The 99654-nt window shown below is 43.3% G+C and carries 79 protein-coding genes, 1 pseudogene and 1 riboswitch; of the genes and pseudogenes, 36 read left to right on the top strand and 44 right to left on the bottom strand.

What is annotated here, in order from left to right:
- Positions 1-563 precede the first annotated feature (563 nt).
- A complete protein-coding gene (locus AAEZ02_RS03130; protein ID WP_351121898.1) occupies positions 564-3146 on the top strand; it encodes an acylase in 2583 nt (860 codons plus the stop codon).
- 621 nt (positions 3147-3767) lie between these two features.
- Positions 3768-5246: a carbon starvation CstA family protein gene (locus tag AAEZ02_RS03125; RefSeq protein WP_124013833.1), complete on the top strand. Its 1479-nt coding sequence runs from the start codon at positions 3768-3770 to the stop codon at positions 5244-5246.
- 438 nt (positions 5247-5684) lie between these two features.
- Here AAEZ02_RS03125 and AAEZ02_RS03120 read toward each other — a convergent pair whose 3' ends face one another.
- On the bottom strand, positions 5685-6899 hold the full coding sequence (locus AAEZ02_RS03120; RefSeq protein ID WP_101032717.1) for a 4Fe-4S binding protein: 1215 nt from the start codon (positions 6897-6899) through the stop codon (positions 5685-5687).
- A 245-nt stretch (positions 6900-7144) separates the two neighbouring features.
- On the opposite strand from AAEZ02_RS03120, the gene AAEZ02_RS03115 reads away from it, so the two are divergent.
- Together AAEZ02_RS03115 and AAEZ02_RS03110 are read left to right on the top strand one after the other, a co-directional pair.
- Positions 7145-8173, top strand: a complete 1029-nt coding sequence (locus AAEZ02_RS03115; RefSeq protein WP_351121895.1) for a DUF2817 domain-containing protein — start codon at positions 7145-7147, stop codon at positions 8171-8173.
- A gap of 19 nt (positions 8174-8192) precedes the next feature.
- Positions 8193-8993, top strand: coding sequence for an alpha/beta hydrolase (locus tag AAEZ02_RS03110; RefSeq protein ID WP_351089199.1), 801 nt, complete (start codon positions 8193-8195; stop codon positions 8991-8993).
- 100 nt (positions 8994-9093) lie between these two features.
- On the opposite strand, the gene AAEZ02_RS03105 is transcribed toward AAEZ02_RS03110, so the two are convergent.
- The 5 genes from AAEZ02_RS03105 to AAEZ02_RS03085 all read right to left on the bottom strand — a co-directional run bounded on the left by AAEZ02_RS03105 (position 9094) and on the right by AAEZ02_RS03085 (position 14195).
- On the bottom strand, positions 9094-9222 hold the full coding sequence (locus AAEZ02_RS03105) for a hypothetical protein (protein WP_418895987.1): 129 nt from the start codon (positions 9220-9222) through the stop codon (positions 9094-9096).
- A 28-nt stretch (positions 9223-9250) separates the two neighbouring features.
- Positions 9251-10837, bottom strand: coding sequence for a cryptochrome/photolyase family protein (locus AAEZ02_RS03100; protein ID WP_351121892.1), 1587 nt, complete (start codon positions 10835-10837; stop codon positions 9251-9253).
- A gap of 10 nt (positions 10838-10847) precedes the next feature.
- The gene (locus tag AAEZ02_RS03095; RefSeq protein WP_124013836.1) at positions 10848-11000 is read right to left on the bottom strand and encodes a DUF2256 domain-containing protein; all 153 of its coding nucleotides are present in this window, start codon (positions 10998-11000) and stop codon (positions 10848-10850) included.
- Positions 10997-12565 carry a cryptochrome/deoxyribodipyrimidine photo-lyase family protein gene (locus AAEZ02_RS03090; protein WP_351121889.1) on the bottom strand — a complete coding sequence of 523 codons (1569 nt, stop codon included), beginning with the start codon at positions 12563-12565 and terminating at the stop codon, positions 10997-10999. Before AAEZ02_RS03090 ends, AAEZ02_RS03095 begins: the two co-directional genes overlap by 4 nt.
- A 334-nt stretch (positions 12566-12899) precedes the next feature.
- Positions 12900-14195: a sigma-54 interaction domain-containing protein gene (locus AAEZ02_RS03085; RefSeq protein WP_351121886.1), complete on the bottom strand. Its 1296-nt coding sequence runs from the start codon at positions 14193-14195 to the stop codon at positions 12900-12902.
- A gap of 248 nt (positions 14196-14443) precedes the next feature.
- Here AAEZ02_RS03085 and AAEZ02_RS03080 point away from each other — a divergent pair, with 248 nt between their 5' ends.
- The 3 genes from AAEZ02_RS03080 (at position 14444) to AAEZ02_RS03070 (ending at position 21771) form a co-directional block, all read left to right on the top strand.
- Positions 14444-17551: a choice-of-anchor O protein gene (locus AAEZ02_RS03080; protein ID WP_351121883.1), complete on the top strand. Its 3108-nt coding sequence runs from the start codon at positions 14444-14446 to the stop codon at positions 17549-17551.
- Positions 17552-18295: 744 nt separating this feature from the next.
- Positions 18296-20044, top strand: coding sequence for a protein adenylyltransferase SelO (locus AAEZ02_RS03075; RefSeq protein WP_124013547.1), 1749 nt, complete (start codon positions 18296-18298; stop codon positions 20042-20044).
- Positions 20045-20067: 23 nt separating this feature from the next.
- The gene (locus AAEZ02_RS03070) at positions 20068-21771 is read left to right on the top strand and encodes a SagB/ThcOx family dehydrogenase (protein ID WP_351075820.1); all 1704 of its coding nucleotides are present in this window, start codon (positions 20068-20070) and stop codon (positions 21769-21771) included.
- A gap of 991 nt (positions 21772-22762) precedes the next feature.
- Here AAEZ02_RS03070 and AAEZ02_RS03065 read toward each other — a convergent pair.
- On the bottom strand, positions 22763-23665 hold the full coding sequence (locus tag AAEZ02_RS03065; RefSeq protein ID WP_351121880.1) for a LysR substrate-binding domain-containing protein: 903 nt from the start codon (positions 23663-23665) through the stop codon (positions 22763-22765).
- Positions 23666-23802: 137 nt separating this feature from the next.
- On the opposite strand from AAEZ02_RS03065, the gene AAEZ02_RS03060 reads away from it, so the two are divergent.
- The 3 genes from AAEZ02_RS03060 to AAEZ02_RS03050 all read left to right on the top strand — a co-directional run bounded on the left by AAEZ02_RS03060 (position 23803) and on the right by AAEZ02_RS03050 (position 26140).
- On the top strand, positions 23803-24768 hold the full coding sequence (locus tag AAEZ02_RS03060; protein WP_101032705.1) for a TDT family transporter: 966 nt from the start codon (positions 23803-23805) through the stop codon (positions 24766-24768).
- 76 nt (positions 24769-24844) lie between these two features.
- The gene (ybaK, locus tag AAEZ02_RS03055; protein ID WP_335687336.1) at positions 24845-25318 is read left to right on the top strand and encodes a Cys-tRNA(Pro) deacylase; all 474 of its coding nucleotides are present in this window, start codon (positions 24845-24847) and stop codon (positions 25316-25318) included.
- 672 nt (positions 25319-25990) lie between these two features.
- Positions 25991-26140 carry a type 2 periplasmic-binding domain-containing protein gene (locus AAEZ02_RS03050; protein ID WP_351121875.1) on the top strand — a complete coding sequence of 50 codons (150 nt, stop codon included), beginning with the start codon at positions 25991-25993 and terminating at the stop codon, positions 26138-26140.
- Between the two features lie 66 nt (positions 26141-26206).
- Here AAEZ02_RS03050 and AAEZ02_RS03045 read toward each other — a convergent pair whose 3' ends face one another.
- The 13 genes from AAEZ02_RS03045 to AAEZ02_RS02985 all read right to left on the bottom strand — a co-directional run bounded on the left by AAEZ02_RS03045 (position 26207) and on the right by AAEZ02_RS02985 (position 39434).
- Positions 26207-27145, bottom strand: a complete 939-nt coding sequence (locus AAEZ02_RS03045; RefSeq protein ID WP_351121872.1) for a universal stress protein — start codon at positions 27143-27145, stop codon at positions 26207-26209.
- A 777-nt stretch (positions 27146-27922) separates the two neighbouring features.
- Positions 27923-28858 (bottom strand): universal stress protein, encoded by a 936-nt coding sequence (locus AAEZ02_RS03040; RefSeq protein ID WP_351121869.1) that lies wholly within the window; start codon positions 28856-28858, stop codon positions 27923-27925.
- Positions 28859-28893: 35 nt separating this feature from the next.
- Positions 28894-32049, bottom strand: coding sequence for a complex I subunit 5 family protein (locus AAEZ02_RS03035; protein WP_351121866.1), 3156 nt, complete (start codon positions 32047-32049; stop codon positions 28894-28896).
- On the bottom strand, positions 32046-33560 hold the full coding sequence (locus AAEZ02_RS03030; RefSeq protein ID WP_124013555.1) for a complex I subunit 5 family protein: 1515 nt from the start codon (positions 33558-33560) through the stop codon (positions 32046-32048). The genes AAEZ02_RS03035 and AAEZ02_RS03030 overlap by 4 nt, the downstream gene beginning before the upstream one ends.
- Positions 33557-33856: an NADH-quinone oxidoreductase subunit K gene (locus tag AAEZ02_RS03025; protein WP_101032699.1), complete on the bottom strand. Its 300-nt coding sequence runs from the start codon at positions 33854-33856 to the stop codon at positions 33557-33559. The genes AAEZ02_RS03030 and AAEZ02_RS03025 overlap by 4 nt, the downstream gene beginning before the upstream one ends.
- Positions 33853-34599 carry an MnhB domain-containing protein gene (locus tag AAEZ02_RS03020; RefSeq protein WP_351121861.1) on the bottom strand — a complete coding sequence of 249 codons (747 nt, stop codon included), beginning with the start codon at positions 34597-34599 and terminating at the stop codon, positions 33853-33855. The genes AAEZ02_RS03025 and AAEZ02_RS03020 overlap by 4 nt, the downstream gene beginning before the upstream one ends.
- Positions 34592-34903 carry a hydrogenase subunit MbhD domain-containing protein gene (locus tag AAEZ02_RS03015; protein WP_335687323.1) on the bottom strand — a complete coding sequence of 104 codons (312 nt, stop codon included), beginning with the start codon at positions 34901-34903 and terminating at the stop codon, positions 34592-34594. The genes AAEZ02_RS03020 and AAEZ02_RS03015 overlap by 8 nt, the downstream gene beginning before the upstream one ends.
- Positions 34900-35211: a cation:proton antiporter gene (locus AAEZ02_RS03010; protein WP_101032696.1), complete on the bottom strand. Its 312-nt coding sequence runs from the start codon at positions 35209-35211 to the stop codon at positions 34900-34902. Before AAEZ02_RS03010 ends, AAEZ02_RS03015 begins: the two co-directional genes overlap by 4 nt.
- Complete coding sequence (locus tag AAEZ02_RS03005; protein WP_101032695.1) at positions 35208-35465, bottom strand: monovalent cation/H+ antiporter complex subunit F; 258 nt, start codon at positions 35463-35465, stop codon at positions 35208-35210. The genes AAEZ02_RS03010 and AAEZ02_RS03005 overlap by 4 nt, the downstream gene beginning before the upstream one ends.
- Positions 35462-36034 carry a Na+/H+ antiporter subunit E gene (locus tag AAEZ02_RS03000; RefSeq protein WP_351121855.1) on the bottom strand — a complete coding sequence of 191 codons (573 nt, stop codon included), beginning with the start codon at positions 36032-36034 and terminating at the stop codon, positions 35462-35464. Before AAEZ02_RS03000 ends, AAEZ02_RS03005 begins: the two co-directional genes overlap by 4 nt.
- A gap of 158 nt (positions 36035-36192) precedes the next feature.
- Entirely contained in the window at positions 36193-37098 is a 906-nt protein-coding gene (gene nhaR / locus AAEZ02_RS02995) for a transcriptional activator NhaR (RefSeq protein ID WP_351089189.1), read from the bottom strand.
- A gap of 747 nt (positions 37099-37845) precedes the next feature.
- Positions 37846-38526: a DUF2057 domain-containing protein gene (locus tag AAEZ02_RS02990; RefSeq protein WP_351089187.1), complete on the bottom strand. Its 681-nt coding sequence runs from the start codon at positions 38524-38526 to the stop codon at positions 37846-37848.
- Between the two features lie 62 nt (positions 38527-38588).
- Positions 38589-39434 carry a pseudouridine synthase family protein gene (locus AAEZ02_RS02985; RefSeq protein ID WP_351089185.1) on the bottom strand — a complete coding sequence of 282 codons (846 nt, stop codon included), beginning with the start codon at positions 39432-39434 and terminating at the stop codon, positions 38589-38591.
- Positions 39435-39614: 180 nt separating this feature from the next.
- Here AAEZ02_RS02985 and lgt point away from each other — a divergent pair, with 180 nt between their 5' ends.
- Entirely contained in the window at positions 39615-40391 is a 777-nt protein-coding gene (lgt, locus tag AAEZ02_RS02980; RefSeq protein WP_351089183.1) for a prolipoprotein diacylglyceryl transferase, read from the top strand.
- 156 nt (positions 40392-40547) lie between these two features.
- Here lgt and AAEZ02_RS02975 read toward each other — a convergent pair whose 3' ends face one another.
- Positions 40548-41390 carry a sulfotransferase domain-containing protein gene (locus AAEZ02_RS02975; RefSeq protein ID WP_124013565.1) on the bottom strand — a complete coding sequence of 281 codons (843 nt, stop codon included), beginning with the start codon at positions 41388-41390 and terminating at the stop codon, positions 40548-40550.
- Between the two features lie 250 nt (positions 41391-41640).
- Between AAEZ02_RS02975 and AAEZ02_RS02970 the strand changes: the two genes are divergently transcribed.
- The 3 genes from AAEZ02_RS02970 to AAEZ02_RS02960 all read left to right on the top strand — a co-directional run bounded on the left by AAEZ02_RS02970 (position 41641) and on the right by AAEZ02_RS02960 (position 45121).
- Complete coding sequence (locus AAEZ02_RS02970) at positions 41641-41928, top strand: hypothetical protein (RefSeq protein WP_124013566.1); 288 nt, start codon at positions 41641-41643, stop codon at positions 41926-41928.
- An 815-nt stretch (positions 41929-42743) separates the two neighbouring features.
- The gene (locus AAEZ02_RS02965; protein WP_101032687.1) at positions 42744-44234 is read left to right on the top strand and encodes a SulP family inorganic anion transporter; all 1491 of its coding nucleotides are present in this window, start codon (positions 42744-42746) and stop codon (positions 44232-44234) included.
- A 29-nt stretch (positions 44235-44263) separates the two neighbouring features.
- The gene (locus AAEZ02_RS02960) at positions 44264-45121 is read left to right on the top strand and encodes a universal stress protein (RefSeq protein WP_233768568.1); all 858 of its coding nucleotides are present in this window, start codon (positions 44264-44266) and stop codon (positions 45119-45121) included.
- On the opposite strand, the gene AAEZ02_RS02955 is transcribed toward AAEZ02_RS02960, so the two are convergent.
- The 4 genes from AAEZ02_RS02955 to AAEZ02_RS02940 all read right to left on the bottom strand — a co-directional run bounded on the left by AAEZ02_RS02955 (position 45107) and on the right by AAEZ02_RS02940 (position 52207).
- Positions 45107-45340, bottom strand: coding sequence for a hypothetical protein (locus AAEZ02_RS02955; RefSeq protein WP_351121852.1), 234 nt, complete (start codon positions 45338-45340; stop codon positions 45107-45109). The two genes, AAEZ02_RS02960 and AAEZ02_RS02955, sit on opposite strands and share 15 nt — an antisense overlap.
- A 282-nt stretch (positions 45341-45622) precedes the next feature.
- Positions 45623-49828: a formate dehydrogenase subunit alpha gene (gene fdhF, locus AAEZ02_RS02950; RefSeq protein WP_351088664.1), complete on the bottom strand. Its 4206-nt coding sequence runs from the start codon at positions 49826-49828 to the stop codon at positions 45623-45625.
- Positions 49829-50425: 597 nt separating this feature from the next.
- Complete coding sequence (locus AAEZ02_RS02945) at positions 50426-51142, bottom strand: oxidative stress defense protein (RefSeq protein WP_124013568.1); 717 nt, start codon at positions 51140-51142, stop codon at positions 50426-50428.
- A 159-nt stretch (positions 51143-51301) separates the two neighbouring features.
- Positions 51302-52207 carry a LysR family transcriptional regulator gene (locus AAEZ02_RS02940; protein WP_351121849.1) on the bottom strand — a complete coding sequence of 302 codons (906 nt, stop codon included), beginning with the start codon at positions 52205-52207 and terminating at the stop codon, positions 51302-51304.
- Positions 52208-52298: 91 nt separating this feature from the next.
- Between AAEZ02_RS02940 and AAEZ02_RS02935 the strand changes: the two genes are divergently transcribed.
- Positions 52299-53126: a class II aldolase/adducin family protein gene (locus AAEZ02_RS02935; RefSeq protein ID WP_124013570.1), complete on the top strand. Its 828-nt coding sequence runs from the start codon at positions 52299-52301 to the stop codon at positions 53124-53126.
- A gap of 367 nt (positions 53127-53493) precedes the next feature.
- Here AAEZ02_RS02935 and AAEZ02_RS02930 read toward each other — a convergent pair whose 3' ends face one another.
- Complete coding sequence (locus tag AAEZ02_RS02930) at positions 53494-54507, bottom strand: AraC family transcriptional regulator (RefSeq protein ID WP_124013571.1); 1014 nt, start codon at positions 54505-54507, stop codon at positions 53494-53496.
- 141 nt (positions 54508-54648) lie between these two features.
- Between AAEZ02_RS02930 and AAEZ02_RS02925 the strand changes: the two genes are divergently transcribed.
- On the top strand, positions 54649-54978 hold the full coding sequence (locus AAEZ02_RS02925) for a 2Fe-2S iron-sulfur cluster binding domain-containing protein (RefSeq protein WP_124013572.1): 330 nt from the start codon (positions 54649-54651) through the stop codon (positions 54976-54978).
- Positions 54979-54987: 9 nt separating this feature from the next.
- Complete coding sequence (locus AAEZ02_RS02920; RefSeq protein ID WP_351121846.1) at positions 54988-56157, top strand: alkane 1-monooxygenase; 1170 nt, start codon at positions 54988-54990, stop codon at positions 56155-56157.
- Between the two features lie 63 nt (positions 56158-56220).
- Here the strand turns inward: AAEZ02_RS02920 and AAEZ02_RS02915 are convergent, their stop codons facing one another.
- The 5 genes from AAEZ02_RS02915 to AAEZ02_RS02895 all read right to left on the bottom strand — a co-directional run bounded on the left by AAEZ02_RS02915 (position 56221) and on the right by AAEZ02_RS02895 (position 63238).
- Positions 56221-57330 (bottom strand): sensor domain-containing diguanylate cyclase, encoded by a 1110-nt coding sequence (locus AAEZ02_RS02915; protein ID WP_206191869.1) that lies wholly within the window; start codon positions 57328-57330, stop codon positions 56221-56223.
- A gap of 685 nt (positions 57331-58015) precedes the next feature.
- Positions 58016-58198, bottom strand: coding sequence for a hypothetical protein (locus tag AAEZ02_RS02910; protein ID WP_124013574.1), 183 nt, complete (start codon positions 58196-58198; stop codon positions 58016-58018).
- A 181-nt stretch (positions 58199-58379) separates the two neighbouring features.
- On the bottom strand, positions 58380-58754 hold the full coding sequence (locus AAEZ02_RS02905; RefSeq protein WP_351075785.1) for a DP-EP family protein: 375 nt from the start codon (positions 58752-58754) through the stop codon (positions 58380-58382).
- Positions 58755-58789: 35 nt separating this feature from the next.
- Positions 58790-62068, bottom strand: coding sequence for an nSTAND1 domain-containing NTPase (locus AAEZ02_RS02900; protein WP_351075782.1), 3279 nt, complete (start codon positions 62066-62068; stop codon positions 58790-58792).
- A gap of 204 nt (positions 62069-62272) precedes the next feature.
- Positions 62273-63238, bottom strand: coding sequence for a 2-dehydropantoate 2-reductase (locus AAEZ02_RS02895; protein ID WP_124013577.1), 966 nt, complete (start codon positions 63236-63238; stop codon positions 62273-62275).
- 672 nt (positions 63239-63910) lie between these two features.
- On the opposite strand from AAEZ02_RS02895, the gene AAEZ02_RS02890 reads away from it, so the two are divergent.
- The gene (locus AAEZ02_RS02890; RefSeq protein WP_351075779.1) at positions 63911-64876 is read left to right on the top strand and encodes a sensor domain-containing diguanylate cyclase; all 966 of its coding nucleotides are present in this window, start codon (positions 63911-63913) and stop codon (positions 64874-64876) included.
- A 214-nt stretch (positions 64877-65090) separates the two neighbouring features.
- Here the strand turns inward: AAEZ02_RS02890 and AAEZ02_RS02885 are convergent, their stop codons facing one another.
- Positions 65091-65537, bottom strand: a complete 447-nt coding sequence (locus tag AAEZ02_RS02885; RefSeq protein ID WP_124013579.1) for a MarR family winged helix-turn-helix transcriptional regulator — start codon at positions 65535-65537, stop codon at positions 65091-65093.
- 204 nt (positions 65538-65741) lie between these two features.
- On the opposite strand from AAEZ02_RS02885, the gene curA reads away from it, so the two are divergent.
- The 4 genes from curA (at position 65742) to AAEZ02_RS02865 (ending at position 69103) form a co-directional block, all read left to right on the top strand.
- Positions 65742-66770, top strand: a complete 1029-nt coding sequence (curA, locus tag AAEZ02_RS02880) for an NADPH-dependent curcumin/dihydrocurcumin reductase (protein WP_351121841.1) — start codon at positions 65742-65744, stop codon at positions 66768-66770.
- A gap of 43 nt (positions 66771-66813) precedes the next feature.
- A complete protein-coding gene (locus AAEZ02_RS02875; protein WP_335687293.1) occupies positions 66814-67491 on the top strand; it encodes a type 1 glutamine amidotransferase domain-containing protein in 678 nt (225 codons plus the stop codon).
- A 123-nt stretch (positions 67492-67614) separates the two neighbouring features.
- The gene (locus tag AAEZ02_RS02870; protein WP_351075770.1) at positions 67615-68235 is read left to right on the top strand and encodes a glutathione S-transferase family protein; all 621 of its coding nucleotides are present in this window, start codon (positions 67615-67617) and stop codon (positions 68233-68235) included.
- A gap of 268 nt (positions 68236-68503) precedes the next feature.
- Positions 68504-69103, top strand: a complete 600-nt coding sequence (locus AAEZ02_RS02865; RefSeq protein ID WP_101032669.1) for a hypothetical protein — start codon at positions 68504-68506, stop codon at positions 69101-69103.
- Here AAEZ02_RS02865 and AAEZ02_RS02860 read toward each other — a convergent pair.
- Together AAEZ02_RS02860 and AAEZ02_RS02855 are read right to left on the bottom strand one after the other, a co-directional pair.
- Positions 69093-69926, bottom strand: coding sequence for a TIGR03899 family protein (locus tag AAEZ02_RS02860; RefSeq protein ID WP_351075846.1), 834 nt, complete (start codon positions 69924-69926; stop codon positions 69093-69095). The genes AAEZ02_RS02865 and AAEZ02_RS02860 overlap by 11 nt on opposite strands.
- Before the next feature lie 66 nt (positions 69927-69992).
- A pseudogene (locus tag AAEZ02_RS02855) lies at positions 69993-71175 on the bottom strand (MFS transporter).
- A 194-nt stretch (positions 71176-71369) separates the two neighbouring features.
- On the opposite strand from AAEZ02_RS02855, the gene AAEZ02_RS02850 reads away from it, so the two are divergent.
- The 5 genes from AAEZ02_RS02850 (at position 71370) to AAEZ02_RS02830 (ending at position 76977) form a co-directional block, all read left to right on the top strand.
- A complete protein-coding gene (locus tag AAEZ02_RS02850; RefSeq protein ID WP_351121838.1) occupies positions 71370-72773 on the top strand; it encodes a hypothetical protein in 1404 nt (467 codons plus the stop codon).
- Positions 72774-72814: 41 nt separating this feature from the next.
- The gene (locus AAEZ02_RS02845) at positions 72815-73978 is read left to right on the top strand and encodes an imelysin family protein (protein ID WP_351121835.1); all 1164 of its coding nucleotides are present in this window, start codon (positions 72815-72817) and stop codon (positions 73976-73978) included.
- 142 nt (positions 73979-74120) lie between these two features.
- Positions 74121-75749, top strand: coding sequence for a di-heme oxidoredictase family protein (locus AAEZ02_RS02840; protein WP_351121833.1), 1629 nt, complete (start codon positions 74121-74123; stop codon positions 75747-75749).
- A gap of 172 nt (positions 75750-75921) precedes the next feature.
- Positions 75922-76443, top strand: coding sequence for a menaquinone-dependent protoporphyrinogen IX dehydrogenase (gene hemG, locus AAEZ02_RS02835; RefSeq protein WP_124013587.1), 522 nt, complete (start codon positions 75922-75924; stop codon positions 76441-76443).
- A 3-nt stretch (positions 76444-76446) separates the two neighbouring features.
- Positions 76447-76977, top strand: a complete 531-nt coding sequence (locus AAEZ02_RS02830) for a cytochrome b/b6 domain-containing protein (RefSeq protein ID WP_233768567.1) — start codon at positions 76447-76449, stop codon at positions 76975-76977.
- Positions 76978-77352: 375 nt separating this feature from the next.
- Here the strand turns inward: AAEZ02_RS02830 and AAEZ02_RS02825 are convergent, their stop codons facing one another.
- Entirely contained in the window at positions 77353-78009 is a 657-nt protein-coding gene (locus tag AAEZ02_RS02825; protein WP_124013588.1) for a thiol:disulfide interchange protein DsbA/DsbL, read from the bottom strand.
- 444 nt (positions 78010-78453) lie between these two features.
- Positions 78454-79113, bottom strand: a complete 660-nt coding sequence (locus AAEZ02_RS02820; protein WP_351121828.1) for a DNA-J related domain-containing protein — start codon at positions 79111-79113, stop codon at positions 78454-78456.
- Positions 79114-79486: 373 nt separating this feature from the next.
- On the opposite strand from AAEZ02_RS02820, the gene AAEZ02_RS02815 reads away from it, so the two are divergent.
- From AAEZ02_RS02815 to AAEZ02_RS02790, 6 genes are all read left to right on the top strand, one after another.
- Positions 79487-80053, top strand: coding sequence for a phosphoribosyltransferase (locus AAEZ02_RS02815; RefSeq protein ID WP_101032665.1), 567 nt, complete (start codon positions 79487-79489; stop codon positions 80051-80053).
- Positions 80054-80228: 175 nt separating this feature from the next.
- Positions 80229-82142, top strand: a complete 1914-nt coding sequence (locus tag AAEZ02_RS02810) for a peptidase U32 family protein (RefSeq protein WP_351121825.1) — start codon at positions 80229-80231, stop codon at positions 82140-82142.
- Between the two features lie 194 nt (positions 82143-82336).
- The gene (locus AAEZ02_RS02805; RefSeq protein ID WP_335687278.1) at positions 82337-82654 is read left to right on the top strand and encodes a DUF3622 domain-containing protein; all 318 of its coding nucleotides are present in this window, start codon (positions 82337-82339) and stop codon (positions 82652-82654) included.
- 126 nt (positions 82655-82780) lie between these two features.
- Entirely contained in the window at positions 82781-83446 is a 666-nt protein-coding gene (locus AAEZ02_RS02800; protein WP_124013591.1) for a hypothetical protein, read from the top strand.
- A 302-nt stretch (positions 83447-83748) separates the two neighbouring features.
- Positions 83749-83963: riboswitch (cobalamin riboswitch) on the top strand.
- 143 nt (positions 83964-84106) lie between these two features.
- Positions 84107-86086 (top strand): TonB-dependent receptor, encoded by a 1980-nt coding sequence (locus AAEZ02_RS02795; RefSeq protein WP_124013592.1) that lies wholly within the window; start codon positions 84107-84109, stop codon positions 86084-86086.
- 119 nt (positions 86087-86205) lie between these two features.
- Complete coding sequence (locus AAEZ02_RS02790; protein ID WP_124013593.1) at positions 86206-86946, top strand: HDOD domain-containing protein; 741 nt, start codon at positions 86206-86208, stop codon at positions 86944-86946.
- Here the strand turns inward: AAEZ02_RS02790 and AAEZ02_RS02785 are convergent.
- On the bottom strand, positions 86926-87831 hold the full coding sequence (locus AAEZ02_RS02785) for a LysR family transcriptional regulator (RefSeq protein WP_124013594.1): 906 nt from the start codon (positions 87829-87831) through the stop codon (positions 86926-86928). The two genes, AAEZ02_RS02790 and AAEZ02_RS02785, sit on opposite strands and share 21 nt — an antisense overlap.
- A gap of 153 nt (positions 87832-87984) precedes the next feature.
- On the opposite strand from AAEZ02_RS02785, the gene metE reads away from it, so the two are divergent.
- Both metE and AAEZ02_RS02775 read left to right on the top strand, forming a co-directional pair.
- Positions 87985-90276 (top strand): 5-methyltetrahydropteroyltriglutamate--homocysteine S-methyltransferase, encoded by a 2292-nt coding sequence (gene metE, locus AAEZ02_RS02780; protein ID WP_351075728.1) that lies wholly within the window; start codon positions 87985-87987, stop codon positions 90274-90276.
- A 215-nt stretch (positions 90277-90491) separates the two neighbouring features.
- The gene (locus tag AAEZ02_RS02775) at positions 90492-90704 is read left to right on the top strand and encodes a dodecin (protein WP_101032658.1); all 213 of its coding nucleotides are present in this window, start codon (positions 90492-90494) and stop codon (positions 90702-90704) included.
- 12 nt (positions 90705-90716) lie between these two features.
- Here the strand turns inward: AAEZ02_RS02775 and queG are convergent, their stop codons facing one another.
- The 3 genes from queG to AAEZ02_RS02760 are packed head-to-tail and all read right to left on the bottom strand — an operon-like array spanning position 90717 to position 93860.
- Positions 90717-91958, bottom strand: a complete 1242-nt coding sequence (gene queG, locus AAEZ02_RS02770) for a tRNA epoxyqueuosine(34) reductase QueG (RefSeq protein ID WP_502959325.1) — start codon at positions 91956-91958, stop codon at positions 90717-90719.
- 34 nt (positions 91959-91992) lie between these two features.
- Positions 91993-92577 (bottom strand): GGDEF domain-containing protein, encoded by a 585-nt coding sequence (locus AAEZ02_RS02765; RefSeq protein WP_351121818.1) that lies wholly within the window; start codon positions 92575-92577, stop codon positions 91993-91995.
- Between the two features lie 23 nt (positions 92578-92600).
- On the bottom strand, positions 92601-93860 hold the full coding sequence (locus tag AAEZ02_RS02760) for a tetratricopeptide repeat protein (RefSeq protein WP_351121815.1): 1260 nt from the start codon (positions 93858-93860) through the stop codon (positions 92601-92603).
- A 771-nt stretch (positions 93861-94631) separates the two neighbouring features.
- On the opposite strand from AAEZ02_RS02760, the gene AAEZ02_RS02755 reads away from it, so the two are divergent.
- Complete coding sequence (locus AAEZ02_RS02755) at positions 94632-95066, top strand: DUF3069 domain-containing protein (protein WP_124013598.1); 435 nt, start codon at positions 94632-94634, stop codon at positions 95064-95066.
- A gap of 147 nt (positions 95067-95213) precedes the next feature.
- Here the strand turns inward: AAEZ02_RS02755 and AAEZ02_RS02750 are convergent, their stop codons facing one another.
- From AAEZ02_RS02750 to AAEZ02_RS02735, 4 genes are all read right to left on the bottom strand, one after another.
- Positions 95214-96902 carry an NAD-dependent malic enzyme gene (locus tag AAEZ02_RS02750; protein ID WP_124013599.1) on the bottom strand — a complete coding sequence of 563 codons (1689 nt, stop codon included), beginning with the start codon at positions 96900-96902 and terminating at the stop codon, positions 95214-95216.
- A 228-nt stretch (positions 96903-97130) separates the two neighbouring features.
- On the bottom strand, positions 97131-97595 hold the full coding sequence (locus tag AAEZ02_RS02745) for a YehS family protein (RefSeq protein WP_101032653.1): 465 nt from the start codon (positions 97593-97595) through the stop codon (positions 97131-97133).
- A 247-nt stretch (positions 97596-97842) separates the two neighbouring features.
- Positions 97843-99108, bottom strand: coding sequence for an NRAMP family divalent metal transporter (locus AAEZ02_RS02740; RefSeq protein ID WP_351121812.1), 1266 nt, complete (start codon positions 99106-99108; stop codon positions 97843-97845).
- A 229-nt stretch (positions 99109-99337) separates the two neighbouring features.
- The gene (locus AAEZ02_RS02735) at positions 99338-99505 is read right to left on the bottom strand and encodes a hypothetical protein (protein WP_164839396.1); all 168 of its coding nucleotides are present in this window, start codon (positions 99503-99505) and stop codon (positions 99338-99340) included.
- Between the last annotated feature and the right edge of the window lie 149 nt (positions 99506-99654).

Raw genomic sequence — 99654 nt, 5'->3', positions numbered from 1 at the left:
AGATGCTAGGACGCTACGCTGCTAGATGCTAGGACGCTACGCTGCTAGATGCTAGGACGCTACGCTGCTAGATGCTAGGACGCTACGCTGCTAGATGCTATACAAGCGAAAAGCCTAGATGCTAGGACGCTACGCTGCTAGATGCTATACAATCTTAGCAGCGAAGCGATACTCGCAGCGGGTCATCAATATCAAACTTGCCATTTGTTCTGCTAACAAGGCGTATTTACGCATAAATAACTTGTTTAATTCAGGTCAATGCAACGCAAATAGCCAAAGACGTCGCTATTTTATAATCGTTTATTATCCAGGACTGAGGTTAGCTTTATAAGGTTAATTGTTTTTGTTAAGCAAGTTTCGGCTATTTTTATCAAGATGTAGACAGACGACTGAATGATTGCTTAAATGAGCATGCATGTCTTTGTTGTATTTAACAACAGCGCATTCGTTTCAAGGTAACTGGGATTACTTTGGCCGTGCTGTTAGCTTAAATTGAGGCGTAAAGGATTCAATACCTCACCCATCATGCTAATTAGCATTGGGATACAACAAGGATAATAATAATGAAACTGAACAAGATACTGCTCGCCATTGGCATGGTTTCTAGTGTGGTTATCGTCGGGTGTGGTGATGACACTCAATACGGTAAAACACCTCAACCTACTCCAGAACCCGAAGCCATTTCACCTCCATTACAAGCTTTTGCCCCTAACGGCACCTTAAAGGCCAACATCCGTCGCACTCAATACGGTGTACCACATATCTCTGCCGATAACTTAGAAAGCCTAGGTTTTGGGAGTGGTTATGCCCAAGCACAAGACAATTTATGTGTGATGGCCGATGGGTTTATTAAAGCTAATTCTGAACGGTCAATGTACTTTGGCCCCCATGCTTCAATTGATTTTGCTACGGGTCTGCCGACCAGCGAAGATAATGGCAATTTAATCTCTGATTTTGCTTACAAAGCGTTAAAAATTAGACAGCTTGCTGAAAACCAGTATTCACAGTTTAGTTATAACTCGCGCGCATTAATGGAAGGCTTTAGTGCGGGTTATAATCAATACCTTGCCGATATAGACGCTGGAACTCAAACTGGCGAGCCATTCTGTGCGGGTCAACCTTGGGTTAAACCCATTGGCGGTATTGATGTAGCCAACTATATATTTTCCATCGCGTTATTACCTGGTGCGGCTAACTTTTTAGATTTAATTTTTTACGCCAACCCTGGTGATGGCGAAGAGTATTTACCGCGTATTGTTGGGCCGGCACCGTCCACTGCACAAACCGCGTTTGTGCAGGATATGAACAATAAATTAATAGCACGGGCGGCGAATATTACCACCCCTGAAACTAATCCTCGAAACTTGGGTTCTAATGGTTGGGGTTTAGGTAAAGATAAAACCGAAAACGGTAAAGGCATGGTGTTAGGTAACCCGCATTTTCCGCATACCGGTAATTTACGTTTTTGGCAGTCGCATATGACTATCCCAGGCCAGATTGATGTCATGGGTGGGTCGTTAGTGGGTATGCCTGGTCTGGTGAACATTGGTTTTAACAACGATGTTGCCTGGACCCATACCTTTTCGACAGCCGAGCACTTTGTTATGTATAACCTAGAGTTAGTCTCAGGTGACAGATTGCAGTATCTGTTTGATGGCTCAAAGATGCCGATCACCAAAGAAACGGTGTCGGTATTAGTCAATGCAGGTGCAGCAGGTATGTTGGTGGCCGAAAAAGACATTTACACCACAGCTAAAGGTCCAATGGTTGAGGCGCCGCCATCATTGGCGCCGTTTGGCTGGGATGATGGTCAAGCCTTCTTTATTCAAGACGCCAACATGGCCAATAAAGATCCGCTTGATCATTGGTTAGCCATGAACCGCGCCACCAATAAAGATGAGTTCCAGCAAGCATTTAAAAATTATGATGGGGTGATTTTTAATAACACTATGTACGCAGACAAAGAAGGCAATGCCTTTTATATTGACGACTCAACCGTACCGGGTTTTTCTGATTTAGTGGTCGATATAATTAGAACTACCCCTGCTATTGTTGCAGCTAAAGCTCAAGCTGGTTTTACTATTTTACCGGGTAATACCTCGGTGTTTAGTTATGATTCGCCAATGCCTTATGAACGTGCACCTAAGCTTGAACGTAGTGACTTTGTGCAAAACTCAAATAACTCATTTTGGTCGACTAACCTTGCTGCACCTTTGGAAAACTTCTCTCCTTTATACGGTCCAGAGCGAGGTCAATTATCATTACGGACTCGCATGGGGTTAACGTTAATGGATGATGCAGCCGGTGATGACGGTAAATTTAGTATAGAAGAGCTTGAAACGGCCTTATTATCCAACCGAGCTTATCTCGCAGAGTTGGTGTTAGCCGACTTAATTAGCCAATGTGAGTTACAAGGTGATACGCCCGTGGTGGTGAGCGCCACATTATCTAAAGATGTTTCTGCATCATGTTCAGCACTAAGAGCGTGGAATGGTAAGCAAGATAATGACAGTAAGGGCGGGGCGTTAATTCGTGAGTTTGCCCATCAGTTTGATCAAAATACCATGTTAACTGAAGCTTTTGATTATATGAGTGCAGCAACAACACCCAATAAGCTCAATACTGATGGCAGCGCGTTAATCGCTTTAGCTCATGGGGCGTTGAATCTTGAAGCGGCAGGTTTTGCTGTGGATGCGAGCTTAGGAGAGGTGCAATTTGTTGAAAAGTCACTCCCTGATGGCAGTGCATCTGGGGTGAAGCTACCTTGGCCTGGTAGTCATAATGCGGAAGGTGGATTTAACGTGTTTTCGACCACCTTATCCGGTGATGACACTTTAATACCTCAACATAAATACCCACCTGTGTTAGATGTTGTTTCAGGTAAGGCGGCAGCATCAGGATTAACCTCAGAAGGTTACCAAATCCGAAGTGGTTCAAGTTGGATGATGACCGTGAGCTTTACTGATGATGGTCCTAAGGCAAAAGGTCTTTTGACTTATTCGGAGTCCAGTAACGTGTTAAGCCCTAGCTTTTCTGATCAAAGTGAACTGTATTCTACGGCAAAGCAATTACGTCCATTGTTATTTACCGAAGCTGAGATCCAAGCATCGGTTGAATCTAGCATCGAGTTAACCCTGCAAAAATAGCTTAGCAAACGACTATATTATCTTTTGGCTAATAAAACCTCACTGGCAATGCCGGTGGGGTTTTATCTATTTATAGGCGAAAAAGCTAACAAGCTAAAAAGCTAACAAACGAAAAAAATAACAAGCGAAAAAATCGAGAAAGCGAGCAGATGAGGTGGATTTTGCTCTTTATTGCGAATGGTTAGCTCGAGTAGGCGGCTATTATAACATTGATATAATATTGACATAATATTGACATGATATTTACATAATAATCTAAGACAGTTTATTTTACCCATAAATAGAATGCTTTTATTCGAGATTATTGTTTGTTTATGGCGTTAAACTAATCCTTATATACTACAAGGGTATTGTCTGCATTAACATGCATTAAGCGTGGCGGGTCGATTTTTTTGTGAAAGTATGAGAGTAAGTTGGGATAAGTAACAAAGTCACTATGGCTGGGGAGTAGAGGTAACCCATTAACAAAGTTATACTTTATCGCCAAGCTGGATATAAAGTCACGATGAGCGATTAATAGCAACCCCTACCTTGGTATAATACCTCATGACTTGACCTCTAAAGCTATCTGAAACAAACTTAACATTGAGTACATTCCTATAACTAATGGATGATAATGACATGTTGATTTTTTTCATTTGTATCGGGCTTCTCTTGCTCGCATACAAGTTTTACAGTCCGTTCGTTGAACGGCAAGCGGGTATCGACCCTAATGCAATAACCCCTCAAGCACGATTTAATGATGGCGTTGACTATGTCGAAGTTCATCCGGTTAAAGCGTTCTTAATTCAATTTCTCAACATCGCTGGTGTCGGACCTATCTTCGGACCTATCTTAGGTGCGCTTTATGGCCCTATAGCGCTGGTATGGATTGTCCTTGGTAATTTACTCGGTGGCGCGGTTCACGATTACTTCTCCGGTGTCATGAGCATCAAAGAGGACGGTAAAAGCTTACCTGAAATTGCGGGACATTATTTTAATATTTACTTTAAAGCAGCCATGCTGATATTTACTGCCATGCTGTTATTTTTCGTTGGTGTTGTATTCATCATGAGCCCAGCAGGATTGCTCAGTAACTTAGATTATTTTAAAGACACCATTTTTGGCGAAAATACCTTCTGGGTATTATTGATTTTGGGCTATTACTTTTTAGCAACCTTGTTACCAATAGATAAAATCATTACTAAACTGTATCCAGTATTTGGTTTATTAATGATTGTGATGACAACGTCAATTGCTGTTGCGTTATTAATCCACGCACCACAATTACCGACTGTTGATGGTATCTTTGCTTATTTTGATCACAGTCACTATAACAATGAATTATTAGAGCCTAATCCAGACGGTTTACCTGTATGGCCATTATTGTTTGTCACTATTACTTGTGGTGCGATTAGTGGTTTCCACTCAACACAAGCACCCATCATGGCGCGTTGTTTAACCAATGAAAAATACGTTCGTCCTGTTTACTACGGCGCAATGATGGCAGAAGGTGTGGTCGCATGTGTCTGGGCTACTGCGGGTATCGCGGCTTTCCCTGGTGGTTATGCTGAACTTAAAGGTATTCTTGACATAGGTGGTCCAGGAATGGTGGTTAACCAAGTGGCTTCTACTTACTTAGGTGCCGCGGGTGGTATTATGGCGATTATTGCGGTGGCGATTTTCCCAATTACCTCTGGTGATACTGCATTTAGAGCATTACGTTTAACCATTATTGATGCTTTTAAGATCCCTCAAAGTATCAGAAACCGTTTATTTGTTGCGGTGCCTATTTTGATTATTGCCTATTTTATGACCAAGATTGATTTTACACTGATCTGGCGTTATTTCGCATTCTCAAATATGTTGTTATCTACCAGCGTATTATGGCTAGCGACCAAGTATTTATTTAACCGTGGTACCTTCCATTGGATCGTGAGTTTACCTGCTATTGTGGGGACGAGTGTGACAGTGTCGTACATTTTAACGGCGGGTATTGGTTTTGGCTTCCCTCAACCATTAAGTCAACCTATCGGTATTGCTGTCGGTGTGGTGGCGTTAATTGCACTGATTTTTGCGAATAATAAGCGTAGTAAGCGTTTAACGCTTGAAGGCTTGTAAGTTAACCATTGTGGTAAGTGATATTTAATTGAAGGGCTGCATTGCGCAGCCCTTTTTGTTTGCTTATACCCAAACGACCTCGGCATGCAGGATTGTGCATGACGAGACATGACAGCGTTCAAGGTGCTAGGTATTAGGCGCCTACGGGGGCTAGAGCGACCTTCGGTCTTCGAGGTTCTAGGGCGGACGTTGTCCTGCTAGGCTGTTGATTTTATAGCCTCTACCGCGAAGCGTACTAGCAGCGCAGCGTTCTAGGCTCTTGCTATAGGATTTTATTGTGCAGCGAAAACCAAGCAACGTGCTTTAAAGGAGGAAACGAATAGTGTTTGGTCATTGGTTACAACCATTGATGCTTGAGTCAGTGAGGAATAACACGAGTGTCTAAATAAAATAGACACTCGTGTTATTGATTTTTAATTGTTCATTATAAACTCTGAATTAATGACCTATACGATCAAGCTTTTGTATCAGTTCCATTTTTATGTCGTCAGGCGTTTGGCTGTGCCAATAGCCTCCGACGTAAGCAAACAGCGGTAACATAAACATTACCGTCAGTAACATAATCAGCAATCCTCTGGCAGACAGTTTAATACCATTGCGAGTGCTTAATTGCAGCGCCTCTTTTTTAGGACACGCTGACACACAACGCATGCAGGCTTGGCACTCATCGGAACGAATATCTTTCTGAGTATGTACTGATATATTGGCAGGGCATGCGCGGGTGCATTTATCGCAACTCATGCCTTTGGTTTCAATTAAACAATGCTGAGTATTACGACGAATTTTAAATGGACTGAAAAAGCTCACTATGCCTAACAGCGCGCCATAAGGGCAAATATAACGGCAAAAACCTTGGCGACGCCATGCGGCTAACGCAAACAGAATACCGAAGCCGATTAAGGCAACCATTGATGGCATCATGAAAAATACTGCCATTTTTAAGTCGGCTACTTTGTGGTAATTCCCTGACATGTAATGTGGGATAGATGCCGCTGGCATAGAAATAACCAAATAAAGCAGTGCTGCTAATAGCAAATATTTAAGCATTCTGAGTGGCCAATCCAACCATGCTGGTGGCAGAAGTTCGGCGTGAATAAAATGTTTTCTCAGTTTATAGAGGTATTCGCCAGCTAACCCTAATGGGCAAGCCCAGCCACAAAATGCGCGCTTACATATTAAACCTGTGAGTAATACGACACACAGCATAACCACTGCCGCAGGATGATTTTGATCCCAGAGCCCTAAGGTTAAAATAGCTTTAAGTTCAATGCCTCCAGCAATAGGTAAAAACGCATCACCGACATCGGGTCGCATTAACCAAGGCGTTTCCCCTGCATATAATAATCCTGCGTTGATAGCATATTGCACTCCGACCAATAACATGGAAAGGGCAAAGAAGTGTTGGCAAATCTCACGTACTTGGTTGGGTCTACCTTCTGCATTGGCAAACGCAGGTTGATATTGTCCTAGTGCCGTGACAATGATCACCGCGACCAATAATATGAGTAGTAATGGCCAGAAAAAACTGGCTAGGGTTGCACCGAGCAATAATGCAGCGCTGACAAGTGCGCCCCATTTTTTGCCACTCCAGTACAGCAAGCTGGTGCTATACACTAAGGCTAGCATTAAGGTGATTGATTCAATTGTACTCATTATCGAATGCCTATTTAGTTTTACTATCTTGAAATAATGATAAAACCTCTGCCTTAAATCGAATGTGATTTGGGTCTCCAAACCCGATAATAGTTTTCTAATTATATGATCTATATTGATTTGTTTACTTTATGTAAACATTGTTAAGCAATGTGTTATTTAGGTTGTTTCAATTTATTGTCACTAACTTGTCTTATTTTTTGGTTAGTTTATTAAGATCATTTTGTGACAGTAAATAGTGGCTAATGGGTACGTTTTCATTTGAGCATTCGTTTGAGATAGACACATTAAAACGCCTAATTGCACAGCATCAACAGCATCAACAGCAATTTCGGCACCAGTCTTTAGCGGATTTATATTACCGTGGTGAAAAACTGTCGGTAACGGCCATTGAGTTAGGCCAACAACAACCTTGTCCTACCGTATTGTTTGTCGGTGGGGTGCACGGTGTTGAACGGATTGGTGCGCAAGTGGTGCTGGCTTTTTTAGGCAGCTTACTTAATCGTCTGCCTTGGGATACTCATTTACAGCAATTACTCAAGCATGTACGTTTAGCGTTTGTGCCAGTGGTGAATCCGGTGGGCTTTTTACGAGGCAGCCGTGGTAATGGTAATAACGTCGATTTAATGCGTAATGCATCGATTGATTCAGATGAAGAGGTGACCTTTCTTGTTGGCGGTCAGCGATTATCACCACGCTTGCCTTGGTATCGCGGCCAACATGGTATGGAACTCGAAACCCAAGCGTTAGTAAGGTATGTTCAACAACTACAACAACAGAGCAGCAGTGTTATTGCCTTAGACGCCCATTCTGGTTTTGGCTTACGCGATCATGTGTGGTTTCCTCATGCCCATACTCGGCAGCCGTTTGCTGGGATAGGTTATATTTATCAGCTAATGCAATTGTTCGAGAAAGGTTATCCTCACCACAGTCATTATCGGTTAGCGCCGCAAAGTCATTTTTATCGTACCCATGGCGATATTTGGGATTACTTGGTGGCGAGTAATGTTAGCGATAAACCGTTTATTCCGTTAACGTTAGAAATGGGGTCATGGGCTTGGTTGCGTAAAAATCCGCGTCAGTTATTTAATTTCCCCGGCTATTTTAATCCGCAAAAAACACATCGACATCAACGCGTTTTACGGCGACACGTGGTATTAATGCAGTTTTTGATCGATGCTGCTTATGCGCAAGTTATTGAACAAATAAACCCTAAACAACTGACCCTATTGACTCAACAAGCTAATCGCTTCTGGTCTAAAAAAGCTAAATGAGGCTAAGTGAGGATAACCTATGACCACCTTGGTATTGCTAAGAGGATTAATGCGTGACAGTCGTCATTGGAATGGATTTGATCAGCGTTTAAACCAACAAGCTGTGAATGTCATTAGCGTGGATTTACCCGGTAATGGTGTGTTAGTTAATCAGGTTAGTCCAGGTAAAATGCAAGACTATTGTGATGCGGTGTGGCAGCAAATTGATGCCGCGTTGCTTAAACAGGGTACGCCGCCAAGCCAAGTTAACTTGGTATTAGTGGGCTTGTCTATGGGAGGCATGTTGGCGTTAACTATGGCGGCGCAGTGTCGATCACGAGTGCAGCATGTGGTGTTAATTAACAGCAGCGCGGCCAACTTGTCACCTTGGTATTATCGGTTTCAATGTTGGGGGTTAATGATGTCTTTAGCGCATGCTTTGCTAAGCGTTGTTCGCCCTTATTTGCCTGGTCAAAATCAAGGGGGAACTGACAGAGGACATTGGCTAGAGGCAACAGTATTGGATTTTACCAGCAGGCATTTTGGTCAAAGTATTGAAGTGATTAATGCTTGGAGCTTACTAAGGTTGCAATCTCATACATCATTTATCAATGGGCTACGCCAATTGTACGCCTCAGCCCGTTTTCATAGCCCTGTATTACAAGGCACCTGTGTTAGTGTGATCGTTGCCAATCAAGACAAGTTAGCTAATCCCAAATGTAGCGAGCAATTAGCTCTTTTTTACCAAACTCCGTTACTTAAAATTGATGACTGCGGCCATGATGCTAGCCTTGATCAACCGCAGCAATTACAGCAACTATTACTCAAGATTATTAGCTGAAGATTCTTAATTAGCGATTATTAATTAGAGATTCTTAACCAGAGATCTGTACCTCGCTAATCCGCATTAGCTTGTTTGCTATGGTCTGGTGTTGTGTGAGTCATGACTCGACTGCTTCAATGTGCCAAGATAGCTGCAAACGGCTTAAGCCTAGTTGCTCGGCAGCTTTGGTTAAACGGTCACAACAGGTGACTTCGACAAAACTGCGTATGGCTGAGATTTTGTCCATCATTCAATCCTATCCCGACAGTTAAAGGTTATAAGCTTTCTATATTTTCTAATAGCGTATCGGCTTTGTTGATAATGGCCTGCTGAGTGTTAGCATCCATCTTTTGCCAGTTTCTATACACCATCGCCATGCGTGGATTGCGTTTAAATCGCTCTTGATGACGTTGAATAAAATGCCAATATAAACTGTTAAACGGGCAGGCGTTGGCTTCGGTTTTGAGTTTGACATTGTAATGACAGCTTTTGCAATGATCGCCCATTTTATTCAAATAATTGCCGCTGGCGGCATAGGGTTTTGTGGCGACAATGCCGCCGTCGGCAAATTGAGTCATCCCGCGAGTATTGGGCATTTCGACCCATTCGATGGCATCAATGTAAATGCCTAAATACCATTGGTCGACTTCATCTGGATTGATACCCGCGAGTAAACTAAAACAGCCAGTCACCATCAACCTTTGAATATGGTGGGCATAGGCATAATCGAGCGACTGTTTTATGGCGTGGTGCATGCAATTCATCTTAGTGTTTGCGGTCCAAAAATACTCCGGCAGCGGCCGTTGTGCTTGCAAGGCATTATCAGTAGCGTAGTCGGGCATATTGATCCAATAAATACCGCGGACATATTCGCGCCAACCTAATATCTGCCGCACAAAACCTTCCACTTGAGCCAGTGAAATATCATTTTGATGTGCTTGCCAATGAGCGATGACTTTATTGATCACTTCGCTAGGCGAAATCATTTTGGCGTTGAGCGCAAACGATAACCTTGAATGATATAGGCTCCAAGCCGACGGGCTATTTTCGGTCATCGCATCTTGGAAATGACCAAAGCGGATCAATAAGTGCTGGCAAAAATAGTCAAGTAACTCACGTGATTGACGCCGATTAACTGGCCATAACAATTGGTTTTCCGCTTTGCCTATGGTGTTGATATTGTGGCGCTTAAGTCGGGCTAAAATATCACTGACGTCGTTGGCAAACAGTAACGGCGCAGGAACATCAGCAAGGTCATTCTTTTTAAAGCTCGCCCGGTTTTGCTGATCAAAATTCCACTGGCCTCCCAAAGGTTCCCCATCTTGCATCAGCACATTAAAGCGTTTGCGCATCCGTCGATAAAAGAATTCCATTTTGAGGTGTTTTTTCGGGGTGAATTGACCTTGTATGTCGCTAAACAGCAATAAAAAATGTTCGCTGTCAGTGCTATTGATAGCAATGCCTGGTAGTAAAAGAGATCCTAATTGCTGCGATAAACGGTATTCGTCAGGCTGTTGGTATTCAAAATGAGTTAACTTATGCGCAGCAGTAATGTGTTCAAGCAACGCTGGTAGGTCGGCATAGTGCTGGGTTTCATCTAAGGTCAGGTACAACACTTGATGACCACATTGTGCTAAAGCTTGGGCAAATTGCGCCATAGCCGCAAAAAAGGCACACACTTTTTGCACATGATGACTGACGTAGTTAGTCTCTTGTGGCAGCTCGGCAATTAAATACACTCGGTTGGGATTAACCTGTGTAAACCAGCTGTGACTGACGTTGAGTTGATCGCCCAGGATCAGCCTTAATGTGTCGGTCTCGCCCAATAATGGCGCAGATATATCAGTATGCAGTGTCGTCATATTCGTTACCTTAATTTGTTTGGCTAGAGGCTTTATGGCGACGGCAGCGCTCAGAGCAGTATTTTACGCTTGGCCAGTCTTTCGCCCATTTTTTACGCCATGTAAAAGGGCGCTGACAAACCAAACAGGTTTTCTGTTCAAGCTGTTGTTTGTTATGTGTCATGACGGTCTTTTTGCCTGTACCTTTAGTTCTGCGGCCTTGTTCTTGGTACGTTTGCGTTTAGGGCTAACGTGACGGCTTAATACTGCGCCGATATGCCGTTGAACTTGAGGTTGTTCACGGTATGACCATAAGCGATCGCGCGCAGCTTGAGCGGCTAGGGTTAAATCTATCATAGGCTCTGGGTAATCACGGCCTAAAATTACATCATTAAAAATAGCTTCCATCGGCGGCTGTAGCCAAGGTTGATGAATATACTCATTGGGTAAGTTGGTAAGCTCTGGACACCACTGGCGAATAAAATCCCCACGGGGATCTTGGTCTTGTGACTGCTTGATTGGATTGTATAAGCGTATGGTATTAATGCCTGTGACCGAGGCTTGCATTTGCAGTTGCGGGTAATGGATCCCAGGTTCGAAATCGAGAAAATAATTGGCTAACGGTAAGCTGGCATGTTGCCACGTAATGTTTAAATGATGAGTCACAAAGCTGACTAACATGGCGCGCATTCTAAAATTAATGTAACCGGTGTGCTGTAAAGCGCGCATGCAGGCATCGATAATTGGGATCCCCGTTTGACCTTCGGCCCAGCGCTGAATATCTTGCTGTACTTTGTCGTCTGTACGGTAGGGATACTCTAGATACCCAGGGTTTACCGGGGTAAATTCCATGCTGCATTGGCTTTCAAATTTCTGCATAAAATGGCAATGCCAGTGTAAGCGCGACATCATCGCCAGCAATGACTTTCGCCAACCTCGGTTATTACTATTTATTGGGTTATCACCGTTTTGGCTCTGCACTTGGTTATAACGAGTTAATGTGGCTTGGTAAACTTGCCGAAGACTGATGTTGCCCCAAGCCAAATAAGGCGATAAACGTGAGCAATGGATACGGCTCAAACTGGGGCTAGAAATACTGCGTTGATAGTCTTTACCGCGATGGCCTAAAAAGCTGTTCAAGACAGCTCTGGCCGCTTTAGGACCACCCGTTTGAAACTGATCATTGTGTATCATGATGGCTTGGTCGATAAGCGGATTTTGATAGTTATCGAGCTTTTGTAGCAGACATAATTGCCAATTGGGGATAGCAATAGGACTGTTCATAACTTGTTGCCAGTGTTGGTCCCACTGTTTGCGGTGTTTTCGGCCACGCACTACCGCGCCAGTAGGTGACTGCTGCCAATTAACTTGCTGCTGATGACACCAGCGGGCAACCGCTTTATCGCGCTCAAAGCTGTTGTGTAGACCAATCTCTTGATGACTAAAAATATCTTTAATTTCAAACTGTTGAGATAATTCATTCAACAAATCAATTATTGGCGCATTGAAGGTATATACCTGACCATTAAACCGCGCCAGTTGTTGATTTATGTCTTGTAGCGACTGCCACACAAAGCGCCAATGACGCTCATTATAATGCGAGTCAGCCAGCATAAATGGCTCAAAGTTATAAATCAGCAAGCAGGGTAGATGATGGTTAAACGCATCGACGAGCGGCTGATGATCAGACAAGCGCAAATCGCGTTTAAACCAGACGATATTAATAGCGTGTTTGGCGGTATTGACCATGGTGCCAAAAATCTCATAATGAATGAGCTAGTTGGTACGTAGCGATTCGCGCTTTAGATTGCTTTGGTGATGATTGTTATGATTTGTTCGTCACTTTAGATGGAACAATTAAGCGTAATAAGTTGTATTGAGCGTGATGATTAATAGATACCGGCCTAAATGGTCTTTTTTATGTTTTTTGGCGGTGGTGATCGTATATCGCGCTAACATGCTGTTTGAATGATCCGATCTACATAATCTGATTCCATAAAAAAGCGTATAAGCTCACAAGCACTTGAACAGGTCGATATTTCACTGAAATGACTTAAATAACGTTCACGATCTTCCCATATGTCTACTGTAACTTTCTATATAATGAGCGAGTACTAATGCCTGCCAAAGTTGCTGCTTTGTCTTTATCTCCATTGACACTCTCTATAAGACGCTGTAAATATCTTAGCTCATTGCCTTTCAAATCAGTCTCAGACTCTGAATGACCTCCTATTTTGCGGTCAATTTCAAGACAGGTTTTAATCACATTCCTATCAATAATTTGTGTATTCGCCAGCACAAGTGCACGGGATAGTATATTTCGCAGTTCTCGAATATTACCCACAAAGTCATGCTCTCTTAATAAATTGATTGCAGAATCTGTCACTATGTACTTTCCACTGTCATCTATTCGCTGCAGAATCGCGGTTGTTAACAGTGCTATATCTTCTTTACGTTTATTTAAAGAGGGTATTTTAATAGGGAATACATTGATGCGATAGTACAAGTCTCTTCTGAACTCCCCACGCTCTACCATTGAAAAAATATCTTGGTTTGTGGCGCAAATAAGTCTGAAATCAGACCGTTTGGTTTCTCTACTGCCTACGGGGCGATAAGTGCCAGTTTCAATTAGGCGCAATAGCTTTATTTGTAGCTCATAAGGCACATCGCCTATCTCATCTAAAAACAATGTACCGCCGTTAGCCACCTCAACTAGACCATGTTTATTGTACAACGCGCCAGTAAAAGCCCCTTTTACATGGCCAAATAATTCACTTTCAAACAATGTTTCAGTGAGACCTGAACATTCTAGTATAACCATTGGCTGAGTCTTCCGATTACTTGCTAGATGGACAGCTGAAGCCGCTATTTCTTTACCTGTACCTATTTCTCCCAGTAATAATACCGATGCTTCTGTTGGTCCAACGCGGGTAATGTTTTCGACCAATTGGTTAAAAACGAGGCTGGCGCCGACCATTTCATTACCGTCAATTTTTGGGTTTGCCAATGTGACTGACTTTAAAAGCTCGACAAAGAATTTCACCTCCCCTTTGTCGTCTAAAATAGGCAGTATTTCGATGTCCACATGCTCTTTACCTCGAGGGGAATGATGAATATGTAATACGCGTTGTTTTTTCCCAGAAATACCTGCGGCAGATAATGGGCAAGCCTCCCCAGCTTGGTCACAGGGGATTTCATGATGATGTGACGCCTTGTAACAATAAGCTGGTTGGTCCAGATCTATTGCCCCAAAAATTTCAAGATACCGTTGATTACTGGCAAGTATTCTATATTCGGGCGTAACCAAAATTGCAGGGCAGTCATAAGCATTTAGCATAGTGGCAAAATCTTGATTTATATATTGAAGGCTAATCGACATAACGAACTCCATTTTTGTCAACACATTTGTCATATATGACAATTATATTAACAAAAAAACAAAAAAATAATATTAATCAAACGTATAAAATTGATATGAATCAGTATTAACCGGCAATTTATCGGTATCAATATCATTGTGGCGCGGTCGTTGCTGTATATATATTGCCCGATTCATTTGGAATTAAGGCGATAGGAAACTAAGAATAAGATTTTTCATTAAATATTTACAGTTAGGGAGTATTTATTATGAAATTTAAAAAACTACTACGTTGTATGGCTGCAGTTTATTTATCAAGCGCTACATTTTCAATTGCCTTAGCCAGTGATGCACAAGCTTTATCACCTCATGATGACGGTGGAGTATTAACTGAAGACTTAGCTGCAAAAGGCAAAATAAAAAGACTGCCTAATGGTGATTTAGTCAGTGCATATGCTTATGGTAATAGTGATAGTAAAACGGTTTATGACCTGAAAGCGCAAAAAGAACGTCCTGCTCAGGATATTTTTATCCGCGTGTCAAAAGATGACGGCGCTACTTGGAGTGCACCAGTCAATATTTCTGATACGGCGCGTAGAACATCGAAACAAAGCTACTGGGAAACGGATGTTAATGGAGATATTTCTCTTGGCGATTTTTATGGTGACTCAGGGAAACCGAATATCTTTGCGGCAGGGGGTTATGTGGCTGTTTCATGGGATGATAAATACTGTCCCGCAGTCGATGTCGATGTGACTAACCTGAATGATGATTTCCCGGATTACAATTACCATCAGGGTGCTGCTACCTACCTTGATCGTGAAGGAAGACAACTGCCTTTTAGTTGTACTTACATCGCCTATACTAAAAATCCTAGTGCAATAGATGCAGATGGTGTACCTACAGGCGGTACGTGGAAGCGTGAGCAATTAAGCTTTGGTGAACGTGATGCCAAACAAAATGTACCCCGTGCAACTAGCTATAGTGATGGTACAAAAGTAGCGTGGAATGTTGTTTGGCAGGAAGACCCTGAAGGTTTAAAAACCGGTACTGCAGATGGTCCGGGAGATGGCGCCAGTGGTGCGAATGTCAATAAAGGTACAGATATTTGGTATACCTATATTGAAGATATGAAAGCTCCCGCACTTGCAGATATTTCGTTTGCTGCCAATGTTTCTCGTGTTACCAATAACTTCAAAAAGTTTAAAAAACGTGAAGGGGATGATGTTGTTACTGAATTAACGGGTTATCTTGATCCGATTTGTGCGGCCACACCTGAATGTTTAGACACTCAACCATTATTGGTAGAAACAGGTAAAGAAGGCGCATCACGCGCAAACTTAGGTATGGCCCAAGTGCCTGGGCAGAAACCTGTCACTATCATCGCTTATGAAGAAACCAAGGGCGGTGGTGAGGGGGTCGATTTTGGTAAGGTTGTCCGTTATCACCGTTTTACTTTCGACAAGCCACCAGCGAGTTATATTAATGTCGCATTTAGTTCAGGTTTGCAAAAAGGCGGCAGTTCAACAGGTGATGCTAAAAACCAAAATCAGCCGGGTGCTAAGGGCAATTTCACTGATAGTGACACTCTAAATACCAGTTCTGACCCACAAAGTGAATATTCAGACACAGAGGGCGTTGTTAGCGACGTTTACCAGTCACCAGATTGGCAAGACCCATCACGTATTGGTTGTGTGATTAGTAATCCAGCAGAAAATGCTCGACGGGTACGTTTCTTCGGTAATCAGGCCGCTGGTATGGATGAGAGTATTAATCAAAGCGGAACCAAGTTCATGTTTTTCTGGAAAGAGGGCGCGTATGACCAAGGTGGCCCTTCTGACATAGTGGGCCGTATTGGTAAGGTCGGTACAGAAGCGGTGAATACAGGCTTGACTCCGGTTGATTTAATACCCGCGGTAGATACCCGTTTTACTACGTTTACCCGTTATGTACTGACATCTACAGGTTCAGTGGTGTATCCCGATGGACTCGGTGGCTATGTTGATGGTTTAGGTAATGTAGTCGTTATTGCAGAAGGGGATGCAGTATTAGATGTAACCTATGAGGAAGCTGGAGGTTGTAATTACTATTTGACTGATGATGATCGAGACCACGTCCCCCCAATCACACTATCAGATCGTATTAATAATTCAGGAGCAATGAACCTAAGTACTAATGCTGTCGGTAAGGTCACTAGTGATGATACGACCAAGACTATTGAAGCCTTAACGATAACTACCGAGAATAATAATCTCGAAGATGCACGTGCACATCGTGGCGCTATCCGTGGTGATACCATCTTGTTTGGTTACAGTTACACTTCAGACTGGGCACTAGCGAAGTACACTACCGAAAATAACTATAACTTCTTTACTCGTCGTAGTTATGATGGTGGACATACTTGGACGGGTACCCAAAACCTGACTAATTATCTACCTGAAGCTGAGGTCGATATTAAAGAGCCTCGCATTGTGGGTGCACCAAGCAGTACGTCTGCCTGTGATCCTGTCAATGCGCCTGAAGGTACAAATTGTCAAGATCCTAATGCCTTTATATTAGCGTGGGGTTCTGTCAAAAACACCTATGCTCATATCGAATCTGGTGCAGAACTTGATGTTTTTGTCACTAAAACCAAAGATGGTGGTAGAACCTATGAGCCACTCAAATTGTTATCCGCTAATGTTACGGTTCCTTTAGATCCAGAGGGTGAGCCTGATTTTGAATCACAACTCACCATGAAGCCTAACGGTGAAAATTTGTATGCAGTATGGATGGAAACGTCAACTGATGCAGCTGGCAATGAAGATACTGTGGTTCGCTATCGTGCAGAAGCAGATCTCGACGACGCAGGAGCGCCAACCACTATACTTGATGATGGCACAGTTATTTATAATTTAACTCGACCTATTACAGTCGATCAAGGAAGTGTGTCGGGTATTGTTGTTTCAGCAACAACAGCAACGGGTACTGAGTATACTTATCCCATGCCGCAATTTAGTTATAACGTAACTGGCATTGCGGTTGGAAGCACTATATCCGTTACGATTAATTTTGGCAGTGCTTTACCAACAGAGTTTGCGTTGCTCAAAGTCAAGGATGATGGCACTACGGTTGAGGTTGATGCTACGGATTGGGTGTTAATCGGCGATAACTTGGTGCAAGTGAGTATCACTGATGGCGGATACCTTGATGATGATGGTGTCGAGAATGGCACAATCATAGATCCCGTCACTGTTGGTGTTCCTGCTCAAACGATAGAACCAACTCCAGTTTCAACCAGTAGCGGTGGTGGTAGTTTAGGATTAATTGAATTGTTGTTTGGTTTCTTTGGTCTTGGGGTGTTTGTCCGCAGAAGAATTAGAGCAACTAGAACATAGGTTAATTTTTCAACGTTAAATAAAGCCCCCTCAAATTAAGGGGGCTTTTTATTTGCAATAATTAATCTTCCTGACATGTAACGTGTGATGTGGTCAACTCAATCTGTATACAAACAGGCGATGCATCTTTACGCGGCCATTTCGGCTGCTGTTGGAGTCATATAATTCTTATAACCATGATCACGTATTGTATTGGAGTGCTTCAGTATATCATCCGGAATATCATCATTTGCTTATACAAAACTGATATACTCATGTTTGGGCGTCCATTCAGTTTGATAACTTCTGAAAAATCGTTCCATTAGACAGAATGTCTGATTCCTTGCTTGTCCATCAGCATTTTCGTGGAGACTTTGCTCGCCGTCTCTGATACGTGTAAGGTCTTTTGGAGTCGAACCTAGAGCCTGACGGCCCCTCTTTTTTTGCAACAAAAAACGAGCAGCCGGATCGCCGCTAGCCCAGCTACCCCTTGTTATGTCCTGGGTGGCCAACATGATTATCGCCAAGAGCGAGCTGACATTCTGCAAGGAGTCGATCATGGTGATTCATGGCCATATGGCAAGATTTCGATCCTGCAAGGCAAGCTTTACATTAGCAACCTGGGATGCGCGTTTTCTCAGGTGCTCCAGCGACAAGCCTTCGCCGTTATGCTGAAAAGGTTCGCCCCATAAATCGAACAATCGTCGATGCGATGGACCTCGCAGCGGGGAAACTGCCCTTCTACCCAATCCATGAGGTACCCCTATGATAAATCAACTGTCCCAGGAAACTTCCCCAACCGTCGCGACACTCGACGATCTCGCTAAGTTAGCCAACTACTCACTCATGGACACGCTCAACGGCGATCCTGACGCGAAACAAAATGGCATCGACTATGTGCCGCGACAAGTATTCACGGGGCACTACGTCCCCGTTAAGCCGACACCCATTGAAGACCCAGAGTACGTTGCGCACAGCAAAACCTTTTTTAGCGAATTGGGTTTTGCAGACAGCATGGCGCAGTCGGCTGACTTCGTTCGCATGTTCTCCGGCGACATCTCGCAGGTGCCGGAGCCGATGCGCAAGGTCGGTTGGGCGTGTGGGTATGCACTGTCCATCTTCGGCACCGAATACACCCAGCAATGTCCGTTTGGAACCGGCAATGGCTACGGCGACGGCCGCGCTGTTTCCGTGCTTGAAGCTGTCATCAAGGGTCAACGCTGGGAAATGCAGCTCAAAGGGGGTGGCCGCACGCCATATTGCCGCGGCGCGGACGGTCGCGCCGTGCTGCGGTCGAGTGTGCGGGAGTTCCTAGCACAGGAGCATATGCATGCGCTCGGCGTGCCAACGTCTCGTTCGCTGAGTTTGTATGTGTCTAAAACAGAGACGGTCAAGCGGCCGTGGTACTCCCAGGGCTCGCACTCGCCCGATCCCGATAGACTTATAACGGAGGCTGTTGCTATTTCGACGCGTGTTGCACCCTCGTTTATTAGGGTCGGTCAGCTCGAGCTCTTCGGCCGCCGCGCCCGCAAGCAGGAACACCCCAAAGCGCTGGAGGAGCTTGAACAGTTGATGTTGCATTTAGTCGAACGAGAATACGCGGATGTTATCGACCAGCAACTGACCAGCGCCGAAAAAGTGCTGTTACTGGCGCGCGAGTTCCGTAGCCGCCTGACTTCATTGGTGGCAAACTGGATCCGTGTCGGTTATTGCCAAGGCAACTTCAACAGCGACAACTGCGCAGCTGGTGGCTTCACACTCGACTATGGTCCCTTCGGATTCTGCGATGTGTTCAACCCGCAATATCAGCCTTGGACGGGTGGCGGACAGCACTTCGCTTTTCTCAATCAACCCGTAGCCGCGGAACGCAATTTCCTGATGTTTTGCACTGCATTAAGCCCATTGCTGGCGTCTAAGCCAGATGACTTGGAACAGCTCCAGCAGTTGGTAAATGGCTTTTCGACCGAGATGCAAGCACAAATGGAGCAGATGTGGGCTGCCAAGCTTGGACTTAGCACTTTTCATCCAGCGCTATTTAATGAGCTCGAAACACTTATGGTGCAAACCCCTGTTGATTACACCATATTCTTCCGCGAGCTTTCGGCGCTGCCTAGCGATATTGAGCCACTGAAAAAAAGCTTCTACCAGGACTTGCAGCGAGCCCCCGAAGGACTGGACCTGCGCTGGTCAGCTTGGCTTACACAATGGCAATCACTGGTCGGCAGCAGCACCGAGGCGAAAACTGATGCAAAGACAGGGCAGCCCCACACCCGTGAGGAGATCGCTAGGCAAATGAAACTGGTCAACCCAAAATACAGCTTGCGCGAGTGGTTGCTTGTTCCTGCGTACAGCCAAGCGAGCGAGGGTGATTACTCGCTCGTTCGAGAACTGCAGGCCGTCATGACGCAGCCTTACGCAGAGCAGTCCCAGGAAGTGGAAGACAAATACTATCGACTCAAGGCATCTGAATTTTTTGCCGTCGGTGGTTTGTCGTATTTGAGCTGTTCGTCGTGACTTCTCAAACATTAGTCGGTGAGATGGATACCTCTGCCGACGAGGCTGTTGTCGCTTACCACGAGCGGAGTAAACATCACTTTCACCGTTATGCCGCCGCACTGGGCTACATGGATTGGGCGACGCAGCCCGATCCGTTTAGGCGTTACGCAGGAGCGGATCTTGTACGTCTCCCGCTGCCGAAGCTGGGCCGCCCGCTACCCTATTGGCAGCTCTATGTGAGCGCGAGCGTGCCGCCGATGCCATTGTCTTTAGCGTCGGTCTCGCTTTTTTTCCGCTATGCACTGTCGCTGACGGCATGGAAACAATCTGGTGATACCAAGTGGCCGTTGCGGGTCAATCCCTCGAGCGGAAATCTGCATCCAACCGAGGGCTATGCCCTATTGCCTGAGATTGAGCAGATCGGCGCTACGCCAGCCTTGTACCATTATGCGCCGAGGGAGCACGCGCTTGAACGGCGCGCGGTGTTCAATGCTGCGCGGTGGTCCGAACTGACTGAGTATTTTGGTGAGGGTTCTTTCCCTGAAGGCTCTTTTTTGGTTGGTCTGTCGTCGGTGCAATGGCGTGAAGCTTGGAAGTATGGTGAGCGCGCGTTCCGTTACTGCCAGCATGATGTTGGGCACGCGCTGGCCAGTCTGCGTATCGCGGCAGCGGCGCTTGGATGGACATTGGTGCTGAAAGGCAACGTCAGTGATGCCACCCTCGCCAACCTGCTAGGACTAGACCGTGATGAGGATTTCGCGGCGGCGGAACGCGAGGAAGCGGACCTATTCGCAGTGATTTCACCGAATGTAGCCGTAGCGGATATCACTGTCGCTCCATTGATATCTACGCCGTTGACAGCGTACGGTAGTGACGTGCTTTGGCAGGGCAGGGCCAATATGCTGAGCCCCGCCAACAGTGTGGCGTGGCCCGCAATCGACACAGTTACACAGGCGATACGAAGCTGCTCCAGCACGCCGATTAAAGAAAACTTCGCAGGCTTTCCATCGGCGGATGCGTTGCTCGTCACCCCTAATAGTGGCCACATCGGTGAGGCCGAGCTCACTGCGGAGCGGGTTATTATTGGTCGCCGCAGTGCGGTCGCAATGGATGGCACGACGGCGATCTCGCGGGCAACATTCTTTGCTATGCTCGGCCGACTGATGCCAACTAAAGAGAATCAAGCAATGCCTTGGGATACACTCTCCTGGCGCTCTCGCATCCATCTAGGGCTGTTCGTGCACCGCGTCGACGGATTGGTGCCGGGCATCTACGCGCTGATCAGAGATCCTCTCAAGGTGGAGACCCTCAAGCGCGTGATGCATGCCGATTTTTCTTGGCAGCGCGTGCCGGACTGCCCGAGTGGACTGCCCTTATACCTACTGCGAAAAGGCGACTGTCGAACGCTGGCTAGCACCGTCTCCTGCGGCCAGAACATCGCCGCAGATGGCGCTTTTAGCCTGGCCATGCTCGCCGACTACATGGATAGCCTGGCGACCTATGGCGCCAGCTTTTACCGGAACTTGTTCTGGGAGGCCGGAATGATCGGGCAAGTGCTCTACCTTGAGGCCGAGGCGGCGGGCATTGGCGCCACCGGGATCGGCTGCTACTTCGATGACCCAGTGCATACGGCCTTCGGCATCGAAACACGCGAGTGGCAAAGTTTCTACCACTTCACTGTGGGTAGCCCGGTCGATGATAATCGGCTTACGACCTTGCCTGCGTATGATTTAGAGGAAGAGTAATGAGCATACTCACCTTTATACCAATGCTGGGTGCTATAGCGCTTTAGTGCTAACAAGCTTTGGGACACAAACGAGTCCGTCATATTCATTTAGGAAGAGCCAAATTAATGGTTGATCTTGAGGCCGTTGAAGACTTTTTATAACAGCATGCGTGAGCTGGCCCATAGCTTCAGGCTCAATAAAAATTGAGTACGTTGAAGACTTTTTATAAAAGAATGCGTGATCTGACCCATAGCTGCAGGCTCAATAAAAATTGAGGCCGTTGAAGACTTTTTATAAAAGAATGCGTGAGCAGACTTGGTTTCAGGTTCAGTTAAATTGAGGCCGTTGAAGACTCTTAACAAAAGAATGCGTGAGCCTGACAGGCCTTTCCCGCACATCCATGTGCTTCAAGGCATTCAGACATCCTGTCTATCAGATGCCAGCTAGCTTTCGCGGGGAAGGGTCGTTCTTTGGCATCTGACCCATATGGATATGGGAAATGTCATTATGATGTCGGGAACATCATTGACCATGCCACCACGACATTCGTGAATCCATTCACATCAGATTCCCATCGGAAGCGTTAGCATTTTCACTCTTTACTGCAAGATGGGCCGAAGCAGTCTGCAAACGAAGTTAAAAGCTGGATCAATCCCCATGGCGACCTTTTCGCAGCTGTTGTTTAATCCATAGGGAAAATGTTGCGGGGCGGCTGGGCCAATTCGTTAACAAAGAACCAAGAGGGAACAGCCGTTGGTTTCCTCTTGGTCTGGTGTGGGCGAAGCGCCACGACGTTAGTGACCGCAGGCCATAAAACTTAAATCATAAAAGAATGAGCCGGACTCCAGCTCAAAAGCCATGCCGGAATGACGGTCGAATGGGCCCGTGCAGGGTGGAACCTTGCGATCTTAAGCGTTAATGGCCGCAGGCCATATCCTAAACTCAAATGTAAATGGGTAGATTTTATAAAACAGATAAAACCTTATTATCTGCATAAGGGGTCGCTACTTTATATCTTGTCCCACTGATGGCAAAATTCAATAAAACTTTTCAGTAAAGGACTATGATATTTATCTTTATGGACCATCAACCAAAAGGGTCGTTGCATATCAATGTTATCAGTAGCGTTAGGTAAACTAAGCTGAGTTACTCGGCCATCATTTATGGCATATTGGGCCGCTAAAGTCGATAAACAGCCTAAACCTAGCCCCGCAGCAACACTGTTAATTAAGGCCTCGGTAGTGTTAAGTTTGAACACTTCATGCCAAGACTCTATTTGCGGTACGATGGTGCGCAAAAAAAACTCTCGCGAGCCTGAACCTGCCTCACGCAATACCCATTCACTTCGTGCTAAATCGTTAAACTTCCATTGCGTTTGCTGGCTTATCGGTAAATGAGACGCGGCGATAATACACATTTTATCATGGCTAAATTGGCTTGCTATAAGTTCTGGATAATGACTTTTACCCTCAATTAAGCCTATGTCTAGCTCGTAATCCAGCAGCTTTTGGCAAATTAGCCGTGAATTAGAAATCACCACGCTTTGAGAGAAATGCTGATGTTGATGCCGAAATTGACTCAGTAGCCCAGGAACAACATGGTTACCTAGGGTATCACTGGCACCTATTTTTAATTGACCCGAAAAAGCGTGGTCTGCATCAAACAATTGACTGATATTATTTGCTCTACTAAGCAGCTCGTCGGCAAGGGGTAATAGCTTGTGTCCTTCTTGATTAAGAATTAAGCGGTTATTGACTCTGTCAAATAGCGGATGGCCGAGTTGTTTTTCTAGTTCAGCCAGTGCCATGCTTACCGCCGCTTTAGATAAATGCAACGCCTCGGCGGCGGCCGTTAAGGTTTTATGCTGGGTAATATTGGTAAATACATTGAGCTGTTTCAGCGAAATATTCATCGAATGTCGTCAGGCTCTGTTGTTAAGTAAGAAGTCGTTTAGTTTTTCTGAACGAATGTTTCATATAATTGGATATATATAAACAAAGTGCAAGCGTAATATAAGCTTATTCTCTGATGATTAGTTTTGAGGTTGTAATGATTCGAGCGGTAAAAAATACCCTAATGGCAGCGCCAACACCGATGGCAGGACTGGCGCTGGGGATTGCAAGTTTAGGTTGGTGCTGGGAAACGCTAGTTGATTTGCATCACTACAGTCAATGGACGGGTGCCGCTATTGCCAGTGTATTATTACTGATCCTCAGTGGTAAGTTTTTATTTCATTCAGACCTCTTGCGCCAAGACCTCGCTCATCCAGTCGTGGGAAGTGTGGTACCGACTTTTGCGATGGCGCTAATGGTGGTGTCAAACTCGCTGGGTTACTTATCAGCGCTTGCAGGTGATTTGTTATGGTCTTTTGCGGTGTTGCTTCACATTAGTTTTTTGGTAGGCTTTATCTATCACCGCAGTAAGCAGTTTTCACTGAGTCACATGGTGCCTAGTTGGTTTATTCCGCCTATTGGTATTGTGGTGGCCGATGTGTCTTTTTCTGGTAACGTTCATTTATTATGGGTTGCCCAAGTGGCGCTTGTTTTTGGCATGTTATGTTATGCAGTAATGTTACCAATGATGATTTATCGTCTTATTTTTAAGGAACAAATCCCCGATTCAGCAAAACCAACATTAGCTATTCTAGCCGCGCCAGCGAGTTTATCTTTGGCGGGTTATTTAACGATTACGCAACAACCTTCACCGGTAATAGTCGCACTATTATTTGGCATTGGGGTGCTGATGACCGCCGTTATTTATCTGTCGTTTTTTAAGTTATTACGCTTGCCTTTTAGTCCTGGCTTTGCGGCATTTACGTTTCCGATGGTAATAGGGTCTACTGCGTTATTTAAAATGGCTGTTTGGATGGAGAGTATTGGCGTCGCAACCGAGTATGTACAACAAATTCATGGCCTAGCCGAATTTGAACTGCTTGTTGCCACCGTAGTTGTTAGTTATGTTTGTCTGCGGTACTTACATTTTTACCAACCGAGTAAAGTGTCGCTGTCCTCTTAATTTGCACTCAAGGTATTAATGTATAATCAGCGTATTCATTAACCACTAAATACGCCACTAATATGAGCCAACAAACATGACCCCAGCAATTGAGATGGCGAAAAAGCACAAGATAGACTTTGAGGTGCATGAATATCATCATGATACCAACAGCGAGTCTTATGGATTAGAAGCGGCGCAAAAATTAGCGGTGCCAGTCGAACAAGTGTTTAAGACTTTAGTGGTGAGCTTGGATAATCAATCGCTGGTGGTTGGCATCGTACCTGTGTCGTCGATGCTCAGCATGAAGTTAATCGCTAAAGCGGCAGGCGCTAAAAAAGCCCACATGGCAGAGGCGTTAGCAGTGGAACGATCAAGTGGTTATGTACTGGGTGGTGTCAGTCCATTAGGGCAGAAAAAACGCTTGGTGACTGTGATTGATGCTTCTGCTCAGCAGTATCAACGTATCTACGTTAGTGCCGGGAAAAGAGGCTTAGAAATCTCGCTAAGCCCCGCAGATTTACAACGATTATTGAACGCAAAGTTTGCTGACATCTGCGCCCAAGGTTAAGTTTTTATTGTGGTTAAATAGCTGCAGATGGCGGTATTAACTTAACGATCGAGGTTCTCACTATCCAGATTTAAATTTCTTAGGTTGACGTTATCTAAACCCAAGCTATTTGGTTTAAGCTATCCAGACTCAAGCTATCTGGTTTTAAGCTATCCAGACTCAAACTTTCTGGTTCAAGCTATCTAGACTCAAACTATCTGGACTCAAACTAACTCGATGCTAGACTCAAATTATCCAGATTCAAGTTTCTACACTCAAACGTCCTAAAGTTAAACTATCTTGACCTCATTTTTTATCTGTTGCTGCATGAATTTGGCATTCTCTAGACGTTGTTTTAGTGCAAACCCGTCATTCCATAATGCCTCTGAACGAACCACTCCGGTTGCTTTGCTGTCGTGTCTATAGCCAAAATTTGCTAGTGCATAATATGCCCAGTACATTGAGGGTGGCTCTTTAAGGAAAGTCTTTTTCGCTGTCTTTGACCCTATCGATTTCCGCTAAGAGGATTGAAATATGAGTCATCACTTACTGATTTCAATTTCTCAATCGCTATCCGCCCTTTCTTGGGTTTTGCAACGCAAAAAATCAGCGGTAAAAGTTCGCTTATCATCTTGGTTATAACAGCATAATCTCTCGGCAAATAGTGTTGCAGAATGTGATGGTAGATCATTAATGAAGTCTTTTGGACAAGCAGGCCTCAGTATTGTTAGCTTTCCTAGACTGGTTGAAGAATACCTTACTGATAAATATGATGTTAATATTAGTGGCCGCGTTGAAGAAATTAAGCGGCAATATTATATTTTCTCTTCTGAGCGGCGGTAAAAGCATCCCCCCATGGTTGAATTTGTAACCGTAACAAATAAACCGTTTTTACCATAAAAGGAAACGTTACTTAACGGGTGTCATAAATCCCTGCGGTTTTAATGTTAATACTGAACATGAGACTTCACTTAGGATAGATTCAGCCGTATTGCCAATAAACAGCCCCGCAATACCCGTTCGACATACCGTGCCCATAATAACAAGATCAATATCGTGATCTTCTATGTATTTAGGTATCTCTTCTTGGGCAATACCTTCAATAAGTTTTGCAATGGGCAAATTGTTAGCCGCAAAGTTACTTTCAATAATGTTATCAAAACGTTTTTGTCTATCCTGTTGCTCCTTCATGATCATTTCGAGTCGATCAACTTTAGAGTTATGGCCCCAACCTTTTAAATAGTCTTTACTGGGTAATTGCCAAGCATGAATAACATGTAATTCTGCATTTTCTGACATAGCTAAGTCGGCGGCCCACGTTAAAATTTTATGGTTAAGCGCTAGGCCTTCTTCGCTTGGGGCATATACATCAATAGCCGCAACTATGCGCTTAAAGGGTTTATCTTCTTTTGTACCAATCGTTAATACAGGACAAGGGCATTTTCTCATGAGATGAATAGTGGTACTACCAAAAAACCTTTTACGGGGATGCTCACTGGTTTTTGCTGCTAAAATGACCAGATCATAATTTTCTTGCTGTACTTTTTTAGTCACTTCAATAAAGGGTACACCGATTGCGTTTTGTGCATCAACAGTAAGATAGTTATGATGAAATTGCTCGACATTGTTTTTTAAAATGGCATGTTGCTCTTTGAGTAGATTGTCCATGATCTCCTGTGGTGGCAAGAGGGTTATTAGCGCAAGCTGATCTTTAGGGATTTCTTCCGCAACGCTAAAGAAAGTGACGTGTGATTGATGATTTTTTGCTACTTTAATTGATTGCGCAATAACCGAAGGTTGGATTGAGCTTGCAGGGGAAACGACCAATAACTTATGTAGAGTAACCATTGTTTTCTCCTATGATGATTAAATTCATACTTATATTATGCTTTGGTTGTAATCGTCATCTCCTGTGATGATGTAGTCGCATTAGGCAGCACTGCCTTTTTTGGCTTTGCCCACTTCGTGATGACATTTATCAAATGCTGAAAAGATAATGACTAGCTGCTTTTACCCGAAAAGTAAGCTTAATTTAGCATGAGGTGCTTATCATTTATATTCGAATATTTGTTGTACTTTGCTCGTATTTTTCGACTGATTAATTGTAAAATTTGTCAACGTTAGTTGATGCTTATAATCACGCTATGGTCTAAATAAATACCGTGTTCGGTATTAACGTACGCCACTAAACGTTAATGTAATCATTCCGCTTATACCTCTGAAAGTATTGTTATTAGTGGATATCGCAATAGTGAAAAACTGGCGTTTAAGCGATTATTGAGCCAGTCGAAAACGTCGCCGTTATTGAGGTTTAGATCGCGGAGTCGTAGGTCGTTTTTTCATCTAGATAGGCTTCATCGTTGTCTGGTTTTAATCAGTGGTCGAGCGACGTTAGTCGACCCGCTAAAATGTTATTAACCAATGTGGTGATGATACTGGCGATCATTATTCGATAAGGTAACAATGGCACTTGGTTTTTTTTTCGTGTTACTCCTGTGAGCCAAATTTATTTTTAAGAAAGAGATAGGCAAATCGAAGATAGGTAAATATGAAAAGTATCAAGATTACTATGTTCATAAGCACCTTTATATCTTCGACTTTTCCCAATACAGTGATACGTCCTTGTTAATAAATCGGCGACACCCAATTTTCTGGCTTTAAGGTGATCACAGACGAATTAATTGCCTGAAGTACCGATTCAGATGTATTGCCGATTAAAAAGCCAGGAATGCCAGAGCGGCCAATAGTGCCCATTACGACAACATCGATTTCATGACTATTTACAAACTCTGGGATGATGGATTTTGGTTTGCCTTTCATTAATTGTTGATCAAACTTGAACTCGGCATATTCGTTAACCAATATATTGAGGCTCTCTTGATATTCACGCTCTTCATTGTTTAATAATGTTTCAATTTTTGCCTGTGGGACTCTAGTGAATGCGCCGCGTCTGAGAGCCTCTTCTCCGTATAATGACCAGCACGATAAGATTGTTAGCTCGGCATTTTTATATCGACTCAACGAAGTGGCTATGTCGATTATCATTCGATTTTGCGCGCGGCCTTCTGCATGTTGCTCCATTGAAAGGTCCACTGCCGCTAATACTTTTTTAACGCTATCGTTTTTTTCTTCCTTAATAAGCCAAACGGGTTTAGGGCATTTGCGCATGATATGAAAGTCATTGCTATCAAAACTCTTTTCGCTTTTATTCGCCGCTTTGATCAGTAAATCGCCCTTGTTCAAAATGACGAATTTAACGATTTCGATAAAGTTTTTACCACTAGTAACCCGTGCTGAAATGTCTAAACCATTGCGGTGTAATTTTTCTGCTAGCTCATTAAGTTGGTCAAGCCGCTGCGCTACAATCAGTTCGGTAAGTTCCGATGGACTGACAATATCGGCATAACTACTTAGGATAGATTCATGCGGTTCGACTACGTCAAATAAGGTTATTCTTGCACCGATTTTTCTTGCCAATTCAACGCCTCGTAATACTGCGATATCCATTTCAAGATTGGTTGGCGCATTGACTTTTACGATTATATGCTTAAAACGTTTCATAGGTTTATCTCCTGCTGTTGATTTGACGCATCGGGTTAGGTTAGAAATGAATAAAGTAGCGCGGCTAAAATGACGACCATGACCATGCAAGGAGTCTCGATCGATAATTGCTTACTTAAACGGGTTGGCATGGATAGCGCCCATACTTTTGAGTGGTCACCAAGAATACTTAAATAGCGCGCAATTATGTTACTCAAAGCGACTGTTATTCTTATGCTTTTATCGAGTAACCGTGCAACTTCTCGATAGATGACTAATAAATCACCCGCGGGTGGAGTGGGTATCTTGGCGCGCAGTTTTGCAGTGGCTAACATAACCAACACCCCAGCAAAAACAGGCCAAAGCGCAGACCAACTTAGGGTTGATACAATCGCGTGGTAACTGTTAAATTCAAAAAATGAACTTGTATAAAAGTAGCCTACACACATAAAGGCTGAAAGCGCAGTTGGCAAGATAAGCCCCCAACATGGTGTCGCGCGGGGTGTACTTAAGCTGGCCTGTTTTCTCATTAGTTCGATAAATCGCACCATTAGCAATGAAGTACCAATGGCTGAAATGATCAGAAGCGTCGAGAACAATGGCCAGCTTGACGTTGCATCTTTAAGCGATACCTTTGCCAATGCTCCACTGCTAAAGGGTACGCCGATTAATGATAGGGCGGGAATGAATACCAGCAGCCATAAGTAGGGGGCAAGTTTACTGGTTGGTTTTAGCGCTGAACTCAGTCCAACGCTAAAAAACAAGGTCGCCTTGGCAAACCCATGATGCATAGCGAACAGCACTACGGCGGGCAACAATAGCTCCCAGCTGTCAGGGAATGCTAAGGCAAAGCCAATACTGGCAACAATAATACCGAGCTGACTAATGGTTGAATACGCTAATACGGTTTTGGGGTTGTCTTGGAGTGCACCATAAATAGCCGCCAAGAATGCCGCAGCAAAACCAAGTGCCATCATAGGTTGTGCCAGCACATTTATAGCTTCATCACCCAACGGTAGAAAACGTATCCAACCTAACAAACCTACTTTCACCATAACTGCACTGAGCAATGCACTGGCTGGGATGGGGGCAACGGGGTGAGCTTTGGGTAGCCATACATGCAAGGTTGCAAGGCCAGCTTTAACGCCAAAACCGATAATCAACAATGCGGATACCCACACGATAGGTAGCGGGTCGCCCCCGAATTGATCGTAATAAGTCCTGCCAACTAATGCGAGAAATAAGACTATTTCTCCAAATATTACCCATCTTATATAGGTAGTCGCCGCCGATTTTGCCTCGTCACTTTCTGAATGGAGGATCAGTGGGTAGGCAGAGAAACTCATCAGAGCGAAAAAGGTAATAAATGATGATATTTCCTGAGATAACACCACGCCGAAGTTGCCCACCATCGTCAGTAGAAAGGACAGGTAAAATCGGTTTCGTTTCTTATCCTTAGCCATATAAGCTTGGGCATAGAGAGTTGCAATAAACCAAATCGCAGCGGTCAATAGTAGAAAAGAGTGTTCAACTATATCTTCATTAACGATAAATAGCGCCGCGGCCAATGCAGGCAGTGGTGCAAGAGGCGTCAATCGGATCACCCTATCTCGTAATTTCTTAAACGCCATGGCTGTTAGCAAGAGACTGGGTAAAATCAAAATCCAAAGATGGCCGGTGCTGTACTTAGGCACTATGCCAGAAATGTCTGGGAGGATTGATTGGTATTCCCGCGCCGCGATTAACGACGACCACGCGAGTGGACTGAAAGACGAAGACGCAAATAGCCCCACAGAGAATGCACAAAAAGCGGTAACCAAAGGGGGTAAAAGCAGCATCCAATGCGCTTCTAACCTTAATGTTGGTGAATTTTTGGGCCACGGCTGATCTTGCTCTTTGAACCAAACAGCGTGAATTATTGGCAAGAAATAAGCGGCGTTCAACAGACTGCTTATGGCCAGAACACCGAGAACCCAATAGGCCTCTGCCTCCAGTGCGCCGACACCTAAATACCATTTTGAAACAAAGCCTGCGATCGGAGGTACGCCGATCATACCAAACGAAGCGATGGTAAACGCCGCCATGGTAAGCGGCATGCGCTTGCCTGCGCCGTTCATTTGGCTAATCTTGTGAACGCCAATCGTTTCGGCGAGATTACCCGCACAGAAAAACAGCGTGATTTTCATTAACCCTTGATGAACCAGATGAATAAGGCCACCAATAGTCGCAATTGGCCCCGCAATCGCCGTTCCGAGTGCGATATACGACACCTGACTTACCGTTGAGTAGGCTAGTCGTCTTTTTAGATCATCTTGACTCAAGGCACGAATAGAGCCGTAGATAATGGTAAACCCGGCGATAGCTGCCAGTAAAATGGTCAGCCCCAAGTCTCTGGTAAATTCAACACCGTAAATATCGTAAACGACTCGCACAATACCAAATGCGCCGGCTTTGACGACCGCAACGGCATGCAACAAGGCACTGACCGGTGCAGGGGCGGCCATCGAGATAGGCAACCAGCCATGCAATGGAAACAGCGCCGCTTTAACGCCTAAACCCGTAATAAGTAGTACAAAAATTATCTGTAAATGTGTCCTATCTAGGCCTGGTACTCCCTCCAACACCCCGGCTGACGTGAAGTCGAGAGGGCCTGCTATCACTTTTAGCCATACCACGCCGGTTAAAAGCAATGCGCCGCCAATCATGGTATAAACAAGATAGATCCGTGCGGCTTTGATTGATGCCGGGTTCCCTTTATGAGCAATCAACGGATAGGTAACGAGTGTGAGTAGTTCGTAAAAGATCAAAAACGTCACTAAATTGCCAGCAAGCGCTAATCCAATTGTCGCGCCTACACATAAGCTAAAGAAGGCAAAAAATCGGCTTCGATTAAGTGTGTTTTTAAAATAGCCGATGGCGTAGATAGTGGTAAATAACCATAAGAATCCAGACAAACTGACAAAGAGAAGTGACAGTGAGTCGCCATGGAGTACAAAATCAATATTGGGTAATAGTGGCAGACGCGTTTCAAAATCTAAGCCATTGGATACACCCGACAACAGCATGGCTATCAGACTGAGTGTGATCAGTGCGCCGCCAATATTTAGGCTTCTACGCAAGGTAGTTTTGTGCTCCGGCGTCGCCATTACAGCAAAGCCCACCAAAATTGGACAAATTACAATCAATGCGGGTAATAGTGCGCTTAGGTTCATATGCCAATGACCTCGCTTGTTGTATTGCTGATATTAAGAATAAACTCTGAGTTGAAACCTAACGCTAAGGTAATCAATGCAAGTATCAGTGCGACCGTGGTCATGACGCCGGAGACTTTTTCTTTCGGTTGCTGGTAGGCGGGCTCTGCATCAACTGTGTTGCCAGAAAACGCCACACTTAATATTTTGAACAAATACATAGCCCCTAAGAGACCACCTGCAATCACTACGATCACCCACCACCACTGACCACTCTCGATAGACGTTGTCAGTAGTAACCATTTGGCGATAAAGCCCGCACTTGGTGGTAAGCCAATTAGACTGATCCCCGCGATCGCAAACACTAAAACATTAAGCGGTTCGCGCATCGCGATACCCTTGAGTTGAGCAATCTCGCCGTTACCTTGTGATAGGATCAAATTACCTGCCGATAAAAACATCGCCGCCTTTGCGCACGCATGTGCGACGATGAAATAAATGGCTGCCTGTGATGCTGAACCGGAAAACGAGTTAACACCAATGGAATACTCACTTAACGGAAACAATAAAAAAATGTAGCCAAGTTGGGCGACTGTAGAATAGGCAATAAGAACCTTTAACTGTGTGGCACGAAATGCGCTCCATGACCCATAAATAATCGCAGCACCACCCAATGCCCCCAACACCTGGGAAGCGCCAAAAGTCGTCGTTTCACCTAATACGTCAAACCAAAATTTTATCAATATATAAAGTGAAGCTTTAACTACTAGCGCAGAAAGTATTGCGCTCACTGGTGTTGGGGCGTTTGCGTGTGCTTGGGGTAACCAAAAGTGCAGCGGAAATAAGGCTATCTTGAGCAGCAGTCCAATAGTGATAAGTATCATCGCGACTTTATCAGGCAGTCCATTATCCGTACTGGCTGCGATTTGCATGAGATCTAGCGTTCCATGACTACGATAGAGTATTACAATGGCCAACAGATAGAACAGTGAACCTAATAGGCCGACTAACAAATATCGTAACGCGGCTATTAAAGCCGCTCTAGTGCCTTGCAGAGCGACCAACGCAGCGGCAGAAAGTCCAATAATTTCTAGGCAGACATAAATATTAAAAGCATCTCCTGACACAAATAGTGCATTGAGCCCTGAGATTAATAGCCACCATAGAGGCCAAAAACGCACGCCTTTTTCAGCTGAAGGATAATTTTCTGAAAAATATGATGCGCTATAGATCGTTATTAAGAGCGTAAGCAATCCAGTAAGCGCGATCATCAGGATTGAAAAGCCATCGACGACTAGGTCAATGCCAAGAGGTGCTCCCCACCCACCAATCACATAGCGGTCGCTCTGATAAGTCTGCTCATTTAAAAACAGAATGGTCATTAAAATAACCACCAAAAACTGCAAAATGGCAAAATACACATTGATACGGCCTTGCTGCCTATTTCGACTTATCAGAAACGCCATTATCGATGCCACTAGCGGCAAAAATACGATGGCCGGTAAAAACAGCGATGAGGTTAGGCTATTCATAACTTGGGTTTCTCTTGGCTAGGCTCATCCATATTATGAATTCTAACCATCAGGTTAAGCGCCAGTGCGGTTCCTGCTACGGCGATGACAATGCCTGTCAATACCATGGCGTGAGGCACTGGGTCGAACACATTTGGACTGTGCTTGGCCAATGCAATTAAGAACATAAAGATACCCACGCCCATTACATTTAACGCCAGTATTTTTCGCATCACATGGCTAGCAACGACAACGCCAAAAAGACCAATAGCAAATAAACCTAAACCAGCAAGGCTGTAAAGTAATGTGGAAGTCATTTTGCAGGCCTATGTGTAATGTTACTGACAGTGGAATATGCAGTATCAATAAGGCTGCTATAGAGCGACGCTAGCGCAAGCGCTATCGACACGGTAGCGCATGCCTCTATAAGGAGTATAAGCATGCCTGAAAATGCTAATGGATAAGCAAGCAAGCCGCCTTCAAACCAAATTAGCCCTGTGCCTATGATGACAAAGACGGCCAAACCAATGGTCAACAAAATGCGTGCCATGATAGACGTGTAGTTGACGTGATAAGTGTTACTTTGGAAAAGCAGCACGCTAGCGCCTGCTAACAAAGCGCCAGCCTGAAATGCTCCACCAGGCTGAGAAGCACCAGCCCAAAGTAGATAACCAGCAAAGAGCACCATTGCAGGCGCAATCCAGCGCTGCAGTGCCGATAGAACAAGGTTGTTTTTTGTTTCCACGGTGTGTTTAAAGAACGATGCATGACGATCGTCAATAGGCAGAACAGCAATGACTACAACCAGCAGCACTGCGATTTCAAGCAAGGTGTCGTAAGCTCGAAAATTGAGTAACACTGCGGTAACTGGATTCGTCACACCACTGAGGTCGATACTCTGCGTCACTAAGGGTTCTAACCCCGCGTAATGGGCGTCATAGCTAAGTACTATTAGAATCAGTACAAATAAAAGCCCGGCGACCAATAGTGAGGCAATCAAGTTTGATGCATTTTGATCGACTGCGGCTCCTGCATATTCAATATCTATTTTATTAAACATGTTCTTTAGTATCCGATGGGTTGATCTTCGCCGAAGCAGGGCCTGGGTCGACTTCCTTTGTATGGCGAGGCCGAATACGGTTCCATGCCGCCAGCAGCAGAGCGCCGGTAATTCCTGCACCAATAGCTGCTTCGGCAATAGCTACGTCGAATGCCCCGAGCTGTCCCCAAACAATGGTGGCTAAAAGCCCTAAACAAACAAAAAATACGATACAGCGAAACAGAGATATCGAAAAGATACTCATCCAGCCAAGCGTGAGGATGCTTAGTATTAACAGTGCATCGAAAATTGTCATAAGGTTCATGATTTATCCTCAACTGAATGCGGCGGCGATTGCTCCTCAATCACTTGAGATGCGATCAAATAGCTACAGGCGGCGCTTGAAAAAATGACTAATCCCCAAATGAGTATTAATTTCAATGCATCAGTAGGCGAAGATAACTGTGGTAATAGCCCTATTACGATTAACCCAAGACCCAGATTGTCGGCTTTTGTTATGGCATGTAAGCGACTTAATACGTTCGGGAACCGGATTAAGCCGACCGTGCCAGCAAAGAAGAAGAAAAGACCTACTAGGCAAAATATTAAACTGAAGCTGTCAGCTATATTCATTGAGGTGTTCCTCGAAGTTGTGTAAAGGTTACAATCGTCATTGACGTTAGCAACGCAAGTACCAAGGCGACATCGAGCAGATAAGGCTGATTTTGAATAACCGACAATAGCGCGAGTACAGCCACACCGATAGTTCCCACCAACTGTGTTATCAAAAGGCAATCGGCGTAACTTGGCGCGCGCAATAAACGCAGCAGACTCAATAGCAATAAAATGGCCAACGCTAGGGCGACTATTAATAAAAAGGTCATCATTTTTTCTCCTCACCGAATGGTTGAACGGGAGTACCTAAAAGCTTGCTTATGCGCAATTGGCAATCGTCGATTTCGGCATGATCAAATTCGTTGATATTCATCACATGAATGGTGATCACCGGACCATTCTGCTTGGCGCTTACCGTACCAGGCAACAAACTTAAGACTTGCATAAAGGTCAAAACTTGGGACTCGTTTGCCAAATTGGTGTAATACGTTATAAAACCAGGTGCAAGGTTAGGCTTAGCGGTAAGTGCCAGCTTTGCGATAGTCCACCCGCCAAGTAAGGACTGTACAATGAAGTATTGTAGAAAGGATAATAGATTGAGAGGGCTTCTTAGCCACTGATTTTTCTGCTGTATTCCTTGTGCCAAATAGAGGCTGAGCAGGCTCGCAATGGTAATAAAAACAATGCCTACCCCCAGCGAACTTTGTTGCCAACGCACCAGTAATGCCCAAAAAATGCTGAAAAAGACGACTCGGATCAAGAACGCCCAGCTGATCACCGAGCGAAAACTAAAGGTGCGCTGTGCACGCGGCGCTTCATTTCCCTCATTAAGACGTTTCATCGTTTCTTAATACCCTAGGTCAATTTCAGGTGTATTTATAAGCCTAGATTGTTAACCACAGGGGGATTAATTAACAGTCGAATAAAACGACATTTTAAGTAGAATTTATCGATAAAATAGGAGCATTAAAGCTCGGAGATGCTTTACACATGTGCAGCTCAATCAGAGAATATAGAGGTCCTTGCCGTCTTACAAATGGCCAAAACCGCAGGGTGACTGATTTTACGTTCAGCCGAAATCGCATAAAACCTATGTTTCACCTCATTAGTTTGCCCAATAACTTGAACACCAAAGTTCTGACATACTTCATCTGCTATCGCTGTAGGCATAAAAAAGACCCCTAGACCTCGTTGTCCAAATGACTTTATTAAGGCACTGTCATCAAATTGGCCCACGACATCAGGAAATACTTTTTGGCTATGAATCCACTGATCAAATAACTGCCGTATTCCAAATTGTTCTGTAGGCAATAAAATTGGAGCATGATGAAGTGATTTTGGAAAGTTCGGTGCTAATCGTTTTTTGAGTTCAGGAACCCCAAAAAAGGTTAATCCAGACTCACCAAGGTAATGATTAAAAACGCTGGTTCCCTGGGTTGTGTTAGTCGGCGCATCACTGATAACCATGTCCAATTTGTGCATGGATAGATCAGCCAATAGTCCTGAAACTGGGCCCTCTGTACTTATCAGGTTGATGCCATCAGGTATGAGAAATGCGGGCTCAATAATTTTACATACAATCGTTTTAGGTAAAGAGCTTGCCACACCGACCATAAAATCAGTCTGGTTACATGAAGCAGAACTTCGCATTACACTACTGAGTTCATGACCTAATTTGAAAATGTCATCAGCGTATTTCAGCGCTGTTCTACCGGGTTCCGTTAAAACCAAGTTTCGCCCTTGTTTTTCAAACAATGCGCAGCCCATGCGAGCCTCTAATAAAGAGAGTTGTCCGCTAATAGTATGGGGTGTTATATGTAAGCTTTTACTTGCCTTGGCTATGCTTCCTTCATGTGCAACAGCCCAGAAGTAACGCAAATGCTTATAGTTAATTAGCTCGGACAAAGAGTACCTCAAGGCTTTTAATAGTGTAAATTGGAGTATAGCAGTGCGATGACAACGGCATCATCAATTTAACAACTCAATAACAAAATAGACATGATTTTAATTCATTGAAATGAATCGATAGCAAAAGTTCACCAGCCAAGACGATGAGCCTAAATGTATTTTGTAGAACATGAATGTTGATAAAATGTATGTTGTAAATTTGAAGACAAAACAGTGACCATGTGGCTAACCGTGGACTATTTTCTTCTATAAATAATCGATATAAAAGAGGTCTACAAAGCCGACTGACTATTTATTGGATAATTAAGCGTGTCTAAAGCTGGTGATATGGTATGTAAGCAAGCCTAGGTGATTATTTTAATTGATTGTCTTAATTGATTCTAAATACTCTTGAGGATATATCCACATAAGGGGGCTTCAAAGTATCTTACTGACTTTAGCGCTGGGGTAACCAACGGCAGCGATTCCGACAATGCAGTCATTATTTTCAATTATTACCTTGTGGCTTAATTCGATAAAGCGGATATTCGTTTTTTATTCTTTAACTACAGGCGGGTGCTAATTTTTGACATTAGCACTAATAATATTTCGATATATTTCCTAACCAATCGATTATCATCGATATGTTTGCGGCTATCTAAATTCAAGCTATCTAAACTCAAGCTATCAAATTCAAGCTATCAAATTCAAGCTATCTAAATTCAAGCTATCTAAATTCAACACTCGATTTATAACAATCTATCATTATTGATTTATTTTAGCTTTAAACTCGGCTTGGGTGTGGTTATTCGCTTTTTGATACCAATAATCTAGCATTCTACTGACTTCTGCTTGGGTTATATCTTCAGGCTTTTTAACCAATGGAACTGCGGAATTGCTCATTACTTGGGAGCCCTGTTCGCTTGCTATTGCCATGGCTGGGGCTGCTGTTGCTAATCTTTTGATTATGGCTGTATTCGGTGCGATAGCAGCTATGGCATCAGAGGCATTATACTGAGCAATTTCTTGGGCAAAATCCCGTCCAATTTGTAAGCCAGATTTCATCAGTTTATCTTGGGTAAACGCCATGGTTTTGCCTGTTTGATCGATTAACCCTAAAGCGGGTTGAGCATTAAATTGATTGGCGTCTGAGGCTGAGTTAATGGCCGGAAGGGTTAACTGATAGGTTTGTTCTTCGGCCTGAAAGCGTAAGATAACGACGTCAGAGATAAAGTTATCTTGACGGCCATTATCGCGGTAACGGGCTTGATAGCGAAAGGCTATCTGTTGCATGCCACCCGGCAGGGTTAAGTCGAGTTTCACGCTAGATTGCTCAGAGGCCTTACCGTTAACGACTACCGTTTCAGTACTGTCGGGCAGTTGTAAACTGGCGGCTATGCTCCATTGGCTGCAAGTAAGGCAAAGTAACATGATAATGTGACGCATAGTGTGTGGTTCCATGACTGTTGATGAACAATGATTGTGGTTATGAATCACATTGCTATTGCTTAGGTGACGATAAACGCTGGACGGTAATGCTCGGGTAATTCAAAGGTTTTTAGGGTGTTACTGACTGGGCAAATAAAGCGAAAAAAACACGATGTCAGTGCCAGATCAGGTGAATGCTCGTCACCATGACCATGTAAACGATCCCCCACCACGGGATGACCAAGGCTAGCCATGTGAATACGAATTTGATGTTTACGGCCAGTGTCTATTTTTACCTGCACCTTTGATTGATTAAGCACTGGATTATGGACCAGACGAGTCGCATGTGACAGTGCTGGTTTATTATCGACTGGGCTATCAATGCTAATGGGTTGGCTAGGAAACTCGCCTTCGACAATCACTTGATAATATTTTTCCAGTGCGCGGCTTTGAAATAACTGAGTGATAGCAGCGGTGGTTTTTTTACTGTGACCAAGCAGCAATAAACCGGTTGCTGCGCGGTCAAGGCGATGGATAATAAAGGCATTACGTTGCGGTTGTAAATGCAACTCTGCATAGCGATTAATGGTGCTGTGGTCGCTCCACTTTGAGCCTTGGCAACGCATACCATAAGGCTTGTACCAAATGCTGTATTCACCTTCATCAAACAGTAACTCTGCCGGTGCAACCTGTTCGTCTAAAATGTATTGATTGTAATAAAGGTGTAGTTTGTCACCGGGTTGCAGAGGCTTTTTTGCGCGTCGAATACGATTGGTTTGCTTGCCGTGACTGTGCCAAATGGCACCTTTTTGCATGGCACCTTTTAACACTTGTTTGCTTAAGCCACTGGTTTGCGCCAGCAAATTAATGGCATCAGTACCATGCTCTGTTATATCAATATGGTATTCGGTCTTATCAGCAATCATTAGATAACTCTACACATTCATTTGGCACACGGTCAATAAGCGCTAAATGTTACCTTATTTAGCCGCAGTATGTTTATTAGTTAATGAAACTTTCTCTTGTGCAGCGTATCTGGGTATCATCTGCAGCAAAGTTGTTTTAGCATAATGCGATAAAACACAGCATTAACTGGAGTAGGTAATTTGGAACACATCATTTGGGATCTTGACCCTGTATTGATCTCTTTTATGGGGTTAAAGGTTCATTGGTATGGGGCGTTATTTGCGTTAGCGATTGCGACTGGCTTTCAGGTGATGAAGCGAATTTACACAAAAGAAGGCTTAGATATTGAATCACTCGATAACCTATTGGTTTATTGTGTGGTGGGCATTATTGTTGGTGCGCGTTTAGCCCATTGTATTTTCTACGATCCGAGTTATTACTTTGCTCATCCGCTAAAATTTTTTGCAATTTGGGAAGGCGGACTCGCCAGCCATGGTGGTGGGCTCGGGGCGATAATAGGCTTGTATTACTACCAACGCAAAGTGAAGTTACCGTTTTTGTTTTTGCTTGATCGTTTAGCGATCGCCACTGCGATATTTGGCTTTTTTGTCCGTGTAGCCAACTTTGCTAATTCAGAGATTTTGGGCGAACCAACGACTCTGCCATGGGGAATTATTTTTAAGCGGATAGATATGTTACCGCGCCACCCTGCACAGTTGTATGAATCGTTTGCTTATTTATTGATATTTATTGGCTTATACGCCATTTATAAATATACCAACATGAAGCAAAAACACGGTGCGATTTTTGGTGTATTTTTAGTGTCAGTCTTTAGCGCCCGTATTGCTATTGAAAGCGTTAAAGTGAGTCAAGCGGCCTACCATGAGTCGATACTCAGTGCCGGCCAGTGGTTAAGCTTACCGTTTCTACTCACCGGTGTAGTGCTGCTGATCATGGCTTACCGTAAACCCAGTTAAGCGCGTAAATACAATTAATCACTTCGATACCCTAAATAACATCCAATAAAAATGTCCTATGGCTGATGCCATAGGACATTTTTTATCGGCGCGATTGCGCGAAAGAGTGACTTATTTTAAAGGTCAGTTGTTTCAAGCGCCATTTATTCAATAAGGCTACTTGCCCCCAGGTAAATACTTAAAGCGCTTCATTTGTTCATAATGAGTGTCGACAATTTTTTGCACTTGTTCAGCGGTGAGTTTTGTTTTCCACTGATGTTTGGCGCCATTTCTAAAAAAAGCATTGGCATTTTCGTGTTTTTCCACAAAGCCGCGTTTGGTTTCTTGGGCTTTTAATTGCGCAAAAGAGCAATGCTTAATGGCATTTTTTAACCGCAGAGGATCTTTTTTCAACCCCAAAAATGACTCAACTTTTCTGAAGGCTTTTTTGGGGTCATCCAAAATATCTTCATAACGTAAAATCAACTTTGAGGCATCATCGGCTGTCCAACTAGACACATGCATAGACCAAGAGGTAATAATTTGCGGCACATGTGGTGCTTCATTTGGGGTACCCGTCATTTCTTCTGCCATATAAGCAATGGCCTCATCGATGCTGTAACCAAAGTAATTAGCCATTGAAATTGCCACATCTAGCGGGTTACGAACCACATAGATGGCTCCTGATGTGACAGTAGAATTATGCAGTGGCTGGCCGTTATATTCGCCTAAGTAGTTGTGGGTTTTTACAAACGTAGTGCCATTAGCTTGCTGAGCAATATCGGCTTGAACCTGTGGCCGCAGTAGACTGACTTCTTCTAACGTGAGCTCGGTGGTGGCGGTTTTACCTTTTGGTAAATAAGCTTGATAACGATGCGCCGCCGATTCTGCTGTCGAAATGGTGTGCATGGTATTGATGTCTATGGGCAGATCTTGATTTTGAATGTAGTTTTCTAAAAATGCACGCACCCAGGTATTACCTGATTTAGGGTAAGAGGCCACCCAAAGTATGTTTCCCATCCGTAATCCTTTGTTGTTATTTTTAGGTCTTTCAATAGGGTTAAAAGTACCGATAATTGAGCAAAATGGCAAGTTTAGCGCAGGGTTGGTTAGTTTTTAAATCCCTGATGAAGATGCGGTTTTAAGGCACTAACGACCTAATGCTTTACCGCTTACCCTTCTGCAGATATAGCATGATTATTACATTATGCTTGAGTTAATAGCGCTATGCGATTTAAGTTGTTTTGTTTTATCAACAAGGAGAGTTAACGTGGTTTTCAATTCAACATTGTTCGGCAGTCAATTGTTATTGTGTGCTGCTACATTTGTGTTATCAGCAAATGTAAGCGCTCAGGATAATGCTGAAAATGAACCCAAGACGTTAATATCAGTACATTTAGTTGAATTAGATGCTCAAAACGATCCTATTGAAAAAAAGCGTTTAACGCATCAATTTGCATATCGACTGATTAATGAAAAAACTCAAAAAATTGAGACCGTGTTTCAAACCCGTGAAGCTGAGATTATTTATTTAGCGCCTGCATATTATGGTTTTTAATCAATAAAAATCAGAAGCTTTGTTAAAGCATTTATTGCTAATTCTACCTGTTTCAATACCTTAGATAATCAGATGACGAACGCGGGTACATGGGTCATCGGATGCAAACTTGTTTAGCCTACATTTAAAGATAGCCATTATGCAGGTGCGCTATTGTTAGACATAAAAGAAAACTATTCAGAAGTCGCCACTCTCTTAAATGGAGATCATTGAGTAGCGGCAACGATGCGTGAGCCTTCTAAATACTAAGCGCTTTATTGATAGACTACATACTAGTCTCGCAACAATTAATCGGCGAGACTAATTGGTTTGGTTAGTTTGTTATGGTAAATCTAAAACTGGGTTAAAGCTTTTCTTACTATCATTTTCTATCGATTTGCAACATCTGTCTCAATGAAACTAGACCTGAGCTATCAATATCTTGTGGCACTTTATACAGCCCTGACGAGACAGTCATTTAGTAAAAGCGTCTGCAAGGTTACTTTTACGCTCTTTGATTTTGCTTAAACAACCCTTTATACTGCCGCCAGCACTTTTTATAGAGTGCTTGTGTAATTAATGTTAAACCTAATTAACACCAAAATAGCGAGGTTTTTTTCATTAATGAGCACTAGCCGCATTAGTATTTCCTTCCCTATTTGGATCGCTTAGATCCGTCCGTAATCGCTGCCTTCTTGGTAGTTTTTGTCGTATCTCATTATCCAATATCATTTTGTCGTATTAATGAGTTAATTTCACTGGTGACACGCAGATATAGATCGAGCGTTAGCTTATGTTGTTGATATATTGGCCAAAATTTAAACAGAGTAAAATACATGATACAAAGCATGAAAAAAGAGTGGTTCTCGAACATCCGTGGAGATCTGTTAGCCGGTATTGTCGTTGCGCTAGCGTTAATTCCTGAGGCGATTGCCTTTTCTATTATTGCTGGGGTTGATCCTAAGGTTGGCCTGTACGCTTCGTTCTGTATCGCTGTGGTGATTTCTTTTACGGGTGGTCGTCCGGGAATGATTTCTGCTGCCACGGGTGCAATGGCACTATTGATGGTGACCTTAGTTAAAGAACAAGGTCTTGAGTATTTATTAGCAGCGACTCTATTGACGGGCATACTCCAAATTGCGGCAGGTTACTTAAAGCTTGGCAGTTTGATGCGTTTTGTCTCGCGGTCGGTGGTGACGGGTTTTGTGAATGCGTTAGCCATTTTAATCTTTATGGCTCAGTTGCCTGAACTCACTGATGTGACTTGGCATGTGTACGCCATGACAGCAGCAGGCCTGGGTATCATTTACTTATTTCCATTAATTCCTGTGATTGGTAAATCGCTGCCTTCGCCCTTAGTGTGTATTGTCGCGCTAACTGTGTTTGCTGCGTTTATTGGTTTAGATATCCGTACTGTCGGTGATATGGGGCAACTTCCTGATACGTTACCTATTTTCCTTTGGCCTGATGTGCCGTTAACGTTTGAAACCTTGATGATTATCTTTCCTTATTCTGCAGGACTGGCTGTTGTTGGTTTATTAGAATCGATGATGACTGCCACCATTGTTGATGACTTAACCGATACGCCAAGCGATAAAAACCGCGAATGTAAAGGGCAGGGTATTGCCAATATCGGTGCCGGTTTACTGGGCGGAATGGCGGGTTGTGCCATGATCGGTCAATCAATTATCAATGTTAAATCTGGCGGTCGTGGACGTTTGTCGACCTTTTCAGCGGGTATTTTCCTATTAGTGTTAATCGTATTTTTGGGTGAATGGTTAAAAATGATCCCTATGGCCGCACTCGTTGCCGTGATGATCATGGTGTCTATAGGAACCTTCTCTTGGGATTCTATTCGTAATCTTAAACATCATCCTTTATCGACTAACCTTGTGATGGTCGCCACAGTAGTTGTTGTCGTGGCAACCCATAATTTAGCCATTGGAGTATTTGTTGGCGTGTTACTCGCGTCGCTATTCTTTGCCAATAAAGTTGGCCGTTTCATGGTTGTTAAGAGCACCTCGACGACAGCCGAAGCTGAGCGTCATTATCAAATTGTCGGACAGGTATTTTTTGCCTCAGCTGAAAAATTTGTTGATTCATTTGATTTCAGAGAAGTGGTCGATAAGGTCACCATTGATTTATCTCAAGCACATTTTTGGGATATTACTGCCGTATCGGCACTCGATAAGGTGGTGATTAAATTCCGCCGAGAGGGGACTGAAGTTGAATTGATTGGTCTTAACGAAGCAAGTGCGACCATTGTGGATAAATTTGGTGTGCATGATAAGCCTGAAGACGTTGAAAACATAATGTCTGGTCACTAAGCCCATAGCAACAGCATAAAAGGATAATAATGATGACAAATGTGATTGCCTGTATCGATGGTTCAAAAGCCACACTCGCCGTATCCGATGCCAGTGGATGGGCGGCCATGCAGTTAGATGCCCCAGTAACCTTACTACATGTATTGGATAAATCGGGCTATCCTACAGAGTTAAACCTGTCGGGAAATATTGGCCTTGGTAGCCGAGAACATCTACTTGCTGAAATGGTTGAACTTGAAGGGCGCATGAGCAAGCTTGCACTCGAACAAGGCAAATATATGCTTCAAGATGCCAAAACGCGCATTATTGACGCACAACCTTTAGTTGTGGTTGAAACGCTACAGCGGCATGGGGATTTGGTTGAAACGCTGCTAGAGCAAGAATCCGATGCCAGACTCGTGGTTATCGGGCGTCAAGGAGAGCAACATCAAGATCAGGCGCAGGCGATTGGAACTCATTTAGAAAGTGTTATTCGAACTCTTAAACAGCCTATTTTAGTTGTCATGGCTGAGTTTCAAATACCAACACGTTTTATGATTGCCTACGATGGTAGTGAGACCTCTAAAACAGTCCTTAATCGAGTGGTAAGCAGTCCACTACTTGAAGGGCTCGAATGCCATTTGGTGATGGCATCTGACCATCAATCTCAAGCAATGACCGAATTGACCTTGGTTGCAGAATCTCTTACCGAGGCAGGTTTTGAGGTGACAACAGCGGTTTGTCAGGGAGAGGTGCAAATCGCCCTTGAAGCTTACCAACTAGCAAACCAAATTGATTTAATGGTCATGGGTGCTTATGGTCATTCACGTATTCGTGAATTTTTTGTAGGCAGCAACACGACACGGATGATCAGTAAAAGTCATATTCCATTGTTATTGTTGCGCTAAGCAATCATGACTTCGTTGGCGTCCTGCTAGGGTCGCTTCGCTGCTAGGGCGTGACTTCGTCACTGCTAGTATCGCTTCGCTGCTAGGGCGTGACTTCGTCACTGCTAGTATCGCTTCGCTGCTAGGGCGTGACTTCGTCACTGCTAGGGTCGCTTCGCTGCTAGGGCGTGACTTCGTCACTGCTAGGGTCGCTTCGCTGCTAGGGCGTGACTTCGTCACTGCTAGTATCGCTTCGCTGCTAGGGACAGCTTCGCTGCTAAGATTTTATAGCCTCTAGCCGCGAAGCGTCCTAGCAGCGTAGCGCTCTAGGCACTTGCTAAGATTTTATAGCCTCTAGCCGCGAAGCGTCCTAGTAGCGCAGCGTTCTAGGCACTTGCTAAGATTTTATAGCCTCTAGCCGCGAAGCGTCCTAGGCACTTGCTAAGATTTTATAGACTCTAGCCGCGAAGCGTCCTAGCAGCGTAGCGTTCTAGGCACTTGCTAAGACACGTGCGGTTAGACCTAGACCATAGTGCTTGGTTGCAGTGACTTTTCAGCTTTAACGGCACACACTTTAAACTCGGGGATCTTAGCGATAGGATCCAATGCATTGATGGTCAGTTTATTGGCTGCGGCTTCGGCAAAGTGGAAGGGTAAAAATAATACCCCTACTTGGGCTCGTTTAGTCACAAAGGCGGCTATTTCTATTTCACCTCGGCGGGTACTGAGTTTTAACATATCACCGTTACCCACGCCTAACTGCTCTGCATCATAAACAGAAATCATCACTCTGGGTGAACCTTTAATATCGAGTTCAGGTGTTTTGCGTGTCATGGTGCCGGTATGGAATTGCTCCAGCAAGCGACCTGTTGACAGGATTAATGGATACTCGCTATCTGGCATTTCGGCGGGCAGACGATAACTCACCGGGATCATTCTACCTTTGCCGCGCAAAAACGTCTCGGTATGCAAAATCGGTGTGCCAGGATGGTTTTCATCAAAACATGGCCACTGTAAACCATCTACCTTGTGTTCAAGTCGTTGCCAAGTCAGGCCCTGATATTGTGGCGTGAGCTGGTTAATTTCTTGCCAAATATCTTTTGTGCTGTGGTAGTGCCAATCGGCACCCAGGGTGTTGGCAATCATTTGGATAATTTTCCAGTCTACAATCGCCTCACCCGGTGGCGTTAATGCCACGCGTAACTGTTGTACTCGACGTTCGGTGTTAGTGAAATGGCCATCTTTTTCCGCAAAGGCGGTTGCGGGTAATACCACATGGGCCATCTGGGCGGTTTCGGTTAAAAAGATATCTTGCACAATCATAAAGTTGATTTTTGACAGTGCTGCTATCACATGGGCTTGATCCGGATCGCTTAGTACCGGATTTTCACCCAATACATAAAGTGCATCTAGTTTGCCTTTAACAATAGCCTGCATGATTTCAGTCGCCGCCAGTCCTGGTTCTGACGGCAGCGAAGTATTTCCCCATGCGTTGGCAAATTTAGCGTTATTGACGGGATTATTGTTTTTCTGGTAACCGGGATAAAAGTCGGGTAACGCCCCCATATCACAAGCGCCTTGAACATTGCTTTGGCCGCGCAATGGATTCAGTCCCGCGCCGCTTACGCCGATGTTGCCGCACAGTAACTGTAAGTTAGAAGTGGACACGACATTGTCATAACCTGAAGTATGTTGGGTAATTCCCATTGCATAATACAAGGCGGTTTTGTTAGCGGTGCCGATCATTTTTGCCATGGCGGCAATGTCTTCGGCGCTCACCCCAGTGATTAACGCCGCATTGACTAAATTATAATCAGGCTTCATCACTTCTTGCTTTAGCAATTGATAGTCTTCAATACGCTTGTTGATGTATTCCATGTCTTGCCAATCATGGATGATAATTTGTTGCATGATGGCATTGAGTAGCATCACATCTGTGCCAGGTTTATGTGATACATATAAATTGGCACTGTCTGCGATAGTGGTTTTCTTTGGGTCCGCGACGATTAAGCGCGCGCCATGTTGATTGACTGCTCTTTTGATATGCGAGGCGATAATCGGGTGGGCAGTGGTCGTATCGGAGCCGATGATAAAAATGACATCTGAATCTTTAATACTGGGAATATCATTGGTCATGGCCCCGCCGCCAATGGTATCGGATAAGCCTGCAACCGACGATGAATGACACAGTCTAGCGCAGTGATCTATGCTATTGGTACCCATAATGCTACGGGTGAACTTTTGCATTAAATAGTTTTCTTCATTGGTGCATTTAGCCGATGACAATGCGGCGAACTTGCTTGGGCCCGCAGCATCTTTAATCGGTTGAAGTTGCTCTGCTATATAGCCTAAGGCTTCAGCCCAACTGGCTGGTTGGAGCTGACCATTTTTGCGAATTAATGGCGTAGTGAGGCGTTTAGGACTGTTCAAAAAGTCAAAGCCAGAGCGGCCCTTTACACACAACATGCCTTCATTTACCAGCGAATGACTGTCACCGGTTACCCGCATAACGTGATTCTTGCTTTGGTCAACATGCAGTTCAACACGGCAACCGACACCACAATAGGTGCACACCGTTGAGGTTTTGGTTAACGCTATATCACGGCCTTGAGTTTTATCTCTGGCATCAACCAAGGCGCCAGTTGGACAGACTTGAACACAGTTACCACATTGAACACAATCGCTGTCACTCATTGAAGCCGTGAAGCCGACACGAGGGGCATTGCGGCTAATGGCGGCGGTCGCATTTGGCAGTGCTTGATAACTATTGGGTTCAAAGCTGATAACGTTATGACCACTTTGTTGATGGCAGGCTTCAACACAAGCGGCGCAACTGATGCAACGATTGGCATCAAAGGTAATAAAAGGCGCACTGTTATCGACTTTAAATTTACGTGCCTGACTCTGATCAAGTGCTTTACCGTCTACTTTATATTCGGTGGCATAGTCGCGTAACTGACAATCTGTATTGGCTTGGCAAGCACATTCTAAACAGCGCATGGCTTCTTTCATTGCGGCATCTGGAATGAATCCTAGCTCGACTTCGGCAAAGTTAAGCGCTCGATTTAACTGGTTTAATTCTGGCATTTTCAAGCGTGGCCGTTTGGCCGTGTCAGGGTATAATTCAGCAGACAATGAAGACGTTTTCTTGGCTTTTATCGAGTTAAACGCTGCGGGTTCTAAATGGCAAGTTAACCCTTCAGTTAATAATCCCTCAATGGCCTCAGCGGCTTTTCGGCCATCGGCAACCGCAGCCACAGCGGTCGAGGGGCCGGTGCGTGAATCACCGATAACAAATAACTTTTCCACCCCGGCAGACATGGTCTGTTCGCAGCCAAGGAAAGTATGCCAGCGAGTCAAGGCAATGTGACCACTGTCTATCTGATTTTCTGGCTGGTCTAAAAAGGCTAAATCCACTTTTTGAGATACCGCGGGAATGACGGTATCAAACGCTTCCTCAAACGTTTCGCCTGTAGCCTTGGGAGAGCGTCGGCCCGAAGCATCGGGTTCACCCAGCGCCATTTTAGCAAACGTGACTGATTTCACTTGGCCTTGGCTATCACTGTGGTTTTCAATTGGATTGGTGAGAAAATGAAACTTAACCCCTTCCACTTCGGCTTCATGTATTTCATAGGGTTCTGCTGGCATTTCATCACGGCTACGACGATAGATTAAGCTCACATCAGCGCCATCTCGGACCGCGGTGCGGGCGCAATCGATAGCCGTGTTACCGCCACCGATCACGGCTACTTTTTTACCTGTGATAAGTTTTTTGTCGGTGCAATAATCGCGCAAATAATCTACACCTAAATAACAGCCCTTTAAATCACTGCCAGGGTAGTTCATTGGTACGGCTTTTTGTGCCCCAATAGCAAGGCAAACTGCATCATAATTGGCCACTAATTCGGTTAAATTGGTATCACGACCCAGTGCCACTCCGGTTTGGATCTTAAGTCCGTTACGGGTGAGCAGTTCAATTTCTTTATCAAGAATATCTTTAGGTAAGCGATACTCTGGGATGCCATAACGTAACCAGCCCCCAGCTTTAGGTGCAGATTCCATAATGGTCACATCGTGACCATTATTAGACAGATAATAACCCGCGGTTAATCCCGCAGGGCCACTGCCGATAATCGCAATGCGTTTATTGGTAGCCGGTGCTTTTGGCGGAACATAAGATTCCAAATCATGTAAATCCAGATCGGCTGCATGACGTTTGAGTTGGCGAATAGCCACCGGTTCGTCAACCAGTCCACGACGGCATTCTGCTTCACAAAATGCCGGACAAACACGACCAATGGACAGTGGCAAAGGCAAGGTTTTTTTAATGACCTTGACAGCTTCTTTATGATCGCCTCTGCCGATATGATACAGATACGACTGCACGTCAACGCCGGCTGGACAGGCGGTTTGGCAAGGGGCTTCACAATCAGCAAAATGATCGCTAAGAATATCTTTGAGTGCCTGTTGACGAATTTTGCTTAAATAGCTCGACTTGGTAATCACATCTAAGCCGGCTTCCAGCGGTGTCTCACAGGCACGAACACACCGTAAACTGCCATCATGGTTTTTTATTTGTACTTGGCATAAATTACAGTGCTGCTTCTCTTGATTGTGGGAGAAGTCACATAAGCTAGGTATATTAATACCGGCGTCAATGGCTGCCTTTAACAAGTTGTTTGTCTGGGGAAGCGATAGCGTTGTGCCGTCGATAGTGATATCAATCATTGCAAGGCCTTTTAATTTTTCGGAGTCACTGGCTAAGTCTTAATGCCTTTGAGGATGCGACGAGTAGGACATCATTAGGGTACAACAGCGTAAATGGAGTATGCCTATAGTGGTTTTTATGTCAGTAATGCAGATTAATCTTGCTAACCTTTTTCTCGCATCCACAGTCACATTCAATTCATTAAGTTTAGTTTGAGGAGCGAGATCCATATGTGACTCAGATCATTTTTGTGGCAATTAAATGAAATTTTTATAATAAAACCTTAATAAATATAAGGTTATTACTTGTTTGAGCTTGTTATTTTTACAGATAAAAGTGAATGTTTATTGCCATTGTTTATGATTCTGGACGATCCTATTGCCAATAAATATAATGAAGTTAGCCGTACAAAGGGCTGTTTGATAACTGTTTATTATCCGATCTGAGGTGAAATATACTGTGTTAATCCACCAAGCTGCTCTGTTTTAAAGAGTAGACTCGTTCAGTTACCCTAACGGATGCTTATCACCATTGGTTTTGTTGCTTGGCTGCAAGCTAATGTGCCAGCGTAGCGATAAGCTCTGGCACATTGCCTTTAGCGACTTCCGGCAGTATGACTATTTGAGTCTAAATACCACTTCGATTCTGTCGCTAATCGTCACTTGACCTTGTTGATAGGTTTGCGCCACATCAGCATTCATTTTCATGCTGGCACGGTACATTTCAGGTTGATGTGATTGCTGCGGAAAGTACCTTACTTCCCATACGCCAGCGATTTGTTCGCCAAAGCCTTTGGCGAGCGATTGGGCTTTTTGCTTGGCATCGTTAATGGCGGCTTGGCGAGCTTGGGCAATGATTTGTGCTTCTTGGCTGGATTTCAGCTCGATATTATTAACGTTATTAATCCCTTCAACCAAAGCGCTATCGAGTAATTCATTTAAGCTGTTGAGGTCCATTACGGTTACCGTCATTTGACGATTTGCGCTATAGCCGGTCAATTTTCGTGGTTCATTTTGCACATAACTGTATTGTGGATTGAGCTGTAAATTAGCACTTTGAATGTGCTTTTTGTCGATACCCGCGTTGAGTAAACGCTGCATAAATTGGCTGACGGCATCGTCGGCTTTGTCTTTAGCCGCTTTGGCACTATCCGCTTCTATTGATACTTGGACATTGATGATGGCCATGTCTGCCGGGGCTTCTATGGTGCTGGTTCCTTCTGTTTCAATATGGGCGAAACTTAACTCAGCCGCTTGCAGTGTCGATAAACTGCTGGCTGCGGTTAAGGTGAATAATACGCCCGAGAGGATACTAATAAGTAATGGTCTGTTCATTGATGACTCCGCTAATAGTTCGCTTTATGCTATTTTTTAAACCGCTAATCTTGGTCTGTTATGTGTGTAAACGGAGCTAGATTAAAAAAGGGTTTTTATGGGTGATTGTTTTATGGGTGATTATTTTTATTGTTATTCTATTTGTTATTTTAAAGACCACTAGAACAACTGCGCTGAGATATTAAGCAGTTTAGTTCTTATCCATTGGTTTACTGGATCTTCTTCAGCTTGTTTATGCCAATACATGTGTACGGCTAAATTGGGTACGTCAAATGGCAAGGGTGACACCACAATAGGCATAGATTGTTGCAGCAACATGGCATAGCTGTTGGGCATGGTCATTATCATGTCTGACTGGCTAACAACGTTAATGGAGGCAAAGTAGTGCTCGCAGCGCAAGGCAATATTGCGGGTGATCCCTTGGGTGGCTAATGCCATGTCGACGGTGTCGATGGTAAAGTCTTTTAAGCTGACTAACGCATGTGACGCTTTACCGTAATGTTCCAGGGTTAGCTGTTGCAGTATGGGGTGATCTTTGCGGCAAATAAGCGAAAAACCTTCATGACAAATTAAGCTACTGCGTATGTCTTTATGGGTTGGCATCAGCACGTCGATAACAATATCTAAGCTCTGCTGAGCCAATGAGGGTTCAAGTTCTGTCCGCTTAATTTGACGACTGTTTATGGTGAGGTTAGGGGTGTTTTTAAGTAAGTCAGGCACCAATATTGGGAAAAACATCGACTCTAAAATATCTCTTAAACCGAGTTTTATTTCCCGTTTATGCTGCTGAATATCAAATGTGGCAGGTTGGCTGACGGTGTTATTAAGTAAATTAATCGCTTGCAGCACATCGGGAATGATTTTTTGGCACAAGGCTGTTGGCACCATTTTACGGCCATGACGGACAAATAATGGGTCGTTAAATTTGCTGCGTAAGCGGGCGATAGCATGGCTCACCGCAGGTTGGGTTAAGTGCAACTTAGTGGCTGCGGCAGTAATACTCCCTTGCTGATAAACCGTGACCATGACCAGAAATAGATTCAAATCAATCTTATTATGCAGCATATTAATAGTTATCTATAAGTTAGTATCATTTGAATTTATTTTAGGCTTGGTTAAATTAAAGTCAAACTAAACCAATATAAGCAGACTCAAGATGACCATTTCACACGACGAACACGAAGCACAACAAGCCCAACAAATTAAAAAAATGACCATTGGTACCGATAAGTATCCGATGCCGTTACCGCCAAAATTTGACAGTAAACAACAGCAACAACAATTTGAAAAACAGCGCCTAGCCGCTGCATTTAGAGTGTTTGCCCATTATCGATTCGATGAAGGTTTGGCGGGCCACATTACCTTGCGTGATTGTATTGATCCCGATTCATTTTGGGTAAACCCTTTGGCGGTGCATTTTTCTAAAATTAGGGCATCAGACTTAGTGCGTGTTAACCATAAAGGTCAAATTTTGGAAGGTAAGCACCCGATTAATAATGCCGCGTTTGCGATTCATTCACGTATTCATCATGCGCGCCCAGACGTGAATGCGGTAGCCCATGCCCATACCACTTATGGTCGTGCGTTTTCGGCATTAGGTGAGTTACTGAAACCGATTTCACAAGATGCTTGCATGTTTTATGACAACCACAGTGTGTTTGATACCTTTACCGGTGTGGTTGCCGAGGTGTCTGAAGGCGACATGATTGCTGAGGCGCTGCAAGGCCATGCGGCGGTGATTTTACAAAATCATGGCTTATTGACCGTAGGGAAGTCAGTTGATGCGGCCACGGCCAACTTTGTTATGCTAGACAGTTGTTGTCATAGCCAATTACTGGCACAAGCGGCAGGTGAACTTAAGTTGATTGGCCATGATATTGCCACAAAAACCCGTCAATTTAATGGGTCTGACTTAGTCACTTGGGGTAATTTTCAACCTCTGTATCAAGTCATGCTGGCTCAAGATAACAGCTTTTTAGACTAAGCTTGTTTAGCCACAAAGCAGTTTAATACGCGTTTATTATGGTGATCTGAGGTTCGCTAAGCTTGCTTAGCGAACAAAAATGACCGCCCATGACAGATTGATTATTAGCGGAATACGACGACCCTTGGCGCTTGTCTTGATGATGTTTAGCATGGGTTTAAGGTTAACGCAGTTTGCTTTTTTACGTTTATGGCATACTCACATTCGTGACCTACATTAGATACTCACACTCGCAACCCATATTAGATATTCACACTCGCGACCCATATTCGCGACTCATATTAGATGCTCACACTCGCGACCCATATTAGAAACTCACATTCGCGACCCATATTAGATACTCACATTAGATACTCATCTTAAAAACTCATATTTCGGATCCTGTCTTTTGCTGCTGGCGGTATTCACTTGGGGTCATGCCTTGCCAGCGCTTAAATGCCCGCCGAAAATTAGTCACATCCACATAACCTAATTGATATGCCAGTTGTTTAATGCTGCCTTGAGATTGCGATAAATAATGCTTAGCAATGTGATGGTTCACCGACGCCACAATAGTTTTATAGCTACTTTGCTGTTGAGCTAAATGGCGATGCAGGGTGCGTGGTGTCATGTGAAAATGCGCTGCGGTGTCACTCAAACTGGGTAATGGCATCGGGCTTGGCAATAAATACTGATACAGCTTATCACTCAAACTCTGCTGTCCGTTAAGTAGATCGAGTTCGTTAATGCACCATTGTCTGGCTTGCATAAATGAGCTGGGATCGGCCATCTCAAGGCGTTGGGTTAACAATGTTTGGGTTAATATAAACTGGGTGCTAGCTTGGTTAAAATGAACTGGCACCTTAGTTAATGCCGAATATTGCTGCCAATAAGTTGGCGCAGGGAAGCTCAGATTAATCTGACATAACGCCGGAGAGTGCGGACTGAGTTGTTGCAGCAACTTAGCAATAGTCACCAAGAGTGCATCCATAAACGGTTGTTGTATTACGCCTAGTGGTTGTACTTCTTGGAATGTTATGACCATGGTGTCGGCCGTTTCGTGGATATTTACCCTAACCAGCGGCGTGCGGGTGTTAATAAACTGCTTCAATGTATCAATGGCTTGTTTAAGCGTGCTGCTGTTAAGCATGGCAAAACCCATCATGCCATGAGTGTTAATGCTTATTCGATTGCCGACATGTAAACCTAGGTCTGGTCTGGCCGAAAGATTGATTGCAGAGTTTATTAGCCGTTGATAATCATCAAAACTCACTTGATAGTACGGGTCTTGTAATTGCTCAAGTGTGATGCCGTTATGCCTCAGCCAAATGTTAACATTACATTCCCACAGGCTTAGTTGTTGATAAACTTGGTTTAAGTAAAAAATTGGCAGTGGCTGCATAACATTCTTATCAATGGATTTAACTTAGTTGTAACGGATTTTGTTGCATTTGTCTATTAATGACCCCTTTATGTCCATCTCCCCCTCTTTTCTATCTTGGATGCTGGCGTAAAGTTAACCTTTAACCTTAAAGGACGGCTTATGTTGTCAATGTTTACGGCCAAACCTGTGACCCTAACGATTAATGACCAGAAAGTGATTGAGCGAGTCAGCGTAAAGCAAACCATTTTAACGTCTGCACTGGCGGCCAACATTCGCTTTCCTCACCATTGTCAGGTGGGCAGCTGTGGCGCTTGTCGGTGCCAGTTAGTGTCTGGTGAGGTTAAACAGTTAACCGACAGTGCTTACGTGTTATCAGCCAAGGCGATAGCTCAAGGAATGATTTTGGCGTGCCAAAGTGTGCCAAGGTCTAATGTCAGTATTAAACTGAATTTTCGTCAGCGTCAGCTGGCTGATGAGCCGCAAGAGTAGGACACTGTGATGTTTAAATATCTTAAGTTTATGTCGTTTCACCTTATGGCGCTGATTGCCATTGCCAGTATTACCTTGGGTGAGTCATACATCAGTATAGGTTTTGCTATATGGGTGGCGGTGTATTTAGGTGGCGATATTTTATTTGGTGATGATGTACACACGCCGAGCTATCAGTTTCCGGCCTTGCTGACGTGGCAATTATGGTTGGCGCTGCCCTTAACCGTGATGTTGGTGTTTGTTAGCAGTTGGCAGTTTGCCAGCCAGGATATCGGTCAATATGGCGCTTTGATCACCCGTATCAGTGGTTATGATGTGTTATTGGCGCGAGAAAATACCAGCCTGATCCAGTATGGGGTAATGGTGATTTATTTAGGCTTAGTGGTTGGTGTAATGGCAACAATTACCGGCCATGAGTTAAGCCACCGAACTTGGCAGCCGGTGTCATTATTGATTGGCCGCTGGTTATTGGCCTTTAGCTTTGATGCTAACTTTGCCATTGAGCATGTGTATGGGCATCACAAGTATGTTAGTACCTTGGACGATCCTGCGACTGCGCCCCGTGGCCGGAATGTGTATGCGCACATTGTTATTTCGACCATTAAAGGCAATATAAGTGCCTGGCACATTGAGCTACAAAGGCTTATGCGTAAACAGCTTGCGCTATTGAGTTGGCACAACAAAGCCTTAAGAGGATATGCCATGAGCTTAGTGATTATGGGGTGGGTGTTTTGGCTAGCGGGTTGGCAGGGGGTAAGTTTTTTTGTACTAATGGCGTTGTGGGCTAAAGCGACCTTAGAAATAGTCAATTACATGGAGCATTATGGCTTAGTTCGAGCGGTCAACTCGCCAGTACAACCACACCATTCTTGGAATACCAATAAACGGGTGAGTTCGTGGGCGATGTTTAATTTAACTCGCCATTCGCATCATCACGCCCAAGGCCAATTACCTTATCATCAATTGTCACCGTATCCGCACGCACCGCAAATGATTGGCGGGTATCTGAGTACTTTTGTCCTTACGCTTATTCCACCATTGTGGCATCAACTTATGTTGCCCAAATTGCAGCATTGGGATGCACATTTTGCCACAGCTATCGAGTATCAACTTGCCCTGCAAGCCAATGCAAACAGTGGTATTGCAGCTTATCAAACCTGTGCTAAAGCAAGTATTTGAACCAGTAGGCGGATTTATCTGCCAATGGCTATTCGCTAATGGCTAATTGTTAGTCGTTAACGGTTAGCCACTGATATTGATTCGATTACGCCCGCTTGATTTTGCGCGGTAAAGTGCGGTATCTGCTGCGCATACTAGGGCTGTTGGGGTGCGATATTGACCGCCGCGTTCACAGGCAATACCTTGGCTGACACTGATTTTAGTTTGCGCAGGCAACCCCAAGTCGGTAAAGGTTAATTGATTAATACTTCGCTGAATTTTTTGAGCAATATATTCAGCTGTTAATGGGTTGCTGTTGGGTAAAATGACCACAAACTCTTCGCCACCATAGCGGGCTGCCATGGCATTGCTTGATGGCAATGCATCCAAAAGCACCTTGGCAATTTTTTGCAAACATTTATCGCCATTCACATGACCAAATTGGTCGTTAAATATTTTAAAATAATCGACATCGATAATGATTAAACACAAGGGTTGGTCGTGGTTAATACTGTCATTCCAGTTGGTTTGCAGGGCATCATCAAAGGCGTGACGGTTTGCAAGGCCAGTTAATTTATCTGTGTGAGCCAAGTGGCGCAGTTTATGGTACTCAGCTTTATGGTTGGTTAAGTTATGCATGATACCGATGAATAATGGTTCAGATCCCATTTGCATTGAGGGTAAGCATGACAATGACAAGTCGGCTTCGAGTAAGGTGCTGTCACCGCGATTAATGATAATTTCTTTTGGACCGTGATTAAACGGCGCGGTTTGTTTATTGCTTGCATTTGCCTTATTCCAAACATCAAATAACGATTGATATTCATCTTTAAACGGGCTTTGTAAATAATCGGTCCAAGTTTGGCCAATTAACATCTCATTATGTGCACCAAATAATTTAGCCGCCAATGGATTTATCATCTCAATCACACCAGCAGAATTAATCACAAAAATCGCTTCTGATATCGCACTTATCACATTGAGCAAAGTGGTGATTTGTAGGTTTTCTGCGGTGGTGATTTGACCATGTTGTTGTGCAGTCACCATGTTTTTATACATAACGTTTTCGCGAGTCATAAGGTTATTTGAAATCTGCTTTTTGACTATGCCAGGATATTTAGCAAACGAGTCTGTTAATTTAGTCACTCGGGAAATGGTGTCATTGAGTTCAGTTAATTTGTCATGGTTAAACATGGTGCATTCCTTTGTGTGTTTCGACTGTCGACTCGGTGCTGATGTCAAATACTCTATTAGGAATAATGCCTTTTTACCTTTCGGTAACCTTCTGGTTTTAACTTGTTGATTTGAATGTATTTAAATGGATTGCAAATTGATGTTTATTGAGTAAAAGTATTGCTATTGGCTAAATGTTATTGGTTAGCGCTTGAGTGTTACAGCGATCTGCAGGTGTGAGTTGATCCAAAATAGAGACATGACTGAGTAAAAAAACCTTGTATAGGGGCATACTAGCGGCTTGATACTAATGGCTTGATACTAGCGGCTTGATACTAGCGGCTTGATACTAATGGCTTGATATTAGTTGCTTGATATTAGCGGCTTGATACTAGCGGCTTGATACTAATGGCTTGATACTAATGGCTTGATACTAATGGCTTGATATTAGTTGCTTGATGCTAGCGGCTTGATACTAATGGCTTGATATTAGTTGCTTGATACTAGCGGCTTGATAGTGAGAGGTGATTGGTTTTTATAAGGCTAAAGATTGTCGAGCGGCGATATATTTTATATCAGGATAAGCATTCTATGGGGGGCGTTTTGTTGAACAACATAGACAGTACTGTACTGAACTGAACTGTAGTGTAGTGTAGTTAGTGTAGTTAGTGTAGTTAGTGTAGTTAGTTTAGTTAGTTAGTTTAGTTTAGTTGAGCAAGGTATCTTCGAGGGCATCTAACGCTGACATATCGCTTAATAGCACTTGCCGTTCTGCACTATTTTTGATCGGTGCCAGTGCTAAATCAATCTCTTGTTGGGTTGCCGCTTGGCTGATAATCGGAGCGGCACACAATATGGCGGCAAACACCAAAGAGATAGAACATTTCATACTAATTCCTTTTAAATATAATAAGTTAACTTTTAAAAAACACAGTGTGTTAATGAATAACACACGCCGTTTTAGCCATGGTTAGGCTATGGATTGGTTTAGCTATTGCTGGTTTAGCTAGGTTGAACAAGATAAAAAGCTCAGGGCAAGCCTGAGCTTTAATGTTTAATGTATTTAATATCTAGTTTGGGTGATTGATAATTTCAGGATCTGGACTGAGTACCAGTAAGGTATTGCTGCTGTTTGATAGCACAAATTGAAAGCCGGTATTGCCTGGTGTTTCATCTAAATCAGTTAATTGAATTAAGCTGCCATCGCTGCTGATGGTGATGGCATCGATAATTTTATCAAACGGGGTGGTAAAGGCCGCGCCAACAAATTTAAGCCCCTTACCTGTTTTGTCAATTAGCCGGTAAGAGATGGTGCTGTATTGGTTAATGACCACATTGCCACATACTGCGGTGCCATCTAGGTTGGTGTAAGTAAATATTGGCACATCATTGTCGAGGGTGACGGTGAGGTTAAAAAACGTTGCTTGGCCTTGAGTATTTGACATTATATTCTCCATACTTTTTGTTTAGGGTTTAGGGTTTAGGGTTTAGGGCTAAACCTAAAATCGGTTATGGCCGAATTCTCTAGCAGTTGAACTATATCTGGGTGTTGCTTAAGCTCTTTGAGGCAGTCGAGGGCTTTAGCATAAGGAATGGTAAATTGTGGATCGTTATTGTGATCGATAATAGGTGCCAATTGATTTTTAGCTTGTTCACACAGTATGTCTACCTCTTTGGCCTGACCTAAGGATGTCAGCAATGTTGCCGCAAGCATGTTGCTTTGAGCTAAACCTGCTGAATAGGAAGTGTTTTGGTTAAATTCCGTGGTTAATTGGCTAAAAGACACAATAGCTTGGCGCGCATAAACAAGGCTTTCTGAAAGCAGTCCTTGTGACGCTAAATAATTTGCCGCAGCCAGCTGATATTTAGCCCATAGGTCATTTTTCTTAGTTGATGTTACTAAGGTCATATCTGTAGCAAGTATAATTGCTAAAGATTCAATACTATATTCAGTGCCCTGTTCAATTGGGTCAGGGCTAAATGTCAACATATCAAGGTAAGCGTAATATTGTTGGGTCTTCCAAATATCATTTTTCGGGTCTTGTTTAAGGGCGCTAGTCATCGCTACTAAACTAAGTTGTGCTTTGATAAAGGCTTGTTGGCGCTGGCCTTGATAACTTAACAAAATCGCCAGTTGTTGGTAGCTACTGGATAGCCGTTCAAGTAAATAGGGCTGTTTTACTAATGCTTGATTGGCCAAATGTTGTTGAATTTGTTGATGTATTTGTATTGCCGCGGTAATGTCACCTTGGGCGGTGGCGGCGCTGGCAAGCCACGAGCGTGCATTAGCAATATCGGCGATTAACTGGCTATTGGTTTGATCTTTAAACCATATGTTTAGTTTTAACAGCAATGATTGCTCAAATGCCTCTCGGGCGGCAGCAAAGTGTTGCTGCTTCATGTAAATCGAGCCTAAGGAGTTGTGGGCATAAGACAATTCCATGACCGCATCGTTGTCCTCTGGCGCGTATTGATACATGGCTTGGCTGTAGGTTAAATACTGCTCGAACCAAGGCTGCGTCGCAGCCCAATCACTTTGATCGTACTCAAGCTGGCCGAGCCAAAAGGCATTGGCGCCTAAGGTTTTAAGTAAACTGAGGTTTTTGGGTTGTATTTCAAGTAACGGCAGCATGCGTTCACGGGCGGCGATTAATGCGCTGTGGGCTTCGTCGGTATTGCCGCGCGAATAGGCCACTTCGCCCATGGCCTCTAAGGTTTGGCTGTGTTGAAACTGGGCTTCAAAGCTTAACGTGCTGACATCGTCGGCAGAAAAGTCGCTGAAATATTCCAGCGCCTTGCTACTGATCCCATCGAGCAAGTCCATGCGGCCAATGCCGCGCATTTTATCGGCGAATTCGCCCACCATAAAACCAAGTAAGTTTTCTGCCGCAAGGCGTTTTTGCTGGGCTTGGTTTTCGGCTTTAATACTGCGTGCGCTCATGGCGATAGCAATAATCGTTAAGGTAACCAGGGTCAGCATGGTAACGCGGCGACGCCACCGGCCAGCATTGGCCTGTTTGGTTGACGCTTGGATCAGGGCGGCTTCGTGTGGCTCTAAGGTAAATAACGGATTGGCGACTAAGCTTTGTGCCTCTATTAAGGGCTTACCTTCGGTGAGTAAATAGGCGGTGCTTTTTGACTCATTTAGCCAGCGCTGTGACTGATGCTGTAAGCGGCTTTTAATGGCTAAGCTGTCGCTGTGCTGGGTTATCCACTGAGTCGCACGGGGCCAACGTCTTAGCAATGCTTCATGGGCAATACTAAAACAGGCTTGGTCGTATTGCAGATGTGACACAAATAAGCGCTTGTTGACCATGGCGTTAACCAGATTTCGTTCCGCTTCGCTATTGAGCCTTTCCAAACTTGCCGCGCGGCTGGTGACCGATTTTTCATCTTCGGATAAGGTCACTAACATGGATAACACTTTAGGTAATGCGCCGCGTTCAGCGTCGCTAAGATTGGCGAGCACTTGTTCAGCATTTTTACCGATAGCGCCTTCTAAACCGCCTAGTGAGTGATAAACCGAGACTAATAGCTGGTCATTTTCATCGCGCTTGAGGTACAGGGCTTCTAAAGTGTATTGCAACATGGGCAGGGCATCGGGGTTTGAGGCGGCGTCGCTGCAGAGCATTTCGTCCAATGGCATGGCGGTATTAGGGTCTACTGACCAGGTGAGGTTAGCGGCATTGGCCGGCAAGCGGATCATTTGCATCAATTCGGTTCGGGTTGGCGCAGATAAATCGAAATGTGAGCCATTGGCTTTGCCTGCCATTAAGCTTGGATGACTGACCACTTGGGGGTAAAAGTCGTTGCGGCAAGCACTGAGCACCAGTACAACCCCTGAGGTGGCTAAACGCTCGAGAATATCTAAGGCATCTGTGCGCTGTTGTTCGCTATAAATAGGCGATGATAACAACACTTCTAAACGGTCAACGAACAAGCAAAACTGCGCTTGGCTGTATTGATAACTTGGTTTAGCCGCGGTTATTGCCTGTTGGCATTGGGCGATGACGCTAGGCATATCTTGTTCAAGCTGCCGGGCAAGATCTTGTGCACTTAACTCGCTGAAAACGGCAATGTGGTTAACTTCCCAGTCGAGCATGGCGCAGGCAATATCAATAAGCAGCCTATCTTGGGTGACATCGGCTAAATCTATGCTGGCATAATCGAGCACGCCGACACCATTAAAGCCGCTGGCGCTTTTTAGGTTAGGAATAACACCGGCATTAATTAACGACGATTTACCTGTGCCGCTTGGGCCAAGTACTAAGCAAAATGCGCGGCCGAATTTGATTTGTGCTGTAATACGATTGAGTAAGGTATCGACTTGTTCACCCCGACCAAAAAACACCTCGGCATCGTTCGGTTCAAATGCGCGTAAGCCGGGAAAGGGTGATTGGCCTTGCCATGGCTCAGTCGTAATTCTTGTTTGGTGACCAATGGGAAACTCAACCTTGGCAAGGGTGCGGTAACCGCGTTTGCGGATGGTTTCAATGTAACTGGGGTTTGATGCTTGGTCGCCTAAGGCTTTGCGCAGTTGGGTAATGACTTTGTGTAGCGGGTTATCGCCAATGGCGATGCTGTTCCAGCAGTGGTGAATAATATCATCAGCGGTGAGCACTTCCCCTTGGTGTTGGCACAGTAAACGCAATACATCCATGGCTTTGGGTTCAAGACTGCGAATGATATCACCCGACTGAACACTGTTACTTTGCGGATTAATTTGCCATTCGCCAAAAAAGAAACTGCTGTTGCTCATGTTTGATTGTTTTCCAATACGTTAATCGGGTTAAGTTTTAGGCCAATTTAAGTTACACCATGATCACACTCATCCAGAGATAGCCTGGGTCATACTATTTGTGCGCGTTTGATTGTAGGGTGCGATTACGTCAGTTGTATTTTTGGTGCAAAAATAACAGTGAATTACATTTGCCTCGACAACGATATCGCATATAACTTCTGGTCAATGTCGTTGTTCTAGTTGTTTAATGTGTTCTACTATTGCCCGATTAACTGGCGTTTTTACGCCATATATTTCCCCAATACTGACGACTGCACCATTGATGAAATCGACTTCAGTTTTACGTTTAGCTTGGATGTCTTGCCACATTGAGGAACGCGCTTTGGGATCGATGTCGAGCATCTGTTTAGCAACTAGCTTAAATAACCAATTTGGCAGTGATAAAATGGTGGGTAACCAAGTGGGCTTGACCTTAGTGTATTGATGTAATTGGATATCTGCTGCCTCGCATACTGCTAGCCACTCCTTCATTGCCTTAGCCAGTACGCGGCGATTTTTATAATGGCTTAACTGCTGTTTAATCGGCAAATTGGTGACAGCATTAAGGGCATTATTGAGATTTAATAATAATTTACCGTAAATCATCGGAGTGAAGTCTGCTGCTATGTCGCAACCAAATCCTTGGCAAATTAATGCCGACTGAATCGCGACAGTATGAGGATTTTTTTGCAAGGTAAATACGCCTTCAGTGCCTTTGTGAAACACGCCATTAGGCAGTTGCAGTACATTAAACGGCGTGATCCCTTGGAGTAAGGCGTAATGATCGAGCGAGTCTTTAATGCTGTCAAAACTGCCGAAGCCATTTTGCATAAATATAATGCTGCTATGGTCATGGGTAATGGCCATTAACTGATTGGCAATAGTGCTGACTTGATGGCATTTTAAGGTAACAAATACCACATCAAATTTGCCATTAATTGATGATTGTTGAGTAATGTCAGTGATTAACGCTTGCGGCATCACGGTCTGATTAAACCCTTGATAATCACTCAAGGTAATGCCGTTATTGGCGATGATTTTTTGCTTAATTGCTGGGCGACAAATTAACGTCACTTTTAAACCCGATAGGCACAATTGTCCTGCTAAATAACATCCTGTTGAACCTGCGCCAAAAATTGCAATTTCCATTGTGGGTTAATTCACTGTTAGTTAGTTAGCGGCTTATTATTTAATCGCTTATTCATGACTAGACGATTTTTTAAATCGCTATAAAGGTAACATGACCTTTTACTTGCTTGTAACATAACAGATATTTTGGCAGTGTAAAAATTTAGCCCATTAAAATAAAAAAGGGAGTATCCATGAATAAAAATACTATTAGCACCATTGCCTTGGCGGTGCTTGGATTAACGATGGGGTAGACGATAGCTTGTTACGCTTGAAGTGGGCAACTATGGCGATACTGTAGCGATACTATAGCGATACTATAGCGATAGTATGTCGATGCCAGTGAGCCCTGTTGAGCAAATAGAGGCGTTGTTAGAGGTGCCTTTTGTGATGAAAGCCAGCGTTATTTATAAGCAGTTATGTTATTAATCATAGTCGATCAGTAATATCGATAATATATGTTGTCGCGAGATTATCGATATTGTCGATCACAGTACAATGGAATTAATACATTTTAGTTTATTTTCAATAACTTGATAAAAAGGCTTTAATGGTTTGATTTTTACTGCAGATGCTCTCATACTTATTTAAACAGTATGATTGACTATATCGTTATTAATAGATGTTATTTACTTTTTGTGGTTAACACTATTAATGACATACATGGATGTGGATAGTAGCTAAGGAATGCTCGTGTCGATTGAAACCATCGGATTATTGATTTTCATCTTATTATCATTGATTGCCTTGTTGCTGTTTTTGAATCTTAATCAATATCGTCAGCATCAAGCTAGAAAGATGATATCAGATACCTATGAACTTATTTTAGACCAAGTCGATGTCTATATTTATGTCAAAGATACCCAGTATAAGTATATTTTTGCCAATCAACTCACCCTCGATTATTTTGGCGTCACGCTTGAGAAACTAAAAGGCACTTCAGAACGAGATTATTTCCCTGCCAATATCGCTGATATTTTACATCATAATGACAATAAAGTGCTTAATTCACAAAGTAAAATAGCTGATGATATTATTGTTGATACCGAAGATTCTTTGATTGTGTACCACGAGGTTAAGCAACCCTTATATAATCAAAAAGGCATATTAATTGGTCTCATTGGTATTTCTACCGATGTCACCGCTGAGTATCATTTACGTTCAAAATTAGAGCTGCAGGCGAATACTGATCCGTTAACCGGCTTATTCAATCGGCGCTCATTTACCTCATTTTGTGAACACGAGTTTTTGCGTGCTAGCCGCTATTTCCAACCTTTTTCGTTAATGATTATTGATATTGATTTGTTTAAAGCGGTCAACGATACTTATGGCCATTTAGTGGGTGATGAGGTGATTAAGCGCGTTGCCAATATATGTCATGACCAGATCCGCGAGGCCGATGTATTGGCTCGAATTGGCGGCGAAGAATTTGCCATTTTATTACCCGATACTGATATTGATTCTGCTTATATACTGGCAGAACGCTTAAGGGAAGCTCAACAACAATATGATGAACCGCTGGCACCGCCAATAACCATTAGCATTGGTGTAGCAACAATACATCCTCAAGATAAGACATTTTTAGAGCTTTTTAAGCGGGCAGATAAGGCGTTATATTCGTCAAAAAATATCGGACGTAATAGTGTCAATATAGCGTAATAGTATGTACTTGATGACTGATGTGTTGTGCGTCGCAGCGGATCACATTGAGTATCATGGCCATCAGTTAATGTGACAATCCGATGTAATAATCATATTAAATAGCTCATTGATCTTAAAAATTGTTAATTTAAGTTGCACGCAATTGGTTATCGTGATTATCATATAGCAAGTGCAAAGCAAACTTAGTGCAAGTTTTTGGTCATTTTGTGCGTTAGAGCTCAATATGTGATGGGAGTTTTGCTCTAAATTGGTCCAATTGTTGTTTAAGTTCGGTGAGTTCAGATGTATCGATACCGCATTGTTCAATAACACATTTGTGGATCTGCTCAGCTCGGGGTTGAAGTTGGTGACCTTTTTCGGTTAATTGCATGGATAACATCCGTTCGTCTTGACTATCGCGAATGCGTGTCAGCAGCCCATCGGTTTCGAGACGTTTGATCACAGGTGTTAATGCACCCGATTGTTGACCGAGTTTACCGGCTAAGGTTTTTAAGCTTAAGCCATCTTGCTCCCAGAGGACTAACATCACCAAATATTGGGTGTAGGTTAGTCCGATAGAGTCAAGTAACGGTTTATACAGCTGCGTGATGGCCAGTGACGTTGAATAAACAGCAAAACACAACTGGTTTTCGAGTAATAGGGATTTATTTTTATTCATATCAGTTATTTAGATCTCAAAGTCACTGATCAGATTTGGACTGATCAACTTAAGTAAAAGAAACGTATTATTTGGCCTTGGTTGTTCATGGTAGCAGTGTTTGCAAGATATCAGTATTACTGCTGTAAATAGCTTTTAACAACCGAGGTCATATTGTCTTCTCAGTACCATTTTATGGTGCTTATGTTATTTAAAGGACACAAAATGAACACTCAAAATCGTCGCATCGTACTCGCCAGCCGTCCTCAAGGGGAGCCTATTGCCAACAACTTCCGCTTAGAAACTGTCAACAAACCTGGACCGGCAGAAGGTGAGGTGTTATTGCGCGCGGTGTATTTATCACTTGATCCCTATATGCGTGGTCGCATGAATGATAGCAAATCATATGCGGAGCCCGTCGCCATTGACGATGTTATGGTGGGCGCGGCGGTATCACAAGTTGAAGTGTCTAATCATCCAGATTACAAAGTGGGTGAGTGGGTACTTGCATTTGGTGGTTGGCAAGATTACTTGGTATCAAATGGCGAAGGCTTAATGAAGTTGGGCGATAATCCAAGCCATCCTTCTTATGCCTTGGGTATTATGGGCATGCCAGGCTTTACCGCTTATATGGGCTTATTGGACATTGGTGCACCTAAAACGGGTGAAACCATTGTAGTGGCAGCCGCTACTGGCCCTGTTGGTGCAACGGTTGGCCAAATTGGTAAATTAAAAGGTTGTCGAGTGGTGGGTATTGCCGGCGGCGCAGAAAAATGTCGTCACGCCAAAGAAGTGCTAGGTTTTGACGAATGTATTGACCACAAAGCGGCTGATTTTGCTGAGCAACTGGCAAAACATTGTGATAACGGCATTGATGTGTATTTTGAAAACGTTGGCGGTAAAGTGTTTGATGCGGTTTTACCGTTATTAAATACCGGTGCTCGAGTGCCATTGTGTGGATTAATTTCTCAGTACAATGTGACCTCGTTACCCGATGGCCCTGATCGTTTGTCATTACTGATGGGCACTTTGCTGGTTAAGCGTATTAAGATGCAAGGTTTTATTATTTTTGACGATTACGGCGACCGCTATCCAGAATTTGCCAATGATATGGGGCAATGGTTGGCACAAGGCAAAATTCAATATCGTGAACAAATTGTCGATGGTCTTGAAAACATGACCTCAGCCTTTATCGGGCTGCTAAAGGGCGAAAACTTCGGCAAGGTTGTCATTAAAGTAAACAATCCTCTGTAATCTAACCGATTACGGATAAACAAACTCTATTTAAGGAATAACAATGAAAGTATTAATGGTATTAACATCGCACGACAAATTAGGCGACACAGGTGAGAAAACCGGTTTTTGGTTAGAAGAGCTAGCGGCACCATACTACGCATTTACAGACAAAGGTGTTGAGGTTGTGCTGACGTCACCTAAAGGTGGCTTACCGCCATTAGACCCGACAAGTGATAAAGAAGATTTTCAAACTGATTCTACCCGTCGTTTCACTGCCGATGCTACAGCACAGGCGTTATTAGCCAATACGCACACATTGGCATCAATTGACGTAGCTGAGTATGACGCGGTGTTTTATCCTGGTGGTCATGGTCCGTTATGGGATTTAACCAATGATAAAGACTCGATTGCGTTAATTGAGCAGTGCTACAAAACCGACAAGCTTTTAGGCTTGGTATGTCATGCACCTGCTGCGCTTAAGTACCCTAAAAAGCCAGACGGCACCCCATTAGTTGCAGGTAAGAATGTGACTGGGTTTACCAATGGCGAAGAAGCAGCCGTACAACTCACCGATATTGTGCCATTTTTAGTTGAAGATATGCTGCAGCAAAACGGTGCTACTTATTCTAAGGGTGATGATTGGCATCCATATGCTGTGGTTGACGGTAAATTAATTACGGGTCAAAACCCAGCGTCGTCAGAGTTAGTGGCAGAAAAAATGTTAGCGTTATTAGCGTAATATTGTTCATAGTTAAGAGACGCTAGAGCAATCTAGCGTCTCTTTTTTTATCACAGGATTGGCATTGAAGTGGACTGTAATGACTTCTTTTGCGAACGCCTTTACCCTAGAGAGAACATCTAAATGATTACCTTACATCACTTAAATAAATCACGTTCAAAACGCATTATTTGGTTACTTGAAGAATTGGGTGTTGACTATAACTTAGTCGCCTACCAACGTGATGCAAGCACATTTTTAGGACCAGAATCGCTTAAAAAAGTGCATCCGTTAGGCAAGTCTCCGGTATTAGAAGCCAGCGGATATACTATTGCCGAATCTGGTGCGATAACCGATTACTTGATCCAAACGTATGCCGCGGATCGATTAATGCCAGCACCAGGCACGGCTGATTATATTGATTATCAACAATGGATGCATTTTGCTGAAAGCTCAGCCGCACTGCCATTATTGTTGAAAATGTTTGTCAAAATGGAGGGAGCCGAAACCCAGTTTATTGGTGGATATGCCGATGCTGAAACCGCCAAAGTTATCGGTTATGTTAATGACCGTCTAGATGGTAAGTCATATTTAGTCGGCAACAGTCTCAGTGGTGCTGATATTATGATGTCGTTTATTGCAGAGATTGTCGGTCAAAATGGCGAGTTTGAAAAATATCCAAATATTGCAAACTATTATCAGCAATTAATGAGCCATACGTCATTTAAAAAAGCGCTGCAAATAGAAGCTGAGCACGATCGTTAATCATTATCTTGTGGCATTTTGAAAGACGAACTCAGTTCGTCTTTTTTGTTGGTGTTGATATTAGCAATAAGCTAGAAATACATCATTTATAAGGTTTTTGTGGTGTTGATATTAGCGACAAGCTATAAATACATTATTTATAATGTTTTTGTTGGGTATTAATTAGCTTGCTACATGTTAAAGGTTACATTTTTGTTTAAAATTTGTTCGTTATAATACTAAGGTGTTAGTATAATAAAAGTGTTCTTGTTTGAAATAAGGTTACCTTATGTCTACTTTATCTGATGAAGAACTCGCTTACTTTAGCGATGTTTTTGCACCGGAAGATGACAGTACCGATAATTCATTAGCGAAACATTCATTAAGTGTCGCGACTGAAATACCTCAAGTACTTGCTCATATTCTGGGGAATGCCAAACTAACCTTGCTCGCTGAGATAAGCTATTATCAGTTGTGGTTTCCGTTAACCTTAAAACAAGATGACCTAGGACAATTTTCGCCACAGTTGGGCGTCCCTGAAGTGATTGATATGCGCGGTGGAGAACGCAGCTGGCGGCTTGAACATGTCAAAAACATCAAGGTGATGGATAATGACTCCGCGAAATATGTTGAGGTATTATCTTTGTCTAGCTCAGGGATGACGATTAAAGTGCCGCAAGAACTTAATGCCAAAATGCCACATTTAACCCAGCTTATTTTACCTAATGGTGTGCACCTTGATATGGTCTTTGAACCTGTAAGGACCGAGAACGGGATCATGGCGGCAAAAATTAGTGCCGAGGGTGAGTCGCGTGAAATGTTGCGCCAATTTTTATTTAGCGAACATAAAGCTAAGTATTCGCACCTTTATAAAAATATTAACCGCTAACAATAAAGTCCTTGGCTAATATGGTTTGAAGCGTAGTGATAAATTCATTATCACTTTTTGGCTGAATTAATTGGCATAACTCATCACCTACAGTGGTAAATCGATAATAGGTAAACAGCAAGTGTTGATCTTTGGGTTTTAGGGTCAAAGTGGCATTACACATCGTTAACTGAATATTTTCATTACTGCTTAATAGTCCAGTTTCAAATTCGCTTTTATGTAACAACCCCGCATCGACTAACGTTAAAATACTCGAATAAGGTAACCCGAACTGTGACAGGCCGAAGTTGGTTTGAGTATGCTTACGAAAATATTGCTTTATCCCGCCATTAATACGATAACTGCTGAGTAATTTAAATCTGGGTTCAGTATTAATTTTGACTGACATACCTAACGCTTTTTCAAAGATCTGTGCTTCTCGAAGCGTCAATTGTGTGAGCAGCGCCAAGGTGCGAAGGCTGAAATTACCAGGGTTGACGACTTCGCTGGCCAAAATTTTGGCCCATAAATCTTGCATCTTACGATTATGAATTTGTTCTGCCATTTGAAAGAATTGATAGCGCCAATCAGGATCTAACTCCACACCAGTAACATCCGATGGGGTGTAAGTGAGCGCTAAGGCAAAAATGCTTTCAAGGTTGGCCTGATGTTGGCTGAGTTGTTTGCGTTGACGGTGTTCTGCACGCTCTGCAACGGATGCAGTTGAAGGCCGATAATCTTCTTCGCTTGCTAAACCGATAATGCGCCCGAGCAATAAGGTTTTTTTGCGAGCGGACACTTGAGTGTTGCCATCTTGGATTTGCGTAACATCAACATCAGCCATCATTAAACCTCTTTATGCATTGCGCTTGCGTCATGTCTGTATGGTATGACATCTACGCTGAATCGTTTAGTGCTTTGTTCTTGATGGTGACCATAAGGTTTCTTTATCTGGTCGTGGATGGCGCGGAACATTGAATGCTAGCGCGAGTGAGCATACGGCAAATCCAGTACCGATAAAGAAAACCGACTTAGGCGAGCTTAACCACAAAATACCTAATAACGCCGGAATAATAACCGCTGCTATATGATTTATAGTAAAGCTGACCGACATGGTTGAAGCAATATCTTGTTTATCTGCAATTTTTTGAAAATAAGTCTTTGTCGCTATCGCCATTGCAAAAAGAAGATGATCAATGACATACAATCCTGCAGCAATATTTGCGTCGTTGACATAGGCGTAACAACTGAAAATAATGACTAAGCCAATGTATTCAATAATCAAGGCATTGCGTTCACCTATTCGACCAATAAAGCGGCCTATTTTAGGCGCAAAGATTAAGTTAACCACATAATTAATTAGAAATAACCCAGTAATTTCGGATACCGAATAACCGAACTTTTCAACCATCATAAAGCCTGCAAAGACCATAAATATTTGCCGGCGCGCACCAGAGAAAAAGGTCAGTAAATAATACAGCCAGTAGCGTTTTCTCATTATTAAATGCTTGTGTTGAATGGAACCAATGGTAAAACGAGGGAAATATACCGTCATCACAAACACCATCAATAATCCACATCCGCCAATGATGCTGTACATCCAAATGTAATCGAGGCTAAGCCAACTCATTATCAACCAAATTGATCCGTAGCCGAGTAGCGCCGCCGCCGAACGCCAAGCTAATGCTTTACCCATAAAGCCTGGTGCATCGGCCTTTTCAACCCATTGCAATGTAAGCGATTGATTTATAGTTTCAAAGTAATGAAAGCCAATCGACATCAGTACCGTCGTTAAATACAGCCCGATGACATCGGGAAACCAGCCGGTAATGCCCACACCAATACACAATAACGCCAACGATGATAATGCAAAGGTTTGCTCTTTGATCATTAACAACACAAACACTGCGGTAAAGGCTAAAAATCCTGGGATTTCTCTTAGGCTTTGTAATAAGCCTATCTCAGCTCCGGTAAACGCAGTTATTTAATAGTGCCTGCCAAACAGCAAACACCATTGACATAACAAAGGTCATCCACAGCAGTAAGTGTTGTGGGTTTGTCCATTGGATCGTGAGGGGGGCAGTACTTGTCATTGACGTGTCTGACATGGTTGAAACTCTTATCTCTAAGCTTATTAATCCATAGTGACATAAAACGGTTTGTTAAGTGAAAAGTAATTAAAACCAAAGCTAACACTAATGCAAATAATATTGCGAATGATTATCATTTGCTGTATGGTTGTTTTAGTATCTGAGTAAAGCATTAACTCACTAGGTTGGAGAAATTGATGAATAACACGTTAACCTTGTTGGCAGTATCTGTCGCAAGTGTATTGGGCTTAAGTGTTATGTCGAATGCACACGCCGCAACGAATACCGAAATATTTGCTAAAGCAATTGCTAAACAGGAAGCTGAAATTGCACTATTAAAACAACAGCTTACTACTTTAGCTTCTGAGCAAAAGCAACAGCAGCAACAAAACAAACTGGTGGCGACTCAAGTTGACACCGTGGTACAGAAAACTGCTGAAGCACATGATCGTTTTAGCCGTTTTAGTGTTAACTCATATGGCAGCGCGGTTTACACCAGTGATGAATATTTCGATAACGTCCAAGATACCTCTGCAGAGCGACGTAATCGTACGGATTTAGAGCGGATAGTGACTGAGTTTGGTTATCAGTTTACTGATGATTGGAGCATGGAGGTTGAAATTGAATATGAACATGGTGGCACTGGCTCCGCATTAGAATATGACGGCTTTGATGAATTTGGTGAGTTTGAATCTGAAGTTGAAGCGGGTGGTGAAGTGGTCGTTGAAAAAGCGGAAATTCGCTACCGCCCTAGCAAAGCGTTTGGGGTGAAGTTCGGTAACATTCATTTGCCCATTGGCTTATCAAGCATTCTGCATAAGCCTAGCCAATATTTGACCGTGCAGCGCCATAAAAGTGAGGCTGCAATGATGCCGACCGTTTGGAACGAAAACGGTATTGGTGTTTACGGCGAAATGTCAGACTTTCATTATCAAGCACAAGTCATTAGTGGCTTAAATTCTGAGTATTTTCGCACCTATGATTGGGTGGCATCTGGCCATCAAAAACGCTTTGAAGAAGTCAATACAGATGACCTAGCGTTTGCAGGACGTCTTGATTACGGCAACTTTAAAACCGGCAGTGCTGTTGGAGTGGCTTATTACTTGGGTAATACCAGTGGTAATCGTCATAAAAGTAACAAGTTAGACGTTGATGGTGCATTAAGGATTATGTCTGTCGCAGGTGCGTTTGTTGAAGGACCTTGGATACTTCGTGGTCAATATTTATATGGCACGTTAGACAATGCTGATGCGATCACCCTAGCCAACAAAACCACCCCAGGTTTACGTCCAGGTAACTTTGCCCAATTGGGTTCAGAGTCACAATCGTTCTTTGTTGAGGCAGGTGTAAAGCTCGACGAATGGTTTGATATTCCGATGACAGTGTTTGCCAATATCGATTATTCCAATCCACTTATGGCCGTTGAAACGGGCACAGCAACCCAGCGTTATGAAAACACTTGGAGCAGCGTAGGTATTAACTATTCTCCTATACCTGAGGTTGTGATTAAAGCCGAAGGAGGTCTGCATCAAGTGGCAGTTGCCAGCATTCCTGACACTAACTTTTTTGCTTTGGGTGTGGGATATCAATTCTCGCTATAAGTTTATTTATTTTGAGTCAATTTTTTATACGGAGTTTTATTATGCGCGTTAAACACACTGCAATTACACTGGCTTTAATCACTACGCTTTCAGCATGTGGCGGTTCAGGTTCTGATGATACAAGCACCGAAACCCCAGTGGTACCAACAACGGGGTTTAGCTTTGTCGCTACTGAAATGATCATCAACTTAACCGATGATGTCATTGTGGCGGGTTATGCAGACTTAGCTGCACAAGGCGATACTTTGTTATTGGCAACACAAGCATTGCTAAGTGCTTCTACTACTCAAGCCGATTTAGTAGCGGCACAGAATGCGTGGAAATCAGCTCGTGAACCTTGGGAACAAGGTGAGTCGCATATCTTTGGCCCAGTCGACTCATTGAGTATCGACCCGCATTTAGACAGCTGGCCATTAAACACCACCGATTTACAGACTCAGTTAGATAGTAACAGTGGTTTTGATGCCGAAACTATTAAAGCTTGGAATGATGACGTTCAAGGTTTTCATACCATGGAATATCTGTTGTTTGGCGATGGTGTTAACAGCAACACAAAGTTGATTGCAGATCTTAGCACCAAAGAGCGTGAGTATTTAATCGCCTTAGCGGAAGTGTTCCGCGATTACACCGCGCAATTAGACGATGCTTGGCAAGTGAGCCATAACCCACAAGATACAAATGCCAAACCTTATGCCGAGTTGCTTAAAACTCCTGGCGATGCCACTAACACTATTTACTCATCACAATTAGCCGTTATTGAAGAATTGATCAACGGCATGATTGGTATTGTCGATGAAGTGGGTAACGGTAAAATTGCCGATCCATTCGGAGAGTCATTAACCACGGCAGACACTTCTAAGGTGGAGTCGCAGTATTCGTGGAACTCACTAACCGACTTTTCAAATAACATCATTGGTGTACGTAACGTTTATCAAGGTGAGTTTACGGGTGGTGCCGATAAGCAAGGTTTAATTGATTTTGTGACAGCAGCTGATACGACTTTAGCTACGCGTGTCGCCAGCGAAATTGATGATGCCATTTTAAAAATTCAAGCCATTTCGGGTAGCACTAGCATGCCTTTCCGCCAAGCGATTCTAGATGATGACGGCCGTGCTAGAACCCAGGTTGCTGTGGATGCATTAACAAAGTTACAAGCGACGCTGCAGTCAGATGTGCTGCCTTTATTATCTGATTGGAACTCATAATTTAGCTGTTACCGTCTCAATAAGGCCATGGAACGACCTTATTGGGAGGGTAAGTGTGACCAAAAAAATAGAGACTCAACTCATAACAAGGTCGCATTACTGCCAAATAAACTCAATTTTAGTGTGAATGTGTGAGACAAAGATGAACAAATTATTAAGACAACCATATTGGTTTGTAGCATTACTGGGGCTTAGCCTAAGTGCTTGTGGTGGCAGCGGCGATGATGAAATCTCGCCAGACCCCATTGATCCGGTAGTGACTTATCCTAGCTATACCTCAATTGTTGCTTTAGGCGGTGACACCACTACGTTTGATGCCAATAGTTCTGGCCATGGTTTTTCGACACCATCAGTTAATTTAACTGACGATGAACTCGAGTTACATCTAGAAGGTGATGCCAATTTTGAAGTGTCATTTACTACCGCACCGAATGAACAACATCCTGAGCTTGATGGTTTAGGCCCTGTATTTAATAATGCTGACTGTAATTCTTGCCATCAACGCGATGGTCGAAATTCCACTCCCTTTTTGGCCGCAGATGAAACTCGGGTAAAACTGGGTTCGGCAGCGGGTATTTTCTTACGTATCAGTAAAGCTCCTGCTGAGCCTTGTAGTGTAGGAACTGCAGATAATAATTACTGTGCGCCGATTAAAGTGCCAGATTTTGGTGACCAGCTATTCCATCGCGGAGTATTAAAAGCGCGCCCAGATTGGCAAGACAATGCATTTGTTGGTCAAGCAGATGTGTATTTGTCTTATGAGCGGCATGATGAAGTGTATGCCGATGGACGCACTATTAGTTTGAAGAAGCCTATTTTCGCGGTCGAAAATCCATATGATGCACCAGGTGAAACCAAACAAAGTGCCAATGTAACCTCAAATCTATTACAAGATGATGTGTTAATGGGTTGGCGTAACGGCATGCCTGTGTTTGGTTTAGGGTTGCTAGAAGCAATACCTGAGGCAAGCATTCTCGCCAATGTTGATGCTGATGACAGCAATAAAGATGATATTTCTGGACGGGCTAATTGGGTATTTGATGCCATAAAAGCACAAAATGGCGATAGTACACCTGTTTCTTTAGGTCGCTTTGGTTGGAAAGCCAACACGCCAAGTGTCCGAGTACAATCGTTAGGCGCATTACGTGGTGATATTGGTATTACTAACCCGTTATTTCCCGATGAAAGCATTGTTGGCACCAGTTTACATGATTCATATTTAACCCGTACTGGGTTTGTTGATACTGGTGAAGATGTTAACGGTGCGCCAGAGGCCAGTGCAGAGTTCAGTGATTCAGTGGTGTTTTATGCCGAAACATTAGCGGTGCCAGCCAGACGTAACGTTGATAAAACTGCAGTGCGCGAAGGCGCGAGGTTATTTGAGCAACTCAATTGCAGCAGTTGTCATACGCCGTCGTTTGTGACCAAAACCTCAGGTGATATCGGCGGATTACCGATGAGCGACAGCTTAAAAGGCCAAAATATTTATCCCTTTAGTGACCTGTTATTACACGATATGGGTGAGGGATTGGCAGATGGTCGTCCAGACTTTTTAGCCGATGGCAATGAGTGGCGTACTCGACCATTGTGGGGCATAGGCTTAACCCAAACGGTTAATCCACAAGCCGGATTTTTACATGACGGCCGCGCAGCAACCTTGGAAGAAGCCATTTTGTGGCATGACGGAGAATCTAAAACGTCTAAACAAGACTTTATGGCCTTAACGCAAGCAGAGCGAGTTCAGGTTATCGCCTTTTTACAGTCGTTGTAAATTTGCTGTAAAGCTCAAATACCTTAGGCATTTATGGCTAGGGTATTTTTTTGCGCGGTAGTTCACATTGCCGCTATTGTGGATCATGATGACGTGATCTGTTTCATGTAAATTTTCACGCCAGTGGTCTAAGATACTGTATTACTTTTAAATGATTTCATTCGAGGTCAGCATGAGCCAAATTTTACTGATCCATTCAAGTGTCCATGGTTACACTCAAAAAATATGTGAATATTTACAGCGTCAACTGGTTGGGCAAGATCAGCTGGTCACGGTCGCATCCTTAGCGGAAGCTCCCGATTTAGCCCTATTTGATAAAGTGTACATCGGTGCCAGTATTCGTCATGGCAAACATCGTCCAGCGTTGTATCAATTTATTGAAGCTCATCGTACGGAATTAGAAAACAAACCCAGTGGTTTTTTTTCGGTTAGCTTAGTGGCGCGTAAACCGCAAAAAAACACCCCGCAAACTAATAGCTATATGCAGCAATTTTTACAGCAAAGTGTTTGGCAACCAACATTATTACAAGTGTTTGGTGGTAATTTAGACTACCAAGGCTACGGTGTGATGGACCGAAATATTATTCGGTTTATTATGTGGATAACCAAAGGCCCTACCGATCCTAATACCAAGGTAGAGTTTACCGACTGGCATAAAGTTGATGAATTTGCTCAGCAGATCATTGAGGCATAATTGATGAAGCCAGCGATGACAGCATCGCAGTGGTACGATGCGATAGCCACTAAATTGCACGCCGTAACAGGGGTGTTGAGCGTTTTGCTTATTGCCACTAGCCCGTGGATATTAATGGGGCGGCGTTTGCCGCCTAATAGCAGTGGCTGGAATAGCTGGCATGTCTATGGCGGTTTGTGTTGTGCTTTGTTAGCCGTAGCTTTTGCTTTTGATGTCTGTAGGCAAGGTCAATGGCGTCAGTTTTACCCTTGGATAGTAGGCGAATGGCGTCAATGTCAGCAAGACCTACAGGGCTTGTCTAAAGGACAATTACCGCTATCTGGCGGTAAAGGCTTATTGAGTGTGATTGCCGGGATATGTTTATTGTTATTGCTGATGGTATCTGTCACAGGTGTGGGGTGGTGGTTGGCTCAAGGTGGTGAATATGCACTGAGTTTACGCTATTACCATAGTTTATTTGCAAACTGTTTTGCTGGCTTATTACTCGTACATGCGTTACTTGGACTACTGCATTTACGTGATTTTTTTGATTAGAGAGCGTGGTCTGGTTCTGATGATCTGGTTATATCCTCCCAAGCCACTTCATCATGCTCGTTTCAGCGCTCCCGTAGGAAGAGCCTAGAGCGCTGCGCTGCTAGGAACTCGCAAGCTCGCCAGAGGGCGGTGCTTCGCTTCTTCTAGGTGCGAGGTCTTAGGTCTTAGGTTCTAGAAGCGTAGCGACCCTAGCAGGACGAAGTCCGCCCTAGAACCTAGCAGTCTGCACTTCTGGATATGCGTAATCCTGCATGTCGAGGTCGTTTGAGTATAGGTTCTTATCTCTGAATTACAGATGGGATAAATCGAAAAAAATGGCTATCAATTGATAGCCATTTTTTTCATTAGTGTTGATTACCCATCAAGATGCGGCCGTTATTTTGAGGTGGCTAAATAGTTCATCAACTCAATTAGTTCATCTAAAGTGCTAATTTCATTCATATTGATAGCGTATTTATCATTAACGATAAATGCGGGTACGCTACTGACGTTATATAACGTTTGTTGCTGACGCCATAAAGCCAATGCTTTATCGGTAGTACTGCTGTCGGCCAATGTGTCATAAGTTGCGGCATCGACACCAAATTGGCTGAAGATTTTTTTAATGTCTTCACGGCTGTTTATTTGTGATTCATGCTGGTGGCCTTGAGCATTGTGATCATGCCCATTAGCGCCTTTATCACCTTGGATAGCCGTAAACATTGCGTGGTTGAGCTTTTCTGCTTGACCAACCTCATGAATAACAGCCAGTGATCGCATCACTTCAGTGCCTAAATCGCTGTTCATAAAGTCAACATGCTTAGTATCGAAGGTGACCTCTTCATCTAATCCTGCTTTAATCTCAGCAAGATACTGAGTTTCCATATTGAAGCAGTTATGGCAGTAAAATGAAAAAAACTCAGTGATTTTTGGCGTACTAGTAACCATATTATTGGAAATTTGAGTGTAATGCTTGCCTGCAACAAATGGCGCAGCAAATGTGCTAAATGAGGCTGCTATGAGCGTCAATGCAACGGCGAAATATTTAATCATGTAAAACCTCAGATCAATGTTATTAGCGAATAATCAATAGGATTAGATTAATCTGCTCGAGCTAATTAGGGTAAGTTTCTAAGCTGAATTATGGCTTAAATCATCAATTAAAAAGGCGTTAATTTCGTGATCCGTGCGTGCTTTATGAGGTTAACCTCTGAATTAAGGCAAGATATTGAAGTGAACTTAATGATTATTAAGGAATGTCATCATAAAGTGGCATTGAGTTGTTCAATCTAGATGATGCGATATAGAAGGTTAATCTGGATAATTAACCAAAGCCTGTTTATTGATGACTGTAAATAGCTAACGATTAAATGGCTAATGCGCATCGCTAAATAACTAAAGCACAGTTAGTCATGCAGAGCTCTGTGGACAATCGCTATCATGGTCTATGAGTGTTCGACCAAGATATTGAGCCTGTAAATCATTGGCAGCCTACGCTTAATTTCTTAGGGTTTGCCATGCTTCGCATACTTCACGGAAACGTTCGGCATTACCTTGTTCGCGGTCGGGGTGCCATTTAAGCGCGAGTTTGCGCCATTGTTTGCGAATGTCTTTATCGGTGGCAGTGTCATCAAGTTCAAATACTGTCAAGGCATGACCTTGGTGCATTAACTGGGTGTTGACGCCAATATACTCTTGATAACTTGACCAGAATGACTCCAGCATTTCTTGTATAACGTTAACGCTGGCATCATAATTGGCCCAATCGAGATAATAATCGCGTAATGCACCATCGCAAATATGTTGCACATCAGCATTGGCCGGAATCATCCTAAATATTTGGATCTCCATTGCCTTTACTTGTAACCACTGTTTGGGGATTAATATGTCTTGTAATTCATATAAGGCGTTCATCAGTAGAAAGTTGCGTTTAAAGAGGTCTTTTTCGGGTAAAGGGTCAAGATTATGCATTAATCCTTTGGCTTGTAACTCGCTCGCCAAATGATGTACTTTCCAACTTTGGTTGGTTGATTGCAACAAACTCAGCACAGGCCATATGAGCGGGTTGTCACTTTTAGGCACCTTGAGTTCGTTGTTGTCTGTGGTGCTTGCCTGTTCAGTTCCATAGGCATGGTGTAAGGTTTTATTGACTAGCATAGTGGCGTATGGGTCCTGAATTGGCGATAAAATCTGCTTTTCATGGCAGCCCACTATGCCATAGTCGTTTTTAATGACAAGTAGATTTTATTGTCATTACGACCCAGGTATTGACCTTGAACTTTGCCTTCAAGCTTGAGATAGCAAACTTAACGCCTACTCTATATTGTATTGATAAAGGATACTTGTTAATGAGGTGGATTATTGTTCACATTAGGATCTGTTGACGCTACTAGTGGCGCTTGAGATAATGGCGATGTGGCGAAAGGTTTGATTTTTTATTGCTTTTGATCAATTAATTCCTTTTCTTGCAGGCAAGAAAAGCTTATTTGATATAAAATTCGCCGCAATAAAATAACTGGGGCTTTAACCAATGACAGATAAACTCTTTGTTAGTGCGCAACAACTTTTGGAAGATTCATTTAGACTCGCTGCACAAGTATATGACAGTGGCTTTCGACCACAGTTTATCGTGGGTATTTGGCGCGGTGGAGCACCTATCGGCATTGCCGTCCAAGAGTATTTTGATTTTAAGAAAATCGAAACAGACCATATTGCAGTTAGAACCTCGTCTTATTATGGTATTGGCACTGACAAACAAGATAAAAATATTAAAGTGCACGGTTTGCATTACATTATCGAAAATGCCAATGCTAGCGACGGTTTGTTGATTGTTGATGACGTATTTGACTCGGGGCGCAGTGTTGATGCGCTTATTGGTAAATTAAGAAAATTTATGCGTTTGAACATGCCAACCGATATTCGCATAGCATGTCCTTACTACAAACCCAAAAACACTAAAGTCGATCTAAAGCCAGATTATTTTATTCATTCATCTGAAGATTGGTTAGTGTTCCCACATGAAGTGTCTGGTTTAAACCCACAAGAAATTGCTGAAGGTAAAACTGACTTTAAAAATATCCAAGATCTGTTTTTATAAGCCTAGCGTTACAGCCATTTTAGCCGTTGATAACAACGAATTTATGTATAACTTTATGTAAAGTTTGCTAAAGTATACCGCTATTTGAATGCGTCAACATGCTTATGTCAATGCGACAATATTAGTATGCTGGCGCACTTTTTTATCCGAATTAATGCGAAATTTAGTTAACATTATGGTTACTGTAGAATTGTTTACACCTGAGGCACCCGTAAAACGTCGATTAGAACTATTAGCGCCTGCTAAAAATGCTGATTACGGCATTGAGGCTATTCGCCATGGTGCTGATGCTGTTTATATTGGCGGTCCTGCCTTTGGCGCGCGCCATAATGCTGGCAACAGTGTTGAAGACATCGCTCGTTTGGCGGAATTTGCTCATCGTTATCATGCCCAGGTTTTTGTGGCGTTAAATACCATTTTAATGGATGACGAACTTGATAAAGCCCAAAAGCTTATTTGGCAGCTTTATGAAGCGGGGGTTGATGCCTTGATTGTTCAAGACATGGGTGTTTTACAATTTGATCTGCCGCCTATTGCGTTGCATGCCAGTACGCAAACGGATAACCGCAGCCCTGAAAAAACGGTCTTTTTAGAGCAAGTTGGTTTTTCGCAAGTCGTATTAGCCCGTGAGCTCAATATCCCACAAATTCGCGATATTGCTGCTAGCACAAAAATGAAGTTAGAGTTCTTTATTCACGGCGCATTATGTGTCAGTTATAGCGGTTTATGTAATTTGAGCCATGCGTATTCTAATCGCAGTGCTAATCGCGGTGAATGTTCACAGATGTGTCGGTTACCGTGCAATTTGACCACTCGCGAAGGTGACGTCTTAGCTGAAAATCAGCACTTATTATCATTAAAAGACAATAACCAGACCGATAATTTAGAAGCGTTAATTGATGCTGGTATTAGTTCGTTTAAAATTGAAGGCCGCTTAAAAGATATTACTTACCTTAAAAATATCACCGCTCATTATCGTCAGCAACTTGATGCGATTATGGCTAAACGTGATGATGTAGAATCAATTTCTCATGGTCGTTGCACGTTTAACTTTATCCCCGATCCTGATAAAAGTTTTAACCGTGGTAAAACGGATTATTTTGTTAATGAACGTACTGAGGCCATTGAGCATTTTAGTTCGCCTAAGTTCATTGGTGAAAAAGTGGGCCGTATCACCGAAGTGGGTAAAGACTTTATTAAAATCGATACCCGTGAAAGTGGCAAAGACATTCACTTTAATAATGGTGATGGCCTCTGTTTTTTTGTTGAACACTACGAAACCCAACGTTTGTCTGACGATAAACTCTCTGGCGTGCGCATCAACCGTGCTGAAGGGAATGTCTTGCATTTAACCGAGGTACCCAAAGATCTTAAAATTGGGGTGATGATGTTCCGTAACTTTGACCATAAGTTCGAAGCTAGCCTTAACAAAGATTCTGCTAGCCGTAAAATGACTGTCGATATGCAATTTTTTGATACCGATGACGGGGTGGGATTAACGATTACAGATCGGCATAATATCAGTGCGACAGTCATGTTAGCGTGCGATAAAGCCCCCGCTAATGACCAAGTCAAGACCGCCGAAAATCTGAAAAAACAATTCAGTAAACTTGGCAGCAGTGACTTTGTATTGAACAAGGTTAATTTACTCACGCAGCAGATGTGGTTTTTACCCGTCTCGGTTGTTAATGAGTTACGCCGCGATGCCGTTAGTGCATTAATGACGGCAAGAGTTGCCAGTTACCAGCGACCAGAGCGTTGGATGCATGATAAAACGGCACGTTTCCCGCAAAAAGCACTGAGCTTTTTATCTAATGTGGCGAATGAAAAAGCGAAATCTTTTTACCATCAACATGGGGTGATTCAAATTGAAGACACCTATGAGAAAAATAACGTTTTGCATGATGCTCCGTTAATGGTCACTAAACATTGTCTGCGTTACAGTTTTAATTTATGCCCGAAAGAAGTTGAAGGTATTAAAGCGGATCCTATGTTTTTAGAGGTAGGTAAAGATAAATTGAAATTGATTTTTGACTGCCATAAATGTGAAATGATGATTGTTGGCTCCAACCAATTAGTGAAACAATAATGGCGCCACAGCGTGATTTTAACCATCATTGCTTTTCCGCTGGCAGTATTAAGCTTGCCATTGGGTTAGTTTTTCAAATAAGCTGCAAAAATAACCATTAAATAACTGCCCAAACTCGTGTGTTTCGAGTACACTGCGCGGCTGAAATTTCATGGGTTTTAGCCTGTGATACCTTAAGTAGGAAAGAATAGATTATGAGCGATAGCAAAAAGTATGCTTTACGTGTTATTCAAATTGAAAACACCTGGAAAACTGAAATCACTCGTCGTATGACATCGACTAAAACCATAGTATCAAAAAGCCAAGATGGTTTTGCATCAGAAGCAGAAGCCATTGCATGGGGCGAGCAAGCACTGCAAGGTTTTTTATCTAAGCAAGCTGATCGTAACCAGCGTAAAACTGAGAAGCACCTTAAAGCTAAAAGCTTAGCGGCTGCTATTGCTGCTGAATCGGCCATCGACGAAGAAGAGCTGTTCGATGCTGAAGATGAAGATGAAGACGAGCTTAACTAATATTTTACCCACTATGTATAGGTTATAGATAAGTTTCAATTTTTGTATGTTCAGGATAGGACGTACTAAATTAGCATGATTTTTGATCAACTTATCTCTATCTTGACCAAATAAGGATTCATTTGGATGAACAAGATTGCTGCAATTATAGGCTGCTCGGGGTGTTTAGGAATAATGTTCCTGTTCCCCAGTAGTGCATCTGCTACCCCTCCAGCACAGATGGCATTTGGCGACGTTGATAAGTCATCAGGTGTTATGGTGATGTCTGATGATGTCCAGAAACTCATAACCTTGTCTGCAAAGTTCGGCTTTTTACCGCCATTAGATTGGAAACTTGCATTCAGTGATAAACGTGGCGACATGACGATGGCTGAGTTTATTCCAACCAATGAGTCATTAAATGACTGGTCTAGTTTAGTCTGCATGCAGGGGTTCAAAGGGTTAGCCAATGATGTTGAGCCGGAACGTTTTTTAGATTCAATGGCGGCGACTTATCAACAACATTGCCAAGGGAAAATTGTTTATCAACAGCTTGGCAGTTCTGAAGTTGACGGGCTCGAAGCGGTACATGGTTTATTAGGCTGCACCAGTATGCCTAATATTCATCACTCTTCAGCAGTGGAAGATGTGTCTTATATCAGCCGTCCACAAGGCGAAATGGGCTATTTTTCTGTAATAAGTGATGACGAAAATGTCTACCTAATCCATAAATCTATTCGAACAGACGTGTTTACTACCGAAACGACTCCTATCACTATCGATAATTATCGTGACTTCATGACGTATCCCTAGCGTCGAATCCTAGCGCCGTGTCATGTGGTTGATAACCCTCTTAGGTGCCACTAACCAACAAATTGACTGTTCTACAAGCTGAATAATCTGCAGGTTACTCTTTTGTTGGTATCAAGTTCACCTTTGGATCCGTTATAATCTCTGCGTTATTACTTTATGATGTCAGCAATAATTAAACGGTACTAGGGTACTAAATGCTAATGCTGGCATAACGAAACAGATATTTTTAATGATGGGTTGAACCTCAACTCACGTTATTTCAAGCGTTAACCTCAACTCGGCTTATTAGCCCGGGATGAGATTAGTTAGTCAATCTTTACGGTGCTTGCAGTGGATCGATAGACCAAAGCAAGATAATCGGGAAACCAGTGTAAATCTGGTACTGCCCCCGCAACGGTGATTGGTGAGAGTCAGGTGCGCAACAGGGTTGCGTTAATCATCTAGACTCGCGCGGGTTATGCCATAGGTATAACGCCACAACCTCAGTCCGGAGACCGGCCTTAAAGGTGATTTCGATGATTTCGGTGGGCAGATCTCGAAATGTGATGTGATACTGCTTGTTGACTTATTCTGACGATTTTTTTCAGGAGATTAGGGCGACAGTGGTTATCTATATTACGGCGCTATTGCCCCATTTTTCCTTTCAGGAGTTAAAGGTAAATGGGTACTAAACCAACAAAAATTGCACTGCTATTAAGTGCTGTCTTCAGTGTGGCAACGGTTAATGCTATTGCGGCAGAGTCAACCGATACATCCCCCGGGTCTTCAGCTATCAGCATGGATGAAACCATTGTGGTCATTGGGCGTAATCTTGCCAATCCACTAAACATTGCGGCCAACGTCAATGTTATTGATGCCGCCGATATTCAAATGAGCGGAGTCACCAATTTAACCGATTTATTACGTGGACAGTCTGGCATTCAGGTGTCGGATAATAATTCGGGTAGCGTATTTTCTATGCGCGGATTTTCTGCATCACAAGCGGCCAACAACACGCTGATTTTAGTTGATGGACGCAGATTGAATAATATTGATATTGCTGCGCCGAGTATTGAATCCATTCCGCTTAACTTAGTTGAGCGGGTTGAGATTTTAACCGGTAGTGCAGGGGTGTTGTATGGTGACCAAGCGGTTGGCGGCGTTATTAACATCATTACTAAGGCACCAACAGAAACTAGTGGTGGCTTACAAGTCAGTGGCGGCAGTTTTGATACCTATGAAGCTAAAGGCGATATTTCAGGTTCCATTAACGACGCATGGCGTTATTTTTTAGCGGCAAGCTATAAAGAAAGCGACAATTACCGCGACAATAATGATAATGAAACCGGATCTATTTTAGGTCGGGTACAGTATCAAACCGCTAACGAAGATTTTTATGTTGAAGTTAATTATTTTGATAACGATCGTAAAACGCCGGGTGCACTCACGTTAGCACAATATGAGGCCGATCCACGCCAAGCCGCGGCTTTTTCTGAGGGCGAATACTCTCATGAAATGAGCACCGCACTGCGAAGTGGTTATCAATATCAGTTAAATAATATTTGGGCCTTAGGCGCGGATTTAACCTATTCAGACTCGTTAACGACCAGCGTGTTGTTCGGCGGTGCAGGGCGAATTGAACGTGAATTATTGAGTTTTTCACCTAAAGCTAGCGCCAATTATCATTTAGATCGCGGTGATTTAAATTTTGTTGCAGGTATTGATGTCAGCAAAGGTGAAGCCGATTTTGATACGCTTTATATTCAACGTAATAATGAACAACAACAAAGCAGCGCCTATGTGCAAGCATCGGTACCTATTTCGCCGACATTATCCTATGTCGTCGGGGGGCGTTATTCAGAAGTAACAGACGATTTATACGACCAATTACTTTATCCTAACCGTATTGAAATCGATAACGACGCGCATGCATTTGAGTTAGGATTTAACTATCGCCCAAGCAGTGAAAATCGTTTTTATGTCCGTGCCAATGATAACTTCCGCTTTGCAAAAGTAGATGAACAAGCCTTTACGCCGCTGACGGTACAAGGTTTAGATCCACAAACTGGCCGCTCTTACGAAGCGGGTTGGGACTATACTACCGCCACTCAAACGTTAAAAATCAATGCTTATCAACTTGAGTTAGAAGATGAGATTGTTTATGAAGGCGGAAGAACTGACGGCCCTTATGGTGGTGGCGCGAACGTTAATGCGGATCAATCTCGTCGTTTTGGGGTGAGCACTGCTTATGATGTGCAGTTATCAAATGACTGGCTGCTAGGTGCTTCGTACGACTATATTGATGCAGAGTTCACTCAAGGTGAAAACGACGGCAAAGCGTTATCTTGGGTGGCTGAGCATTCGGGTAAGGCTTACATGAGCTATGACTTTGCCGATCATTGGCAAGCATTTGTTGAAGGTGTTTATACGGGTGAGCGCTACATGGAAGGCGATAACAGTAATATCGGTGATAAGTTAGACCACTACGTGCTAACCAACCTTGCATTAAACTATGCTCATGCTGGTTGGAATGGCAGTTTACGTGTTGATAACTTACTTGATGAAGACTATGTTGGTACCGGTTATTACTCTGCGTTTGGCAGTGGTTATTATTCTGGTACGGGTCGCTCAATTAGACTGACTGCGGGTTATCGTTTCTAGATAATTTGGCTTAATAAATAGTTACCCATAAAAGCCAGTAAACTATTACTGGCTTTCGTTTTAATATATCGTTAAATTAATTTATAGCGTGTTTATTCTAAAAAAGGTAATCGATAGATATGACTAATCTTGAGCAACAAGTTTTTACTCAAGTTCAAGCTATTATTGGCAATGAAGAACAGGTCATTGGTCGTCGTGGCATATTACTTCCATTAAAAAAAGCCCTGATTAACGAAGCTGATATTAGAGTTGTTATCGACACAGTGTCTGCCGACCCTGCGTTGGCAGCCCATTTGTTGTTGCGCAGTAATACCGCACAAACAGCAGGGGTGATATCGAGCAAAAGCCGAAGTGTCAAGGATGCCTTAATCCGTTTAGGCCAAGTGAACATCTATCGTTATGCGTTTTCGTTTTATCTTAAAGAACGGCTTGATGAGCTTTTAGAACCGTACAAAAAATTAGTCCAAGGCTATTGGGCCTTAAATGAAATGATCGCGATGGATTGTATAGTACAGTTACGTGAAGATAATAAAATCGGTGTTGGAACTAAAATTGATGCGGATGAAATGCAAACATTAGCACTATTTAGTGTGTTTGGTCAGGTGATTGCGCTAACGGCTTTTGCTTATTTAAATGCTGAGTTATCTCGGCCCGTATCATTGACAGTAATAAAATCACTGATTGATAAGCAACAACAACAGTTATCACTTGATGCATTTGAGTCATTAGGTTTGGATGATGATTTACGCGATGAATTTTTAATTGCCCATAACTTACGCCAAACACAAAACCCTGATTCTCCAGGACTTGTGCTTCGACGCGTGTTATCTAAACGACAATTACTGATCAACCCGCTGTAGTATTATGCCTTCATTTGCTACAAGTTCGAGCCACTTTTGGATTAAATTTGCATTAGTGGCATCGCGGCGATAAGCACCAAACAATGGACGCTTTAGTCCTTCTGCCCCTAATTTAACCGCAGTAAGATTCAGCCCCTGACTTTCTCTGATAGACCAAGTTGGCAGGGTTGCTATGCCGTCATTACAGGCAACACGCTGCAATAGCATTGAGGTTAAATCACATTGCTTTTGCTCGCCAGGTTCAATACCCGCGGGCTCTAAAAAGTGTTTGTATATATCTAAGCGCGCTAACGGCACGGGGTAACTAATTAAGGTTTGCTTTGCCAATTGGGCTGGCGTTACAAACGCTTGTGCCGCTAAGGTGTTATCACTGGCTACAATTAATTTAACTTCAAAATCAAATAGATGCTGGTAAGCGACACTGTGTCCCGGCACTGGATCTGAGGTTAGCACTATGTCTAAACTCCCCGTCTGCAATGCATTGAGTGAATCAAATAAATGCCGACTTGAAATATCAATTTGAGCCGCTGGCGCATGTTGTTTAAATTGCTCAATAACAGGCATTAACCAACGAAAACAACTATGGCATTCAATGCCGAGCTTAAGCTGTTGGCTTTCACCCTCTAAACCGCGTTTAAGATCCGACTCGGTTGCAATCACTTTCGGTAAGATTTCTTCCGCTAAATTTAGCAGACGTGAGCCTTCATGAGTAAAGGTTAACGGCTTACTCTTACGAACAAAAATACTTGAGTTAATCCGTGTCTCTAACTCTTTTATTTGATGAGAAAGCGCCGACTGGGTGACAAACCGTTTTTTAGCCGCACCCGCTAAACTGCCACTTTCTTTTAACGCCATCAGGGTACGAAGGTGTCTAAGCTCTATCATTTTCTCTCCACATGAATCTTGCTCAACTATTTGATGAAATCAATTCGATTGCTTGACAACAGAATAACACAATAAACTTCTAGACGTCCAGACGCCTATGCAGGTTTTCTGCATAAATGGTATAAATTTTTGCTTAACGAAAAGGCAAGCAGTATGAAAATTTCAAGTTTAGGATTTCCTCGCATAGGACGTCAGCGTGAATTGAAGTTTGCTTTAGAGCGCTATTGGCGCAGTGAAGCCACATTAACGGAGTTGAAAAACGTTGCCTGTGAATTAAAACGCACCCATTGGCAGTGGCAAGCAGATGCAGGTGTTGAATTACTGCCTGTAGGGGATTTTGCTTATTATGACCAAGTGTTAACCCTGAGTGCGACCTTAAATGTGATCCCCGCTCGTCATCGGGTCACTCAAGCTGATGGCAGCCAAGCCCCTGTCGATATTGACACCTTATTTCGCGTGGCTCGTGGCCGTTCGCAAACCGGCCAACATGCGTGTGCGGCAGAAATGACCAAGTTTTTTAATACTAACTACCATTATCAAGTGCCAGAATTGAGCGCTGATCAAGCGTTCGAAATAGCCTACGACCAACTGTTTGATGATGTTACAGAAGCGCAGCAATTAGGTCATCAAGCAAAACCTGTGCTGCTCGGTCCAGTGACGTATTTATACTTATCTAAAAGCCTCACTGAGTTTAATAAGTTGGTGTTATTACCGCCGTTACTGGTTGCTTATCAGCAAATTTTGTCTCGTTTTGCAGCCCAAGGTGTGAGTTGGGTGCAATTTGATGAACCGGTATTAGCGGCAGACTTAACCGATGAGTGGCAGCAAGCTATTCGTCAAAGTTATCAAACGTTAGCGCAACAAAAGCCAGCATCTTTAAATATTTTACTCGCCAGTTATTACGGTTCTATTGCCCATCATCAAGCATTGGTGAGTGCATTACCGGTTGAGGGGCTACATCTTGATTTAGTCAGCGCGCCAGAACAGCTTGATGTGTTTGTTAATGCGCTTTCTAGTCAACAGGTACTTTCTATTGGGGTGGTTAATGGTCGCAATGTGTGGGCTGCTGATGTTGATTTGATTGCTGATAAAGTGACCGAATTAGCGACCAGGTTAGGCGATCGTTTGTGGATTGCACCTTCATGTTCATTGTTGCATTGTCCTGTGGATGTCGAGGTTGAAAGCCAATTAATTACGCCATTACTTGGCCAATTAGCTTTTGCGAAACAAAAATTATTTGAACTTAACGAAATTTATCAATTAATCGTTGGGCAAGGTTCAGCAACTAGCCAAGCGATTATTGATCGTTGCCAGCAACGCCGCTTGGCAAAAGCTGCAGCAGCTAATCAACAGGTTGTTGAACGTGTGTCGCAGTTAACCGCTGATGATTTTGAACGTGACAGTCCATTTGCCCGCCGTATCATTGCCCAACAACAAAAGTTAGCGCTGCCATTATTACCCACAACCACCATAGGTTCATTTCCGCAAACGCCAGCCATTCGGGGGTTACGCAGTCGCTGGCGTAAAGGCGAAATCAATGACAATGATTACCGATCACAGCTTGAGCAAGTTACTCAAGACACCATTTCTCGTCAACTTAAATTGGGTCTCGACGTGCTAGTCCACGGCGAAGCTGAGCGTAATGACATGGTGGAGTATTTTGGTGAACAATTAGACGGTGTTGGGTTTACTCAATTTGGTTGGGTGCAAAGTTATGGTTCTCGTTGCGTTAAGCCACCGTTAATTTATGGCGATGTGTCTCGTCCAAAACCAATGACGGTCGACTGGGCTACCTATGCGCAAAGCTTAACCGACAAGCCCGTTAAAGGCATGCTAACGGGTCCGGTGACCATTTTACATTGGTCGTTCGCTCGTGAAGATATTCCTCGTAAAGATATTGCCAACCAACTTGCATTAGCAGTACGTGACGAAGTGGTCGATTTAGAAAGCGCAGGTATTGGCATTATTCAAATTGATGAGCCAGCATTTCGTGAAGGTTTACCGATTAAACAAAGCCAATGGGCAGATTATTTAACCTGGGCGGTGGATGCGTTTAAGTTATCGGCTGCAGGTGTTGAAGATGCAACTCAAATCCATACACACATGTGTTACAGCGAGTTTAATGACACCATTAATGCCATAGCGGCGATGGATGCAGATGTCATCACCATTGAGACGTCACGTTCGCGTATGGAGCTACTGAGTGCCTTTGAAGATTTTCATTATCCTAATGAAATTGGTCCCGGTGTGTATGACATTCATTCGCCGAATATTCCAACCGTTGATGAAATGGTCGACTTAATGACTAAAGCGTCGCAAAAGGTGCCGGTGAAACAGTTATGGGTTAATCCTGATTGTGGTTTAAAAACCCGTACCTGGGATGAGGTTGAGCCAGCGCTGCGGAATATGATTGCAGCGGCTAAAGTGCTTAGGCGTTTATCTTAATTGGCATGATATAAGCCTGATAGATATCCATCTGATTAATAGTCGCTTTACTGAAGTCGTCTGAGCGGTTTAATGCAGACTTCGTTGCAGTGCTCAGTTGTTGACCGCTGAGTGTAGTAACGGTGGTTTCATTGGTCCTTCATCGATAATGTGTGAGTTGGGCCATTATTGACTACAATAAAAGTAAGGATGTTCAGCTGACAATAGGAGTTATCATGAGCCACACTTATAAAGTGATTGAACTGGTCGGGTCATCACCAATCAGTTCAGATGAGGCGGTCAAAAATGCGATTGCAGAAGCCAATAAAAGTTTACTACATTTGCGCTGGTTTCAAGTTATCGAAACCCGTGGCCACTTAGAAGAAGGCTTAATTGCTCATTGGCAAGTAACCGTTAAAGTGGGTTTTACCTTAGACTCTAATGCTTAGGGGCTTTTTAGTTTATGCGTCTCTGGGTAAACCCTTTTGTATTGATCTGATCACTCGTTGAGTTTTACGTGAAAGCGCCGATTGTGGCGCTTTTTGTATTTGTTGTCCTAATGCCCATTCAATATGTTCAAGTACCATATCATCCACTTCTTCACTGTGTTTACGTTGCTCTAATGCAGTAATAATAGCTGGATTAGCAGGGGCGTTACCTAATGCAATCGCGATATTACGTAACCAACGTTTATGGCCCATTCGGCGCAGCGCACTGCCTTCTGTTTGGCTGAGAAAATAAGTTTCAGACCAAGCAAATAAGGTCAGTAAATCAGGTTGAATAAGGGCGCTGCGAGTGTGGAAATCTGTCTCTTGGGTCAGTGGTGCTTTAGCATTGACTGGGCACACTAGCTGACAGTCATCACAGCCATAAATACGATTGCCCATTAGTGGGCGAAACTCTTCTGGGATAGCGCCTTTTAATTCAATCGTTAAATAAGAGATACACCGCTTAGCATCGACAACATAGGGCGCTACAATGGCATCGGTCGGGCATGACTTTATGCAGGCGACACAAGTATTGCAGCCTTCTTCGATTGGTATGTCTAATGGTAACGGTAAGTTAATTAATAACTCGCCAAGGAAAAACCAGCTTCCCGCATCAGGATGTAACAGTAACGAGTGTTTTCCTGTCCAGCCTAGCCCCGCTTTGTCGGCTAATGGACGCTCTAAAATAGGCGCTGAATCGACAAAGGGTCTAAAATCAGTCGCGCCAAAGTCGAGTTGTTGGCAATACTGGTTAATTTTATCACCGAGTTTTTTAAGCCGTTGACGGATTAATTTATGATAGTCACGCCCACCGGCGTAGCGAGAAATATAGCCCAGATTGGGGTCGGTTAAATTACTGGCAAAACCCGCATCAGGGGGAAGATAGTCCATCCGAGCACAAATCACTCTAATGGTTCCGGGATGCAGTTCAGCGGGTCGCGCGCGCATCATTCCGTGCGCGGCCATATAAGCCATATCACCGTGATAACCCTTGTCTAACCAATCTTGTAATATTGTCTCATGTTGGCTTAAGTCAATATCTGCGACGCCAATATGGGCAAAGCCAAGCTCTTTACCCCATAGCTTTATTTGGCGATTGAGCACATCAAGCTGGGCCGCTGTCAACGGACATGGCTCGGGTGTTGGCTCATTGATTGAGTGGCTAGCAGAGCCAATATCTGGCACTAAAGCTGGGTTGGTTGCAGTCATAAACACTATTATTAAGTAAACACGGTAAAATTATACTCGTTTATGCTGCTTTAACACAATTTCGCCCAGCAGCTTTGGCACAATAGAGCGCTTTGTCGGCTTTGAGTAACAAGGGTGACAAGTCTTCCTCGTTACTATAGCTAGCCACACCGGCACTGACGGTTTGATGCAGTCCGGCTGATATTTGAGACCAATCATATTTTTCGATGGTGAGCACTAGGCGATTGGCAATTTCAATGGCTTTAGCTTTATCAATATTAGGCAATAAAATTAAAAATTCTTCACCGCCAACACGACCTACAATATCGGTTTCTCGCATCATGCTTGCGCTAATTGACGCCAGTTTTACCAGTACTTTATCGCCCATGTTATGGCCGAATTTGTCATTCACTGTTTTAAAATGGTCTGCATCAAAAGAAATAATCGAAAAAGGTCTTCCCGATTGTTTTGATGATGATAAGAAGTGATTACCTTGAGCATATGTGTCACGTCTATTGGCGAGTTTGGTGAGCTCATCGGTTAGTGCTAGGCGTCTAAAGAGTTGTTTCCTTATCACTTGCTTGTAGGCGAAGATTGACACAATCAATAAAATAATCGCAACTAAGATGATGATAACGATCTGCATCTGCTCATTGCGCTGCATAATATTTAATTGCGCTGCATAATATTTAATTGCGCTTCTTTATCTTTATCACGCTGAATAAGCCATTCATTTTCGGTTTGAATTTTGTTGGTATTAAATCGAGCTTGCATCTCTGCATTACGTTCTGAAAAGACTTGTTTATCGAGTGATAAATGAGATTCTACAAATAACGCCAGCGCCTCATAGGCTTGTTGCCACTGCTGGGAAGCTTGATATATTTTACTCTTTAGTTGTAATGCTTGATTGAGTCCACGGATGTTATTACTAAAGTTAAATGCCTTTTCAGCGTTATTAATCTTGATTATGGCTTGGTCGTAATCATTTTGCAGGTAATGCACCTCGGCCATAAATAAATTCATGTAGCTATAACTATTATCATTATCTGGTGTAATCAACTTTTGAGCCCGTTGGAGAATATCATCGGCTTCGTTGAGTCTATTTAAGTTGATGAAATTGCCAGCAATACTAATAGATGCATCGGCAGCAGCAATCGGGTGATTTTCTGTTAACCAAAAATCGTGAGTTTTTTGGTAGCGCGCAATGGCTTCCTCGTAACGTTCAAGTTTCTCCAATGATAGTGCTATTTGGTTATTGGTTAGATTGGCTTCATAACGTTGTTTATTTTGTAGGTAATTTTTTTCGAGCTTTATTTGATATTTTAACGCGGTTTGAGCATCGCCAAAGCGGCGATAGCTATTTGCTAGGTCACCTAAATTGACATTGGCCCAATAAGTTAAATTAAGCGACTCATATAAGTTTTGCGCAGTGATCAGATCCTCAAGTGCCGCAGAAAAATTGCCTAAATAGGACAGAATTGAACCTCTAATACTACGGCCATCGGCAATTAAACGCGGATCTTCAAGTAGATAAGCGCTGGTGATGGCCGCGTCAAGGTCGGCGAATAAGCTGTCATTTTTCCCTTGTGCGTGCAGATACCACGCCTTGCAATATTGCAGGTCAATGCCGATTAATGATGGGGTTGGCTGACTGTATATCTGCAGGTATTCATCAGCGTAGTTAACTGCCGCTTTTATTTTCTCGGTTGTGTTAGTCGGTAAACTCCAGCAATTAAGGCGAATATAGAGTTTTTGCCGAACAATATCGTCGGTGGACAGTATACTTTTATATTCGTCGAGTAACTTACGATTTTCTTTATCAGAAATAAAACCGCCGCTGTCAAATAGCTGGTAAATTTCATCGGCACGGGGATTATCTATCGGATTAGCATAAGCGATGCTGGTTAATCCAATGATAAAAACGAGCATAATGACACTAATAATGTGAGTTAACTTTAAGACTGACAAGGCTACAATTTCTCAATTTTATTATTATTATGAAGCTTCTGTTCTTGAATCGTACAGACTTCAGCGGGAAAAGTCTTGTGATGAAATTATAACCTTTTAGTTAGGTTAAATGATATTTTTGTCTTATCAATAATGTGACAACATGCTCTTTTCTGCTATTTTCTCTGGCGATATTATCCAATTTGCATTCAGTCATCTTCACGAGTATAAAGACGCCTCTCGGGATAAACTGAGATAGAAATACTGCAAAGAATTACGCAAATTATCGTATTAAGTATGCTGTCAGTATTATTACCTTGTGGTGCAGAAGGAAGCTTAGCAACGTCAGGTGATGTTAAATATGCAGCGACGTATGTTGTATACCCAAATGACCAGATTTCAAGGGTCTAGGAATAGGGCGCCTACAGCGACTAGGTTCTAGGGTGGGCTGCGTCCTGTTAGGGTCGCTGCGCTGCTAGTAAAGCTTCAGAAACGATAACAAGACGGATAGAGTTGTCTAGCACTTGGGCTCTTGGCTTGACATCTATTGATATCGCTCGTCACCGCTTGCTAACAAGATTATATAGGATCTAGCCCCGTAGCGTCCTAGGCTCTAGGCTTTTCGCTTGTAGCTTTTAGCTTGTATATTGCGCAGAAACATGTCGTTTCTCGGCTTGCCCTTTGGGAGTCTGAAACGAGCATTTTGAAGTGGCTTGGGTATTTTAGAGGCCGATTTTAATTGAGAGATAAACAATGACAGCAGTAGATCAACAGTATCAACAAGTGGTTAAGCAAGTGTCGTATAACGTTGCTAATAAAGTATTACCCATGGCCAAGTTACCTGAAACCTTACTTGAAGCTTACGAAGGCTTGTTTAAAGAGTTAATGGATGACAAAGCGAACGCATTTACCAATGGATGGAATGCCTTGCCAGCAAGTGCACAGAAATTGATGACTAAAGCCGAATTTCATGGTTTTTATATTGCCAATGCATGGATGCAATTAAGTCGAGCAGCGCAAGAGATTGCTGATAGTGCTGAGTCTGAAGAAGAGATGAATAATAACGAATATGATGGTGTATTTGGACGCTTAGCTGAGCAATCACTGAAAGAGTGTTTACGTAAGCTTAAAAAAGCGCGTACCGATCGTCCATTATTAAACAGCTTTAGACAAGTGATGTCTGCCTAAGTTCGTCGTGATGATAGAGACAAAAAATCCCAACTTAGGTTGGGATTTTTTATGGTTTAAAAGACGATTAACCTTTTAAATCAGTTATTTTTCTATCAAGGATCAGCGCTTTACAATACTAAAGTGCCCAATGAAACTTAACAGTTCTTAGAATGAAGTACGTTTGTAACGACGATATTCAGGTTCCCAAAAGTTAGCTTCAATTGATTGCTGCAGCAAATCATCGGTACAAGGTAAGGCTAAACCTTGATCAATTGCCGCTTTGGCAACGGCAAAAGCAATATACTTACTGACAGATTGAATCTCTTCTAGAGGTGGCAGCAGCGAACCTATGCCATTTTTACCTAATGGCGAACATTCTGCTAAGGCGCGGCTTGATGCCATTAACATTTCATCGGACACGCGTCTTGCACCACAAGATAAAACACCTAAGCCAATACCTGGGAAGATAAAGCTGTTATTACACTGTGCTATCTCAAAGGTTTCACCATTAATGACCACAGGTTCAAATGGGCTGCCTGTTGCCACTAATGCCTGGCCTGATGTCCAATGCATAATATCTTTTGGTGTTGCTTCAACGCGGCTGGTTGGATTCGATAATGGGAATACAATAGGGCGTTTACAATGGCTGTGCATTGCTCGAATGATTTCTTCAGTAAACAGGCCTGGTGAGCCAGAGACCCCAATCAATACTGTCGGTTTGGCATTATTAACCACATCAAGTAACGAAATATTGTCACTATAGTTGTCCCACGCTTCAATCGTGGCGCAATGTTGGGTCAGCTTTTGTTGGAAGGGTAATAAGTTAGGCATGTTGTCGAGTAACAAGCCCCAACGATCGACCATAAATACTTGTGAGCGCGCTTGTAGTTCACTAATGCCTTCTGACACCATTGTGGCCACAATGGCTTCGGCAATTCCGCAACCTGCACTACCTGCACCTAAGAAGGTAATACGTTGTTCGCTAAGTTTACTATTAGCGGCTTTACAAGCGGCCAGTAGTGAGCCGACAGTAACAGCAGCAGTGCCTTGAATATCATCGTTGAAACTACAGTATTGATCTTTATAACGCTCAAGTAGTGGCATAGCATTTTTTTGCGCAAAATCTTCAAACTGAATCAATGCATCAGGCCAGCGACGACTTACTGCTTGCATAAAGGCTTCAACAAATTCAGTATATTCTTCGCCGCCAATTCGTTGATGACGCCAGCCCATGTACATAGGGTCTTCAAGTAAATGTGGGTTATCGGTACCCACATCTAAGGTCACCGCAAGACAGTATGCTGGACTGATCCCACCACAGCTAGTGTATAGCGATAATTTACCGATCGGGATCCCCATGCCACCAATGCCTTGGTCACCTAAGCCGAGAATACGTTCTCCGTCAGTGACCACAATGACTTTGACTTTCTGACGGGTGGAATTATTCAAAATATCATCAATACGATCTTTATTTGGATATGAAATGAATAATCCGCGGTTACGACGATAATTTTTAGAAAAACGCTCGCAGGCTAAACCCACCGTAGGGGTGTAAATAATCGGCATCATTTCGCTGATGTGATTACGCACTAAACGGTAAAATAAGGTTTCGTTAGTATCTTGAATATTGCGCAGATAGATGTGCTTATTAAGATCATTGGTGACGCTTTTAAATTGTTCGTATGCACGTGAAGCTTGTTCATCAATGGTTTCAATAACCCAAGGAATGAGGCCTTCAAGGTTGAAAAATACGCGTTCTTCTTCACTAAATGCACTGCCTTTATTAAGCAGAGGTGATTCAAGGATCGCTGGGCCAGCAAAAGGAAGATAGAGGGGGCGTTTGTTATCGTCCATGGGGAAACCTTAATGTGTTAGATCGTTATTAGAATAGGGCTTTTTTTGTAATTGTAGATTATCACGTCTGTTCTTTTTTGTGGTCGGTTAAGTGAGTTAAATCACATTTTTATTAAGTACTTTTATTCATCGCTCACTATTGTGTTGTTTTAATGTAAACCCCAGAAACAAAAATGCGCAGCCTAAGCTACGCATTAATACGGTATTATATCAATATCAAGTTATATATTACTTACCGCGGTGTTTGATCGATAAACCTTTGACGAAGTTTCTTAATACTTGGTCGCCACAAGGCTTATAGTTTTTATGATTAGGGTTACGGAACAGCGCGCTTAACTCAGATTTAGTCATCGCAAAATCAGCTAAAGCTAATGTGGCAATAATATCTTCTTCACGCATTTCGAGCGCGACGCGTAATTTTTTGAACATAAGGTTATTAGTCAATTGCTTTAACGGTGTCGGCACTTCTGTTCCAGGCTTTAAGCCACGGTTATTAATGATCAAACCGTCTAAAAACTGGCACATTAATGTGTCATTACATGCTTGATAACCTTCTTCTTCCTCTTTTTTCAACAGCGCTATAATTTGCTCTGAAGACATTTCTACATTGGCTTGACTGAAAATATTAGTCATCTTGGCATTTGAATAATCAAACACAAAGCGAATACGGCGAAGAATATCATTGTTAATCATAAGGTTCTCTGGCGCGGCGGCGCATTAATGGTTTAGGTCAATTGACTAAATGCTATTATAACGGGTAATCATTCATTAGTCAGATTAATCCTGCTAGAACGGCAATCGATTTCTATCCCTGCTAGTGTCGCTTTGCTGCTAGGGCGACCTTCGGTCTGCTAGTATCGCTTCGCTGCTAGGCTGTTGATTTTATAGCCTCTAGCCGCGAAGCGTACTAGCAGCGCAGCGTTCTAGGCTTTTAGTGAGGTTATTTAGCGAGATACCAGTAAATAAACAGTCCGGCAAAACCAACTAAATACAATAAACCAATCCACGATAAACCCACCATCACGGGGCCATAACGATGTTTAGCATCTAGAGATTTGCTGGTCATTAAGCGGTAATTTAACCAGGCAAAAATGACGGTAGTCATGAACGCTAATATCATCACAAATTCTAATAAAGGTAATAATGGCCCTTTAAAAAATAAAATCAGTAATAACCCTAAGGCGCTGATGGCTAGCATCATTGCCGTTAGGTGCGAGCGTTGAGCAGGCTTATTGGTCAGCAATCGCCAGCCCATATCGAGTGTGCGGCTATAACCATCAATTACCGTCACTGTGGTGCTAAAAATACATAAAAACGCCACTATCCCAATCAAATAACGGCTTTCATTGCCCATCACTTGGCTGTAAAGAGTGATCAATTGTGAGGCAAATACGGCTCCAGAATCTGAGAATCGTTCACCGCTGCCGTGCATCACTAATGCGCCTAACGCTAAAAATACAATCGCCAGTAATGCCGTGGTGACATAGCCTAGATTAAAATCAAAAATAGCCTGCTTGGCGGTCACCGTTTGGGTTTTACGTTTTTCTATTAACCATAATGAGTTCCAAGTACTGACCTCAATTGGCGCGGGCATCCAGCCCATCATCGCCACTAAAAAGCCCACATAAGCCCATTGCCAAGGCGATTCGGCAACGTCTGATGCCCCGAATCCTGTATGCCGATTAAAGGCTAATGCTACGGCGACTAATGTGGTTAGAGTAAGTGCCAACATGATGATCTTGGTCATTTTATCAAGCAGTTTGTAGTGGCCGAAAATTAATAATGCCAATGAGCTGACCAGTACAATTAGCGCTAATACATCAATCGATAGCGGAATAAACTGGGTTAACATGGCCGCGGTTAACATGCATACCCCCGCCGTACTGGCAATGGCGGCAATAACGTTAAGCCCGGTAAACAGCATTAAATAGCCACGACCTTGCTTATGATAGCCGTGCAATAAACTCTCATCCGTTGCTGCGGTGTAGCGAGCGCCTGCGGCGAAGAAAGGATATTTAACGATATTAACTAATAAAATCAGCCACGCAAGCTGCCAACCAAACTCGGCTCCCGCTCGGGTTGAGGCGACTAAATGAGAGGCGCCAATCGCGGCAGCGGCCATTAAGATTCCCGGTCCTGTGGCTTTAAAGAGGGTGCTAACACGAGACATCCACGGTAGGGCTAATGCAGTTTTTTGATTTAGCATGATAAAAAAACGACCTAATTTGATTGTTTAACGGTTAATGACTGTTTTATCGATAATAAGCTTGTGTGCATTTTTTGTAGATAGTTGAGGAGCAATGCATCCGTATTAGGGGTGGTCGACATGTTGTTTTTTTAGCCCATTTAGGAATGATTTTCGTACCCGTATTTGTGCTCTAAATCCCGTTGCATCAATAACACCTGTTAGGTTAATTAGAGCTCTTATAGCGGATTCAATTGTGTTTGTTTACGCTGAGTTTATCTAGGCCAAAGATGTGCATCATGTGCGCTTGAATAAATGCCCTATCAGTATGTTCAGAATTAGTGAGTAAGTTTGCACGCACAATGCGTTTCTGCTCGATTAATTGAGCACTCATATTTGTGATGTAACGTTTTGTCACTAAAATTCTTAATGGAAACCATGATAGTAACAATGTAATAGCCATAACGTTGAAGCAGAATGTTACGTAGGTAGACCATAACCAGTACCGAGCTAGGTTGGTATTAAAGTGGCCACTCACGAGTGTTTTATCCCTCATCTGATCTCCAT

Source organism: Shewanella sp. T24-MNA-CIBAN-0130, from assembly GCF_040310185.1.
GTDB lineage: Bacteria > Pseudomonadota > Gammaproteobacteria > Enterobacterales > Shewanellaceae > Shewanella > Shewanella psychromarinicola.
The sequence above is the reverse complement of the archived record's forward strand: the minus strand, read 5'-3'. Positions and strand labels throughout refer to the sequence as shown.

Coding starts and splice junctions, on each gene's coding strand:
- AAEZ02_RS03050 (WP_351121875.1), top strand. CDS start 25,991: ATGAAGTCTTTTGGACAAGCAGGCCTCAGTATTGTTAGCTTTCCTAGA.
- AAEZ02_RS03110 (WP_351089199.1), top strand. CDS start 8,193: ATGACCACCTTGGTATTGCTAAGAGGATTAATGCGTGACAGTCGTCAT.
- AAEZ02_RS03100 (WP_351121892.1), bottom strand. CDS start 10,837: ATGACGACACTGCATACTGATATATCTGCGCCATTATTGGGCGAGACC.
- AAEZ02_RS02795 (WP_124013592.1), top strand. CDS start 84,107: ATGGGTACTAAACCAACAAAAATTGCACTGCTATTAAGTGCTGTCTTC.
- AAEZ02_RS02990 (WP_351089187.1), bottom strand. CDS start 38,526: ATGCGTCACATTATCATGTTACTTTGCCTTACTTGCAGCCAATGGAGC.
- AAEZ02_RS02915 (WP_206191869.1), bottom strand. CDS start 57,330: ATGTTTAACCATGACAAATTAACTGAACTCAATGACACCATTTCCCGA.
- AAEZ02_RS02925 (WP_124013572.1), top strand. CDS start 54,649: ATGTTGTCAATGTTTACGGCCAAACCTGTGACCCTAACGATTAATGAC.
- AAEZ02_RS02820 (WP_351121828.1), bottom strand. CDS start 79,113: ATGCTAGTCAATAAAACCTTACACCATGCCTATGGAACTGAACAGGCA.
- AAEZ02_RS03005 (WP_101032695.1), bottom strand. CDS start 35,465: ATGATGACCTTTTTATTAATAGTCGCCCTAGCGTTGGCCATTTTATTG.
- AAEZ02_RS02805 (WP_335687278.1), top strand. CDS start 82,337: ATGAGCGATAGCAAAAAGTATGCTTTACGTGTTATTCAAATTGAAAAC.
- AAEZ02_RS03115 (WP_351121895.1), top strand. CDS start 7,145: ATGGGTACGTTTTCATTTGAGCATTCGTTTGAGATAGACACATTAAAA.
- AAEZ02_RS02965 (WP_101032687.1), top strand. CDS start 42,744: ATGATACAAAGCATGAAAAAAGAGTGGTTCTCGAACATCCGTGGAGAT.
- AAEZ02_RS02850 (WP_351121838.1), top strand. CDS start 71,370: ATGAATAACACGTTAACCTTGTTGGCAGTATCTGTCGCAAGTGTATTG.
- AAEZ02_RS03065 (WP_351121880.1), bottom strand. CDS start 23,665: ATGAATATTTCGCTGAAACAGCTCAATGTATTTACCAATATTACCCAG.
- AAEZ02_RS02800 (WP_124013591.1), top strand. CDS start 82,781: ATGAACAAGATTGCTGCAATTATAGGCTGCTCGGGGTGTTTAGGAATA.
- AAEZ02_RS02760 (WP_351121815.1), bottom strand. CDS start 93,860: ATGCTCGTTTTTATCATTGGATTAACCAGCATCGCTTATGCTAATCCG.
- AAEZ02_RS02815 (WP_101032665.1), top strand. CDS start 79,487: ATGACAGATAAACTCTTTGTTAGTGCGCAACAACTTTTGGAAGATTCA.
- AAEZ02_RS03090 (WP_351121889.1), bottom strand. CDS start 12,565: ATGGTCAATACCGCCAAACACGCTATTAATATCGTCTGGTTTAAACGC.
- AAEZ02_RS03075 (WP_124013547.1), top strand. CDS start 18,296: ATGATAAATCAACTGTCCCAGGAAACTTCCCCAACCGTCGCGACACTC.
- AAEZ02_RS03095 (WP_124013836.1), bottom strand. CDS start 11,000: ATGACACATAACAAACAACAGCTTGAACAGAAAACCTGTTTGGTTTGT.
- AAEZ02_RS02840 (WP_351121833.1), top strand. CDS start 74,121: ATGAACAAATTATTAAGACAACCATATTGGTTTGTAGCATTACTGGGG.
- curA (WP_351121841.1), top strand. CDS start 65,742: ATGAACACTCAAAATCGTCGCATCGTACTCGCCAGCCGTCCTCAAGGG.
- AAEZ02_RS03080 (WP_351121883.1), top strand. CDS start 14,444: ATGAAATTTAAAAAACTACTACGTTGTATGGCTGCAGTTTATTTATCA.
- AAEZ02_RS02910 (WP_124013574.1), bottom strand. CDS start 58,198: ATGAAATGTTCTATCTCTTTGGTGTTTGCCGCCATATTGTGTGCCGCT.
- AAEZ02_RS02875 (WP_335687293.1), top strand. CDS start 66,814: ATGAAAGTATTAATGGTATTAACATCGCACGACAAATTAGGCGACACA.
- AAEZ02_RS02750 (WP_124013599.1), bottom strand. CDS start 96,902: ATGGACGATAACAAACGCCCCCTCTATCTTCCTTTTGCTGGCCCAGCG.
- AAEZ02_RS02945 (WP_124013568.1), bottom strand. CDS start 51,142: ATGAACAGACCATTACTTATTAGTATCCTCTCGGGCGTATTATTCACC.
- AAEZ02_RS02865 (WP_101032669.1), top strand. CDS start 68,504: ATGTCTACTTTATCTGATGAAGAACTCGCTTACTTTAGCGATGTTTTT.
- AAEZ02_RS02960 (WP_233768568.1), top strand. CDS start 44,264: ATGATGACAAATGTGATTGCCTGTATCGATGGTTCAAAAGCCACACTC.
- AAEZ02_RS02930 (WP_124013571.1), bottom strand. CDS start 54,507: ATGCAGCCACTGCCAATTTTTTACTTAAACCAAGTTTATCAACAACTA.
- AAEZ02_RS02790 (WP_124013593.1), top strand. CDS start 86,206: ATGACTAATCTTGAGCAACAAGTTTTTACTCAAGTTCAAGCTATTATT.
- AAEZ02_RS02870 (WP_351075770.1), top strand. CDS start 67,615: ATGATTACCTTACATCACTTAAATAAATCACGTTCAAAACGCATTATT.
- AAEZ02_RS03025 (WP_101032699.1), bottom strand. CDS start 33,856: ATGACTTCCACATTACTTTACAGCCTTGCTGGTTTAGGTTTATTTGCT.
- AAEZ02_RS02755 (WP_124013598.1), top strand. CDS start 94,632: ATGACAGCAGTAGATCAACAGTATCAACAAGTGGTTAAGCAAGTGTCG.
- AAEZ02_RS02895 (WP_124013577.1), bottom strand. CDS start 63,238: ATGGAAATTGCAATTTTTGGCGCAGGTTCAACAGGATGTTATTTAGCA.
- AAEZ02_RS03010 (WP_101032696.1), bottom strand. CDS start 35,211: ATGAATATAGCTGACAGCTTCAGTTTAATATTTTGCCTAGTAGGTCTT.
- AAEZ02_RS02885 (WP_124013579.1), bottom strand. CDS start 65,537: ATGAATAAAAATAAATCCCTATTACTCGAAAACCAGTTGTGTTTTGCT.
- AAEZ02_RS02845 (WP_351121835.1), top strand. CDS start 72,815: ATGCGCGTTAAACACACTGCAATTACACTGGCTTTAATCACTACGCTT.
- AAEZ02_RS02775 (WP_101032658.1), top strand. CDS start 90,492: ATGAGCCACACTTATAAAGTGATTGAACTGGTCGGGTCATCACCAATC.
- ybaK (WP_335687336.1), top strand. CDS start 24,845: ATGACCCCAGCAATTGAGATGGCGAAAAAGCACAAGATAGACTTTGAG.
- AAEZ02_RS03070 (WP_351075820.1), top strand. CDS start 20,068: ATGGATACCTCTGCCGACGAGGCTGTTGTCGCTTACCACGAGCGGAGT.
- AAEZ02_RS03105 (WP_418895987.1), bottom strand. CDS start 9,222: ATGGACAAAATCTCAGCCATACGCAGTTTTGTCGAAGTCACCTGTTGT.
- AAEZ02_RS02740 (WP_351121812.1), bottom strand. CDS start 99,108: ATGCTAAATCAAAAAACTGCATTAGCCCTACCGTGGATGTCTCGTGTT.
- AAEZ02_RS03020 (WP_351121861.1), bottom strand. CDS start 34,599: ATGTTTAATAAAATAGATATTGAATATGCAGGAGCCGCAGTCGATCAA.
- AAEZ02_RS03130 (WP_351121898.1), top strand. CDS start 564: ATGAAACTGAACAAGATACTGCTCGCCATTGGCATGGTTTCTAGTGTG.
- AAEZ02_RS02975 (WP_124013565.1), bottom strand. CDS start 41,390: ATGGGAAACATACTTTGGGTGGCCTCTTACCCTAAATCAGGTAATACC.
- AAEZ02_RS02900 (WP_351075782.1), bottom strand. CDS start 62,068: ATGAGCAACAGCAGTTTCTTTTTTGGCGAATGGCAAATTAATCCGCAA.
- AAEZ02_RS03035 (WP_351121866.1), bottom strand. CDS start 32,049: ATGAACCTAAGCGCACTATTACCCGCATTGATTGTAATTTGTCCAATT.
- hemG (WP_124013587.1), top strand. CDS start 75,922: ATGAGCCAAATTTTACTGATCCATTCAAGTGTCCATGGTTACACTCAA.
- fdhF (WP_351088664.1), bottom strand. CDS start 49,828: ATGATTGATATCACTATCGACGGCACAACGCTATCGCTTCCCCAGACA.
- AAEZ02_RS02810 (WP_351121825.1), top strand. CDS start 80,229: ATGGTTACTGTAGAATTGTTTACACCTGAGGCACCCGTAAAACGTCGA.
- AAEZ02_RS02860 (WP_351075846.1), bottom strand. CDS start 69,926: ATGGCTGATGTTGATGTTACGCAAATCCAAGATGGCAACACTCAAGTG.
- AAEZ02_RS02765 (WP_351121818.1), bottom strand. CDS start 92,577: ATGCAGATCGTTATCATCATCTTAGTTGCGATTATTTTATTGATTGTG.
- AAEZ02_RS03015 (WP_335687323.1), bottom strand. CDS start 34,903: ATGAACCTTATGACAATTTTCGATGCACTGTTAATACTAAGCATCCTC.
- AAEZ02_RS02940 (WP_351121849.1), bottom strand. CDS start 52,207: ATGCTGCATAATAAGATTGATTTGAATCTATTTCTGGTCATGGTCACG.
- AAEZ02_RS02745 (WP_101032653.1), bottom strand. CDS start 97,595: ATGATTAACAATGATATTCTTCGCCGTATTCGCTTTGTGTTTGATTAT.
- AAEZ02_RS03125 (WP_124013833.1), top strand. CDS start 3,768: ATGTTGATTTTTTTCATTTGTATCGGGCTTCTCTTGCTCGCATACAAG.
- AAEZ02_RS03030 (WP_124013555.1), bottom strand. CDS start 33,560: ATGAATAGCCTAACCTCATCGCTGTTTTTACCGGCCATCGTATTTTTG.
- AAEZ02_RS02985 (WP_351089185.1), bottom strand. CDS start 39,434: ATGATTGCTGATAAGACCGAATACCATATTGATATAACAGAGCATGGT.
- AAEZ02_RS03120 (WP_101032717.1), bottom strand. CDS start 6,899: ATGAGTACAATTGAATCAATCACCTTAATGCTAGCCTTAGTGTATAGC.
- AAEZ02_RS02785 (WP_124013594.1), bottom strand. CDS start 87,831: ATGATAGAGCTTAGACACCTTCGTACCCTGATGGCGTTAAAAGAAAGT.
- AAEZ02_RS02935 (WP_124013570.1), top strand. CDS start 52,299: ATGACCATTTCACACGACGAACACGAAGCACAACAAGCCCAACAAATT.
- AAEZ02_RS03045 (WP_351121872.1), bottom strand. CDS start 27,145: ATGGTTACTCTACATAAGTTATTGGTCGTTTCCCCTGCAAGCTCAATC.
- AAEZ02_RS03000 (WP_351121855.1), bottom strand. CDS start 36,034: ATGAAACGTCTTAATGAGGGAAATGAAGCGCCGCGTGCACAGCGCACC.
- AAEZ02_RS02920 (WP_351121846.1), top strand. CDS start 54,988: ATGTTTAAATATCTTAAGTTTATGTCGTTTCACCTTATGGCGCTGATT.
- metE (WP_351075728.1), top strand. CDS start 87,985: ATGAAAATTTCAAGTTTAGGATTTCCTCGCATAGGACGTCAGCGTGAA.
- AAEZ02_RS03040 (WP_351121869.1), bottom strand. CDS start 28,858: ATGAAACGTTTTAAGCATATAATCGTAAAAGTCAATGCGCCAACCAAT.
- AAEZ02_RS02825 (WP_124013588.1), bottom strand. CDS start 78,009: ATGATTAAATATTTCGCCGTTGCATTGACGCTCATAGCAGCCTCATTT.
- AAEZ02_RS02830 (WP_233768567.1), top strand. CDS start 76,447: ATGAAGCCAGCGATGACAGCATCGCAGTGGTACGATGCGATAGCCACT.
- AAEZ02_RS02905 (WP_351075785.1), bottom strand. CDS start 58,754: ATGTCAAATACTCAAGGCCAAGCAACGTTTTTTAACCTCACCGTCACC.
- AAEZ02_RS03060 (WP_101032705.1), top strand. CDS start 23,803: ATGATTCGAGCGGTAAAAAATACCCTAATGGCAGCGCCAACACCGATG.
- AAEZ02_RS03085 (WP_351121886.1), bottom strand. CDS start 14,195: ATGTCGATTAGCCTTCAATATATAAATCAAGATTTTGCCACTATGCTA.